Genomic DNA, 115,070 nt, shown 5'->3' on the forward strand with positions numbered 1-115,070 from the left:
AGGCGGCCCTGCAGACGCCGCAAGTTGTCGCGCAGCCTGCCCCGTACGTGCTGCAACGTGCGTTGTCCGATTTCTATGTCGAGTACGAGATTTTCGCTACCTTGCGAGATCCGTCGACCCGCTTTGCTGCGATTTCGGCGTTGCACGAAGGGATTCAGGACGTGTTCAACCGCTACGGCGTGCAGATCATGTCGCCGCATTTCGAAGAGCAACCGCATTCGCCGCTGACGATCCGGCCGGAGCATTGGTACCCGGCCCCTGCACAGGCACCGGCAGATGGGACTGTGCCATCGGCATCGGCGCAAGGATCTCCGCCATCGCCTGCATCAGGAGCCGGTCATGCCCGTTAAGTCGTTGACGAAAAAGACAAGTTCGGCAGATGTCACGATCTCCGGCGCACCCTCTGCGTCGGCGGCCGTTGCGTCACCCCCGGCGCCTGCTATCCCGCCCGTTCCGTTCGAAGCGCGCGTGGCCGCCGGCCGCCGCCTGCGGGAGAAAACGCCCCGTAGCAGCCATGCCCATCTCGGTAACATCGACCGCGACATCGTCGAACTGCTACGTACCAGTAGCGAGGACCGCGTGGCGGCGCTCGTGCCGTTGCGCTACGGGCGCATGCTGGCGTCGCCGTTCGCGTTCTATCGGGGCAGCGCCATCGTGCAGGCCCACGATCTGGCGGGCACGCCAAGCAGCGGTCTGACGATGCAGATCTGCGGGGATTGCCATCTCGCGAACTTCGGCGGCTTTGCGACGCCCGAGCGCACCCTGATTTTCGATCTCAACGATTTCGACGAAACGGCCCCGGGGCCGTGGGAGTGGGACCTCAAACGGTTGTGTGCCAGTCTGGTGCTGGCGGCGCGGCAGTTCGGCTTCGGCGACACCCTGGGGGTGGAGATGGTCCGGGCGGCCGTCGATGCTTACGCGCGACGCCTGGACGAGTACGCCCACATGCCGACGATCGAGCTGTGGCACGAGCAGATCACCTTCGAGCGCATGCTGGAGATGGCCGGTACGGACCGGGTGCGCGAAGGGGTGAAGCGGGGCATCGCCCGTGCCTCCGGCCGCACGCATGAGAATGTGCTGCCCAAATTTGCCCAGCAGGTTGGCGATCGCTGGCAGATTCGCGATACGCCGCCCACCGTCTTCCATGTCCATGGCGCGACGACCTTGTTCGGCCCGGAGGACGACTGGCTCGGTCTGGGGGACTGGCGCACGCTGTTCGCCCCCGTCTATAAGAGCTACTTCAGCTCGTTGCCGCCTGATCGTGCCCGCATGCTCGAGAGTTACACGCAACAGGATCTGGCATTCAAGGTCGTGGGTGTCGGCAGCGTCGGTACCCGCTGTCTGGTGCTGATGATGATGGATACGCACGATCAGCCGCTGTTCCTGCAATTCAAAGAAGCGTCGAAGTCGGTGGTCTCGCGTTACTTCAGGAATGTGATGCCCAGGCACGACGGACGTCGCGTGGTCGAAGGCCAGCGGCTGATGCAGGCGGCGTCCGATGCTTTCCTCGGCTGGGGCACGGGCCCGTTTGGCCGGGCGATCTACGGACGTCAACTGCGGGACATGAAGATCTCCGCGCAGTTCGAGCTGTTCCGTGCCGATGGCTTCCGCGAATACGCAAGCCTTTGCGGCTGGGTGCTGGCTCGCGCCCATGCCAAGGCGGGCGGGTGCGCTGCGGAATTGGTGGGCTATGTCGGCAAGGGCATCCGGCTTGGCGAAGCGCTGATCCATTACGCGACGGACTATGCCGACCAGGTTGAGCGCGATTACGAAGTGTTTCGCAAAGCCTGCCGCGACGGGCAACTCGAAGCGCGTACCGACGCCGATATGGCCGCCGACTTCATGGCGTGACGGTGTCACCTATGCCTGGGAGGGCGCGCAAGGATGCCGATGCATCGGTTGCAGGCACGCATTTCAGTCGCGGTGAGTACAGCGGTGCGCTGGGTGTCGCGCACGCCGACGCTGATTGTCTGGAGCGGCGTCGGGATTTCCGTGCTCCTGACGGCGGTCGCCGTGGCACTGCTTTACGAGGGACGTCTGCTGGTGCTCGCACGTGCGGCGGACAACCAGCGCAACATTGCCGAGGTGATGGAGCGCGACCTCGAACTCAACTTCCATGTCTACGAGCTTTCGCTCGACGCGGTCGTGAAGCTGCTCGCGCGGCCTGACGTCGAGGCGCTCACGCCTACGTTGCGCCGCGAACTGATCTTCGAGCGGGCCGGGGCGTCGCGTTACATCGGCTCGCTGGTGGTGCTCGATCCCGCCGGAAACATCGTCATCGACGCCGAAAGCGAATCGCCGCGCCCGTTCAACTTCTCGGATCGGGATTACTTCAAGGTGCATCGCGATAACCCTGGGGTGGGGTTGTTCGTCAGCGGCTTCCTTCAGTCGAGACTTCGTGCGAATGCGCCGACGATGGTGCTGAGTCGCCGGATCACGCGTCCGGACGGCTCGTTCGGCGGGGTGGTGTCGCTCGCGGTGGATACCGAGTACTTTCGCCATCTCTTCGACCACATCGAGGTCGGGCGGGACGGCGTGATCCTGCTATTAGGCAAGGACGGCGCGATTCTCATGCGCAAGCCGTTCGACGCCAGCGTGATCGGTCTCACGATGGCGCAGACCGGGCGTTACGAAGCACTGCCGCCCGGGCGTGATGACCACAAGATTTACCCCATCCGCTTTCTTGGTCGCGACAGCCTGATGTCACGCCGCTTTCTGAGTAATGTGCCGCTGACGCTGATCGTCGTGACGTCCAGCGACGAGACGCTCGCGCCATGGCACAAGCGCGTGATCGAATTCGGCGGACTGTTTCTGCTGCTCAACATCGGGTTCGTCATCACCTCGACGCTGCTGGCCGCCCAGCTGCGGCGGCGCTTGCGAGCCGAGCGGGAACTGAGTCTTCTGGCCCGGACCGACGGCCTGACGGGCCTCTCGAACCGTCGCTCGCTCGACAAAATTCTCGCCGGGGAGTGGCGGCGCATGCGTCGCGCGGGACATCCGATGGCGGTGGCGTTCGTCGATATCGACTGGTTCAAGCGATACAACGACACGCATGGCCACCAGGCGGGCGACGCGGCGCTCGCGGCGGTGGCCGGGGCGATTGGCGGGGCGCTGCAACGACCGTCCGACGCTGCCGGGCGCTACGGCGGCGAGGAGTTCATCGCGGTGCTCCCGGACACGGATGCGCTGGGCGCACAGCGGGTTGCGGAGGGCATTCGTCTGGCTGTCGACCGGTTGAACCTCGCGCACACTTCGAGCGACTTCGGCCATGTGACGGTGAGCGTGGGTGTCGCGAGTCGCACCCCGCAGGGCGGGGAGACGGTCGATGTCCTCGTCAAGGCGGCGGACGATGCGCTTTATCGGGCGAAGGAGACCGGGCGCAATCGCGTCATCGTGGCGTCTGATGCAGACGTGACTGCTTAGGGACGTATTTCCGAAACGACCCCGCGTCGCCGCCGTCCGGCAGGTCGGTGCGGGCTCCGATCTGTAGGAATTGTCCGATTCTCCGGCGATGGCGGACACAATCGTCGCGCGCGCGACCCTGTTTTTTCTCATCCCCTCAGTTCCCAATGAACCTCGGAAGACGACGCCAAGTCGTTGATTAGCAGGTTAATTTTCATCGTCGAACGTCATTCGCCAACGAGGCGAGGCCGCTTGCCAGCGTCCGCCTACACGTCTTTCAGATTCCGCCGATTCGCCGAATGAAACCGGTTCTCTACAATCGTTTTCAACAAGTCCGGTGCGAGTCTCAATAGCACGGATTGCAGCCAAGGAGTCTGTCATGGCGAAGCGTATCCCCCCGTCGCCAACGCTGCCCGCAACGCGCAGGGCGGCGCCCGACAAAGCGAAGTATGCGTCGGAGCATCAGCAGCACGCGTTGACGCACGAAGACGGAGACGCCGAGACGAGCGGTGTCCCAGCCTCGGCCACGCAGGCCTCGGACGACACAGGCAAGGCGCAGACGCATGAGGCCAAACAGTCGTCCGAGCGTGAAGCGCAAGCGGCTCGGGCGCACGATCAGCGTGATCCGAAATGGTTGGGTGCATCGGCACCGAAGGGGCGCGCGACAGCGGGTAGCAGGACGGATTCGACTGGAGATGCCGGCGGTCACGGGTATGCGCCCGAGATCGCGCACGGTGAAGAGAGCGGTTATGGACCTGCGGATGCCGCGCCCGGTGCGCATCCGAGGTTTGGTCGGCAAAGTGCCTACGGGCCACACGACGACTATGCAGGTACCGGACGAAATGCGTCAGATGCCGTACCGCAGCCAAAGAGTCCATCGAAGGCGCGTCGAGTCGAGTGGCCGGAAGGCACGGTCGGGGCGCAGGAGATCGAGAACGTTGATGACATAGCAGGCGAAGCCGGTCTGGCATCAGGGAGTCGGGGCCGTAGCAGTGAGGGTGGCAGTGTCGGGAGCAGGGAACGAGGACACGCGAGCGCAGGCGCAGAAGGCCAGTCGCGAGGGACGACAAAGGTTTCGGTGCAAGCCCGCTCGCGTGACTCCTCAAGATCCGACCCGGCCATTCACGACGACATCCGCAAGACGTTGTCCGCTGCCGTCGATCTCGATGTCTCTCACGTCGAGGTGACCGTCACGTCCGGTCTGGTCTTGCTCACCGGCTTCGTGCCGGAGCGTTGGATGCAGCATGTGGTGCAAACGGAGGTGTCGAAGGTCGAGGGAGTGCTCGGCGTCGATAACCGCTTGCACGAGAGACGGATAAAAGCGATGAGCCGGCCCGGCGAAAGTCAGACAGGGCACAAGATTTGATGTCGTACGCACGGAACAGGCGTAACGACGCGTTGCGAGAAAACGGTTAACGCGAATCGCAAAAGGACATCCGGCATCTCTGGTGCGACAGGCATCGACGGTGCGGGTCACAGGGCAAGACCGGGCATCTCCGGGTGAGGGGATGTATCACCTAAAACTCGGTTGTCGTATGGGCGCCGCACATCGGAATGTGCAGGAGGTGACGCCCCGAGGCAGCAATGCTGGCGATGCGACGACTCATTTCGGGAGGTCGAAAATGAAACAATCCAATCTGCTCAAGCTCGTCATGGCGGGCGCACTTGCAACGACGGGGATTGCCGCTCATGCACTCGATCAGGGCGGGATCATCAAGATTGCCGATAACGCCAGCGCCAGCAGCGTGATGAGCGATACCGGCCGCAAGATCGACGATTCGGCGCTGACGGCGAAGGTCAAGGCCGAACTGCTCGCGAAGAAGGACGTGCCGTCGACCAAGGTTCACGTCACCACCCGTCACGGTGTGGTGCATCTCACGGGTTCGGTGCCGCAGTCGGCACAGAAGACCCTCGTCGAGGATACGGTCAAGGGCGTGGAAGGTGTCGTCGACGTCAAGAACGATCTGAAGGTATCGGCCAAGTAACGGCCGGCACATGGTATGCGGTCGATCGTCGACCGAAGTCGACCGCAACGCCAAAGTTTGCAGAACGCAGCGTCATCACGCCGGTATCGACGGTGCCACCGCATCGTACCGATAGCACGTGATGGCGCGTAGAGACCGCACTCTCGCCCTGTCGGCGACGCGTCATCCGACGACATCGATGACAACGATGTCGCTGGATAGCAGGTGTCCCGACGTCATCAGCGAAGGAGGAAGGAATCATGACTATGCAATCCGGCCGGGGCCAGATGCCCCAAGCAGGTCAATCAGGTCAAACGGGCGCCCGCATTGTCGGCGCGTCACACAAGCTGCCCGATGGTCCGGGCCCGTCGGTGATGGCTGCCGATACGCTCGATGCCGAAGACGTGGTGAACACCGCAGGCGAGAGCCTCGGGAAGGTCAAGCACATCATGCTCGACGTCCAGCGCGGCACGGTGGCCTATGCCGTGTTGTCGTTCGGCGGCTTTCTCGGGATGGGTGACAAGCTGTTCGCCATTCCCTGGCATGCCTTGCAGCTCGACGTGGAGAACAAGCGCTTCATTCTCGACATCGACAAGGAAGCCCTCAAGAAGGCGCCGGGCTTCGACAAGGACCACTGGCCGAGTATGGCCGACATGCATTGGGCCGAGCAGGTGCATACGTATTACACCGTCGACCCTTATTGGCATTGAGCCAGACGAGGACTTGCTCATGCCGAGCCAGATTCGCCATGCCGAAATTCGCCGGCTGACGCAGGCCCCCCGCCTGTATGCCCACCTGCCTGAGCCCTTCGACCCGGGCAAACCGCCGGGGACACCGCCGCCGAAGTCGCCTCCCGACGAGAGCGACCCGACGCCGATGCCTCCACCCGACCGACCGCTCGATCCGCCAGTGGAAGAGCCGCCACTCCGGCCCCCTGGCAAATACGTCCGATAGGTACGTCGCGGTCGTCGGGGCATGGGGCATCGATTGGCAAGTGTCATCGAGGGCCATGCACCGTCGGCTCGGCAAGGGAGGAAAGTCATGCTTGGCACCATCTTGTTGATTGTTCTGATTTTGTTGTTGGTTGGCGCGTTACCCGCCTGGCCGCATAGCCGGGGATGGGGTTACTACCCGTCAGGGGGTATCGGGCTGATCGTGCTGATTGTGGTGTTGCTCGTGGTGATGGGGCATATCTGACCCCGCACAAGGAGAACCCGTCATGCCGTATCGACAGACACATGAATTGCCGGCCAGCGTGAAAGACCACCTGCCGGCGCACGCTCAGGAGATCTATCTCAAGGCATTCAATTCCGCCTGGGACGAATACAAGGATCCCGGAGAGCGGCGCGGTCATGAATCGCGCGAGGAGACGGCGCACAAAGTGGCATGGAGCGCCGTGAAGCAAACCTATGAAAAGGATGACAAGTCCGGTCAGTGGCATTCGAAGAAGCACCATTGACCGACGTTCCGGGGCGCACGGCCGACCACGCCGCAGCGCCCCGCAGACCCCCAATACGATTGCATTCGGTTCCCGCAACCGGAGCGCAACCGTAGCTTGCCGGCCCACCCACTGGGCCGGTTTTTTTTTGCTCGGCGCTGTCCTGAAGCGTCGCCCGTCCGGGCATTGATTGTCGCAATATTGCGGTGCGGTGAAATACTTGTCGAATCGGTGCAAATTGCGCGTAATTGTGACGATTTGGTGATGTTGCGTTGCGGTATTGCGCCTGCACGAATTGCAGGGTTGGCGTAAAATCGGCGTCTTTGGACGGACGTGCACCCCATGCCGCCGCCCGACAAACTTCGCCAGTCCCACACTGGCTGCCCTGATCGAATTCCCATGAGTGTCCCCCAAATCCTCCCCGCCGAGGCGTCCGAAGCCTTGCCGTCATCGTCCATTCCCGTGTGGTTGTCGTTCGTGGCGCTCGCCATGGGCGGTTTCGGTATCGGGACCGGCGAGTTCGTGATCATGGGCTTGTTGCCTGACGTCGCCAAAGGTCTGGACATCACCATTCCGCAGGCGGGGCACGCGATCAGCACGTATGCGCTGGGTGTCGTCATCGGTGCACCGGTGCTGGCGGTGCTTGGCGTGCGTCTGCCGCGTCGCGCTTTTCTGATTGCGTTGATGGCGATGTTTGCCGTCGGCAACTTCGCGAGCGCCATGGCGCCGGGCTACATCTCGCTCATCATTCTGCGATTCCTGAGCGGTCTGCCGCACGGCACTTACTTCGGTGTGGCGGCGCTGGTCGGGGCATCGCTCGTGCCGCCGCATCGCCGCGTTCACGCGGTTGGCCAGGTGATGCTGGGGCTGACGCTCGCGACGCTCTTCGGTGTGCCGATTGCGGCCGGTCTCGGTCAGTGGCTCGGCTGGCGCGCCGCGTTCGTCATGGTCGGCGTGATTGGTGCTTTGACGGCGTTGCTCGTCTGGCGCTGGATTCCGGACGCCCCCGCGCCACACGGCGCCAGCCCGCTACGCGAACTGGGTGCGCTGCGCAATTCGCAGGTCTGGCTCACGCTGGGCATCGGGGCGATCGGCTTCGGCGGTATGTTTGCCGTATTCAGTTACATCAAGCCGACGCTCATGCAGGTCGCGGGCGTGCCCGAAACGTGGGTGCCGTTCTATCTCGCGCTCTTCGGTGTCGGCATGGTGGGCGGCACGATCGTGGGACCGCGTCTGGTGGCCGCCGCGTCGCTCATGCGTGCCATTGGCGGCACGCTGATCTGGTCGGCACTGTTGCTGGTCGCTTTCACGTTCACGTCGGCGAACCCGTGGCTGGCTGGCGCCAACGTGCTGGCCATCGGCACGATCATCATCATCGGCCCGGCGTTGCAGATCCGCTTGATGGACGTGGCCGGCGAGGCGCAAACGCTCGCGGCGGCGCTCAACCATTCGGCGTTCAATATGGCCAATGCCGCCGGCGCGTGGCTCGGCGGCCTGGCCATCAGCGCGGGTTACGGCTGGACGTCGACCGGTTGGGTCGGTGCCTTGCTGTCTTGCGCAGGCATGGTCATGTTCTTCTGGGCGCGGCACGACGCGCGCCGGAAAGCCCGATAACACATCCCCTGCATCGCCAGCATGGCGATGAACGCGAGCGGATACGCCCACCAGATACCGGTGAGTCCGGCGATCCGCTCGAACATCCACGCGGCAGGCACTTCGATGCCCAGCAGTCCGATCATGCCAAGCAGCGTCGGCACCCACACCTTGCGGCTCGCCCGCATTGCCCCGGTCAGGATGGCCGTGGTGCCCATCACCAGCACACTCCACGCCACGATGTAGAGCAGGTGCGTGGCCAGCGTCCGCACGTCAGGATCGGTCAGGAACCCGTGCAGGATCGTGGGCGCGACCAGATAGACCAGGATGACGAGCGTGCCGGTCAGTCCGAGATTGCACAGCAGGCCGGTGCGTACGATGGCGCCGATGCGTTCGCTGCGTCCCGCGCCGATCGCGTGTGCGCAGAGGATCGATGCGGTGATGCCCAGCGTCATTACCGGAAGCTGCAACCAGCTCATCACTTGCGTGACGGCCCCATACGCCGCCGTCGCATTCGCCCCGTGGCGATTGATCATGCTGAGCAGCGCCATTTCCGCCATGGCCATCGTCAGCATCTGAATGGCGGTCGGGACACCGATGTGCAAGATGCCGCGAGCGAGCGCCGGATGCCATCGCAGGGCTTGCCAGAGCTCACGATTGGGCGCGAGCGGATGGCCTTTGCGTCGCCAGTACATCCCCATCCAGATCAGGGCAACCGTGAACGCGAGCAGCGTCGAGGCCACGGCACTTCCCACGCCGAGCGCCGGAAACGGCCCCCAGCCGAAAATGAACGCCGGTGTCAGAACCAGGGAGAGCAGCGTGGCGATGAGCAAGGCGAAGAGCGGCGAGAGGGCGTCGCCCGTGCCACGGCTCATCGATGTCGTCAGCCACAGCAGGAACACGATGGGCATGCCGATGAGCATGCCGCGTGCGTATAACGTGGCGGCTTCGAACACGGGTTCCGGGGTGCCGAACGCTTGCATGAGCGACGTGGCGAACATGCCGCCGAGCACGCTGATGACGACGCCCGCACCGAACATCATCACGAGCGCCGTGCCCGCAATGTGGCGCACGCGGGGCAGATCCTTTGCCCCCCACGCCTGACCGATCATCACCGTCGCGCCGGCCGACAAGCCGATCACGATCGAGAGAAGAAAGAAGAAGACGGGGAAGAACGCGGAGACGGCTGCGATGGCGTCGGTGCCGATCAGGTGCCCGAGGTAAATGCCGTCGACCGTGCCGGCGAGCGACTGAAGCGCGTTGGTCAGCATCATCGGCACGGCGATGAGCAACCAGGTTTTCCAGAGCGGCCTTGGCGGCTGTGGCGGTTGAGCGGGGACTGCGGTGGATGGCGTCATGATTCCTTTTCCTTGGGGAACGCGGTGAATGAAAACGACAGGCAAAGCGGGGCCCATCCGGGACGGCGGTCCGCCCGGTGAGTCGTGAAATCAAAGGGTTAGCGGGGCTGGCGCAAGATCGTCAGGGCGTGAGTGTCCGAGCGCTTCAGGGGGCCTGAAGCGCTGCGGTCGACGAAGACGTTGCGTCGTCCTCGTCCCTTATGCCTGGGTGAACTTGCGCGCTGGTCGTGCGCGCCCGGTGTGGCTTAGGGCGTCGGGTCGGTCAGATCGCCCGTGGACGTGAGACGCATAAGGTGCGAACGCACGTCTTCAGGCCATTCGGCGATGCGGGTCTCAAGCGCTCCGAAGTCGCTCGCAAAGAGGGCGCGAGACGCTTCTTCAAATTGCGGCAGATCGCCGGCGATCGTCGACATGAAGCTGTACGCGCGCTCCTGGGCGCGGCGCAGCATGTCGCGCTCGGCGTTGGCGCGGCGCGCCTCGTCGATGAGTTTGCGCAAGGCGACGGAGGCGCCGCCCCGTTGCTCGGCGAGCCAGTCCCAATGACGCGGGAGCAGGGTGACCTCGCGGGCGACGACTCCGAGCTTCGGACGGCCGCGGCCTTTGGGGGCGTCGTCGGATTCGGGCGCTGTGTCCGGGGTGACGGCCTCCGGGGCGGGATATCGCTTCCGGATGTCGGCGGCGGTACCCCGCACGTCGACGTCGCGTGTGTCGCCCGTCAGGTTGTCGAAGATGATGACGGACGCGTCAGGGTCGGCGAGCATCGCCTGCTGGAAAGCGATGGCGGCGTCGGCAAGCGAACCGGCGGCAATGCGGTGCTTGTCGCGAAAGACGGTGTAACCCAGCGAGGAATGTGTCACGGCAGACTCCGGTAACGATGGTGTAGTGTCGATACCGGCGAATAATACCCGGGTGTTATTTGAATTTCAATATTATCCGGGTATTAATTTTGATAGGTACGTCAATCAGGGCGGCGGTACCCATGGCGCATTCGGTTAGAGAGGGATCAGGCCGTCAGCGCCACACCGCCGTTCAGGCGTTCGAGCACGGTCGCGCGCACGGCATTCGGCGCATCGTCGAGCAATGCGGGCCAGTTGGCCTGCGCATCGCGCACCGTCTCGCGTGCGATGGTCATCAGTCGACCGACACGCAGCAGCCCCGCGCCCTTGAGCAGCGCTTCGAGCGCCGGCCAATCGAAGGCACGCAGCGTTTTGTCGATGGCGCGGTTCACACCGTAGTGCGATGGCGGCACGTCCTGGAAGAACGCAGCGACGCACACCGGATCGTAGACCGGTGCCAATTGCGGTGTCTGTGCATCGGGATAGATCAGCGCCCAGTTCTTGAGATGGGCGTCGGTGTTGCCGAGCAGGATGAACGCGATCAGGCGGCGCAGAAATTCGCGCACATCGCGCACCGGCTGTCCCGACAGTTGATCGAGCACACGCAGCATGGTGGTGTAGTCGATATCGAGGCCACGTCCGTATTTGCTGCGTGGCGGGTATTGCAGCACCTGCGCGAATTCTTCCATATGGACGCGTCGCCCATCCGGCAGGCGGTCAAAACGCGGCACCGCGAGAATGTGCTCGAACGGCACCTGCTCCGGCAGATCGGCATCGTGGCGAGAGATGATTTCGGCCTGCGCGCAATCGAGCCCCAACGCTCCGCACAGCCGGTAGCCCGTGAATTCGTTCTCGACGAGATCGGGGTGGCGCGTGGTCGGCAACTTGAGGATGACCGAGCCTGCCCGGCCCCGGCGCTTCACGATGTAGCGGCGCCCGTCGCGGATCGCGGAGAACTTCGTCACGACACCGGGCAGCGACGCGGCATCTTCCACCGGCGTATCGACGAAGCCCGGTTCGACCATTTCGAGGCCCAGCGCCGTATGCCAGCGGTGCACGACATCGGGCACGCCTTCGCGCGCGGGCACGGGTTCGACTTCGAGTGCGCCCATCAGGTCGTGCCCGGCGGCGGCGAGCAGTTCGAATTCGTCGTCGGGACTGCAATGACGTTCGGCCGCGAGACGTTCGCGATTGTGGCCTTCCGGCAGAAGGTTCTCGAAGTACACCGGCCAGCGGCCGTCGGTTCGAACGAGACGCACGTCCTGCGGCGACGCCAGAATTTCGCGCGTCGCCGTTTCGTTGGCGCCGCGATAGGCGAGCGAAAGCACAGGCCGCCGGGCGTCGGCGATGTAGTCCTCGTCGAACGACATCCGGAGAATGTCGCCGTACTGCGAGAGATACCCGATGGGCCGGCGTGTCCCGTCAGGCTGATGCAGATACGCGCGTAAGTATTTGATATTCATGGCGAGAGTCCCTGTCGGTCGGTGCGTTCGGTGGCGCTGCGCAAGTGGCGATGTGCCCTGGGCGCGGTGCTATCGACCGAGCGTTTCGACGATGGAAGGCGGGGCGGACACACCGCTCGGCTGCGCCAGGAACTTGCCGCCGGAGCGAAGGAAGGCTTCCACCTCCTGTTGCAGGCCGGCAGGCACGAGCATGGGTTCGAGGCCGAGGGCGCGAGCCATTTCGAGCAGTGTCGACAGACGCGGGTCGAGTGCGCCGGACTCCATTTTCTGCACGGTCATGCGAGACAGCCCGGCGCGATCAGCCAGCTCGGCCTGCGTCAGGCCGGCGTCTTTGCGTGCCGCAATCAGGGGTTCCATAAAGCTCATGATGATGCGCTTTTTGTGAGAAATGATGCTTTATATTAGCATTTTTCAGGCGCGGCATTATTGAAATGCTAATTTCAATTAGCTTTTATGGGAAAATGCCAATAAAAATAAACATTAGTCGTCGCGGCTCGCGTGGACTTTGCCGCGCGAGGCTTTGACACGTGAACGGACCTGCTTGGCGTCTTTGCGACGCACCTGACTGGCCAGCGTGGGACGCGTGGCCACGCGACGCCGCGGCGCGACGGCGGCGGCATCGACCAGCGCTTGCAGACGGGCAAGCGCGTCGGCGCGATTGAGTTCCTGCGAGCGATGCTGCTGCGCTTTGATGACGATCACGCCGTCCTGCGTGATGCGGTGATCGAGACGGGAAAGCAGACGTTTCTTGACCTCGTCGGGGAGCGACGAGCGCATCACGTCGAAGCGAAGGTGAATGGCGCTGGAGACCTTGTTGACATTCTGCCCGCCCGCGCCTTGTGCGCGCATGGCGGTCAGTTCGATCTCTTCGGGGGCAATGAGAATGCGACGGTTCATGGGCGCAAGCATAACGTTCTCGCCATGTCGTCCACAAGCATGCGGGTGTGCCGGGGGAGGGATGGCGCCGGCTTGCGTCTCCGGCGCCGTAGAAGTCAGGAGCGATGGAGGATTGAGGTTGCGTCTCAATGAGGCGCCGGCACTACGACGAAATGGACGGTGGTGCCGGAGTACACCGGCTGATACCACGTCGAGCCGCAGCGCTGATAGGCGACGTTATTGACCACGCTACCGACGCAACTGGGCGGTAGCGACGCCACGGTCGAGCCGATGATGGCGGCAGATACGCCAATCGTCACGGCTGCGGCGACCGGGTCATACCATCCTCCACCCCAGCCCCAATAAGGCGGTGGCAGTGGTGGAGGGGGCGGGGGAGGATGCGGCCCTGGCCCCGGCGGCGGTCCCGGTGGATGTGGCCCCGGTCCTGGCCCCGGTCCGGGAGGTGGTCCCGGCGGGGGATGGGGAGCCGGTCCGGGTCCCGGCCCGGGCGGTGGTACGGGTGGGTGCGGCCCGGGACCGGGATTCGGCGAAGGACTTGGTCCGGGCCCGGGGGGCGGGTGCGGACCCGGGCCGGGTTGTGGTCCCGGCCCTGGCGGCTGCCCACCGGCGTGGGATTGCCCGCCGCCATTTGGCGGGCCACCGGTATTGGCATGCGCCGGCATGCCGCCTCGTGTGGCGCCGCTCAGATTGCCCTGATGGGACGCGCCGCCCCCCTGAACGCTGCCGCCGTGGAAACCGCCGCCACCGCCGTGAAGGCTGGTGCGCGCACCGCCGCGAAAACCGAAGCCATGGCTGGCCGTCGACGTCAGCACAAGTACCGCAGCGGCGGCCAGACAGGTGGCACGTGCCACGGCAGCGGCCGCGAGCCGGCGCTGATCCACAATTCCCAATCGACATCGGGTTGCTGATACGCGTAGTGGTTGCACCATTCGCCACCGACCCGGTCAAGCCCGATAAACAGTGCCGAGCGCAATTGCGCCGCATCGTCGGGATCCATTCCCCAATAGAAAAGATCCGCGAGCGGCATGCCGTCGTGGTACTTCTCATCGATATCGCGAATCAATGCATCGATGGTCGGTGGCGCGCCAACCTGACTGTAAAAACGTTTGCCTTGCGACTGCTCGTAAAGCGTGAAGGTTTTGCCGTCGTATACGAAGCCCCTATTGCGCGCCTGCCCGCTTACCACGGCACGCACTTTAGCGGGGCGTTGAACGGAAAGCGCAGTGTGATGCAGGAAACCGATGTTTTGACCGGTGCTCAACACGGCATCCGTCACAGTATCGGCATCGACATGAAAGCGTTTGAGCGACCGCAGATAACGACTCATTTTCGTGAGCGCATCGACCGCTCCTTGCTGCATTTCCGGCATCGCCTGAGCCAGTGTCGAACTGTCTGATCCGGGCGCCTGCGCCAGCACGGGCGCGGCCCCAAGCAGAGCCCCGGTCAGCAGGGTGACCACAACGGCAAGGGGGAGGTGCGGCCGGGAAGCCCGGCGGGAGTCGGGAAAGGCACTGTGTGACCTCATTCGAATGTTGAAATTGAACGGGACGACAACGACGTGCGGGCACGACACCGGCAAAGCAATGCCTGTGCGGCATTAGATGGAGGGCATTTAATCAGAATAGTAATTCGGATTGCAAACTGTCAAGCTTCGAAAAGATCATCCAAATGGATTAGGAATTGCTTGAAACTCGTAAGTATTTTTGTAACAAGGTGTATCTGGTTTTCCGTTCGCAGTGAATCTGTAGCAGCCGGAGTTGACGGGAAGTACTGATCTACATCAAATCGCGATACTTATTTTCCTCATAAATCGGGAATATGGCGTTCATGTATGGAAAATTCCGAGTAGTTTAAATGACAAGAATAGATTGAGATATTTGGCATGCAATTCAGAACGAACTTGCAGCTTTGAATTATTTTGTTACTATCCGATGGAAACGTACGGGTTTCTACGCGGTCGGGAATTCCCGTCGTTTTAGTTCGGATAATTAACTAATTTGCGATCCCGGATATGGGAATCGCATTCTTCGATAACAAAAGGACTCACCATGAAGCTCGCGAACGCCATGATGTTGGCTGGTCTGCTGTCGTTGGGAACGGTGGTTCATGCGCAGGATACGGCACGTCCGGCGCCAATCGTTGCAGGTGGCGTTGTCGAATATCGCACGACCTTGCTCGGCGTCGACGTGAAGAATCGCAGTATCAAAGTTGCGGACGAACAGGGCAAACCGGTGACGTTTCTGGTTGGCCCGGCGGTGCAGAACTTCGAGCAACTGCGTAAGGGTGACAAGATCATCGTCGCGTACGAGCGTTCCGTCGCGATTTCCGTGGCACCGGGAGATGGCGTTCGCAGCCGTGTCGTGACCGAAGGCGCAAATCGCGCCGCACCGGGGGAGAAGCCTGCTGCCGACGCCGCACGCAATCTGAAGGTGGTGGCCACGGTGCAGCGCATCGATCGCAAGTCGAATGTCGTCACGCTGCGCGGCCCGCAGCGCACTGTCGACGTCAACGTCGAAGATCCGAAATTGCTGGAAGGCGTGAAGGTCGGCGACGCCGTCACGGTGAATTACACCGAAGCCGTTGCGATTGCCGTGACGCCCGATCCGTCGGCCAAGCGCACGTCGAAGCCGCGAGTCCCGCCGGTTCCGGCATCGGCACCGAAGCCCTGAGTATTGTCTGACGGCTGCGGCGCGCTGCCCGCAGCCGTCATGACTGCATGACTGTCGTCAACGTGATGTTGTCGGTGCGCCACCCGGCGCATCGGCGCACAACGTCCCCCCTGATACGGCAAGCACCCGGAGATCGCCATGGCACGGTCCGCCTTGAAGTTCGACGATGCAACCTATGCTGCCTTGCTTGGTGCCGCACGCGATGCGGACGCAGCACACCCTCACAACAATCCCGCCTTCCTCGATGCGTTCCTGGCGAACGCATGGAAAGCCGCGCACCGCATTTACGGCGCGCAAACCTATCTGCGTTTCATGGCGCAGTCGGGCGTGACGCGCCGTCCGAGCGCCGGTACGGTGCAAAAGGCCATCGTTCGGGCGCGCGCATTGTTCGAAACGCCCGCCATTCCCGCCTTTGGCGCAATGTCGGGGGTCGGCGGCGCGGTCTGGGCGCAGCAACTGGAGCAGAATCTGGCGCGGGCCATGACGTTGCTCGACGCCATGCCCGAGAGTCATCATGCGCTCGGTGATGGCGCCGATGTGGCGGACGCCATGCAGCGAGTCCACCAGCTCGAGCGGGAAAATCTGGAGCTACGTGCGCGTCTTGCGCAGATGACGGTGGCCGCAGCCTACGCTCGGGAAGCCTTGGGCGAGACATTGACCGGTTTCACGCCGCATGCCATGTCGCAGGCGAACAACGTCGGCCGTCACGGCGTTTGACGCGCCAGTGATGTCGGCGCCGACGATGGCGGCGCATCGGTAGCAGGCGACGGCGCAGGCGTCCCGTCGTCGTCCTTGCCGCCCGCCTTGGCGATCACGGAAAAGCCGAACGCGTTGAAGCCGTCTGCGCTGCGCGCCCACACCGTCCCGCCGTGCATTTCGGCAATCGCCTTCACGATCGCCAGCCCCAGCCCGTGATTCTCGCGACTGTTCGTGCGCGACGCCTCCGCCCGGTAGAACCGGTCGAACAGGTGCTTGAGCACGTCCGGCGGGATCGGCGCCCCCGGGTTGACGACTTCGATATGCACTTGTCGCGCGTCGTCCGGTTTCGGCGAGATACGGACGTCGATGTTGGCGCCCCGCGCGCAATGCTCCACGGCGTTCATGACCAGATTGGCCAGCGCACGGCCGAACAACGCCTTGTTGACGTGTGCGAACGCGCTGCCGTGCAGACGCGCACTGACCTGCGCCTCCTCCAGCGGAATCTCCAGAAACTCCAGCGTATGCGCCGCCTCGCTGCCAAGCGACACGGCAGTGAGGCCCGTGGCGCGTTCGCCCTGATCGGCGCGCGACAGGAACAGCATGTCGTTGATGATGGTGCGCATGCGCCCCAGTTCTTCGAGGTTCGATTGCAGCAAGACGCGCAATTCCTCGACCGGCCGGTCGCGGGTGAGCGCGACTTCCGTTTGCCCGATCAGGATGGTGACCGGCGTGCGTAGCTCGTGCGCCACGTCGGCGTTGAACGATTCAAGTCGCTCGTAAGCGCTGTCGAGCCGGGCCAGCGCACCGTTGAACGAGTGCGCCAGATCGTCGAGTTCGACAGGCAACGAGCGGGTCACGAGGCGCTGCTTCCGGTTGTCGGGCCGAATTTCGGACGCTTCGCGCGTGAGCCGCCGCAACGGAGACAGGCCGAGACGTGTGACGGAGAAGGTCAGCAGCAGCACGCCGAGTGCGCCCAGCCCCGAGAGCGCGGCAAGACTCAGGCCGAAGGCCCGCAGCGTCTGCTCGTTGGGGGCGTAGCTCGCGGCAACTTGCAGGGCGACGGCAGGACGCGTGCCGTAGGGCGGCAGAATCTCGCGGGTGGTCAGCATGTCGTCGCCGCCGTTGTCGGGGCTTAGCCGTACGTACCCGTTGGACAGTCGCTTGACGAACATGCCTCCCACGGGCGTGCCGAACGTGTATCGCGGGTCGTCGCTGGTGACCGAATAGGTCGTGGTGCCGTCGCGCGGGGTCATGTCGCTCAGTTTCTCCCGCACGATCTGCCACTTCTCGGGGGTGCCGCCGTGATAGACGATGATGTGGGCGATCTGCGCACGGTCGTCGAGCGACTCGCGCAGGTGACGCTCCAGTTGCACGCGTAACACCAGATACAGCGCCGCACCCACGAGCGCGAACACCGACAGCGCCACAACGGCGAACATGGCGGCAAGGCGGCGGGAGATCGAGTGTTTCACGGTAGCGTTCGGGCGCGGGTTCGCGTGGGCGGGCTTACAGCTTACGCCTCGCGAACCTCCAGCACATAGCCCATGCCGCGCACGGTATGCAGCAGCTTGGTGGTGAAGGGGCCGTCGAGCTTGGCGCGCAGACGCTTGATGGCGGTCTCGACGACGTTCGTGTGGCTATCGAAGTTGACGTCCCAGACCAGTTCGGTAATGGCCGTCTTCGAGAGAATATCGCCCTGACGGCGCGCCAGCACCGACAGCAACTGGAATTCCTTGGCGGTGAGGTCGAGACGGTGACCGTCGCGCGTGGCGCGGCGTCCGATGAGATCGACGAACAGGTCGCCGACCGAGATCAGTGTGGACTCCTGCACCCGCGTACGGCGGGCGAGGGCGTGCAGGCGCTCGACGAGTTCGATGAAGGAAAACGGCTTCGTCAGGTAATCGTCGGCTCCTTCGCGCAGGCCGCGCACCCGGTCGTTCACGTGATCGCGCGCCGTGAGCATGATGACCGGCGTCGCCTTGCGCTCGCGCAACGACCCCAGCACGGCGAAGCCATCGCGTTTGGGCAGCATGACGTCCAGCACGATCACGTCATAGTCGAACTCCAGCGCCAGATGCGTGCCTTCCTCGCCATCGAGCGCAACGTCGACCACCCAGCCATGCTCGGTCAGGCCGGCGCGCAGATAGTCCACTACCTTTTGTTCGTCTTCAACGATCAGTACTTTCATGTCGTCCCCTCATCTTTGCGCATTATACGAGTCAGATGGAGCGTCGGCCGACGAGGCGGAAGCGGTCTCGGACGGTTGCCATCCGCCACCCAGCGCCTTGACCAACGCGACCGACAGCACGAGTTGCTGGCCACGAATCTGTACGTCCTGACGCTCGCTCGCGAGCGCCGCCTGCTGCGCCGTAATCACGCTCAGGTAGGCCGTCAGGCCGCCGGAGTAGCGGTCGTTGGCGAGGCTGAGCAGACGTTCGGCGTCGACGACGGCCGCGCGAGATTCCCGTGCGGCGGCGTCCAGCACCGACAGGCCGGTCACGCCGTCCTGCACTTGCTGGAACGCGGAGAGCACCGTCTGGCGGTAGTTCGCCTCGACGCCGCGATAGCCGGCCCTGGCGAAGTCGACGTTGGCCTGACGCCGTCCGCCGTCGAAGATGGCCTGCGACGCGAGCGTGCCCAGCGTCCACAACAAGCTCGGTGCGGAGAGCAGATTGGCGAACTCGGTGCTTTGCCAGCCAATGCCCGGATTGAGCATCAGGCTGGGGAAGAACGCGGCCTTTGCCACGCCGATCTGCGCGTTCGCGGCGGCCATGCTGCGTTCGGCCGAGGCGACGTCGGGGCGTCGTTGCAGGATGTCGCTCGGCACGCCCAGCGGAATCGGCGGCAACGCCTTCGGCAGCGGCCCTTCGGCCACGGAGAACGCCGGGGCGGGAACGCCAACGAGGGCGGCAATCGCATGTTCGTATTGATCGCGCTGCTGGTGCAGCAAACGCGCCTGCACGCGCGTCGAATCGAGCTGGGATTGCTGCTGGAGCACGTCGAGGCCCGAGACCGCGCCCAGGTCGTGCTGAGCGCTTACGTAGTCGAGTGCCTTCTGCTGCAACAGGACCGACTGGTCGAGCACCTTGATCTCGGCATCCAGCGCACGCAGCTGAAAGTACGCGGTCGCCAGTTGCGTCGTGAGCACCAGACGCGCGTTCGCCAGATCGTCGCCCGCCTGTTCGGCAGACGCCTGCGCGCCCTCGACCTGACGCCGGATGCGCCCGAACAGATCGGTGTCGTAGCTGACGCCGAGGCCCAACTGCACGTTGTTCTGCACCGTCGACATGCTGCTCGACGAATAGCTCGTCACCGGCCGGTTCGCCGAAATGCGCTGGCGCGCCAGCCCGAAGGACGCATCGACTTCCGGCAACCGTTGCGCGGAGATGCCGGAGAGCGTCGCCTGCGCCTGATCGTAGTGCGCGACGGCAGCGGCGAGCGTCTGGTTCTGGGCGAGGGCCTGGGTTTCAAGTGCATCGAGCGCCGGTTCCTGGAACGCCTTCCACCAGTCGGGCTGCAACGCTGCGTGCGACGGTTGCGCGAGCTTCCAGAAACCGTCCGTTTTCCAGTCGGCGGGCGTCGAGACCTCCGGGCGGTGATAGTCCGGGCCGAGCGCACAGGCGCCGAGCAGTGCGCAAAGCGCGGCGGTGGATAGCCGTGTCGCGCCTCGTCGCGCGCGGCGCGTGATCGGGCGCCCCGGCGTGCGGACTTCCGGACGAATGGCCGGGCTCACGACTGGTCCCCCTGCGGTTTCGCGTTGCTGCTCTTGGGCTTGCCCCCCGAACCCCCTTTTACGGCGAGTGCCTTGGCCTGCACATGATCGCCGTCGTCGATGGAGTCGCTCGGGTTGACGATGACGTGGTCGGTCGGCGACACGCCGTCGGCCAGTTCCAGCGATTGCCCGAGATCCTTGGCGATCACGATTTTTTGCAGATGTACCACGCCCTGATCGTCGACGATCGCCACGCGGGGGCCTTCGGCACGGAACAGCAGGGCGTTGGCCGGTACACTCAGGTGCGCCTGCACGGCGCTCGGCAAGGCCAGTTGCACGTAGGCGCCGGGGCGCAGTTTGCCGTCGGGATTGGGCAGGGCGGCTTCGATTTGCAGTGAGCGCGTCGTCACGTCGATCGCGCCCGACACATGGGTGATCTTGCCCTGGAAGTGCTGGCCCGGCATTTCGGCCTGCGTGACGATGACCGGCTGGCCGACGGCCACGCCTTGCGCATACGCCTGCGGCACCTGCACGTAGACGCGCAGCGGATCGGTCTGCGCCAGCGAGAACAGCGCCTGACTGCTGCCGCTGCCTGCGGCGATCAGGTCGCCGATGTCGACATTGCGCTGTGTGATCACACCGTCGAACGGGGCGACGATTCGCTTGAACGACTCCAGTTGCTGAAGCCGCTTGACGTTGGCGTCGGCGGCGGCAAGGTTCGCTACGCCCTGCGTGTACGTGCTCTGACGCTCGTCGAGTTCCTGTTGCGAGACGGCGTCGCGCTGACGCAGTTGCTGCCAGCGATCGAGCGACGACTTGGCGAGGCCGAGGCTGGCGCTGATCTGATTGCGCTGTGCGATGGCCTGCGCGAGTTCCTGATCGATTTCCGGCGTATCGAGGTCGGCGAGCAACTGGCCCTGCTTCACCCGCGCGCCAATGTCGACGTAACGGTGCAGCAGATAGCCCGTCGCCCGGGCGTAGATCGGCGACTCGACGGCGCCGCGCAGCGTGGCGGGCAGCAGCGTTTCGCTGGCTTCGGTGGCCTGCGGCGTGACCACGCTCACGTACTGCTTTGCGTTTTGTGCGGTCACATCAGCGACATCGCGGCGTTGCAGCGCGTTGGAGATGGTGGTGCGCGCCGCGCCGACGACCAGCAGCAGGGCGACGATGATCAGCGCGATCTTGGCGCGCCGGAATTCGCCGTGACGCGGGGGCAACTGCCGGCCGTCGGCAGGATCGTGCTCGGGAATGGCCAGTTCGGCGTGATGTTTCTCGGTCATGTCGTTCAACCCGTCAAATCTTGATATCTGGTAGGTGAGGCGATGGTTTTTGCGCCTCGGGCACTTGGGGCCGCGCTATCTCGTTCGATGCACTCGCTGCACGCGATACGATGGGCGCGGCCAGCGCGGTCGTTAGTGTCCTGTGGTGTCATGGCTCTCGCCTTGCGCCGGTGCCGGGGTGCCGCCCGCTCGTCGCGCCTTGCGGCGCGCCAGTCGCGTATGAACGCCCGCGAAGACCAGCGGCACGAAGAAGAGCGTCGAGACCGTGGCGAACATCAGCCCGCCGATCACGGCACGCCCCAGCGGCGCGTTCTGTTCGGCGCCTTCGCCGAGGCCCAGCGCCATCGGCACCATCCCGATAATCATGGCCAGCGCGGTCATCAGCACCGGACGAATCCGGCTGGCGCCCGCTTCCAGAGCGGCCTTGAGCGGCGCCATGCCGGCCTCCATGCGCTGCCGTGCGAAGGCCACCACGAGAATACTGTTGGCGGTGGCGACCCCCATGGTCATGATGGCGCCGGTCAGCGCCGGTACCGAGAGTCGCGTGCCGGACAGGAACAGCATCCAGACGATGCCGGCGAGGGCGGCGGGCAGGGCGCTCACGATGATGAGCGGATCGACCCACGACTGGAAATTCACCACGATCAGCAGGTAGACCAGCACAATGGCCATCGCCACGCCGATGCCCAGCCCCAGATACGAGCTTTGCATCGTGCTGACCTGACCGCGCACGACGATCTGGCTGCCGCGCGGCAGATCCTTGCGCGCCTGCGTCACGAGCTTGTCGATGTCGCTCGCCACGCTGCCCAGATCCCGGCCTTCCACGCTCACGAAGATGTCGATGACCGGGCGGATGTTGTAGTGACTCACCACGGCAAAGCGCTGCGTCGGCTCGACCTTCACGAAGTTGGCGAGCAACTGGGGCTGGCCGTTATTGGCCGTGCCTGCGACCGGCAGACGCAGCAGATCGTCCATCGAGCTGATGCGGTACTGCGGCGACTGCACCGACAGGCTGTACTCCACGCCGTTCTGTTCGTTGAACCAGAAGCCCGGCGACGTCTGCGAGCTGCCCGAGAGCGAGATCAGGACGTTCTGCGCGACGGCGTTGGCGTTCAGGTTCAACTGCTGCAAACGCGTGCGATCCATGTCGAGGTGAATCGTCGGCGAGTTGACCCGTTGCTGGATGTGCGTGTCGACCGTGCCCGGCACCTGACGCACCTGCTTGAGCAGCTTGGTCGCCACATCGAAGTTCGCCAGTTGCTGGTTGCCGCTGATCTGAATGTCGATGGCGGCGGGCAGGCCGAAGTTGAGAATCTGCGTGACGATGTCCGCCGGCTGGAAGAAGAACTCCACGCCCGGGAAACGTTGCGGCAGCACGGCGCGCAGCTTGTCGATGTAACTGGCGCTCGGATGATGGTCCGGCGTCAGTGCAATCTGGATTTCACCGTCGAGCGTGCCGATCGTCCCGGAGTTGCTATAGGAGAGGTTGATACCACTGTAGGGCAGGCCGAGGTTGTCCAGGATGGTTTCGAGTTCGTTCGCCGGAACCACTTCGCGCACGACTTTCTCGACCTCGTCGGCCAGACGCGCCGTTTCTTCGATACGCGTGCCGGTCGGCGCCCGCATGTGCATGCGGATGTTGCCCGCATCGACCGACGGGAAGAAGTCGGCGCCCAGCGCGAACACCAGCCCCATCGAGAGTACGCAGAACGCCAGGAAGCCCGTGGCGAAGATCCGGCGGCGGACGAGCAACGTGGACAGCACCACGATGTACGCCCCGCGCATGCGCTCGAAGCCGGCATCGAAGCGCAGATAGATGCGACGGAACATGCCCGGTCTGGCGTTCGGATCGCTCGGGTGGGCGTGGCCCATGAGCAGCATGGCTAGCGTGGGCACCAGCGTACGCGAGAGCACATACGACGCCAGCATGGCGAACACCACGGCCTCGGCCAGCGGCACGAACAGGTAGCGCGCCACGCCGGTCAGGAAGAACATCGGCACGAACACGATACAGATACACAGCGTCGAGACGAGCGCGGGGACGGCGATTTCCCCTGCCCCGTCGAGAATCGCCTGATGCAGCGGTGTGCCCATGTGTAAATGCCGCTCGATGTTCTCGATGGTGACCGTCGCATCGTCGACCAGAATCCCCACCGCGAGCGCCAGGCCGCCCAGCGTCATGATATTGATCGTCTGGCCGAGCGCATGCAGCGCGAGCAGCGAGGAGAGGATCGAGAGCGGAATCGAGATGGCGATAATGCAGGTGCTGCGCCAGTTGCCGAGAAACAGCAGGATCATGGCGGCCGTGAGCGCGGCGGCGATCAGCGCTTCGTGAATCACGCCCTGCACGGCGGCCTTCACGAACACCGACTGGTCGAACAGCGCCGAGATATGCAGGTCGGCAGGCAAGGCCGCCCGGGCTTCGGGCAACAGCGCCTTGAGTGAATCGACGACGGACAGCGTAGAGGCATCGCCGGTCTTCATGATCGACATGAGCACGCCGCGCTGACCGTTTTGCCGCACGATGTTCGTCTGCGGCGAGAAGCCCGTGCGCACGTGCGCCACTTCACGAAGATAGGTCGTGGCGCCGGCCACGGTGCGCACCGGAATGTTGTTCAGCCCTTCGACCGTCGGCGGGGAACCGTTCATGTCGACGGTGTACTCGCGCGGCCCGATCTTGGCGGTACCCGTGGGCAGGATCAGGTTCTGGGCGTTGACGGCGGCGACCACGTCCTGCGCCGTGAGGCCCTTGGCGAGCAGGGCGCGCGTGTCGATGTCGACCGAGATCAGACGTGTCTTGCCGCCATACGGGTACGGCACGGCCGCCCCCGGAATCGTGACAAGCTGGGGACGCAGGAAGTTGAGCGCGGTGTCGTTGAGTGCCGGCTCCGACAGGCTCGGGCTCGACAGACCCAGTTGCATGACCGGGATCGACGAGGCCGAATAGCTGATGACCAGTGGCGGCGTGGCCCCCGGCGGCATCTGCTTGACCTGCGCCTGTTCGACGGCGACGACCTGCGCGATGGCCGTCTGAATGTTGGCCGTCGGTTGCAGGAAGATCTTGATGATGCCGATGCCGGGTAACGATTGCGACTCGATGTGCTCGATGTTGTTGACGGTGGTCGTCAACCCGCGTTCGTTGCCGGAGATCATCCGGTCGGCAATGTCCTGCGCGGACAGCCCGTTATACGTCCAGATGATGCTGATGACAGGGATGTTGATTTCCGGCAGCACGTCCACGGGCGTGCGCAGGAGCGCGAGCGGCGTGGCGAGCAGAATCAGAATGGCCATCACGATGAACGTGTAGGGCCGTTTGAGCGCAACGTTGACAATCCACATGATTCAGACGCGCTCGGGCGCAGTCGCAGGCGTACGGAACAAGGGCCGTCCGGTGAATGCGCACGCGGGCGCACCACCGGTACCGGAAGGAACGCCGCCATGTTATGGGCGCGCCACCAACGCCAAAATGGCGCGAATATGGCGAAATTGACAGAATTGATGCGACCGCCCGCAAACCCGCGTCGCACAAGGGCCCGGTAGCGGAGATGTCGATGGGAGTGGCATATTACGGTGTGTTGCGTTATAAAGTTGACACACCAAAAGTCACTGTCCGATAGCCTTCGGTCGGTTTGCCGACCGGATTTGGCCCTCGTCAGCGGCAAGAACTCAAGTCCCAAGCAGGAAAGCAATGATCGAACGTCCGATTTCTCGCCCCGCCTCTGCTCCCGAGCCTGCCCCCGAACCTCAACCCGTTTCCGGCACCGTCACCCGTAGCGCCATCTTTCTCGTCGCCACCGTTCGCGACGACGAAGCCGCACACGCTGCGGTTCGCAGTTGGTGTGCCGATGCCGCCGCGTATGTCCGCTCGGTCGGCAAGCGCGTGCCGAGCGGCAATCTGTCGTGCGTCGTTGGTTTCAGCGACAACGCCTGGGACCGCCTGTTCGGCGACCCGCGCCCGGCGGAGCTGCATCCGTTCCGCGAATTCGGTGCCGGCAAGCGTCACGCCCCGGCCACCCCAGGCGATCTGTTGCTGCACATCCGCGCAGAGCAGATGGACCTGTGCTTCGACCTCGCCACGCTCATGCTGAACAAGCTGGGCGACGCCGTGACCGTCGTCGACGAGGTTCACGGCTTCCGCTATTTCGACATGCGCGCGATGATCGGTTTCGTCGACGGCACCGAGAACCCCGAGGGCCAGGAAGCGCTAGATTTCACGGTAATGGGCGACGAAGACCCCGACTTCGCCGGTGGCAGCTATGTGCTGGTGCAGAAGTACCTGCACGACATGACTGGCTGGAATGCGTTGCCGGTGGAGGTGCAGGAGCGCATCATCGGCCGCACCAAGTTCTCGGACGTCGAGCTCGACGAGGACGTCAAGCCGAGCAATTCGCACAGCGCGCTCACCACGCTCGAAGTCGACGGCAAGGAAGTGAAGATCCTGCGCGACAACATGCCGTTCGGCCGCCCCGGCTCGGGCGAGTTCGGCACGTTCTTCATTGGCTACGCGCGCTCGCCGTGGCCCATCGAGCAGATGCTGGAGAACATGTTCGTCGGCAAGCCGCCCGGTAACTACGACCGCTTGCTGGACTTCAGCACGGCGGTGACCGGCGGGCTGTTCTTCGTACCCTCGGCGTCGCTGCTGGAATCGTTGGCCGAGCGTGAACCGGTGGCGGCCGCGGCCGGTGCCGGTCAGGTTATCAAGACGTTGATCGACGCACAGCCTTCCAGCGTGCAGGTCCTCGACGCTCAAGCTTCTCATCAGGCAAGCCCCGCACCCGCGGATGGCTCGCTGCAAATCGGATCGCTCAAAGGAGTTTCTCAGGCATGAATAACCTGCATCGCGAACTGGCCCCCATTTCGAGCGCCGCGTGGGCGCAGATCGAAGAAGAGGTGGCCCGCACATTCAAGCGTACGGTGGCCGCCCGTCGTGTGGTCGACGTGAAAGGCCCGGGCGGTCTGGCGCTCGCGGGCGTCGGCACCGGTCATCAGACGTCCATCGATGCGCCGCTCGACGGCGTGGGCGCACGTCAGCGCGAAGTGAAGCCGCTCGTGGCGCTGCGTGTGCCGTTCGAGCTGTCGCGCGAAGCCATCGACGATGTCGAGCGCGGCGCGAACGACTCCGACTGGCAACCGGCCAAGGACGCCGCGATCAAGCTGGCGTATGCCGAAGACCGTGCCATTTTCGACGGCTATGAAGCCGCCCGCATCACGGGCGTGCGTCAGGGCACGTCGAACCCGGTGCTGCCGCTTCCCGACAACATCGCCGATTACCCGACTGTGATCGCCAAGGCGCTCGAACAACTGCGTCTGGAAGGTGTCGACGGTCCCTACAGCGTGTTGCTGGGCGCCGATGCCTACACGGCCGTCGCGGAAGCGAACGATCAGGGCTACCCGATTCTGGAGCACATCGGCCACATCGTGAGCGGCGAGATCATCTGGGCGCCGGCGATCGATGGCGGTTGTATCGTCTCGACGCGCGGTGGCGACTACGAGATGCACATCGGCCAGGACGTCTCCATCGGTTACCTCGACCACACGGCCACGACGGTTCGTTTGTATCTGGAAGAGACCTTCACCTTCCTGATGCTCACGGCCGAGGCAGGGGTGTCGGTCGGCAACGCCAGGCCCGCGGGCGTCAAGAAGAAAGCGAAGTAATTCGTTGAGGTCGATGCGGTAAATCATTGACCCAAAAGAAAAACGGCTGAGGCGAAAAATCGCACTCAGCCGTTTTTCGTTGTGCCGTGTCGATCAGTTGGCGGCGGGCGAAGAGGCTGCTGCGGGGGCTTCGGCAGGCGCGCCGCCCTCAGCGGACGCCGCATCCGTCGGCTTCTCGATGATGACGCGACGGTTATCGCGCGCAATGACCTTCATCGGCAGGCCGAGCGTCTCCAGTACCGTGAACTTCTCCGGATCGACCAGCGCGAGCGCCTTCGGATCGGCCATCCAGACATCCACGAACTTTTCCAGCGTGGGCACCCAGCTATCCGGCGCTTGCGAGATGCCGAACTCAAGCTCGTCCTGCACCGCGACCATGATCATCGGCTGACGCAGGTAATAGGGCATCGTGTGATCGAGCGTGCCGACCGAGTAGAACGGCGTGTCCGGCCCCAGCCGGTCCATCTCCGCGCGCACTGCCGGCACCAGATCCACACCCGAGCTGGCGCGTCCGAACGCTTCGTGACCCGATCCACCGATCATCGCGAAAGCCAGCCACGTGCCGGCGAAGGCGATCAGCGCCTGTTTGGTACTGCGCGTGCTCAGCCAGCGCGTGATGCCGATGCCGATCAGACCGACCACGCTCGCCGCATATAGGTAATACGTGAACGCGCGATAGGCCTCGACCGGGTTACGGCTGTCGGAATGATGCGAGAGGAACACGAGGCCCGTGACGATCGTCGCCACGAACAGCACGACGGACACGATCAGGTGCTTGCGCAGCGACTCGCGGGTCATGCCGGCGAGTCCGAGACCGAACAGCATGGCGATGGCCGGCACGATCGGCAGCACGTACGAAATCAGCTTCGAGTGCGAGAGCGAGAAGAAGCAGAAGATGAAGACGGCCCAGACCGTGATCATCAGCACCGGACGAAAGCCGTTCGCCTGACGCGGCACGGCACGCGAGCCCGCGAAGGCACGCGGGATCATCGACAGCCACGGCAGGAAACCGACGATCAGCACCGGCACGAAGTACCAGAGGGCGCCCGGGCGGTTGTGGTCCGGCTTCAGGAAGCGGTTGAAGTGCTCGTTGATGAAGAAAAATTCGAAGAACGACGGGTTGCGCGACATCACGGCGGCGAACCACGGCACGGTGACGGCGAGCATCACGATCAGACCGCTCACGAGATGCAGGCGCTTCCACAAGGCCCAGTCGCGCGCAATCAGGGTGTAGATCACGAGCACGGCGCCGGGCAGTACGACGCCGATCAGGCCCTTGCTCAGGATCGACAGCCCCATCGCGGCCCAGCACAGCCACATCCAGTTACGCGTCTGCGTATCGGTAAGACCCGGGCGCTGGGCAAGCAGCAGCGAGCACAGGACCAGCGTCATCATGAACGACAGTCCCATGTCGAGCACGTTGAAGTGACCGAGCAGACTCCACAGCGGGGCGCTTGCCAGTGTGAGGGCGGCGAAGAAGCCCGCGCGGGCGCTGAACACGCGACGGCCGGTATAACCCACGAGCAGCACGCCGCCGAAGCCGGTCAGCGCCGTCCACAGACGCGCCTGCCAGTCACCGAGACCGAAGACCATGAACGTGAGTGCGTTCATCCAGGTCTGGAACGGCGGCTTCTCGAAATACAGATACCCGTTGTAGCGCGGTGTGACCCAGTCGCCCGTGACCAGCATTTCGCGGGCCATTTCGGCATAGCGGCCTTCGTCGCTGGAGATCAGGTGGCGCAGATTCAGCACGCCGAACCAGACCAGCGCGAACACGATCAACAGCCACAGCAGGGCCGTCGGAGAAATCGGCCAGGGCTCTAACCCGGCGTCACGTTGAGGACGTGTGGACATGAATGCGAAGCTTCCGTCTTGATGGATGAAGTGATGAGGCAGTTAACTTTTGTGAGCGCCGGGAGACTGTAACCCCTGAGCGCCCCGCGTGGGTTCGGTGGTCCCATTGGCCGGGTGATGTGTGCTTTGGGAGTGCTGCGGATTGTCTGGATTGGGAAGCGCGACATGGACATGCAGGCCGCGAGGCGCTGACGCGCTGGCGTCCGTCAACTGGACCTGTCCGCCGAGCCTGTCGACGATGGCCCGCACGATCGCAAGGCCCAGTCCGGTGCCTTCGCCGCCGTGATCGCGGGATTCGCGATGATCGGTGGCGCGGTAGAACGCGTCGAACACGCGCTCACGCTTGTCGGCATCGATGCCGGGACCGGAGTCGATCACGTCGATGATCACATCGCTCGCGGTCGACGACAGACGTACCGATACCGTGCCGCCCGCCGGGGTATAACGCACGGCATTGCCGACGATATTGCCCAGCAGCGTGACGATGTCGCGTTTCGCGCCGGCGACACGCAGGCCGGACCGTCCGGGCGGATTCGTGGCGGTATTCGATGTCGCGTCGACCAGATCGAGCACGATCTGCTTTCTGTCGGCGAGCACGAATACGTCTTCCAGCGCTTCATGCACGGCGGGCAGCAGCATCAGCGGCGGGGCGGGCACGATCGGGGCGCTCTGGGCTCTCGCAAGCGTGAGCAACTGTTCGATCAGGGTTCGGGTGCGTCGCAAACCGCTCTTGAGCTTGGTCAGACGGTTCCGCGTTTCCGCGTCGAGCCCTGCGGGTTCGAGTGCGCGGTCGAGGTTCTCCGACTGAATCACCAGTGCGGTAACGGGCGAGCGCAATTCGTGCGCGGCGTCGGCGACGAACCGGCGTTGTTCGTCGAGTGCCTTGTCGAGGCGGGACAGCAGACGGTTGATCGACACGATGAACGGCTCGATCTCGGTCGGTGCCCCTTGCGTATCGAGCCCGCGCAGATCGGTATCGCGCCGTTTGTCGACTTCGGCAGCCAGTTGCTGCACCGGACGCCATGCGCGGCGAACCGTCCAGACAATGGCGGCGATGAGCAGCGGCACGAACACGACGAACGGTAGTGCGGTGCGCAAACCGCTATTACGTGCGATCTCGTTGCGACCCTCGGTCGGTTGCGCGACGACGATACGCAGTTCCGGTCCAATGGTGCGCACGAAAGCGCGCCAGGTATGGTCGCCGGTGTTGACGGTGTGAAAGCCGTCGGACAGCGTTACCGGAAACGTGCCGCCGAGGCGTTGCACCGTCAGACGGTAGTCGTGATCCTGAATCGGCAGGCCGTGCATGGCGTTGTCGGCACCAGCGAGATTGCGCGTGTCAACGAGGGCGGCGAGTTGCAGCAGTTGGTCGTCCTGAAACCGGTAGGCCTCACGAAACGCCGCCGCATAGGAGACGAAACCGGCAACGATGGCCAGCCCCAGCGCGCAGGCCGAGAGCGTGACCACCAGTCGCGACTGCAAGGAACGCATCATGCCTTGGGCACCAGCCAGCCCGCGCCACGGATATTACGGATGACGTCCGCCCCGAGCTTCTTGCGAATGGAGTGGATCAGGAAGTCGATCATGTTGCTCTCGATCTCCTCGCCCCAGCCGTACAGGCGGTGTTCGAGGGCGTCGCGCGACAGGATCGTGCCCGGGCGAAGCATCAACGCATGCAGCAGCGCGTATTCGCGTGCCGAAAGCACACAACTGTTTTCGCCGTACGTCGCCTGATGGGTGGCGGGATCGAGCGCGAGCGCGCCGTTGGTCAACACCGGCACGGCCACACCGGCATGACGCCGGATCACCGCACGCATGCGGGCAAGCAGCTCGCCTACTTCGAACGGCTTCACGACGAAGTCGTCGGCACCGAGATCGAGGCCCTGAATGATGTCTTCGGCGCCGTCGCGGGCCGTGACGACGATGATGGGTGTACGCCCGCCCGCCCCACGATGGGCACGCAGGACCTCCCAGCCGTCGCGCCCCGGCAGGCCGAGGTCGAGCAGCATCAGGTCGTAGGCATGGGCGGCGAGGGCAGCCAGCGCGGCATCGCCGTCACGACACCAGTCGGCCGCATAGGAGGCGTCCTTGAGCGCCTGCATCATGGCCTCTCCGATCATGGAGTCGTCTTCTACGAGCAATATCCGCATGGTTTTCCGTACGCATTCTGGCGTGGCCGAGTCAGCCTACGCCTAAATCTTGCCGACCATGGAGGACGGCACGGGCGCACGATAGCGCGCGAAACTTAGGAGACACTTAGTGCGTGCGAGCGTCCGCTGGCGCGACTATGCCACGTAAAGTTATAAACAATCAATGACTTAGCAGGGATTTTTCAAGTGATGTTGCGTTTCGATGATTTAGGCGCCTCGGGTGAAAACGGGGCCGCAGGATCGCACACCGACCCACTTCGAGGGATTTCCCAGCTTCGGTGCTTGGGACGAGGGCCGGGCTGCGGGCGCCGAGTGCTTTCAGGAGGATGCGCGAGACGGTGGCGAGAGCGTGCGGGATACGTCCTGCAAGACGTCGATGAGCGCGAGTGCGGCGGCACTCGGTGCGTGGCCATGCAATACGCCGACGGTCGGTGCGACGTGCGAAAACCGCAGACCGAAATCATGCAACGACGCCCCCAGCGGTGAGCGCGCCACGCCCAGACGTGACGCCAGGAACAGGCAAGGCATCGCCTGCGCCGTGCTGGCGTTGGTCATGAGCGTAACGGACTCCATGATGACGCGCGGCAACGGCAGCCCCTGATGCGCGAATTCGGTATCGATGGCACGGCGCATCGGCGAGCCGGGGGGCGGCACGATCCATGGGTAGCGCGCAGCGTCAGCCCAGTCCGGCGACGGATGCGAGACGAGCGGGTGGTGGCGAGCGCCAAAGACACGAACGTCGTCGTCATAAAGCGGCACGACCCCGAAGCCCGCATTCATCGCGGTTTCGTCCAGTCGGCAGATGAGCAGATCGATCTCGTGCCATTGCGCGCGGGGCAGCAGGCGATCGAGCGTCTCTTCGAGCAAGTTGATGCGTAGCGCCGGGCCGGTGCATTCGAGCCGGGCGAGCGTCTGGGGCATCAGCACGCTCGCCATCCCGGGAAGAATGCCGACGTTGACGGGCTTGGCCAGCCCGTCGCGCAATGCCTGCATGGCGGGCGCCACGCCCGCGAGGTCGGTCAACATGCGCTCCGCGCGTTCCAGCAGTGCATCGCCATAGGGCGTTGGCGTAACGCGCCGCGTGGTGCGTTCGAACAGCGCGACGCCCAGCGCCTGTTCGATCTCGCGTAACCACTTGGACAGCGCCGGCTGGGTAATCGCTGCCGCCTCCGCCGTCCGGGCAAAGCTGCGTGTGCGGCCCAGCCATCGGAGTGTCTCGAGGTCACGAATGCGCAGCTTGCGCAGCACGGCCGGGATCTGACGGGCGAGGGGCCCGGCGTCCGGGCTTGGGGAGGGGCGCGCTTCGGGCATGGCTAAGGGGGCGAGGGACTCCATCGGTGCATAGACTCGGCGATGCCGCGCTATTGATGTCATTTTGGTAATGAATATAGCGTGACTTTTCATCGATGTGTACTGAGTCTTGCCAAATAATGAGACTCCCATCCGGTAGCCGACGCGTCGCACGACGTTGGCGCCTTCTCAGGAGCGAGACGCATGACACCCCACAAGCCTTCGTCCCCCGCATCGTCGAACAACGACGTAACCTCAACGCCATCGTCGGGACCGAACCCGTCACGGCGGGGCTTCCTGAAGCAGGCCGGTGCGGCGGTCGCGTCGGTAGGACTGACGTCTTCGGCCTTGGCGGCGCCGACGTCCAGCCACCGTGATCCGCATGTCGACGACGGTTACACGATGCCGCAGGAAGCCCCTGCCACGCCGCCCAAGGGCTACAACATCCTGTTCATCCTGACGGATCAGGAGCGGCACTTCGACAAGTGGCCGTTCCCGGTGCCGGGCCGGGAGCGTTTGCGCCGCGAGGGCGTGACGTTCATGAATCACCAGATCGCGGCCTGCGTCTGTTCCCCTTCGCGCTCCGTGGTGTACACCGGACAGCACATCCAGCACACGCGCGTATTCGATAACTGCGGCATTCCTTGGCAGCCGGACATGTCGACCGACCTTCGCACCATCGGTCACATGATGCGGGACGCGGGGTATTACGCCGCCTATCTCGGCAAATGGCATCTGAGCGGCAAGCTGCATCAGAACCACACGCCCTACGACACTCCGACGCAGGCCTATAACGCGCTGTTCAAGTCGTATGGGTTCGACGACTACTTCGGCGTGGGCGACCTGATCGGACGCGTGCGCGGCGGCTACACCTACGATGGCCTGACGACATCGTCGGCGGTGTCGTGGCTGCGCGGACGCGGTGCCCAACTGGCGAGCGAACAGAAACCGTGGTTCATGGCGGTCAACCTAGTCAATCCGCACGACGCCATGTTCCTGAACACCGATCCCGCAGGCGTCGACACGCAGAACGCCAGCGGGCCGACGCTGGGCAACGCCCGTCCCCCGAAGAATGCGATTTACGACGCGCACTGGAATGTACCGCTCGCCGCCACGCGCAAGCAGGCCTACGATGCGCCGGGGCGTCCGGCCGCGCACGGTGTCTATAACGCCGCCGAGGGCGTGCTGGTCGGCGACTATCCGCTGGACGACGCGCGGCTCCAGGTCTATCAGGACTATTACTTCAACTGCATTCGCGATTGCGACACGCACGTGGTGAAGCTGCTCGACACGTTGCGCGAACTGGGCATCGACAAGAACACCATCGTGGTGATGAGTGCGGATCACGGCGACCATGTCGGTGCGCACAAGCTCGTCGGGAAGGGGCCGACGGCCTACCGCGAGCAGAACCACGTGCCGCTCGTCATTCGTCACCCGGCCTATCCGGGCGGGAAGCAATGCGCGGCCCTCAGTTCGCATCTGGACATCACGCCCACGCTGCTCGGATTGACGGGGTTAGACGCCGCAGGCGTTGCCCGGGTGACCGGCGACGCGGCACATGGACACGACCTGACGCCGTTGCTGCGACGCCCCGAGCGGCAGGCCGTCGACGCGTTGCGCCCGGCGGCACTCTTCAATTACGCGATGCTGCTGTACTACGACAGCGAGTGGCTGGCACAGGAGTATGCGACGTTGCGTCAGAAAGGCGTGCCGATCGAGGAGATCCATCGGCGGGTGATAGCGCGTCAACCCGACTTCCGGCATCGCGGCATGATCCGCAGCGTTTTCGATGGACGTTACCGCTTCTCGCGCTATTTCTCTCCCGAACAGTTCAACCGGCCGACGTCGCTCGAAACGCTTTTCGCCAGTAACGACGTGGAGCTTTACGACTTGCACGCCGATCCGACCGAGTCGCGCAATCTCGCGCTGGCGCCGCGCGCCAATGGCGCCTTGCTGCTTGCGATGAACGCGCTGCTCAACGACCGGCTCGACGCGGAAGTGGGTGACGACCGGCCCGACATTCTGCCGATCCGCGACGGCCGGGTGCATTTCACGTTCGAGAAGGCGACCGGCTGATTCAATAAGGCGTTGATGGTGTGATGCCGCCCGGCAAGCCAATGACGTTGGCAGGCCAGGGGGCATCGGTGGTACGCTCGTGCGACTGTGCGGCGGCTCGCCGCACGCGGCTGCGTCGTGCTATCCGCTTCTTCCTTCGCCATGAAAAAACGTCAATTCCTCGCCGGTGCCGTGGCACTGGGCGCGTCGGTGCCTGTACTTGCCAAGCCAGCCGCATCGGGTGTATCGGGGCCTTCTGCGGGGGCGTCGTCCGGCCCGGTGTCGACGCCGCTCGTCACGATTTCCGGTGCGATCGAGCGCCACAATCGCGGCCCCGTCGATCCGGCACTGGATCAACTGTTCCACAAGCAACTGGTGCAATTCGATGCGGGATATGCGCTCGACTTCGCCATGCTCACGCGCATGTCCGCCCAGACAATCCGCCCGACGCTCGAATACGACGCCAAGCCGCATACGTTGCGCGGCCCGCGTCTGGCCGACGTGCTTGTACAGGCGGGGGCGCCGTCGAACCCGGCGACGCAGGTGCTGCTGCGCGCCATTGACGGCTACGTCGTGGCAACCACATTGGGGCAAGTGCGTGAGTACCGCTTCCTGCTCGCCACGCATCTCGATGACAAGCCGCTCGCGCTGGGTGGACTCGGGCCGTTGTGGGCGGTGTATGACCCGGCCGCGATTCCCGCACTGGCGGGCAAACCGCTCAAGGAGCGGTTCACCCTTTGCCCGTGGGGCGTTTATCACATTCAGGTCAACGCGGTGTCCTGAGCGGCGACCGCTCAGCGCGACGTCGGGCGGCCCGGCAGCGACGGGGCCAGCGGCGGGGGATCGATGGGCTGGAACGGGCTCATTCGCCCCGGCAGTTTGACGGGCTCCAGTTCGTCGACGTCTTCATGCAGGATTCGGCGGATTTCCAGAATGGCCTGCGGCGTCTCCTGCACGCTGTGGCCGGCCACGATCACCCGCTCGGACTCGGCGCCTGCGAGATGCGCGCTGGTGTAGGGCACCACGCCGTCGCTCGACGCTTCGAGCGGTCCCTGCGCACTACGTCGCGCAATGATCGAGTGGTACTGCACCGCCGGCGATATCTTCAGCCCGGCGGCGGCCATCACGTACGGATCGTTGTCGCGCAACTGATCGATGCTGTTGGGCACGTAACGTGTCTTGCCCTCGGATGGATTGTCCTCCGAGCCGGTCGCGTAGTGCAGCACGTCGTCGATGCTCGAGAGCAGGGTGACGGGGAGTTTGATGAGGTTCGAGACCCAGCGTCCGAGCCGGTTACGGGCGAACGGCGTGCCGCGATGCGGTGCGGCAATGAAGATGGCCCGCTCGAATTGCGGTACCGGCCGGAAGTCGAACAGCGGGTCGAGCCGGTCGCGGGCGCGATCGATCTGTTCATCGTCGAGGTGATACTGGCTCTGGAATGTCTCCCACAAATCGTCATCGGAGCTGGAGACCATCAACCGGGCGATCACGCCGCCCATGCTGTGCCCGATGATCACGGCGTTATGCGACGCCGCTGACAGGCCGTCCGGATCGAAGTTTTTCAGCGTGGCCGCGAATGCGTTGCGAATGGCCATCGCGTTCACGAGGATCGGTGAATTCGTCGGGTAATAGACCTGCCAGACCTGAAAATGCTCGCGCAGCGTGGCGTCGCCCTGAATCTCGTTGGCCAGGTTCACCCAGGCTTCGGGGCTGCTCGCCAGACCGTGCAGCATCAGGATCACGCGGCGTCCCGGATCGAACGGCTGCATCAGATAGATGTGGGGACGCACGATGCCCCGGTCGCGCCCGAACAGGGTGCGCAGCGATTGTTCTGCAAAACCGGAGCGCGCCAGCCAAAGACCGTAACCGGCGGTGAAGTTGCCCGCGAGCGGCACCAACTGGTGGTTGAGCTCGACCGATGTCTGCCGGTAGGGGTCGTAGACAACCAGCGTGGCGACCTGTGTCGTGAGCACCTCTTCGAGGGTCGTGCCGTTAAAGCGCAGCAACAGCGTGAGCGAGGGCGAGGGCATCTCACTGAAGACGGGGCCGGCGTTGGGATCGGTAGCACGCCGGAAGTCGCGTGACGCGCGGCTCTCACGGGTGCTCAGGCCACCGCGCGAACCGCTGTCGTCGTTGTCGTAATCCGGCCCCGTCGCAGCATCGCCGCGTGGTGTCGGGCTGCGGGTGGTCGCGGAGAGTGCATCGGCCGCGGACTTCTCGTCGAGCACGGCGACGAGTTCTGCGCCGAAGCCGTCGCGTCGGTACGGGCTGCGCAGCCCCGCGAACGATAGCGTCGAGGCGGGTAGCACTTCGCGCGGCTGAGTACGGTTCCCGGCGAATCGCACGCTGCTGGTATCCACCGGCAACGTCCACCCGGCAATCTTGTCGCTGCCCGTTTGCTGCACCCGGCGGAAAAGGGCGACGGCGAAGTTCTGCACGGCATAGTTGTAGTAGTCACGGACCTGCGTCTGCCGGTCCTCGAACGCGCGCTCGCTCGACGGGCGGTCGCTGTAGAACAGGTACGCATACGAGTAGCGCGCGGTGCGCAACCACAGGTCGAACTGTGCGTCGTTCCATTGCTTGTCGCCGGGGGACGTTTGCGCGATGGCGAGTTGCATCGAGATCTCTGCCATGGCCGCCAGTCGCCGGTCGACATCGATTTCCTTGGCGCGGCCCAGGGCATCGATACAGTCGAGCGACGTTTTGGCGCAGATCGTCTCGTCCAGGCCGGCCACCCGGATCGTCTGGTCGGTCGAGGCACTGAGCTTGCCTGTGGACAGAATGTCACCGCGCTTCATGGCGATGTACTGCTCCGGGCCGAGGGAGCGGACTTCCACCATTGCGCAGCCCGAGAGGACCGTCAGCCAGAGGACGGCGGCCAGCGCACTGGCACGACGAAGCCCCGATTGCGTGCGAGCGGACATCACGGCTTCACCGTCGGATCGTCGCCCGGCACGCCCTGACGGATGCGTGTCGAGAAGTCCGGTGCGTCGCCGGCGGCCAGCGCCCGCTGTACGAAATTACCGCGCTCATAGAGCTGAGCGTAGGTGAAGCCGGGCGTCAGACCGCCCTGATCGTAGGCGTATTCGGCAAAGTAGCCGGACAGCAGCAGGCGGTAGTCGAGGGGTAAGCCTGGCGCGATGAGCCGTGCGATCTCGAAGACGATGGTGGTGCAGTTGCTTGTAAGCGTGTTGTACCAGGCTGGCTCGCCGCGCAGTTCGCGCGCGCGTGCCAGATAGCCCAGAAACACCTCGCGTAGTGCTTTCGGCGGAATGTTCAGCCGGTAGAGGTAGGTCGTCTCGCCGCGCACGTTGCTGCGCACACGCAGGATGTCGCGCTCGTCGGCCGCGACCAGCGTCGCTTCGAAGTCCTTGAAGAATCCGCCGATAGCCGAGAACTTCTGCCCCTGCTTCTTGCGGATCTCGATGGAGAACACCACGCGCTTGCCGTCGGAAAACCCGAACGACACGAGCGTGTGCGCAATCGCGGGGCCCATCCAGTATGAGAGGACCAGATCGGCGCTGACGAGCTTGTCGAGGTCGTATTCACGGGTTTCCCAGCGGGGAGTGAAGTCGGTTTCGGTGCGCCATTCTAAATTGCGCACGTTGTGCAGTGTGACGCGCGAGCCGTCGATCTGTGAATCGAGCAGTTGTGCCACGTCGGCGGCCCAGTTGCGGTCGTTCGACGGCCGGATCGTTTGCCACCACCCGATGAGTAGAATCGCCGCGATCAGAAAGCCCAGCGGCCAGCCCCGGAGCGGTATGCCGGCGCGTACGCGCAGCAGTGCAACGAGGGCCGCGACACCGAGCAACACCCACAGCGCGATGACGAGATAGCGCACGAGCGCCGGGCCGGGGCAGCGGTAGACGAGGGCCATGGCCCCCCAGGCGCACACGCCCAGCACGAGCAGGGCGAGAAAGGCGCGCAGCACGTACACGTACCACGCGATTTGATGGCCAGCGAGCGCGTCGCCGGCGTGGGATTGCAGATGCACCATGATTCGCAGAGTTCGATCCGGGGTGGCCGCCGGTCAATGTTTCAGCCCTATGGCAGGTCCGATCGCCATGCGACCGGGCTACGGTATCGATAGCCGCTCGGCCCAACCCGTGCGACGCACCCCCCGTTTTTTCCTGTTCAGCGTCGAAGAATACCAGCAGACCGGCCTCAAGGACTTCCAACGATTTACCGGCGTCGAGCTCGGAAGGTCTGGAGGTCGTCTGCATGAACGGCACATCGGTGTAGAAGCGCTGAAGTCTCAGGCAAGCCGCGCCGGGCGTGACGGACGTTACAATGCCTGCCCCATCGGCCGGATTTCAGGCCCCACGGTTAAGGAGACGTCATGAGGCTCAGGTGTTGAGGCGGCCCGGGAAGGCGCGTGCGGCGGCGGTATCCCCATCATTCGCGACAAAGCGGCACGGAATCGCGCGTGCGCTCGCATGGGGCGTGGCGCTCGTTGGCGTCGCGGTGGGGCTGAGCGCCTGTACGACGCGCCCGTTTCAGCCTGTGCCACCGCTTTACACGCTGTGGGCGAAGCCCGGTGTCGATGTGCCGGGCGTGCGAAGCGCGATGCTGGCCTGTGGATTTCCCGATGCGGCACACGTCGAGCCGAAGGACATGACGCTCAACGACTATGCCGGCGCGCAACGCTGCATGATCGATCAGGGCTTTCGCTATCAGGACCGCCGAATCGTCTGCACGGATTTCCCGCGTCTGCCCGCGTGCGCCGGTTTGCCGCGAGGCAAGACGTTCGGCACGGACCCGGATGTCGATCCGTCGACACTCGCTTCGATATCCTCTGCACAGACGGTTCAGCCGGCTTACACCTACTGGACACGTCCCGGCGACGACATCGCAGCAGTGAAGCGGGAGATGACGGCCTGCGGCTACACGGAATTGAACATGCCGTCAGACGTCATGCCGCTCAACGACGTTGCCGCCGCGCAGTTGTGCATGCTCGACAAAGGGTTCCGGTACGGTTGGCCCTCGCAGGCGCTGCTCTGCAAATCGACACCTTCGCTGCCGGCCTGTCGTGGCAAGGCGATCAATGTACAGCGTTGCTGTGCGCCTCCGACGCCGGCCGGACAGAAGTGATGACGTGTCATGTCGTCACTTGGCGGCGGACGTCGCCTGATTCGTAGGTCCTGACGGCGCATTGGCGTCGGTAGGTGCGGGCGACCCGGTCTGCCCCAGCGCGTCGTCCGACCACCCGCCACCGAGATCACCGATGAGCGACGCAGCGGCCAGCAACCGTGATTCCTGCACATTCAATGCGTTTTGCCGCGTGGTGAGTTGCGTCGTCTGCGCGGTGACGACGGTCGTGTAATCCACCGTGCCCGCCTGGTACTCGCTCATTGCGATGCGGGCGCCTTCCGTCGCGTCGCGCACGGCTTCGTCGAGCGTCTGCGCCTGCTGTTCAAGGAAGCGCAGCGATGCCAGATCGTTCTCCACACCCTGCAATGCCGTGAGGACGGTGCCCCGGTAATTCGCCACGGCCGCGTCGTAGGCAGCGCGCGCGGCATCGACCTTGGCGCTTCTTGCGCCACCATCGAAAATCGTCTCCGACGCGCTCGCGCCGAGCGACCACACGTAATTGGCAATCTTGAACAACCCCGCGACGGGCGCGGCGGACAGTCCGTCCGTGAGCGACAGCGTGATGTTCGGGTAGTAGGCTGCGAGCGCAACACCGATGGCCGCGTTCTGCGCAGCCATCTGCCGCTCGGCGGTTGCGATGTCCGGGCGCCGCTGAAGCAGTGTCGACGGCAAGGCGATGGGCACGTCGGGCAGGCGCGGCAACGCAGTGCTGTGCGGAATCGTCAGCGATTCCGGATTGCGGCCGACGAGCACGGCGATGGCATGCGCATACTGCGCCCGCGAAATGCCGAGCGCGATCAGACTGGCGCGGGCGTTTTCCAGTTGCGTGCGTGCCGTAATGATGTCGGACGGCGGCACCGTTCCGGCCCGGTCCTGAGCGGCCACGACCCGAAGGTATTCCGTGTAGGCGGCGACGGTTTGCGTCAGCAGATCGATGTTCGCGTCGGTGATGCGCAAGTCGATGACGGCATTGGCGAGCGCGATCTGCTCGGACAGCGTCGCATTCGCGAGCGTGGCCTGACTGGCCTGCGCGGTGGCGTTGCTTTGCTCGATGGAGCGCCGCACCTGCCCCCAGATGTCCGGCGCCCAGCTCACGCTCGCTTCGGTCGCGGCCGAGCTCACGATGTTCGCGCCGTTACGCGAGGCCAGCGCCGCGGACGTGCTGGCGCCGCCGCTGCTGCCGCGCGAACGGCTGGCCGAGGCGTCGATGCCGAACGTCGGGAACAGCCCCGCGCGGGCCTGACGCACTTCGGCGAGCGCCTGCTGATAGTTGGCGTAGCTTTGTCGCACGGTCTGGTTGGAGACTTCGACCTGCGGCTCCAGCGCGTCTAGCAGCGGATCGTGGAAGGCCGTCCACCATTGGCCTTTTGGCCCTTCGGCGTCGGGACGTGCTTGCGTCCAGCCAGCCAGTTCGGTGTAGTGGGTCGGCATATCGACGAGCGGGCGCTGATAGTCCGGGCCGACGGCGCAGCCGGCCAGTGATGCGAGCCCGGCCAGCATGGCGGCGCAGGCCAGCGTCACCCGCTTCGGGGATTTACGCGTAGGGTGCGAAACGTGTGAAGTGCGTGAAGTGCCCGCAATGGGCACCAGAAGCATGCGATATGCCTTTGCGAACCAACTCATGATCGAACCTCCGGGCCGGGATCGCGATGCCAGGGCAGGCGCGTGGACCAGCGTGCGAGCCGCGCGCGCAGGCGGTCCAGATACAGATAGATGACGGGCGTCGTGTAAAGCGTGAAGACCTGACTCAGGAGCAGACCGCCCATGACCGTGACGCCGAGCGGCTGGCGCAACGACGCCCCCTGACCCAGCGCGATGGCAAGCGGTACGGCGCCGAGCACGGCGGCGAACGTCGTCATCATGATGGGGCGCAACCGCACGACCGCCGCTTCGTGAATGGCCTGCTTAGCGGGCATGCCGTCCCGGCGCTGTAATTGAATGGCGACGTCGACCATCATGATGCCGTTCTTCTTGACGATGCCGATGAGCAAAATCATGCCGATCAGCGCGATGACGGAGAACGGGGTGCCGAAGATCAGCAGGGCGAGCGTGGCGCCGATGCCCGCCGACGGCAACGTCGAAAGGATGGTCAGCGGGTGAATCGTGTTCTCGTACAGCACCCCGAGCACGATGTACACCACGCCGAGTGCCGCGAGGATGAGCAACGGCACCGTGCCCATCGATTGCGAAAACGCCTGTGCCGCACCCGCAAACGCGCCGTGGATGGAGGCGGGCATGCCGATGGCGCGCGCGGCGTCATCGATGGCAACCTGTGCCTGACTCAGCGAACCGCCCGCCGGCAGGTTGAACGACACGGTCGCCGCGACCATGCCGCCCTGATGGTTGACCTGCGTGGCCGTATGTCGCGCGGTGAAGCTCGCAAGCGCGGTGAGCGGCACCATCGTCTCTGCGGCCGTGCTGTCTGCGCTTCCGCTGGAGTTGCCTCCCCGGCTGTTCGAAATCGCGTTGTTCTGCTGGTTGGCCACGGCATTGGCGTTGAGCGCATTGGTGCCCGAGGCCGCGGTCTTCGCGCTCGCGCCGCTGACCGTCTTGCCGGACATCTGTGTCTGCCCCGTGCCGCTGGCGTTGCCCGCCGCAGTGCTCAGGTAGATCTGATCGAGCGAGTTCGGATACTGCCAATACTCGGGCGACACTTCCATGACGACGAAGTACTGATTGATCGGGTTGTAAATCGTGGAAACGGTGCGCTGCCCGAAGGCGTCGTACAGCACGTTATCGATCTGGTTCGGTTGCAGGTTGAAGCGTGCGGCGGTCTGACGATGCATGTTCACGTACATCTGCAAACCGTTCTGCTGAAGATCGGTATTCACGTCGAGCACCGTCTGCCGATGCTTGCTCAACTCGGTCACGAGCTTCGGCACCCACTGATACAGCGCCTGTGCATCGTCGCTCGTCAACGTGTACTGGTATTCGGCCGCCGACTGTCGTCCGCCGATGCGCAAGTCCTGCTGCGCCTGCAAGAACAGGCGCGCGCCGGAGACGCCATTGAGCTTGGGCCGCAGCCGGTTGACCACTGCTGCCGCCGACAGGTGTCGCTCGGCGAGCGGCTTGAGTTGCACGAACACGGTGGCGGAATTGAGTGAACGTCCGCCGGTGAAGCCCGCCACAGAGGCCACGGCGGGGTCGGTCTGGACGATGGTCTGCAACTGTTCCAGCTTCTGGCGCATGGCCGGGAACGAGATGCTCTGATCGGCCATGATCTGACCGATCAGAATGCCGGTGTCCTGCTCCGGGAAGAATGTGGCGGGCAGCAGCCGGAACAGGAAGAGATTGCCGACGAGCAGACCCAGCATCACCAGACCGACGAGACCGGCATGGTCGAGCACTGCCGTGAGCGAACGCGCGTAGGCATCGCGAAAACGGTCGAACTGGCGGCCGATCCATGTCGACCACCGGGCCTGCGAGACGGCCGACTCGCGGGTGAGGACATAGGCGCACAGCGTCGGCGTTACCGTGAGCGAGATCACCATGGAGATCAGGATCGCGATCGACAGGGTGACGGCAAATTCGTGGAACAGCAGGCCGACGATGCCCGGCATGAGCAGGATCGGCAGGAAGACGGCGATCAGCGACAGGCTCATCGACAGCACGGTGAAGCCCACTTCGCCTGCGCCCTGCAGGGCGGCTTCCTTCGGGGGGACGCCCAGTTCCAGATGGCGCACGATGTTTTCCATGACGACGACCGCATCGTCGACGACAAAGCCTGTCCCGATAGTCAGCGCCATGAGCGAGAGGTTGTCCAGACTGTAGCCGAGCAGATACATCGGCCCGAAGGTGCCGATGATCGACAGCGGCAGGACGACCGCCGGGATCAGCGTCGAGTTCGCCGAGCGGAGGAATACGAACACCACGCCGATCACGAGCAGCACCGCCAGCACCAGCGTGCGCTCCGTGTCGCCCAGCGACGCCTCGACCGAGACCGAGCGGTCCAGCGCCACGTTGACCTTGATGTCGTGTGGCAGCGTGGCCTCGACCAGCGGCAGGATCTTGCGGATCTGCGACACGGTCTTGACGACATTGCTGCCCGGCGACGGATAGACGATTACCAGGACTGCCGGGTGGTTGTTGAAGAGCCCGGCATTGCGGATGTTCTCGTTGCTGTCGCGCACGAGCGCCACGTCGCGCAGCAGGACCGGCGCGCCGTTGCGATAGGCGACGACGAGATCCTTGTAACCGTCGGCCTTGCCGATCTGGTCGTTCGAGGTGACCTGAAAGCGCTGATCGCCCTGATCCAGATGGCCTTTGGCGCTGTTCGCGTTGGCGGAGGACAGGGCAGCGCGCACGTCCTCCAGCCCGATCCCGTAACTGTTGAGCTTGCCCGGCTGCAATTCGACCCGTACCGACGGCAACGCACCGCCGCCCACCGTGATCTGGCCGACGCCGTCCACCTGGGAGAGTTGCTGGAGGATGACGGAGTCGGCCGAGTCGTAGAGCTGTGCGGTCGTGAGCGTGGCGGACGTCAGAGCAATGACCATGACCGGCGTGTCGGCCGGGTTGAATTTGCGGTAGCTCGGATTGCTGCGCAGCGTGCTCGGCAAGTCCGCTCTGGCGGCCTGAATCGCGGCTTCGACATCGCGCGCCGCACCTTCGATATCGCGCTTCAGACCGAAAACGACCGGGATCGAGACCGAGCCGACTGTGCTCGTCGAGGTCAGTTCGGTCACGTCGGCGATCACTCCGAGTCGGCGTTCCAGCGGTTCGGCAACGGTGGACGCCATGATCTCGGGGCTCGCGCCCGCCATGCTCGCCTGCACGGCGATCACCGGGAAGGCGACGTTGGGCAGCGGCGCCACGGGCAGCCGCAGGTACGCCAGACAACCTGAAATCAGCACCGCAACGGCCAGCAACGTGGTCGCGACCGGGCGCTTGATGAACAGGGCCGAGAGGTTCACGGCTGGTCTCCCGTATTCCCCGGGTCTTGCGCGCCCTCCGGCTTGTTCGAGGCGCCCGGGCGGCCGGCGGCTTCCTGCTTGCGCCGCTCCCGGCGCTCACGCACGCGTGCCGCGAGCCGGTCGAAATACAGATAGATGACGGGCGTGGTGAACAGCGTGAGCAACTGGCTGAGCGTGAGGCCGCCGATGATCGCGAGCCCCAGCGGACGCCGCAGTTCCGAGCCGGTGCCCGAGCCGAGCAGCATGGGCAGCGCACCGAGCATGGCCGCGAGCGTCGTCATCAGAATCGGCCGGAAGCGCAGCAGCGACGCCTCGAAAATGGCCTCGCGCGGCGGCTTGTGCTGCGATCGCTCGGCGTCGAGGGCGAAGTCGACCATCATGATCGCGTTCTTCTTGACGATGCCGATGAGCAGCACGATGCCGATGATGCCGATGACGTCGAGATCGCTTCCGGTGAGCATCAGCGCGAGCAGGGCGCCGATACCGGCCGAGGGAAGGGTCGACAGGATGGTGACCGGATGGATGAAGCTCTCGTACAGCACGCCCAGCACGATATAGACGGCCACGAGCGCGGCCACCAGCAGATAGACCTCGCTCGAGAGCGAATCCTCGAACGCCTGCGCCGCGCCCTGAAACGACGATGCCACCGACGGCGGCAAATGCACCGCCTGCTCGGCGCTGCGGATTGCCTTGACGGCGCTGGAGAGCGAGGCGTCCGGCGCCAGATTGAACGACACCGTCACTGCCGGGAATTGCTGCAAATGGCTGATTGCCAGTGGCGTGCGCACGACCTTGAGTTGCGCGATGGCCGAGAGCGGCACCTGACCGCTCGCGCTCGTCTGGCTCGGCAGATAGAGGGTGCCCAGCGACTGGATCGTGTTCAGCGAATCGGGCTTGGCGACAAGAATCACCCGATATTGTGCCGACTGCTGGAAGATCGTCGACACGATGCGCTGGCCGAGCGCGTCGTACAGGGCATTGTCGATGGTCGCGGGCGTAATGCCGTATCGCGCCGCCAGTTGCCGGTTCACTTCCACCTGAATCGACAGGCCGCTGGTGTCGAGATCGCTCGCTACGTCGGTAATCGACGAGATCTGCTTCAGGCGGGCGATGAGCGGTGGCACGTATTGCGCGAGCGTCGCCTGATCGGGGCCGCGCAGTACGAACTTGTACTGGTTGGGCGAGACCGTGGTGTCGAGCGTCAGATCCTGCGCGGGCTGCACGTAAAGCTTGATGCCGGGCACCTTCGCCGTGGCTTGCTGGATGCGGCGGCCGACCTCGGCGGCAGTCTCCGAGCGGTCGTCGCGCGGTTTCAGGTTGATGAGGAAACGGCCGTTGTTGAGTGTGGTGTTGATGCCATCGATGCCGACGTACGACGTGATCGAGGTGACGTCGGGGTCTTGCAGCACGACGTCGGCCAGTGCGGTCTGCCGCTTGACCATCGCCGCATACGAGACCGAGTTGTCCGCGACGGTGATGCCTTGCAGCACGCCGACGTCCTGCACGGGGAACAACCCCTTCGGAATCACGATGTAAAGCACGACGGTGAGCACCACTGTGCCGATGGCGACTAGCAGGGTCAGGAACTGGTGGTCGAGTACCCATCGCAGGCCGCGCTCATAGGCGGCGAGCGTCTTGTCGAAAAGCCGCTCGCTCACCCGCTCGAAACGGCTGGGGTGCCGTGCCTCCTGCGCGCGCAGGATCCGGGCGCAGAGCATCGGCACGACGGTGAGCGAGACGATCGCCGAGATGACGATGGTGACGGCGAGCGTGACGGCGAATTCGCCGAACAACCGCCCGATGACGCCGCCCATGAAGAGCAGCGGGATCAGCACGGCGATCAGCGAAATCGTGAGCGACATGATCGTGAAGCCGATCTGACCGGCCCCGGCCAGCGCGGCTTCGAGCGGCGCCATACCGGCTTCGAGGTAACGCACCACGTTCTCGATCATGACGATAGAGTCGTCCACCACGAACCCGGTCGCGATGATGAGCGCCATGAGCGAGAGATTGTCGATGGAATATCCCAGCTCGTACATCACCGCCAGCGTGGCGATCAGCGATACCGGCACCGAGATGCTCGGAATGATGGTCGCGGGCACGTTGCGCAGGAACACGAAGATGACGGCGACCACGAGCACCACCGCGAGCACGAGTTCGAAGGCGGCGTCGCTCACTGACGCGCGAATCACGCCCGTGCTGTCCGAGACCACGCTGACTTTCATGCCGGCGGGCAGCGTCGCTTCGAGTTGCGGCAGCGCCCGCTTGATCTGATCCACGGTGGCGATGACGTTCGCCCCCGGCTGGCGCTGGACGTTCAGCACGATGGCCGGCGTCTTGTTGAACCAGGCCCCGCGCTCGACGTCCTGTGCGGCCTTCGCTACGTGTGCGACGTCGCGCAGATAGACAGGATTACCGTTCTGATAGGCGATGACGGTATCCAGATAATCCTGCGGATCGGTGATCTGGTCGTTGGCGTCGAGCGTGTAGTCAAGTTCCGGGCCGTCGAAATTGCCCTTCGGCTGGCTGACGTTCACGTTGGCGAGCAAGGTGCGCAGGTCGTCCAGATTCAAACCGTAGGCGGCGAGCTTCTGCGGATCGGCTTCCACACGCACCGCCGGGACATTGCCGCCCGCCAGCGTGACCACGCCGACGCCCGCGACTTGCGATATCTTGGCGGCGAGGCGGTTGTTGGCGGCGTCCTGAAGCTGGGTGAGCGACAGGGATGAGGACGTGACGGCCAGCGTCATGATCGGCTGATCCGCCGGGTTGACCTTGGCGTAGGTCGGCGGCGCGGGGAGTCCGCTGGGGAGCAGACTGTTCGCGGCGTTGATCGCCTGCTGCACGTTCTGCTGCGCGACGTCGAGATTGAGCGCCAGATCGAATTGCAGCGTAATGACGGACGACCCTTCGGCGCTGTACGAAATCATCTGCTGCAAGCCGGGGATCTGCCCGAGTTGCACTTCGAGGGGGGCCGTAACCGTGGTCGCCATCACGGAAGGGCTGGCGCCGGGGTAGAACGTCTGGACCTGAATCGTCGGATAGTCGACGCTCGGCAGCGACGACACGGGCAGCACCCGCACCGCCACGAGCCCGACGAGGACGAGCGCGATCATCAGCAGCCAAGTCGCCACCGGACGCAGGATGAAAAGTCGCGAGAAATTCATGAGCGCGTGCCTTGGAGCGTCGGATCAGGCCAGATGGCTCGCCTTGGGCGCCTCATTGGGACGACGGGCTGGTGGCGGCCGATGCCGTCGATGCCCCGGAAGCGTCGGCGTTCCTATGTCGCCCCTGACGTCCCTCATGCGCCCCGGCGGGCTCGCTCGCCGCAGCGCTGCTTGCCGCGACCGGCAAGGCAATGTGCGCGCCGTCGCTCAGTCGATCCATCCCGTCGGTGACGACCGTCTCACCGGCGTTGAGGCCACTCGTGACCACCGTGTGCTTCCCGTCGCTCGGTCCGATGGTGACCTTGCGCAACGATGCCGTCTTCTGCGCCGTGACGACATACACGAAATCCCCCGGCGCGCCGCTTTGCACTGCGGGTGTGGGCACGAGCATGGCGTGATCGAGCGTGTCGACAAGCAGCTTCACGTTGACGAACTCTTGCGGGAAGAGCACTTCGTCGTCGTTGGCGAATCGGGCGCGCAGGGTGACGGTCCCGGTCGCCGTCGCCATCTGGTTGCTTACTGCGTAGAGCGTGCCGGTAGCGAGTTGCTCGGTGTTGTCGCTCGAATAGACGGTGACCGCCAGCGGTGTCCCGGTGCGGTAGCGTTTCATCACCGCCGGCAGGGCATTCTGGGCGACGGTGAACTCCACGGTTGTCGGTTTGACGCTGGTGATGACCGCGATGCCGGTCGTACTGGTGGTGCTCACGTAGTTGCCGGGATCGACGAGGCGCAAGCCCACGCGGCCCGAGACGGGCGCTGTGATCCGACAGTAGGTCAGGTCGAGTTCGAACTGCTTGATGTTGGCCAGATCGGCCTTCACGGCGGCTTCGTCCTGCGCCACGGTGAACTGCTGATCGGCGTACGTCTGCTCGGCAATCGCCCGCTGCTCGTGCAGTTGCGTGTAGCGCGCGAGATCGGCCTTGGCCTGAGCGAGGGCCGCGCGGTCCTTGGCGAGTTGTGCCTGTGCCTGTTCCTTGCTGATTTCGTATTGACGCGGATCGATCTGTGCGAGGAACTGGCCCTGTTTGACGTCTTGCCCTTCCTGATAACCGACCTGCGTGAGGTAGCCGCTAAGCTGCGGCAGGACCGTGACGGTGGCTTCGGGCGTGACCGTGCCGAGCGAGGTGATCGTGACCGGCATGCTGCCGTAAGTCACTTGTGCGACGGAGACTATTTGCGGGGCGACATTGCGCCGTGCGGCTGGCCGGTGCAGCAGGTGCCATGCGATCCACGCCACGATCAGCAAGATGACGATGCCGATCCAAAGCGCCGTGCGCCGCCGCTTCGGGCGCGCCGGTTGCTGAGGTGGCACTGCGGTGTTGGACGTTTGCTCCATGGCTGCCTCCGCCTGATGATTTGCCGGGATATCGAGCCGATTCCCGGACGGGGAGGCCACGTTTATCAGTCTAGCGACGAGGGCGTCGGACTTGGTATCAGGCGGGGGTGGCCGAGGTTACGGCGTGTTACGCGCGGCCTGGCGAAACGGGCGATAGTGCGCATGACGAAGCGGACATCGCGCGCGACGCGCCTGATGCTCGTCCGAGAACGTCGAAATGCAAAAAGCGGGGTGAAATCGCTGGAAAATCGTCGCGAAAGCGCCGAATTTGCGGATTGGGGAAGGGGCAAATACGTCGGACGGAGAGGCAGGAGGAGGGCCGTGATCCGGCGATTCTCCCCCTGTTACATCGTGTTACCGCAGCGCCGCCGGTAAGCGGCTGGAAGGCATTGCGTCCTTCGTGCCGGGTAGCGACGAACCGCCCGGGCGGGGCTCAGACCGGCTGACGACCGGACGTTCGGCGCGGCACGATGCGTTTGGCAATACGTCCGAGCGCACGCACCTGCTGTGCGATCACGCCGATGCCATAACGGCGCGAACGGCCTTCCGGTGCGGGCAACTGGTCACGAATGCCGGTCGGCTCGACGGTGCGCTCCCACGACGCCGTGCGGAACAGCACGTCCCACCACGGGAACAGCACCCCGAAGTTACAGCCGTAGCGCGTGCCTTCATGTCCGTAGCCGATGGCGTGGTGGCGACGGTGGAACGTCGGGCTCACGATCAGGCGTTCGAGCACCGGACCATACGGCAGACGGGCGTTCACGTGCTGCACGCTTTGCAGGAAGTTACCCACCGCCACGAGCACCACATACTGCGCGGGTTGCACGCCGATGAAGAGCGCGATGGCCGCGAAGAATCCGGCTTGCAGGATGTCGTCGAGGAAGTGATTCCGGTCGTCGGACCACAGCGACATCTGCTGCTGGCTGTGATGCACGGCATGCAGTTCCCACCAGACACCGAACCGATGCTGCCAGCGGTGATACCAGTAACCGGCGAAGTCGAGCACTGTCAGGTACATCAGGAACGACACGATCGGCTGATCCGTCACCCCGGGGTACAAGCCATCGAGATCGACGCTCGGCAGCCCATGGATCACCATCTGGCTCTGCAACTCGTTGAAGACCGGTTGCAACACCACGAAGAACAGCAGATTCAGAATGCCGAGCTTGGCGATCCAGGTGTAGATGACGTCCGAGCGAACCTGTTTGCGGTCCTGCCACTGTTCGAGCGGACGCAGGGCTTCGAGCGGACGCAACAGCACGTACGTCAGGCCGACCTGCAAGACGCCGATGATCACGAGATAGAGGGCGTCGTAGATATCATCGTCGTAGCCCATCAGGTTGAAGTGGAACAGCAGCGGCTGCACCACATCGACGTAGATGAGCGTCTGGGCAGCGGAAATGCCGCTATCGACGAAATTGATGGCTTCCTGAAGCATCTGTCGGCCCTGTCAGTCCGGGTTCGGCGAGAGAACCGGGGCGCGCTCGGCAAAATAGATGCCGTGCGGCGACCGGTTGACGGCGATGGTATCGACCAGTTTGCGCGTGGTCAGGTCGATCACGCCCACGTGGCGCGCAAATCGGAACGTTACCCAAAGATAGCGTTTATCTGCGGACAATTCCATATCGTCCGGCCCCGGCATCAGACCTGTGATGTCGGCCACCTTGGTCAGCGTTTCGTAATCGATGATGCTGATGGTGCTCTCGACCCGGTTGCTCACGGCAATGTGGCGGCCATCGGAGAGCGAGCGGAAGTTGTGCGCGCCGCGTCCCGTCTGAATGCGCTTGACGACTTTCTGCGTGCGCCAGTCGACCACTGCGACGTCGTCCTCGCCAGTCATGCCAACGAGCAGATACTTGTCGCCCGGCGTCATCCACAGGCCAGCCGGCGTCTTGCCCACCGGCATGCGCCATTTGACGGTCTGCGTCGGCAGATCGATCGCGACCAGTTCGCCCGAATCCTGCAACGTGACGAAGACCGTCTTGCTGTCGGACGAGAACGTCATGTGGCTCGGTGTCTTGGCCAGCGGGATACGCTTGGCCACCGTGACGTTTTCACCGTCGTAGTGATACAGATCGACGCGATCGAGGCGCAGTGCCGCGGTGACGAACCATTTGCGGTCGGGCGAGAAGCCCAACTGATAAGGATCGTCGATGTCGGCGACCTGACGCTGGAACTTGCCCGTGTTCGGATCGAGGAACATCAGGCTGTTCGAGACCGAGTTGGCCACGATCAGCGAGCGTTTGTCGGGCGTGATCATCAGGTGATGCGGCTCTTTGCCCGTGGGCATGGTGCCGACGACCTTATGCGTCGCCTGATCGATCAGCGAGAGTTGCGCGGCTCCGGAGTCGAGCACGATGACCGTGCCGGCGTGAGCGGACGAAACTGCCAGGGGGAGCGTAGCGGCAACCAGCATCGACAGCACCGTGCGCTGGGAGGCAGCGCGGGCACGGCTGGCAAGCCAGGAAAGCGTGGAGGGCTTGAGGGGCTTGAAGGAGAACACCATGAATGCCTAGGGTGGGGCGAAAAACGGCGACGTTCGCCGGTCGGCCGGAATGTCCGGCCTGGACACCTGCTTAACGTCGATTCTCACGTTAAACGCGCCAGACGCCCCATCCGTTGACAAGAAAATGGGACGAATTCCTATGTCGCGCAGTCCACGTCAGGTGGCCTGACGGTCTTCGGTCACGGCGTCATCCCATTGCGCCAGCAACTGCAGGGCTTCCCGTGTCCAGTCGAGCCATCCCTGCTCGTAACGCACCCCCAACCGGAGGATGTGACGCTGTAGCGCGGCCTCACGGGTCAGCGGGCTACCGGTTTCATCTGTCGGAAAATCCCGGGCCTCGATGGCCTGATACGCCGCCAGTTTCTGCGCATGGAGCGCCGAGCGGCGCTGTAATTCGGGCACCAGACCGAGCGGCCCGATGGCGGCGTCGGCCCGCAACCGGACCATGAGGTCGTCGCGCAGATCGGCAGGTTCCGTGGTCGTGGCCACCCAGGCGAGCAACTCGTCCCGCCCGGCGTCGAGCACCCGGTAGACGCGTTTGCGTGTGCGACCGCCGTCCGGGGCGGCTGCCGAGTCGATCCATCCGGCGGTCTCCATGCGCGCCAGTTCGCGGTAGATTTGCTGGTGCGTGGCGTGCCAGAAGAAGCCGATGGACTTGTCGAACCGGCGCGCCAGGTCGTATCCCGAGGAGGGCTTTTCCAGCAGCGAGGTCATCAGGGCGTGGGCGAGCGGCATGCCCGCTAGTCTAAGGACTCTAATCGCACTATGCAACGTGTTGCATAGTCGCTGGGGCGCTTAGAATCGTCGAACTATGCAACCGGTTGCATAACCGGAACAAGACCAGCCTATAAGAGACCCCACGGCACCCTGCCGAACGATGAGAGAGACAACGATGAGCGGCTATCCCCACCTGATGCAGCCCCTGGATCTGGGCTTTACCACGCTGCGCAACCGCGTGCTCATGGGCTCGATGCACGTCGGGCTCGAAGAAGCCCGTAACGGCTTCGTCCGTATGGCCGAGTTCTACGCCGAGCGCGCCCGCGGCGGTGTGGCGCTGATGGTGACGGGCGGGATTGCGCCGAACGAGGCGGGGCGTCCGTACGCCGGTGGCGCGAAGCTCAGTACCGAAGACGAGGCCGACAAGCACCGTGTGGTGACCGAGGCGGTACACGCGGCGGGCGGCAAGATCGCCATGCAGATACTGCACTTCGGTCGTTACGCCTACCATCCCGATCTCGTGGCGCCCAGCGCCCTGCAGGCGCCCATTACGCCGGCCAAACCGCGCGAACTCACCGCCGATGAGGTCGAAGCGACCATCGAGGACTTCGTGAATTGCGCCGCGCTGGCGCAGCGCGCCGGGTACGACGGCGTGGAAATCATGGGGTCCGAGGGGTATCTGATCAATGAATTCATTGCCGCCCGGACCAACCATCGCACCGATGGCTGGGGCGGCAGCTTCGAGCATCGCATGCGTTTTCCGGTGGAGATCGTGCGACGGGTGCGTGAGCGCGTCGGGCGCGAATTCATCATCATCTATCGACTGTCGATGCTCGATCTGGTCGAAGGCGGCTCGACGTTCGACGAAGTCGTGAAGCTCGCGCGGGCCGTCGAAGCCGCCGGTGCGACGCTGATCAACACCGGCATTGGCTGGCACGAGGCCCGTATCCCGACGATTGCCACGAGCGTGCCGCGCGCGGCGTTCGCATGGGTGACCGGCAAGCTCAAAGGACATGTCGGCATTCCGCTCATCACGACGAACCGCATCAATACACCTGACGTCGCCGAGCGAATCCTGGCAGACGGCGAAGCCGACATGGTGTCGATGGCGCGTCCGCTGCTGGCCGATCCCGAGTTCGTGAACAAGGCTGCCGCCAATCGTGCCGAGCACATCAACACTTGCATCGGCTGTAATCAAGCCTGTCTCGACCATACCTTCAGCGGCAAGATCACGTCGTGCCTGGTCAATCCGCGCGCCTGTCACGAGACGGAACTGCGCATCGAGCCGGCCGGACGCCAGCGTCGTGTGGCGGTCGTGGGCGCCGGGCCTGCCGGTCTGGCCGCTGCGACGGTCGCTGCCCGGCGCGGCCACGACGTCACCCTGATCGAAGCGGAGGCAGAGATCGGTGGCCAGTTCAATATGGCCAAGCGCATTCCCGGCAAGGAGGAGTTCTTCGAGACGCTGCGGTACTTCCGTCATGAGCTTGCCGCGACCGGGGTAACGGTCCAGTTGAACACGCGCGCGACGGTCGACTCGATCGTCGCCGGCGGCTACGACGATGTCGTGCTGGCCACCGGTGTCGTGCCGCGCACGCCCGCTATCGACGGCATCGACCATCCGAAGGTCCTGAGCTATATCGATGTCCTGCGCGGCGGCGCCGCCGTCGGCAAGACGGTCGCCGTGATCGGTGCGGGTGGCATTGGCTTCGACATTGCCGAGTTCCTCACGCAGTCGGGGGAAAGCGCGACGCTGGTACCCGAGAAGTTCTATGCGGAATGGGGCATCGATCCGTCATACGCACACGCCGGTGGCCTATGCCCCCCGGTGCCGGAGACGTCCCCGCGCAAGGTCTATCTCATGCAACGCAAGACCTCGAAGGTCGGTGATGGGCTGGGCAAGACCACCGGGTGGATCCATCGCACGTCGCTCAAGCATCGTGGCGTCGAGATGATTCCTGGCGTGACGTATCGCCGGATCGACGACGAGGGCCTGCACGTCACGATTGGCGATGCGCCGCATGTTTTGTCCGTTGACAACGTAGTTTTGTGCACGGGGCAGGAACCGCTTAGGGAACTGGCCCAGGGGTTGCAGGACGCCGGTGTGCGCGTGCATGTCATTGGTGGGGCCGACGTGGCGGCGGAACTCGATGCCAAGCGTGCCATCAAGCAAGGTACCGAGGTGGCGATCGACCTATAAGTTTAGGGAGCCACGCGGGGGGCGGCATATCGTTGTGCGACAATATCGCCTCGCGAATCCCGCCTTCGGAAGGCGGTTTTGCGATGCCAAGCGTATGTGCCAAGTGCCGGGCACGACGTTTCCGCGGCAAGCTGCGGAGTGCCGCCGTCACGGTGTTTGCCGTCACGGCCTCAGTGGGAGTCTTTACCGTGTGGCCGACGGTGCCATCGTCAATGAAGCGCAAGTTACTTTCGGCCGGTTCGCTGACCGGCCGTCTCCGATTGCAGAACCTCGCCGTCGTCTGCGCTGTCGTCATCCTTTGCAGTGGTCTGCTGACCTGGGCCTGGGGCGCGTACCGGCAGGCGAGCGATGCCGCGCTTGCGCTCGATGCGTTGCGCGCCACGTTGCTGGCGATGGAAAAGGCCTCCGCCGAACGCGGCCCGGCCAATGCGGTGCTGGGCGCGGATCTCCCACTTCCCGATGCCTCGGTCACTGCGTTGCGCAATGCCCGCGAAGCGACTAACGCACGTCTCCAGGAATTACTCGTGGCGCTGTCGTCCGACGCGTGCCATCAGTGCGCGGGCAGCTTGCGCACGATCGAGCGGGCGCGGCTCGATCTTGCTGCCGCGAGTGCCAACGTCGATCAACTGGTGCAGCGACCGCGTGAGATGCGCAGCGACGTGGCGGTACGTGACGCCGTTGACCGCATGATCCGTGTCATCGCCGACTTCACGCCGGTAGCCTCGTCGCGCATCGACATCGTGTCGCAAGGCGCGCCCGGCGCACTGCATTACGTCATCCTTGCCCGGCTCGCGGCCGAACTGCGCGAGTACGCCGGCCAACTCGGGTCGCACTTCACCGCTGCGCTGACGACCCGCCAGACCCTCACCGAAGCCGACCAGCGCACCATCGAACGCACGCTCGGTCGCATCGATCAGCTTCGCGACATGATCTCGGCGCGCGTGATCGAACCGCCGGAACTCGGTCCCGCCACGCTCAATGCCCTGAATACGAAATACTTCAGCGGCGGTCTGCATTACGTGGCGACGGTGCGTACGCTGGCTGCGCAGCCGCAACCGCCGTCGCTTACGACGGCCGAGTTTGCCAGCCGCTACGTACCGACGATGAGCGCCATCACCGATTTTCGCGACGCCATGTTGATGCGGGCACAGCGCAAGGTCCAAGCGCAACGCTCGCAGGCGCTTCGGTGGTTGTGGTTCACGGCGGTGGGCGAAGGGCTTCTGGTGCTCGTAATCGTCGTAGTCATGCGCAACTTCCGACGTACCGTGGTGCTGCCGTTCGAGGCCGCCACGCGTTTCGTCGACGCACTCGCGAGAGGCAATCTGGACGCCTCCGTCCCGGGCGACGGCATACCCATGAAGCACCCGCAAGTGATATCCGTATTCGATGCGCTACGTGTGCTGCGGCTCAATGCAGTGGAGTTGGTGCAATTGCGTCGGGAGCGCTCGCGGCTGCTGGGCGAACTGGAACTGAGCGCGGACACGGACCCGCTGACCCGCCTCATGAACTGGCGCGCCTTCGAGCGTCAGGCGCAAGCGTTGTGTTCGGTGGCTGCGCCGGGCCATATCGCGCTGATCAAGTTCGATATCGACAACTTCACGCAGATCAACGCGGCCTGGGGACATAAGACGGGCGACGACGTGCTGCGTCGCGTGGGTGCGGTATGTCTGAACACCTGTCAGCCGGGGGACGTCGTGGCCCGGCTTGGCGCAGACGCGTTCGTCATCCTCGCACGCGTGCTTGACGAGTCGCGCGCCCGGCAGTTCGCAGAGCTGCTGCGCGGGCGCATCGAAGCGACGGCATTGAAGTTGCCCAACGAAGAAGTGCTGCCGCTCACCGCGAGCTTCGGGATTGCGATGGCAGAGTCTGTGACGTTCGACGCGGATGGCGCACCCACGAGCGAGCCCACGAACGTGTCTGCATTGCTCAGTCAGGCGGAGCGTCAACTGCACGCTGCACGACAGGCGCGACGTCACGCCATCGATTAAGGCGTGGGGCGCCACCGACTTGCGCGCCCCGGCGCCTTTCATTCCCGGGCGTCTCGATCCATGGCGCCGGTCGAACTCATCAGACCGCTTAATCCGATCGCCCCGATCACCCCGGTCACCTCGATCAAGCCCAACGCGGCGTCGCCGTGCCCAACGCCAGCGCGGGCAGTGCCCAGTCGACGGGCGTGCCGACAATCGACATCGGTGTCGCGATGCGGCGCACCGGCCCCCACGAGGTGTCCTCGATGCGTGGCGAAAGATCGTCTGACGTTTCGGCACTCAGAGGGGGCGGGCCGTCGTCCGGTGTGCGCTGTGTCACGAGCAGGCCTGCGGTACGGGCGAGCGAAGCGCGCACGGTAGCGCCGACGCCTCGTGTCTGACGCAGCGCCAGCCCATGAACAGCGGCGGCGGCCATCAGATACCCCGTGGCATAGTCGATCCCTTGTCCTGGCAACGGCACGGGCCGTTCGGTACCCGATGCGCGCATGCCGGCGTCGGCGATACCCGAACTCATCTGCAAGAGACTGTCGAAGCCGCGCCGAGCGTGCCACGGTCCTTGCCAGCCATAGGCGTCCAGCGAGACGTCGATGAGTGCCGGATTGAGTTCACGGCGACGGGCGGCGCCGAGGCCAAGCGCTTCCAGCGCGTCGGGACGATAGCCGTGCACGACGATATCGGCGTCCCGCAGCAAGGCTTCCAGCGTTGCGCGCCCTTCAGTCGACTTCAGGTCGAGCCGCGCACAGCGCTTGCCAAGCACGACCTCCGGGACCGTGCCGGACTCGTCCCAGTCGGGCGGGTCGATACGCAACACCTGCGCGCCGAACCCTGCCAGAAAGCGCGTCGCGGTCGGACCGGCGAGAATACGCGTCAGATCGAGCACGCGAACGCCGCTCAGCGGACGTTCCCGCAACGGCTTCCAGTCGCTCGTGCGGACGCCGGCATCGAACGTCTCCCAGTGCAACAGCGGCTCGGCGGCGACCGCGATGCCTTGCGGATGATCCTGCCATTGAGTCAGCGTGCGCATGGCCGCCGCGCATCCGCCCTGAGCGACGACAGCCGCTTCCAGTGCGTCGGCCGTCCACTTGGCGACAGCATGGGCGACGGCATCACGTTGCGCATCCACATCGAGCACGGCCAACGCAGCCGCACGGTGATGCGGCGCATTGGTATGCAGTCGGATCCAGCCGTCGGCCGACCGATAGTCGCCTGCGATCGGATCCCACATCGGGGGCGACGACCAGCCCTGCGCGCGCAACGATGTCTGAAACCAGAACGAGGCGAGTCGCCGGTCGACGTTGACCTGCGGCAAGCTCACACCGGCTTGCAACCCGTAATCGCCCGCAGCGCCGGTGGTGAGTCCGGCCACGGCGAGGGTCGCCGTCGCGATGGCGGCGGTGGCGAAATCCGTGTAGGGAAAGACGCACGGCAGGGCGCCATGGCCGCTGATCGTGACATTGACGTCGGGAGACGCCTGAGCGCTGACAGCACGACGCATCTCGTGCAGATAGGCGGCGACACCGCTCGCGTCGTCGCGCAGCGCAACGGGGGAAGCGTGACGGGAGGAAAGCTCGTGATGCATGGGAAGTCCTCGAACAATTCGATACGTGGCATCGCAATGAGTCGCGATGCAAGACTGCCGGCGCATTGAAGCTTAAGCCCATGGATTTTATTGTCAATATTGATTAACTTAATCAATCTGTTGGCATCGCACTCGCACCGGATTCCCTCGATCACGATGAACTACTTCACTGCCGCCCAAGCCGCCGAGCATCTCGGCGTTTCGCTTCAGACCCTGTACGCCTATGTGAGCCGGGGGCTGCTGCATGCCGAGCCCGGCAAGACACACCGCGAGCGTCGCTATCGTGCGGCGGACGTCGAACGGCTCGCCGCGCAGCGCACGCGCGGACGCAAGCCGAAAGAGGTGGCGAAAGCTGCGCTCGACTGGGGAATGCCGGTGCTCGAATCGGCTATTACGCTAATCGAAGACGGTCGTTGTTACTACCGGGGACGAGACGCATTGGCGATGGCGGAAACGGCGTCGGTCGAAGCGACGGCCGCATGGTTGTGGCAATGCGATGAGACGTCGGCGTTTGCTGTCGACGCGGGCGACAGCGTCCGGCAGATGGCGCGGGACTGGCCGGTGATGCTGCTCGAACGCTACCGCGACACGCGCGCAGAAGTCGCATTGCTCCCCACATTTACCGTGGTGAGCGACGACGCTGCCACCGCGATCTGGCAGCGCGACCCCTTACGTGTCGCACAGGGCAGTGCGGCGTTGCTGCGAGCCATGACGGCGTGTCTGCTGGGCATGCTTCCCAGCAGCGCCCCGATCCACGAACAGTGTGCCGACGCCTGGGGGGTGAAAGATGCCGAGGGCGCTGATCTCATCCGCATGGTGCTGGTGCTTTGCGCCGACCACGAACTGAACGCTTCGAGTTTCACGGCGCGCTGTGTCGCATCGACGGGCGCGAGCCTGCGCGCGGCGATCATTGCCGGCCTGTCCGCGCTCACCGGCGGACGGCACGGCGGCACGACGGCGCGTAACGAAGCGATGTGGGAAGAAGTCGGCGAAACCGATGTGGCGAACCGCATGCGCGATCGCCTCGCTCGTGGGGAGAAGCTTCCCGGTTTCGGGCATCACCTTTACCCGGCGGGCGACGTGCGTGCGAGTGCGATGCTCGCGCGGGTGCTGCCCGCACATCCCGCCTGGCAGACGATGATCGACGCCGCCGATGCGCTCGTCGGACAGCGGCCGTCGCTCGACTTCGCGCTGGTGGCGGTGCGTCGTCACCTCGGGTTACCGCTCGGCGCAGCCTTCGGCCTGTTCGCGCTGGGGCGCACCATCGGCTGGATTGCGCACGCGAGGGAGCAGCGCGAGAGCACGCAACTGATCCGCCCGCGCGCGGCGTATGTCGGGGTGAGGCCAGAGGCGGTCGCGCCGGACTGACTGGCCGTCCGTACGCGCTCGCATCGTTACCCGTTGACGCGTCGGCCGAACACTGCGCGGTCCCCAGCCCAGACAAGTGCCATCGTCGCGCCCATCAACGGGAAGACGCAACCGAGCGCCACCATGCCGAACGTCCAGCCGCGCATCGGCGCACGCGCCTGCGCGCGCGCCGGTGCGCCCAGTGAACGGGCCGGACGTCGCATCCACCACATGACGGCGCCAGTGACCGCCATGGCGAACAAGCCCATCGAGATCAACGCGCACAACCACTGGTTGGCCACGCCGAAGTAACGGCCCATATGCAACGCGGTGCCGTACGACACGGCCTGCGCCACGGCGCCATAAGCGTTGTAGTCGATATCGCGCAGCACGCGGCCGCTGTACTGATCGATGTGGATCGTGCGCTCGGCCTTCGGATCGGCGGGGAAGTACGACACGGTGTAGACGCCGTCCGGACGCTTCGGCACGACGAGGCTGTAGCCGCTCTCGACGCCGAGGCGCGAGGCAATCGTCATCACGTCGTCGATCGGCAGCGCGCCCTGTGCGCGCAGCGCAGCCGGCGTCAGTCCGCCTCGGGCGGCACCGCCATGGCCAGCGTGTTCCGCATGTTCGTCGCTATTGCCTTGCGCGCTGTGTGCGCTTTTCGGGCTTTTCGGGCTTTGTGGACCTTGCGTGCCGTGGGCGTCATGAGCGGCGTGCGTCATCCCTTGCATGCCGTCCATGTTCGCCATGCCGGGCATGTCGGCCATATCGTGAGCCGCAGGCGGCGCCGATTCCGGAACGGTCGTATTGCCAACGGCCCATGGAATCTGCGCGATGGGCAGATCGTTCATCTTCATCGGTTGGGTGGGTACCTGCGAGCGCACGGGCGCCTCGCCCCAGACGCCGGGCGGCGAGCCCATGCCGACCTTGGACGTCAGCACCTTGAACTGTGCACCCCACGAGCCGGACCACGGCAACCCCGAAAGCACGAACGCCAGTCCCCCAGCCGCGAGCCACAGGCCCGCCACGCCGTGCAGATTGCGCATTAACGGGCGTCCCCGCAGTTGCAGACGCGGACGTACCGCGTTCGCCCACGTGGCGCCGGCGCGCGGCCACCACAGGGCGAGGCCGGTGACGAGCATGACAAGTGTCCAGCATCCCGCCAGTTCCATGAGCAACTCACCCGGCTTGCCGAGCATGAGCGAGCGATGCAGCGCCCGTGCCTGCGCCATGAGTCTGTGTTCGACGCTCAGCGTGCCAAGCACCGCGCCCGTATAAGGATTCAGATAGACGCTCTCGCGCTCACCGCTTGGCAGACGGAAGATGAATTCCGCGCTGCGCGCCGGATCGCGATTGACTTCGACCGAGCTGATTTGCGACCCGGCGGGCAGGGAAGCTGCCGCGCGTTCCATCAACGTCTGCTGGGCGATGCGCGGCGCGTCGGAGGTGGCGACGACGAACCGGTCGTGGTACAGCCACGGCTCGATTTGCGGCTGGAAGACGTACAGGGTGCCGGTCACGGCCAGCACCATCAGCCACGGCATGACGAAGAGACCGGCATAGAAGTGCCAGCGCCAGAGCGTGCGGTACTGCCCGGCGGCGGACGCCGGTTGCGCTTCACGCGCGTGGGAATAAGGGATCTGCATCTTGCGACGATTCCGTCTCGTGTCGCCGCTGTCGGGCGGCGGCGTGCGCAGGCCGCCGACGCGAGCGTCTGGCGGGCAATGAGCGCATAGGGGAAACGACGCCTTCACCGGCAATAGTGGCAACGGCGAGGCATCGGACTGAACGCGAGATCAGGAAAGGGCAGGCGGCGCGCGCGCAGGCGGCGTGTAGGCGAACTGAGGGGTGGACGGCAGTGCGCGTGCCACCGGTCCGGCGCGCGCAATCCACGCGAAGGACACCGCGCCGGTCAGCGCAGGCATGACCAGCGGCGGATGATTGGCGAGCAACGAGCAGTAGCCGCAGATGTCGCCCTGCGTCTGATGGGCCGAATGGTCGGCATGGGACATCTGCGACGTATGCGACAGGTGAGACGCAGAGGCCTCACCGTCATGCATGTGATTCGATGTGGCCGCGAGCGTCGGTACGGTGCGCGCTGCGCCATCGACGGTGCAAAACGCAACATCCAGCAACCGCGCCTGTTCCGCCCGATGCGCCGCGAGCACCTGACTGACGACCGGCATGCACACGGCGAGCCACATGGCGGCGAGGCCGAGCCATGCTGTCAGTCGTGTGCGGGAGGTCAGTGACATGCGTCGAAGCGGAAAGCCGGGTAGGGGGCCAAGGCAATGACCGCGGATGAAAGCACCCGCGAAAGCCGGAATGCTATCACGCGATACGTCACAGCATGCCCGCCGTCAGTGCCTTGAGCGTGGCGGCGGCGCGCGTCGAGCAGTCCAGTTTGCGGAAGATGCTTTCGACATGGGTGCGCACCGTGCTTGGGCTGAGCGCCAGGGCGCGTGCGGCTTCCTTGTTGCTCAAGCCTGCGCTGATTTGACGCAGCACGTCGAGTTCGCGCGGCGAGAGCAACGGGTTCGCGCTCGCGGTGGCAGCCCGTGGCGGCACCGTCCGTCCCTGGGCCGTCGCGACGATGGCCGTCACGATATCGGGATCGAACTTCCCGGCGCCAGCGTCAAGTAAGTCAATGTAATGACGACCAGACGTGGATGACAGGACGGCCGCACGACGTAAAGCGGCCGTCCCGTCGGCCAATGCAGGGATTTTTGAATCGCTGTGTGTCACTTGTCCGGGCAGATACATTCGGACATAAATGACGTTGAACTCACCGATATAACTACGGGTACGCGCTCCGGCACTCTCCGGCAAAGATCGAACCGATCTCGGAAATCCGCACGGAGCCACCCCCGGCGCACACGCCGGAATATCACTCAGAGAGGTCAATCGTCATGTCGGATCCGGTCAATCTTCGCCGTCGTCGTCTTCTTGGCACCACGCTCGCGGGCGTTACCCTCGCGGAACTCGGGTTATCGCAACTGGCCAATGCCGCCACGTCAAACGCGGCGTCCGGCGCGGTCGGCGGACATACGTCGTTCGAGGCGATTCGTCAGATCGACGCAGGCGACCTGAACGTAGGCTATGCCGAAGCCGGACCCCGTGACGGCAAGGTCGTGATCCTTCTGCATGGCTGGCCGTACGACATCTACAGCTATGTAGACGTGGCGCCGTTGCTGGCCGCCGCGGGGTATCGCGTCATCGTGCCGTATCTGCGCGGCTACGGCACGACCCGCCTGCGCTCGGCCACCGCGCCGCGCAACGGTCAGCAGGCAGTGGTCGCCGCCGACGTCATCGCGTTGATGGACGCTTTGAAGATCGATCAGGCCATTCTCGGCGGCTACGACTGGGGCGCGCGTACGGCGAACATCGTCGCTGCCTTGTGGCCCGAACGCGTCAAGGCGATGGTCTCCGTGAGCGGATATCTCATCGGCAGTCAGGCGGGCAATGCCGTGCCGCTGCCGCCGCAAGCCGAATTGCAATGGTGGTATCAGTTCTACTTCGCCACCGAGCGTGGCGCGAAGGGCTATGCCGCCAACACCGACGCGTTCAACAAGCTGATCTGGCAACTGGCCTCGCCGAAATGGCAGTTCGACGACGCGACCTATGCCCGCTCGGCCGCTGCGTTCCATAACCCCGACCACGTGGACATCGTGATTCACAACTATCGCTGGCGTCTGGGATTGGTGCAGGGCGAGGCGCGCTTCGACGCGCTGGAGCAACGCCTGGCCACCGCGCCGACGATTGTCGTGCCGACGATCACGATGGAAGGCGATGCGAACGGTGCACCGCACCCGGCCCCGACGGCTTATGCGAAGAAGTTCACGGGCAAGTACCGGCATATCGATGTCGGTGGCGGCATCGGTCACAACCTGCCCCAGGAAGCGCCGAAGGCGTTCGCCGACGCGATCCTGGAAGTCGTCTCACTGTAAGAGATGCCTTGGGGGTGCCGACCGCATCGTCCGCGACGGCAGCGTGCGTCCGGACCGTCTCGTGGCGACAGCATTGCCCGCTTCCGGCATGACGTTGCCGGACGGCACGGCAGTCAAGGGGAATCACTTCGGCCCGCCGCAGTTCGTGATGCCGAACGCCATGGGCAACGAGCCGCATACCGATAGCCATATGCATCCGACCAACTACGTTCAGCAAGGGCTCATGCCCCGCCAGATGCTGACGATGATGGACGAGATCGGGATTCGGTCGACGACGATGATGAAGATTCCGACGTCGCTGCAAATTCTGGAAGACAACCGGCAGGCCATCAATCCGTCGGCGTTCGTGCGCGAAGGCGGCACGAGTGCGGTGGGCGGTCACGACCATGGCAGCGATGCGCTGCACGATTGCGGCCTGGAGTCTTACTACGTGCCGAAGGACATTCAGGCGCGCGAGATGGCGCGTAACGGCGGCAAGCCGCTGTCCATCGACGATTTCAAGAGGAATCCGGGGCTGATCGACGAGATCGTCCAGCGCGGCGAGCTGTATCTCGATACGGCGGTGAACAGCCATCTGGCCAGCGAGATCGCCAAGGCGGGCCTGACCGATGCCGAGCGCAGTCGACTCGATCCGATGATTACCGGGATGAATCTCGGCGATCTGCGTGGCGGCACCAAGCTGCTCACGGAGCTGTACCACAACAAGGGCACGTTCACCGGCATTGGCGAAATCACGGTCCACAAGGAACTCGTCGAGGACATGTACGCCGGGCAGCGCGGGCAGTCCAACACGCAGAATCGCGGCAACGGGCTGAAAGGTCTGACGAATCTGCTGGAGATGGCCGGGGTGGTCGGCATGCCGGTCGTGCTGCACTGCGACATCGACAATCTGCACGCACAGATTGCCGACGCACAGCACGAGCATGCACCGGACCGTGCGCCGGCGAACTTCGAAGGCCTGCGTCAGTTGTTCTCCGATCCGCGCCTCAAGGACACCAACATCATCTGGGCGCACGGCGGCGGTCTTGGCCGGTTCGTGCAGCAGGGCAAGCAGCATCTGGACTTGCTCACGGACTTGCTGGCGAAATGTCCGAACGTGTTCATCGACATCTCGTGGAGCGAAGTCGCGAAGCAGATCAACAATCCCGAGATGAAGGCGGCGTGGGTCGAGTTCCTGGAGAAGAACAGCACGCGTATCTGCTTCGGCTCGGACACGCTCGCACCGGCCAGCACGGAAAAGTGGAACGAGACGAAGAAGATGTACACCGAGGTCCTGGGGCAGTTGTCGCCGCAAGCGCGCGAGAACATCCTGAACCACACGTACGAGAACGTCATTTCGGGATCGCGGGCCAAGGTGCGCGACTTCGAAGAGAAGGTGCTCACGCCTGCCTTCTACGAGAAGCACCTCATCAATCCGAACGCCGAGCAACCGCTGAGCGCCGCCACCGTGCGCGCCGAGGCGGAAGCCGCGCGTGCCGAGTGATCGCGTCGGGTCGTCGGTATCTCTGACGTCGTTTTTCCCCTGAAGTCTCCGCGACGCCTGTCGGGCGTCGCGGCGCAAGCCCTCATACGGAGGCAATCGTGAGTTTCGAACTGAGGAAGCCGGGCAGCAGCTTTCTGACCGGTCACACCGCTGCGCCGAGCGACAGCAAGTCTGCATCGCAGTCGGCGCCTGCCGTGGAGGGGAATACCCGCGAGAACTCGCCGTCACTGTCGGGGCTGAACGGCCTGAACGAACGGCGGCAAGCGACGCGGGCCGCACCAGACGATGCGGCGGCCCCCGGCAAGGGCAAAGGCGGTATGCGCGCGCAGTTGAGTCGCATCAAGTCGCAGATGCAGACGGGAGCTTACAAACATGGTTTCGGCGTGTCGCAAACCAGCAAGTCGATTACCCCGTTTCACACGATCACCTCGTCGGCACGACCGAAGATGCAGAGCGTGGTGCGCAATGAAGGGCAGGACGCGCCCCCCGTGCCCCGAACGCTGGCAGCCCAGATGGCCGATGCCGCGCTGGCGGGCGCACGGCCGGAAGCGAAACCGAGCGGCGCGCTCGCGAAGCTGGATTCCCCGGCGGAGTTGTCGCGCGTGCTCGACCGCCATTTTCAGGGGACGCCCGCTGAGAAGCAGCGTCTGAGCGCTACGCTCGGCGAGATTCGTGAGACGGCACAATTAAGCCATGCGGAAACGGCCGTGCTGGCCAAGTCGCTGGCGCTCACGTTCCCGTCGGCCGACAAGGCTGTCGATGCCGTGAGCGGTCTGCGGGACTTGCACGTGGTCGATGACATTCTTCATCCGTCACCTGACTTCCAGCGCGCGTCGCCGGCCAACAAGATGGGCTGGCAGTTTGCGGCGAAGCTGGCGAGCGTCGATGGCGGTCTCGGGTTGTCGCTGCTGCATAAGGTGACGTCTCACGGTGACGGTGGCGACGGCCGTCCTGCGGCACTGACCGAAGCCCAGGGCGGTCGGGTGCTGGCCTATCTGCGCGCGGCTTCCGAGGTGGCGCGTGCCAGCGGCAGCGACCGCGTGGACCCGGCGGCGATCTATGGACAAGGCGCGATCGCCACGGCCGTGCGCGCCGCGCGTGGCGCAGGCGATGCCGAGGCATGGCCCGGGCGCGCCGGGACGGCGACACCGGCAGGCGTCACCCTGACGCTGGCCGAAAAGGCGTTGCTCGCGTTGCACGACGAACTCGATCCCGCCGTTACCCAGCAGCACGGCTGTGCGTTTGCCGTCCAGATGGTACGCGGGGGCATGGTGACCGACGCGCGTCGCAATGCCGACGGCACGCCCAGCGAATTCCATCGCGTGGAGTCGCGTGCCGCCAAGAGTTGCGGCAAGCACGTCGACCGTGCATTACGCAGTGGCGGCAGCGGGGCAAGCAACATGCTGACATCATTGCTCAAGCGCTTTGGACTGCATCAGGGCAAGAGTCCTTATCACGCCTACAACGCCGTCATCTCACCGGACGGCCGTAACGTCGGCTTCGGTCTGTCGCACAAGGGTGGCATCCATGAGGGACGCGCCGTCAAGGACATGATCGACGTGCTTGAGGACGCACTGAAGCAAAGCGGTGGTCCGGGGCGTCGCCCGTTGCTGGACGCAGACGGCAAAACGGCAACGTCGTCGCCGGACGATGCGACGCTGCGCGGTGTCGTCAGGCTCGTGCTGTTGCAGGCCGTCAAGGCGAATACGGTGCTACTGCCGCGATACGCGCGTGGCGACGAACCGACGCCCCAGATGCGGGACGCCGCACGCGCCGGCGCACTGGGCATGATTCGTCAGGAGGCGAGCGGCAGCGCAGTGACCGGCGACGCGCTGGCGCAGCGCGTTGCCACGATGCTCGTCGAGGAGGGTGGACGCATGACGCCCGCGGCCTTGTTGCAATGGGCGGGGGAGGCTGGCGGTCCGGCGGACGAGGCCGCCATGGCGGCCCATGCGGGCAAGACGCCCGGAACCGCACGGAAGGGGCAACCCGACTGGGCGATGTTCGCGCAGGGCTACGGCCTTGCTGCGCACAACGCGTTGCCGAGCGTCGACACGCCCTCGATGAAGGGCGCGACACGAGAAGACGTCGCCAAGGTGCTGGCCGATATGGTGCGCGGCGAGGAACTTGGCTCAGGCTTCTCGATGACCAACGGAGGATTCACGCAAGGCACCACGCGCGGCGTCTCCGAAATCATCTCCGGCATTCTCACCGCCGGTACCGGCTCGGTGCGCATTGATCTGGGCGGCGGGCGCAAGCGCTACGTGACGTTCGAGTCGGGCGTTGGCACGGACCGCAGTTACCTCCGCATGGGCGTCGCGACGGTAAAGCAGGGGCAAGGTGGCGCAGGCGGCTCGATTGGTCCGCGCCTCGCGGCCACTGAGGAGTTCAAGGTGTCGGCTTCGGCAGGTGCGGATCTTCAGCAGGCGTATGAAGATGTGCACTACGAAGGCGCGGTCTTCGGTTTCCCGCGCCATCTCTCGGGCGGTGTGGGCGGCGACGTGATCTGGCGGCGCAGAAGGCGAAGCTCGTGGCGTTGTTGCTGGACGTGGCGGGTGGCGGTAATGCCGGCAACGACGGCAGCGGAGCACTGCCGCGCCCCGGCAACAAGGAGGATCAGGGCTCGCTGGTGAAAGCGGCCTATCAGGCCTTCGGCGACCGGATCTCGGTCGGCCGCTTCGAGATCACTGGGCCGACACACACCACGACCGGCAGCGTGAACGGCGGCGTCGGGCTGACGGCCGGTCAGTTCAGCGTCGGTCCCAATCTGCGGCTGTCCGGGCAGATGAAAATCGGCGCGACGAACTACCGGGATCTCTCCGGCACGTTGCAGACGGTGAAGACGGCCGACGCCCACACGTTCAAAGCCAGTGTGGACGGCACGGTGGCAACCTTCAGCGGTCTTGTCACCGATCATCTGGCGCAGGCCACGGCCGGGGCGGCGACTCACGCGATCGGCGAGCATGTATCGGCGTTCTCTCAGTTGGTGGCAGGCCGCGTCGGCGCCGGTTCGGCGGACTTCTTCAAGTGTGGCGAGACGCGTGCGACCAACCGCATTCTGGTCGACGGCAAGCAACTGCCCACGAGCTGCGCGGTGACGACCTACAACGATCCGGCATCGTTCGTGGGGGCGCTGTCCGCCGACTTTCAGGGGGTTGCGGATGACAAGTCGAAGAAGTTCTTCGGGGCGCGCCACGCCAAGACGCCAGACGCCTCCGTGGCGACCGAAAAGCAGGTGCTCGGTGAGTTCGCAGGGGAAGTACTCGCGCAACGCGACCTCACCGCCGCGCCGCAACTGTATTGGGAGTGGGGCGCCCACGTCGACACCGTGAACCTGCTGTCGGCAGACGTCAGCCTGTCGCGACAATTGAACGACACGCCGCGGGTTGCCGAAGCCGAGCGCGACATGCACCGCATTCACCACGACCCCGCTTATCGCGAAGGGCGCTTCATCATCAACTCGAACGTCCAGTCGACGAGCGTTACGAAGGGGCTCAATGGGCTGCTGGGCATGATGCACAATGTGGAAAACCGCGTCAGCGAGCAATCCTTGCGATTCAGTTGACGGGGTGTCGAGGGGAGGGGCGGCGGACTCCGAGCCGGGAGTGGCTGCCGCCCGTGATGCGCGTGACGTTCGGCGATCACAGGCAGCGAAGTGGCGGAGAGATCAGGACTGACCTGGCGGGAGATAGCATTGCCCGGTGAACCGGGTGCCATTCCATTGAATGTTCAGCGGCATGGCGGGATCCTTGCAGACGAGTGTCACCAAGGTGCCGAACCGGTCGACGTGCATGGATATCTGTTCGCCGGGGGAAATGCCGAACAATCCGGAGTACTGATTCTCGCAACGGGCGGCGTCGTTTCCATCCTTGTTCGTCAGGCCGGTGACGCACCATGCCACGTTGATCGTATAACCGCACTTGTTGGTCAGCCCGGTTTCGACGGCATACCAGCCGACGTAACCTTTGGCGCCGCGCGGAATGCGAACCTGATCGACGCAACCGCTGATGGCCGGTGTCGTCTTGCGTCCAGCGAGGCCGCTGGGGGTGCTACCGCCGACATTGCCAGCGCTCGCCGCGCCGCTGTATCCGCCGGGCGGTTGCGCCGACGGCATTGCCGCACCCGAGGGAGAGCCGCCCGGCGACCCTGACGCTGCCTGAAGCGCCGTGGCGACGGCCTGATACTGCGCGGCGTTGCGTCCGCCGCCACTCGCGACGCCTTGTGCCGCAGCCCCAAGCAGCCCGGCCACGAAAGAGATCACACCCGAGCTGTCGCTGTCGCTTGACGTGCTGGCACGGCTACGTACGCCGTTGCTGTAGGTCGCCACCAGCGTGCCGTCCGCCTTGCTGTCCGTGCCTTCGAAAATCCTGCCGTTGACGAATTGACCCGCCCGCACGGAGCCGTCCGACGCGAAGGTGATGATGCCCGTGCCGTGGAAGGTGTTGTTCTGCCATTCGCCGCGATACGTGTTGCCGTTGGGCTCAATCTGGAATCCCTGGCCGGTGATCTGGCCATCGACGTTATCGCCTTCATATCGTTTGCCGTCCGCCCAGACGTAGACGCCTTTGCCCGTGCGTTTGCCGGCAATGAAGTCGCCCTCGTAGGTGTCGCCGTTCGTCCAGAAGAATTTGCCTTTTCCGGTGCGGGCATCGTCGACGAATGGGCCCTCGTAGCGATTGCCGCTGGCCCAGGTGTAGGTGCCGGTCCCGGTTCGCACGCCGTTCGTCAGTGTGCCTTCCAGCCGCTGATCGAACACGCCGTTCCGGAACCACTCCTCTGTGCCCTGACCGTTGGCAATGCCGTTCTTGCACGGCCCCGTCCACGTTGCCGTCCAGGTGACCTCGGGATTGGTGGGGTCGTTCGACCAGACCTTGCATCCAGTGTTGGTGACGACCCATGCGCCATCGGCGGCGTATGCGGCCCCCGTGGCAAATAGCATGCCGATGAGCCCGATCTTGCAGATGACGGACCGCGTGCGGCGACAGGCCGCGTGTCCACGTGCCATGATTTCCCCCGTTCATTGTTTGAATTTGTTTGGATCGGAGGATAAACGACGATGCCGTCTCACGGCATCATTCATTTGGGGGATAGGCAGGCACTCTTGATTTTTGTTGCGGCAACTGTTTGACTCCCATATTCCCTGCATGGACGACAGCTATGGTCAATCGCCCCCTAATGCACTGCCTCGCGACGTTGATGTTGTGTGTGACGCTTCCGGTCGCCGCTGCCGAGCCGCCCACCGCCGCAGTGGCTGCCGATATCGATCAGACACTCACGCGCTGCCTTGACGCGTCCGACAAGCAGTCCACCGGCGGGCAGGACGAATGCATCGTCGACGCCACGCACGCGTGGGACGCCCGCCTCAACGCGAGTTATCGGACATTGCAGGACGAATTGCCGGCGTCGTCGAGACCGGCGTTGCTGGCTGCCCAGCTCGCATGGCTTGCCAGCCGAGATGCGGATCTGGCGCTCATCGGCGCGGTCTATGCGACCACGCGCGGCACGATGTATGCCCCAATGAACGCGAACGACGTGATGATGCTGACCAAACGCCGGGCACAGACGCTCACGCGCTATGCCGCGGATCTCGGGTATGCGGCCTCGGGAGAGGTCCCGCCGCCCGCAGCCAAAGCGGTGAAGTCGTCTGAGATTGATTCCGCCGCTCGCCGCGTCAAGCGTCGTCTGCCAACGTCGTCCCGGAATATCGTGCGGACGTCGAACGAAAGATGGCGGGCATTCATGAGCGCAGAACAGGGACTGATCGCGGCGGTTTGTCCGTCAGGAAAATCGGCCGCCGGTAAAGCATGCCGTAAAGCGCAGGCGAACAGCGAACCGGCCGCGCGTCTGGCGCTGCTCAAAGGGCTGGACGGGTTGATCGGCGCGCAATGACTGCCGCGCTGGAGATGACGTGAGCGCCGGGATCGGCGCTCCGCCATAAACGCTCAGTCGCTGCGCCGCACGCGTACCAGCAGCCACGCCATGACCGCAGTGACGACCGCCGTGGCGACGACGGCTTTCCAAACGGAACGTGTCGCCGCCCAGGTGCCGACGGCCACACCGGCAAAGACGAAAATCGCGACCCATTCGAGCGCTTTGTCCAGCGTGTTGGGCGTTCGGTACTGAGGCTTATCCGTCGTCGGCTGATGATTCGACGTTGCGGCACGGGCGCGTGGCGCGCATGCGGGAAACGCCGCTGCGAGTGCCTGACTCGGCCATGGGTTGACGTCCGCGCGAGGATTGCCGGTGCCGGTCGCCCGCCAGACGGTGTCGCTATCGGCGACGCGTTTTAACTCATCGATTTCCTTGGCGAGCGCATCTGGCAGATGGGTTCCGTGATCGAAGGTGGCCACCTGCTCAAGCTCGGTCGTCAGCCATCCGGTGGCGTCGGTCACATCGGGCAGGCCGCTCGTGCGGACGAGGACGAAGCCGCCATAAGCGCTTGAAATGTAGTCGACGAAGGCATCGAAGATCGGACGATAGCGTTCGCCGAGCACTTGAATGACGTTGTCGCGCCGTCGGGCCGCGCGTTCGAGGGCGAGCGACCGGGTGGTGACCAGATAGGGATAACGAGCGTCTTTTTCGTCGGGAGAAGACGATTCCAGAAACTTCTCGATTTCGACCGCGTCGTCGTCGGGATCGAAGTCATCGATGACGTAGGCGAAGTGAATGTCTTCGGCGGAAAACAATACCCGCCAGAACAGCGGGAGATAGGCGTTCGCTTCCAGCGACGGGCCATCGGCGGAAAAGTACGTCTTCAGTTCGCCCTTACGGCCCTCCGGCATGCGCGGCCACGGCGGACTCTCGAGAAAGACAGGATGTGACATTTCTTGAGCCTTCAGCTGAGTTGGTCGGTGCATCGTGACTTGGCACGCCAAAACACTTAAGACCCAACCGGGCGAGCCGGGGAAATTCTGGCTTAAATACGCATCTTTGTCATCCTTTCGACGATGTGGCGCATATCGGTCATGTTGCTGTGCGTCAAACGGCGTGCGTGACGACGAAATGCTTCACGCCGATACGCTGCTCGGCAAACGCCGCTTCGCAGTACTGAAGGTATAGCTGCCACGTGCGGATAAAGGTGTCGTCGAAACCTTGCGCGCGCACGGCATCGAGCTGGGCTTCGAAGGCCGCATTCCAGTGTTGCAGCGTTCTCGCGTAATCCAACCCGAAGCTCAGCGTCTCGGTCACGTTCAGGCCGCACGCCTGCGCAGCGCTGATGAATCGCTCCGCGCTTGGCAGCATGCCGCCCGGGAAGATGAACTCGCGGATGAAGTCGCTCGACAGGCGGTACGCAGCGAAAGCGTTGTCGTCGATGGTGATCGACTGGATGAGCGCGCGGCCACCGGGCATCAGGCGATATTTGAGCGTGTCGAAGAACGTTGGCCAGTACGCTTCCCCCACAGCTTCGAACATTTCGATGGAGACGATGGCGGTGAATTGTCCGTGCACGTCTCGGTAGTCGGTCAGCGATACCTGTGCGAGATCTGCGAGTCCCGCCGCATCGATACGCGCCTTGGCCAGTGTGTATTGCGCACGTGAGATGGTCACGCCATGAACGCTGATGCCGAGGCGCGCGGCGTGCAGTGCGAAACCGCCCCAGCCGCAGCCGATCTCCAGCACGCGGTCGCCAGGACGCAACTCAAGCGTGTCGATGATGCGCTGGTACTTGGCATGCTGGGCGGCCGCCAGCGAGCGGTTCGCATCGCCTTCGAACAGTCCGCTCGAATACGTCCAGGTCGAGTCCAGCCACAGGCCGTAAAAGTCGTTGCCGATGTCGTAGTGCGCGTGAATGTTGCGTCGGCTGCCGGTGCGGGTGTTGCGGCGCAGGCAATGCCGCAGGTGGTACCAGACGCGCGCAAGTGGCGAGCCGGTGACCGTGTCGGAGACCCACGACAGGTTGCGCACTGCCAGACGAAGCAGCGTCACGAGATCGGGCGAGTCGACCCACCCCATGCGGTATGCCTCGGCAAAGCCGATGTCGCCGGACTGCAAGATGCGACGACAGGCACGCCAGTCATGGACCTGTAACGTGGCGCCCGGTTGCGCATGCGGATCGCCGAAGAGATGACGGGTGCCATCGGGCGCGACGAGCGTCAGATGCCCCACACGAATGCGACGCAGGAGCGCGAGAAATCCTCTTGCGCTGAGCGGCACGACAGCGTGGGGCGAGAGCAGACGAAGCGGAATCATGAGCGAATCTCCCGGTCGGAGGGGGCAGTGGGGTTCGGTGACGTTGCAGACAAGGACGGCGGGGTCTTGCCGAAGAACGGCACGCCCTTGCACCAGAGGCGCAGGGCTTGCCAGTGAATCCGCAGCACGACATTGATCGCGTTGAGCGGCTGGGCGATGACGGCGCGCATCACGCGTTTGCCGGTAAAGGGTTCGGGCTGCATGGCGATGGCGGTGCGCAGGCGGATCGCGTCGCCGACCCGGTAATCGATGGCGACCGACCACAACGTGCCCTCACGCCGGATACGAAACTCGTACTGCCCCTCGACATCGCAGAACGGGGAGACGTGGAACGCCTTGCGGCACACCAGCCGGGTATCGCCACGAATCGGCCCGTGATCCTCGGTCCCCAGTAGATACCCGTGATGCTGGCCGAAGGTATTGCGCACGTCGGCATACAGCGCGCGCAGGTGGCCTTCGCGGTCATGGCAGTACCAGAAACTCACCGGATTGAAGGCGTACCCCGCCATGCGCGGTACGGTCTGCAACCAGATCGTGCCGTCTGCGGGAATGTCGGCTTCAGCAAGCCGTGCCCGAATCCACGGCAATAGCGCACTGCCGTCATGCGGGCCGTAATCCGACGATTTCAGGCTCAGGGCGCGCCATCGATCCCATGCGAACCAGGCCGTACGCGACGTTTCGGTCTGGCCGAGATCACACGCGACCTGAAACATCGGATAGACGAAGGCATGACCGACCGGATGCAACCGCTCGTGCATCACGTGGCCGCGTAGCAGCCAGACGGCGGGTGTGCGGGCGTCGACGTCTGCGGTCATAGCTTTGCCCACGGCGGCAACACGCCGAAGTCGTCGGCGACACGCAGCGCCGACTTGAGGCCGTCTTCATGAAACCCGTAGCCCGTCCAGGCCCCGGCGAACCAGGTGCGACGACGACCTTGCAGTGCGGGCAGATGCGATTGCGCGTCCACGGCGGCCAGATCGAGCAGCGGGTGATCGTAGGCGTAGCGTCCCAATACGGTGTGCGGTGCAGGTTCGTTGACCGGGTTGAGCGTGACGATGACCGGCGAGCGGAACGGCAACGCCTGAAGCTGGTTGATCAGGTAGCTGACACATACAGGCTGCTCTGCATGCCGGGCGTGGCTCGTCTGGCTGACGTAATTCCATGCCGACCAGACGCGGCGTCGCACGGGCAGCAGCTTCGGGTCGGTGTGAAGCACCGCCATGTTGGGCTGGCAGCGGATCGCGCCAAGCACCTTGCGCTCGTCCGGCGACGCATCGTCGAGCAGTCGCAGGTTGTCGGGGGCATGACCGGCGAGCACGACCGCGTCGAAGCGCTCCTGTAAGCCGTTCCCGTACAGGAGGAGCACGCCGTCCCGTTCACGGCGCACCTGACGCACCGGTGTGCGCAGGCGAACGTCGTCGAGCGTACCCGTGATGCGTCGCACATATTCTCGTCCACCGCCCTCGACCGTCTTCCACTGCGGGCGATGGCGGATCTGAAGCAGCGCGTGGTTCAGACAGAACCGCAGGAACGTGGCAGCGGGAAATTGCAGGATGTCTGCCGCGCGGCTCGACCAGATGGCGGCGGCCATCGGCAGCAGATAGTGGTGCTGAAAGGGTTGACCGTAACCGTTGGCCATCAGCAGGTCGCCCACGGACTGACGCTCGCGCATGGCGCTTTGCAGATGTTGCTCGGCGCTCGCATTGAAGCGCAGCACGTCGCGCAGCATGCCCAGAAAGCTTGGCGAGTAGAGATTGCTGCGCTGCGCAAAAACCGTGTTCAGATTGGTGCCGGCCCATTCCAGCAGCCCCCCGTCGACCGACACCGAGAACGACATGTCGCTCGCGTTGGCGCGTACGCCGAGTTCGTCGAACAGGGCGATTAAATTGGGATAGGTCCGATCGTTGAATACCAGAAAGCCGGTGTCGACCGGGGCGGTGACACCGTCGAGCGTGACGTCGACGGTATTCGTGTGCCCGCCCGCGTAACTGCTCGACTCGAACACCGTGACGCGATGCTTGCGGGCGAGGAAGTAGGCGGTGGCGAGTCCTGCAATGCCTGCGCCGACGACCGCGACGCGCTGCCCGGGGGCCATCGGCATGTCAGTGGTGGTCATTGCGGCCTCGCATCGGGAAAGGAAGCATCGGTGGTGTGCGTGGTGTCGGAACCCCGGGACAGGCCACGTGCGAGGTGCTTTTCGAACAGGTAATGGCCGACGCCCCATTCACGACCGTTTGCATAGCCGAACAGTTCGGCGACGGCCATGTAGAACATGCGCCAGCGCTGGAATTGAATGCGCGCTTTCGCGCCATAGCCGCCCTGAAGCATCGGCAGGGTTTGGGCACGTGACGCGTCGAGCGATTGCAGCCAGTCGTTGGCGGTGCGGGCGTAATGCCGGCCGTCGAGCCACCATAGGTTGGCGATGCGCAGGTCGTCCTGAAAGTGCAGCAGCAGATCGGCGCTCGGCATGGTGCCGCCGGTGAAGAAGTGCCGCGACATCCAGTCGCTGCCATCGTCGTTACGGAAGTGATAGGCGACGTGGTGGTGAGCGAAGATGTGTACGAACAGCTTGCCGTCGTCATGGAGCCAGCGGGCGATCTTGGCGAGCAGTGCGCCGTAGTTCTTCATGTGCTCGAACATTTCGATGGACAGCACCCGGTCGAAGCCGGCGGGCACGTCGCCATCGAATTCGAAGTCGGCGACGTTACCCGTCACCACGCGCAGATTCCGGATGCCACGCCGCGCCGCTGCGGCTTCGATAAAGCGGCGCTGGCCGTGCGAGTTCGAGAGCCCGACGATCTGGGCGTACGGAAAGCGCGCGGCCAGCCAAAGCGATAGCGATCCCCAGCCGCAGCCGAGATCGAGAATGCGCTGGCCGTCCCGAATGTCGGCACGCTCGGCATAGAGCGCGAGCATGGCTTGCTCGGCTTGCGCCAACGACTCGTTGCCGGTGGGGTAATAGCAGCAGGAGTACTTCATTGCCGGGCCGAGGTGTTCCGCGAAGAATTCGCTCGGCACCTCGTAGTGCTGCGTGTTGGCGGCCTGCGTTTCGACGGCGATCGGGCTGGCACGCAACTCCTCGACCAGGGTGGCGAGCGATGCCGCGGCACGGCGGGCGTCGTGCGCATGGGCTTCGTGCAGGCGCTGTCGCATCAGGGCCCGCATGCCTGCGCGCAGGACGAGGTCCGGCACAAGCCCCAATTCGCACAGACGAATCAGGCCGGTCTCGTGCGGAACGGGCAGGTCGGTGGTCGGCGGTGGTGAGAGCGAGGTGGTCATGGGGCGGACTCGGGGTGTGGTATTCGGCATCAGGAAGATGAAGAAGATGAGGACGCTGACGACGAGGAGGCCACCTTCTTCGGCGGCCAGGGGATGAGGACGCTGGTGGTTTGTCGGTAAGTCCGGTAAGCGGGACGCGACTGCATCAGATGGGCTTCGAGCAGGGGAATGCCCGAGACCTTGAGGAGCAGCCATGCCATGAGCAGCGGGGGAAACAGCGTCAGCCACGCGGCGGGTGTGCCGGGGGTGCCGATCGCCAGCGCCGAATACGCGCACCAGTGCAGGCATTCGAAGAAGTAGTTGGGATGACGCGAATATCGCCACCAGCCGGTCTGACAGACCTGTCCGCGGTGTTGGCTGTCAGCGGCAAATCGCCTTAATTGCCGGTCGGCCAACGCTTCGCCGGCGACTGCCGCCAGCCAGATGAGCGTGGCAATGGCGATCGCGACAAGCGACGGCGGCTTCGGATTGAATGCCGGTATGAAAAACGCGATGGCAAGCAGCATCGCGATCACACCCTGCAACTGAAAGAACCAGAAGAGGTTGCGCCCGGCGGCGTCGGCCCATTGCTCGCGGAACTTGCGGTAACGGGCGTCTTCCGGCTTGCCGTAGTTGCGGCGCCAGAGATGCACGGCGAGCCGCAGCCCCCAAAGGCCGCCAGCCACGCCCACGAACATCCTGTTGAGCGCGTCGCCAGTACCCGCGCAAGCTGCCAGTACTGCGATACCGCCCAGCGCACCCGCCCAGACAGGGTCGACCATCCCGGCATTTTGCGTGCGCCATTGATAGACCCAGGCGGCACTGAGCGCGAGACTCATTCCGACAAACGCGATAGCGGTAACGACGGCGATGCTCATGCGGACTCCGTATGCGGATTCGGGGAGCGTTCGGGAGGTGATATCGCGCTATACGGACGGCACAGGCTATCGGATGCACGATCCGGTGAAATTTTTCGGGGCAGGATGAAAAAAGGGCTGTCCGGGGAGTGGACAGCCCTGTCGGGGCGGGATATGCGAGGACTGCCAGACGATCAGGCGGCCATGCGATCAGATGATAGCGGCCGTCAGGCCGGGCGAACGGCCCCCGTGGCGACCACCGGCCCTGTCGGCTGGCCGGTAGGCGATCCCCCCGGCGGTTCGATGGACACGGCGAGCACGGCATTGCTGTTGATCTGTGCGAGGATTTCCGGCGGCAGCGTCATCGAAGCGGGCTGATCGGCGGCAAAGACGCCGAGCGGGATCGGCTTGGCATCCTTGGGAATCAGCCAGAGCTCCGTCGCCTTGCCGGCATCGATCGTCGGTTTGACGGCGGGCACGACGACCATGCTGGACCGGCGCGTGTCGACCGTCGCCGTCCAGTGGGCGACGCCATCCTGCCGGGCGAGCGTTGCTACCAGATAAGCGCTGGTCGCGGCCGGTGCCGGGCCGCCCGGTTTCGTACGTTCGGTCAGCGTATTGACGTTGACGGCGACCAGCACAAGCGTCGCCACGCTCGCACCGATGCCCAGCCAGCGCCACAGACTCAGGCTGTCCCAGAGCGACGCCGGGGTGGTCGGCTTCGCCCCTGCATTTGCGGGGAAACCGAGGTCGCGCTGAATCCGCAGCCATACGCGGGGGGCAGGGGTGACAGGCGGTACGTCGTCGACGAGCGGGGCGATGCGTTGCTGCCACTGGTCGAGGCTCGTCCGGATCTGCGGGGAGGTGCTGGCAGCCTGTTCCAGCTCTCGACGCTCGGCAGCATCCAGTACGCCGAGCGCATATTCCGCGCAGCGCAGATCGTCGTCTTGGTTGGCGGGTGTATTCATCGGTCGAGGCACACCTTCAACTGCATCAGGCTGCGCCGGATCCAGCTTTTCAAGGTTCCCAGGGGAACGCTCAGGCGGTTCGCCAGTTCACTGTACGACGCCCCGCTGAAGAACGCTTCGCGCACGACACCGCGCTGTTGCGGCTCAAGTCCCTGCATGCATTGCTCGAGACGCCGGCGTTCCTCGCTGGCTTCGGCAAGTGCTGCGGGTGTGGGGTCTTCGGATGGGATGGCGAGGGCGTCCGATTCGTCGAGCGCGCTTTCGCGATGCTCTCGCAGGCGGTCGATGGTGCGGTTGCGCGCCGTCGCGACAATCCACGTCATGGCGTTGCCCCGGGCGGGATCGAAGGCCTCCGCCCGTCGCCATATGTTGACGAACACTTCCTGGAGCAGATCCTCCGCTTCGGCACGGTCGCGAACCATGCGCAGGATCACGCCGAACAGGCGGGAGGACGTTGTCCGGTAGAGCTCGGCGAACGCCTCGCGATCCGCCTGACCGACGGCAGCCAAAAGGCCATTGAGTGTCTGGTCCGGCGTGCCGGAGCCTGAGGTACGGGCAGTGTCGTCTGCCAGACCGACACGGCTCGCAGGACGTTTGAGGCGTTCGCTTTCGGGCATGTCGCTCATGCGGGCAAGGCCCCGGTGAGGGCCGTAGCGTTGACGTTCCGCGCAATATAACACCCCCGATGCGCAATGGCGCAAGGGGCGTGATGGAAACGGGCTGGCGGTCGTCATGTGGCGGCATCCGGACGAGGGGTATGCTGACCAATACGGATGAGAACGTCATTCGGATGCACTCGAGAATCGGGCTTGCATCCACTGGATCACGGTCATTATCCATCGCGGAATCAATGGCTTACCCGATGGCCGTGGCGCGGGGGCAAGGCACGACGTATCCCTGTGATTTCATGTGAGTTGCAAATGCAACTACTGGATGGCATCATCGGTGCGATTGAATTGCAAATGCAATCGATGGTGGATTTGTGCCCGGACTTGGGTTGGCAAACCGCTATCGGGGCCTTCCGTAACGATCCAACGATTGGACTTTCCCCATGACAATTCAGCTTTATGGCTTCTGGCGGTCGAATGCCGCGTTCCGCGTCAAAGTGGCGCTGGCGCTAAAGAAACTCCCGTATGAGGAGATCGAGGTGGACATTCTGGCGGGGCACCAGTTCGACGCCGGCTATGCCGAAGTGAACGCCGAGCGTGTCGTGCCGACCCTGGTTCACGACGGCCATCGTGTCTTTCAGTCGCTGGCGATCATGGAGTACCTCGACGAAATCTATCCCACGCCGCGACTGATGCCGGAGAGTGCCAAAGATCGTGCGTATGCACGGGCCGTCGCTCTGGTGTCGGTGGCCGATTCGCATCCATTCGTCACACCGCGCGTGCGCAAGCATCTCGCGCAGGCCTACGACGCGGATATTGCCGCGATCGAGGCATGGTGTGCGCATTGGGGCAGGGAAGGGCTGGCGACTTACGAGCGGATGCTGACAGAGCGTCCGGCGACGCCGTTCGCTCTGGGATCTGCACCGACGCTGGCAGACATCTGCATCGCCGGTCAGAAGATCATTGCCGATCTATATAAGGTCGACGTGAGCGCGTATCCCCGGGTGGCCGAGCTAACGAAGCGTTGCTTCGACATGCCGGAATTTGCGGAGGCGCATCCGATGCGGCAACCCGGGTTCAGGGCCGTGTCGCTTTAAGCGTCGGCGGTGGGCGCTGTGAAGAAACGTTCGCGCATTTCTTCCAGCCCCAGCGATGCGAGCACGCTTTCCAGACGTTCCGCCGGGCGGCGGCGTGGCAGGTTCTTGTATTGGGCGATGATCAGTTCGTTCTTCATCGAATGCTCCCAGCCCACGAGTTCCGTCACGCTGACTTGATAACCATGCGCTTCGAGTTGCAGACAGCGCAGCACGTTGGTGACCTGACTGCCGAATTCGCGCGTGTGCAGCGGATGGCGCCAGATTTCCGTCAACGGATTGCCACCCAGTTGCTGGCCCTTGTGCTTGCGCAGCACGGCGGCCACTTCCGCCTGACAGCACGGCACAAGCACGATGTGCCGCGCCTGTTTCGCGAGGGCGAAGCGAATGGCGTCGTCCGTGGCGGTGTTGCAGGCGTGCAGGGCGGTGACGACATCGACCGTTTCGGGCAACGCCGGGGATGTGATCGAATCGGCGACGGACAGGTTCAGGAACGACATGCCGGGAAAGCCTAGGCGTTCTGCCAGAGCGCGCGACGTCTTGACCAGTTCTTCACGGGTTTCGATGCCGAAGATGTGCGAATCGTCGGCCAGCGCCTTGACGAACAGGTCGTACAGAATGAAGCCCAGATACGATTTGCCCGCCCCGTGGTCGACCAGCGTCAGTCGGCCTTTCTCGGTTTTGACTTCCTGGAGCAGCGGTTCGATGAATTGAAACAGGTGATAGACCTGCTTCAGTTTGCGCCGGCTGTCCTGATTCATTTTGCCGTCGCGCGTCAGGATATGGAGTTCCTTGAGCAGTTCGACGGACTGGCCGGGGCGGATTTCGTGGGTATTCGACATGGGGAAACGGGGGTAAGCAGCGGGAGGGCGGACCTCCCGGAAACCGCTAGTTTACCGAAAAGCGCGGAAGTGCTCCGGAGCCTGCGTGTCTGGCCGAGGCGTACTGACGATGAGACGGCTGCAGGGGGGATCTGTCTCGTGATGTCGAAATGGCATATGGGTGCCCGTGTGAGATGGACCCCGACCTGTTTCAGGTGTTTTGCCCCCGTGGATCACGCAGCCTTGGAGGAGTGTCTGCGGCAGATCAATGTCGTCAATATCCGATGATGCGGTCTCGCTTTGCGCGGCTAGCTGATTAGCCCACTCGCTCCTCGTTAATGCAGCTTTGCGCAGGATGCCCGGTCTCGCCGGGCATTTCCAGTTCTGACTACCCACGTCACGCGAGTGTGCGCCATCAGTCGGCTTGGGCCAGTTGAAAAACATTGCCTTCGGGGTCTTCGCCGTCGCACATAAGGAGCGGAAATCCGTCGAATCGCTTGAGTTCGCGCATGTGCACCCCGGCGTTGATCATTCGTTCACGCAGTTCAGGCAGGCCGGAGGCGACCGAGAAGACGATCTTGGCGTTTGACTGCGTACTTGTCGACGGGGGTTGATGCCGATATGCCTGACCGACGAGATGCAGCGCGAGTTGGACCCCGCCTGCGTCGAGAACAACCCATTCGGCTGCGATTTCTTCGACGACGGGGAGATCGAAATGCTTCTGATAGAACGACTTGAGCAATTCGACGTCGCGAACGTACAGAATCAACCTCGACATTTGCATGGGCATGTTGATTGTCAAATCCTCGGAAGCGTCATGCGGAACCCCCGCAATTGGGTGCAACGTCAGCGCGAATCATAAGCGGCCGGCATGCCACACGAAGACAAATCGGGAAGGGCGTGCACGGCATACAGGATGAATGATTGTAGGAAAAGTTTAACGCAACGCGCAACGTCTCTTTGACTTCGTTTTGTGAGGTGTGAGTTCGTACTCCTAGGGAACTTTTACCGTCTTCCGGGAAAAATTTATTTTTTCTGGTAGTCGATTTTTATTTTTCCAAGGAGACCTTTGTGAAGCGAGTGTTTTCACGTTGTATTACCGTCACGGCGTTGTGTGCTGGGTAGGTGCTGTGCATGTCGGCCAATGCGTCGGCGCAAACGCTGGCGGTGGCAAAAACCGAGGTTTGCAATTCACTGTGGGCTGCCACGACGACTTATGACGTCGACAATGCCATCAGCGATAACGGGCGCAATTACACGGCGGTTGTCAGAAGCCAGGGGAGTGTGCCGGCGATGCGCAGCGGCGTTGGAAACGGTGGGCAGCCCTGGCTGGCCGGGGCGACATGCAAGTCGCCGAATGGAACCAACCGCGTCAAGCAATGGAGCACGTTGATGATTGAGGGGCTTTCCAGCCTTAAGAATTGCGACGCGGATGTCGTCAAAGCGACGTCCTGGACGATGAAGTAAGCCGTCCATGGGGGCGTCGTCGGGCTGTGCAGTCGATTCCCTTGACGCAATGATTGCGCTTCGAGGCGATGACGACTGATTGGCGGTTGGTATTCCGACCCGGTGTCAGGGATCTTTGGACACCGGATCGGGCAGGGAATTTGCAGGGCCGTCACCTATACTTTTTGAGTGGGCTCGGCGGCGTCAGGTCGACGCGATCGCGCTCAACGGACGTCGCGGATGATAATTCCCGCGCGGTCATTCACAGCCTTTGCTTCTTTTCTATGAGGAGAACATCATGGCCCGCAAGTACATCGACTGCCGGGAATTTCCCAGCGAAACGAATTGCTCCGTGGCGCTGTGCGCAGATTCCGAAAACGAGTTGCTGGAGGCGGCTGTACAGCACGCAGTGACAGTGCACAAGCACACCGACTCGGCAGAACTGCGCTCGCAACTGAAGACACTGTTCCACGACGGCACGCCGCCGCTGGATGTGCAGCGTGAAGGGTAATTTTTGAGGCTCCGGGGGCACATCTTTCTAAGGACATTGAATTTCGGTATCCGCCAAAGGCGGCCTATTATTCAGTTTGCGCCTATTCCAATTGACGACGCGCACCGTCGTGGGGGAATCATGGTTCAGGCAGAGGGCGGGACGACCCAGCTTCTCGTCAAGAGGAATTCTGCTGCCGGGCGTCCGGTACCGCTAGGAGCGATCGAAGAATATGCGTGGCCGTTGCGCTCGGAAGAGCTATTGCGCGCGGCTGGGTACGACCCAGAAGCGATGCGCTGGCGTATCGAAACCGGTAGTCCGTGGCGGGCCAGCATAGCTCAAATTATCGCCGTTCTCCTCGCGGCAACGTTCGGCCCGGTGCTCGCACTTACCATCATCGCCGCAATCGTCCGAGTCGTGGCCATATTGGTATAGGCATACGGCTATGCGCAGGAAGCTATCCGCATCGCGTCGTACACGCCACCCCGGCAGAGGCGCTATTCATGGCCTATGACGGCATGCGTTGCTCTAAGGATCCGCTAAGGCTTCACGCCTACGATCAAGTTGAAGGTTTCGCGATGAGTTTGTGATCGTACCTTCACATCGACCGTCAACCTTAGGAGCACAATCATGAAGACTTCATATCTTGCCGCATTGGTTGCCGTGCTTGGCGTATTCGGCGCGTTGCAAACCAACGCCCAAGCAGCAACCACCCGTCCGACGGTGTCCAGCAGCGCAACGGCCGACTCACTCACGCGAGCACGGGTGTATCAGCAACTGGTGAGTGCGGAGAGGCGGGGGCTTTTCCAACAAGGCGATACTGTCTATCCGGAAACTGCCGCGAACTACGGCCCGCATGCGCATGTCTCGCGGCTTTCCGTCGAGAACAGTTCGACCCGTGCGGAGCGGCACGGCCTGCTTACGCAGCCTGGGAACGAATATCCGACCATCCACACCGCGATGCGCAAAGACGTAGCCCGGACACCGAAGGTGCAGGTCGCAGGCGAGTCGTCGATCCAGCATCTGTATGAGAACCCGTGAAACGCCGCGCCAGTCAATCTCCCGTGAGCCGGTCATTTATCGCACAAATAGGGGCTTGCTAAGTCTTTGCTAAGTGTCGTGCCTCAGAATTTTCCGTAGCGGGCCACGACGCTTAGCAACAGTGTGGGCCGGATGCTGTTCCCAACTGACAAACAAGAGGTTCAGATGAAACAAGCCATTACGCGCTACGATGCCGCGTCCCGGTATTTACATTGGCTCACCGCTGCTCTTTTAGCCGCTCAATTCGGTGTCGCGTGGACAATGCCTGATATCACAAGGCAAACGCCCGCAATAGGGCTTGTGGCATGGCATCTTTCACTGGGCGCAACGATTCTGGGGCTCACGGCAATGCGACTGCTGTGGACGCGTTACCGCGGCACGCCTGCAAGCGGGCAGAAGTCACTTCTGCGCGCATTCGCTGCAATCGCTCACAAGGGTCTTTACGCCCTGTTGGTGGTCGTTCCCGTACTGGGCTGGATCAATGCGTCAGCCCGCGGTTATGGGGTTAAGTTCCTCGGCGCATTTCCACTGCCCGCATTATCTGCCCCGGGATCATCGTTCGGCCATGCAATGGGTGACGTACACTCGTTACTGGCCTACGTGCTGCTGGGCGCAGTAGCGCTTCACATCTGCGCAGCACTCTACCATCACTGGGTGCTTCGGGACGGCACGTTGCACAAGATGCTACCCCTGCAAAGTCAACCTGAACCCAACACCTACCGATAGCTCTGCAATCGGAGCAAAGTCGCGCCATAGCTAGTTAATTCGCCCGCACAACACTCTGGTGTCTGCGGGCGATTGTCATTGGCGAGGCGCACTTCTCGGCTAACCGGCCTCGCGCGATTGCAAATGGCGCGTCCAGCGAACGATCCCAAAATCCAGACGACCTATGGAACAGTTAAACGACACGCTTTTCCTGCTGTTTAACGCACGGGCTTTACCTACGCCGCCGGTGTTCGCGCTGGCGACGTTTCTTGCACAGTATCTGATACTGGCTGTTCCGGTCGGACTGGTCGATGCTTGGCCTATCCGTCGCGTGGGCACGCATCTTCCTCGGTGTTCACTTTCCGCTGGATATGGTCGGCTCTGCATTCGTAGCGGGCACGGCGTCATGGCTGGTCATGCAACAGATGCGCTGGTTGCTGACCCCCGCATTCCGGCTGACGACGATGGTGTATCGCAAGCTCTTCGCACGATTTATCGACCGTGGATGGGTGAGGGCGTAGGCATCCGATGCTGGCCTCGCTAAGTGTGCCCTAAGCGTCCTGTTGGAAAATTCCGCCGTTTCCATGTCGATGAATCTCGGGTGCCTGGTTGGTACCGCGATTTTTGCGGTGGTCTTTGCCATCGCCGTTACGGCGCAAATTCGAGCCAAGGCATTCTGGCCCATGCTGTATTGGGCGACGATCATGTTCTCGCAGACGCTGGGGACTGCGCTCGGGGACTGGACTGCGGACACCGCCGGTTTGGGGTACACAGGTGCCGCGGTAGTCTTCGGTGCTCTCCTGCTGGTCCTGGTCGCGGCGTACCTGTGGACTCGCACATCACGCACGTTCCTGTTCTGGGCCGCTTTTATTCTGACGCGTCCACTGGGAGCGGTCGTCGGCGATTTTCTGGACAAGCCGGTCAGCGCCGGAGGCCTTGCGCTCAGCCGCTATTCGGCATCGTTCGCGTTACTGGCATTCATCCTGTCGAGTTTGATACTCTTTCGGCAACGTGCGGCGGCGAAAGCGCACTGACCGGAAGGTTTCCGAGGATATGACATGCGAATATTGCTCGTCGAAGACGACCCGATGATTGGCAGTGTCGTTCGTGACTCGCTCAAGGACGCAACGTTCGCAGTCGACTGGGTCAAGGACGGGCAAGCGGCGCTGGCCGCCGCGGACTGCCAGCATTACGACCTGATGCTGCTCGATCTTGGCCTGCCGCGTAAAGATGGTCACGCGGTCCTGCAAAGCCTTCGGGCCAAGGGGCAGCGTGTTCCAGTCATTATCGTCACCGCACGGGACGCATTGCCGGAACGCCTCAAAGGCCTGGATGCCGGGGCAGACGATTACATTCTGAAACCGTTCGACATGGCCGAATTGCTGGCGCGCATTCGTGCGGTGATGCGCCGCCAGTCGGGTCAGGCTTTGCCCATCATGACGAATGGTGTCGTCACGCTCGATCCGGGTACGCGCGAGGCGCAAACGACAGGCTTGGGGGCGGTGCAACTGTCCAATCGGGAGTTCGCGCTGCTTCAAGCGCTCCTGACACGCCCCGGAGCGATTTTGTCGCGCAGCGATCTTGAAGATCGGATTTACGGGTGGGGCGAGGAGGTCGAGAGTAATGCGATCGAGTTTCTCATCCATTCGCTTCGCAAGAAGCTGGGGGCGAGCACGATCAAGAACGTGAGGGGAGCGGGATGGATGGTCTCAAAAGGCGACTGAACGACTCCATTCGCCTGCGCTTGAGTTTATGGCTCTCGATCGCCATTCTGGTGTTTGCCGTCATTGCAGGCGTGATCTCGTTTGGCGCCGCGTTCGATGAGGCTCATGAACTTCAGGACGACGTTTTGCGACAAGTCGCCGCGCTCGTCGACAACAATAATTTGCCCGCCAGCGAATTTCGCAATATTCAGGCACCTCAGACAAGCGGTGAAGATGCGCGGGTTGTCGTCCAGCGCCTTTCGATGGCGCCCCCGCCTGGCAGCGGTGTGAGCGATGGTGACGACAAACTGCCTCTGCCCTTGACCTTGACAATGCCCGATGGGCTCGCGACCGTACCGGTCGGCGGAGAACATTACCGTGTGCTTGCGAAGACACTGAAATCTGGTGAGCGAATCGCTGTAGCTCAAGAAACGGACGTTCGGGACGAAATCGCCCGTAACAGTGCGATTCGCACTGTCATGCCGCTAGTCGCCTTCGTCCCGGTACTGCTTCTCGTTGTCGGCTGGCTCGTACGGCTAATTTTCCGTCCCGTGGCGAGCCTGTCTCGCGAAATCGATCAACGCCAGTATAGCGAGCTACATGCGGTGCCGACCGAACATCTGCCCAACGAAATTCGCCCCTTCCTTCATGCGATCAACAATCTGCTCTCGCGTGTGGCGACCTCCGTCGATGCGCAGCACCGCTTCGTTGCCGACGCCGCACATGAGCTACGCACGCCGCTCACGGCACTCTCGTTGCAGGCCGAGCGACTCGCCGACGCGCCGATGTCCGAGACCGCGAGCGAGCGCCTGATCGAATTGAGGCATGGAATCGAGCGAAATCGGCATCTGCTTGATCATTTGCTCACGTTGTCCGGTGTACAAGCCACGCAGCAAGACGCACAGGCCCGCACCGACTCCGTGCTCACGGTATTCCGAAATACGCTTGAGACGCTCTATCCGCTCGCCGAAGCCAAGCAGATTGACATCGGTATTGACGAACATGGGGACGTAGCTCTGCCGGTGAGCGAGGCGGACTTGGGCGTTCTGGTGAAAAACCTCGTCGACAACGCAATTCGTTACACACCACCTGGCGGACGCATCGACCTGGTGCTGGAGTCCAACGCACGTCAAACCATACTGAGTGTCAGGGACACGGGGCCGGGCATTCCCCCGCAGGAGCGTGAACGCGTCTTTGACCCGTTTTACCGAATTCTCGGAACGGCGCAAACGGGGTCGGGCCTCGGGCTGTCGATCGTTAAGGCAATCGCTGACAAGTTTGGTGCCCGCGTGCACTTTTCATACACCGACGAAAGTACGCACCGCGGCCTTAGCGTGAGCGTTATCGTCCCGAACGCTTTGGTAATGAACTACGAGGAGAGAGGCACGTGACCCCGTTTTCAGACACCACGGAAAAACGACTGCACTGGGTATTCGAGACGAGCTTGTGGATCAAGGCGCTTTTTGCGCTGTCCGAGATTTTGGCAGGTCTTGCGACCTATTTTGTGCCCAAGCAAGTCATTCTATCGATCGTGCTGCGAGTTACCGGCAACGAAATCACGGAGGACCCACATGACGTGATAGCGGCCCTCCTGCTTCATGCGGTACAGCATCTATCCGTCGGCACCAAGGAATTTGCGCCAATTTACTTGCTGGCCCACGGGGCCATCAAATCACAGGGGGAAGGGCAAGGGCGCATTTTAGGAAGGATGCGATCTGCGGGCGTACTTGCATTTTGACTTGCCCCCTGCAAACAGGGCCAGCCGGAGTCTAGTAAAGTTCGTTTTCGGAGAAGAAGACGAACATGAAGAAGCGATTTACGGAACAGCAAATCATCGGGTTTCTGAAGGAAGCTGAAGCCGGCATGCCGGTCAAGGAGCTGTGCAGGAAGCAGGGGTTCAGTGACGCGTCGTTCTACACCTGGCGCGCAAAGTTCGGCGGCATGGAAGTCTCAGAAGCGCGCCGGCTCAAGGACCTCGAGGTTGAGAATTCCCGGCTGAAGAAACTGCTGGCCGAAGCAATGCTCGATATGGAAGCGTTGAAGGTCGTCGTCAAGGGAAAGCCCTGAGCCCGCAAGCCAAACGCGAAGCAGTGTCGGCGATTCGGGAGAAGGTCAACATCTCCGAGCGCCGCGCTTGCCGGCTTGTATTCGCATAATGTACATTATGTTAAATAGAAAATACGAGTATGTTTCTCTGTCGATGTAAGCCGTTGATCTGATTGCTTTAGTGGCATTTGCGATGCCGGATTACGGTTTCTTATCCCATAGATCGCTATAGAACAGCGCCATGGCCGGGTCACTGCGTACTTCTGCCACGGAATGCCGGAGACCGCTGCTCGTCTTCTCGGTTTCGGGATGCTTGACATGCGTGTCCTTGCGCACACCTGTACCGCTGCCAAACGTCTCGACGCCGAACTGGGTCGGTGCGGACGTGACAACGACAGGTGTCCCTATCAACCTAAGCAGCGCGGTGATCTCGTCATTGACCTGCTTTTCGGCATTCGTGATATCGGCTTCCCTGATGGCCAGCTCCGCTGCGCACGTGGTGGCAACCAACTGTTTGTACGCAGCCAGTCGGGCATCGAAGCGGTTTTGCACGCCGCCGCCGCTCCCGTCAGCCTCTTCCGTATCCTTGAATTCACCTGAATCGCCGGGGACCATCATGTCGCGAATCTCTGCTGCGCGCGCAAGAATATCTCGTTTCTTTTCCGCTGGTACGTGTTGTGTAATGCTTTCCGCCTCCTCGTAGTCTTTGGGGTAGAAACTGTTGGCTGCGACGTACGTCGCCAACCCCTTCCAGGCTGCGGCTTCCCGATCGTTGGCTAACAGCAGGTCGCGAAATGGCTTCATGACGCCCGGTACCTTGCCACGTATGACATCGGCTGCCTTAGCGGCATACGCTGACAGCGCGCGAGGGTCTGCGAGCGTCGTTGCGAGCATATTCGGCACGGAATCTTTGATCCACAGCGAATAAAGCTCTTTGACGGTCGAAGACAAGTCCAGCTCGTCTGGGATCTTGCCAATGGTCCGACTCCTTTGGAGCAGAATCGATGGAATCGCCAGGGTATTCGCTAACGCTTTGTTTAAGAGAGTGGCGTTTAATGGCGTGCCGGGCTGGCTGGACGCGAGTTTTTCCAACTCCTGGAAGGCTTGCCCCAAGACACCGGACTCAGAAGAATTAGGCGCCATCGTTTTTTGAACCGTCGAGATGAACCGTGCGCTTTCTTCTCCCGTCAGCGTAATATTCAACTGAGAATAGACGCCTCCGCCCTGCAACTTGCCTGCGATGGGCGCTTGCAGCGCCATGTTTGCGTATTTCCCACCGTGCTGTAGCAATGGACCGGCTACCCAACCTCGCCCCAGTTTCTGGGCTTCCAAGAGCGGAAGCAGCGCCGCGACAGGGCCATGCTGCGCGCCCATTGCCTTCATGACGCCCTTCAACTTCGAATCGGCCGCCTTAATCCTCGCCCGATCGGGGCCGCCATCGGGCGCGTTCGGTATCAACAGCGGCGGCATGCCGATTTCGACCACTGCGCCCGAGTCGGTTTCCAGCTCGAACTTCAAAGGAAACAGATTGGAGAACGGTTGGGACGCGGCAAGATGCAAATGGGAGAGTACTTCGGGCCCCTGGTTGTGCTGGCCAAACTCGTATTCGAACCCGACGCTGCGATGCGACGTCATGATGCTCTGCATCGAAAAACGCGCGGCCAGGTCATTCTGATAGTTGCGTTGATTCTCCATGAAGGCTGGCACCTCGAGCACATCGAAGGTCCCGGGCGGCGCATCGGTGGGGGCGCCGCGCTCACGTAGCCCTTCCGAGCGCACTGAATGTCGTTGCCTTGTGCATAGGCCAACGCCTGCAACTGCGCCGGTTTCGATGAGTTGTAGTGCACATTGACGTGCGCCATGCTCATGCCCGAAAGGGCTTCGACCCCCTGCCTGAGCTTGGCCGGCATTGCGTTGGCGCGTTGGGAGACTTCGGTGGAGGTGCCGGCCTCGGTCCTTTGCGACTGGCCACGTGCAGCATGGTCCGCCATCGCTTGCACCTGTCGCTGGGCGATTGCGGTTGGCCGATTATCCACAAAGCTCGCGCCCTGCTCGTGGCCATCGCCTGGCTCGGGTTGACGGCCAAACCAGTTGGCATTCCGGCTATCGTCCGCCATCGATTGAATTCGACGTTGAACCATGGCTTGTGGCCGGGCATCGATAAAGCCGTCGGGGCCAGAGGTTGCCGCCTTGCCGGACTGCCCGTGTCGGTCGATGTCGCTTGTTGGCTCCGAAACCCTGGCTCTGCTCATGCTTCCGATCCTCGTCGTGGTGATGCAATGAGACCTGCGGATTGCGCCTGCTACGCGATGCCGATATTGCGGTACATCTCCCCTAATCGTCAATTCCTGCACGCTCGCCAAGCGCCGTTGAGCCAGCACCCTGAGTCGAGTGTGCCGACGTCGGGGGCCCGTCGCCGGCGCCACATCAAAGAATCAAGCCAGTTGCAGCAATGCAGGATGTGCATCCACCCGGAAGATGGCCACCGCACGCTTGAGCGACTGCACCTGATCCTCCAGTGACTGCGATGCGGCGGCCGCTTCTTCGACGAGGGCCGCGTTTTGCTGCGTCACCTCGTCCATCTGCGTGACGGCCCGCGCGATCTGATCGATGCCACCGCTCTGGGCTTCCGATGCGGCGGAGATCTCGCCCATGATGTCGGTCACGCGCTGCACCGCGTTCGTGATCTCTTGCATCGTCTTGCCTGCCTGATCGACGAGGCTCGCGCCGGCCTGCACCCGGTCCACCGAGGCGTCGATCAACGTCTTGATTTCCTTGGCAGCGGCGGACGAACGCTGCGCAAGGCTGCGCACTTCCCCTGCGACCACGGCGAAACCACGCCCCTCCTCGCCCGCACGGGCGGCCTCGACGGCGGCATTGAGGGCAAGAATGTTGGTCTGGAACGCAATGCCTTCGATGATGGCGATGATGTCTGCAATCCGTGCGGAGCTCTGGTTGATCTCGTCCATCGTACCGATGACCCGGCTGACGACGGCGCTCCCCTGCCCTGCGATCTCCGAGGCGTTACGGGCCAGCGAACTGGCCTGACGCGCGTTGTCCGCGTTCTGTTTCACCGTGCTGGTGATCTGCTCCATGTTCGACGCCGTTTCCTGAAGCGACGACGCCTGCTGCTCCGTGCGAGCAGACAAGTCGACGTTGCCCGACGCGATCTCGCTCGCCGCTACGGTAATCGACTCGGTGGACGCCCGGATGTGACGCACGGTGCCGGCAAGCTCGGCCTGCATCTTGTCCAGCGCCCGTTGCAACGTACCGATCTCGTTGGTGCCGAGTGCCACGATGTCCTGCTGCAAATCCCCCTTCGAGATCGACTCGAAGTGCTGCGCCATCTCCCCGATGGGCTCGACGACGACGCGCGTGAGCACACGGCGCACGACGATCGCGATCGTCACGGCGAGCAACGCGCCGACGATCAGGACAGCGCTCATCGTGTGTGCGCGAGATTGCGCCTCGGCAAAGCGGTGTGCAGCGCGCGACGTCGCATAGTCCATCAGCGGCTGCGTCAACTTGTCGAACTGGTTGTACAGCGGGCTGCTGTATTGCAGCTGGATGCGGCGATACGCGTCGAAGTCACGCGCCCGCAGCGCATCGAATTCCGGCATGATGCCTTTACTCATCATGTCCGCGTGCTTGTCGCCCGCTTCCTTGACCAGCGTATTGGCCTCGTCGGAAACCGGCACGGCGGCGAAGACATCCCACTGCTTTTGCGACTCATTGCAATACTGCTCGGCGAGTTGCAGCTGTCGCGCCGCGTCACTGTCTTTCTGCTGACCGATCAACGACTCGTAACGGTTCTTCGCCGATCGGCAGCGCAGCAGTAATTCGGAACTGCGAGTGAGCGCGTTCGTCGCGGCCATGTCGTGCTGATACATCCGGCTGAGCGATTCGTTGGTCGAGGCGAGCGAGGTAAAGGCGCAGGCACCGATGACGAGTACCAGCACCACGAAGATGCCGGTCGCGAGCGTCAGGCCGGTCTTGATCGAGAGATTCTTGAGCACGGGGGGTCTCTTGGATTGTGCGTTGAGCGAGTGGCGGCGTGCGTCGCGCAGCCGGGATCGGGCTGCATGACGATGCGCGTGTGTAGCCTATTGAGGCTTTATGTAATGGGTATGGCGTTGGCCGTTGGCCGTCAGTCGGTTTGATTAACGAAACTGAAACAATGATGCCGGTGTATCGATGAGCACCGCGCGCAACTGGTCGTGACCGGTCACCAGCGCGTCGAGGAGTTCCCGGGTGCGTTGCGGGTTCTGCGTGGCTTCGAACTGGGTGTGAGGCCAGTCGGTGCCCCATATGAGCCGGTCGACGCCGAACGCTCGTGCCAGCGCGGGCCACGCCGCCCGGGCAGCGGCCAGTGCAGCAGCGGGATCGCCGGGATTCGCGCTGACGCGATAGGCGCCGGAAACCTTTACCCATACCTGTCGTGTCGCGCCCAGCGAAAGCAGGTCCTCGAAGCCGGGGTCGGCGATGCCGAGTGACGGCGCAAAGCGGCCGAAGTGATCGACGACGACGCGCACGCCGCTCGCGAGCAACGCGGGGATGACACCGGACAGCCTCGCGGCCTCGACCTGCACTTCCAGATGCCAGTCCAACGCAGCCATACGCTCGAGAAACGGCGCCCATGCGGCGTCGCCGAAGTCCGGCAGCGTTGTGCCGATCAGATTTGCCCGCACGCCGACCACGCCCCGCGCATGCCATGCGTCGATCTGCCCGAGATCACGCGCCGGGTCCACGACCACAATGCCACGCAGGCGTTCTGGGTGTGCGTCGAGACAGCCCAACAGGAAGCTGTTGTCCGTGCCGAGAAAGCTCGGTTGCACCAGAACCCCATGAGACAGGCCAAGGCTCGAGAGCATCGCGAGATATTGCTCGGGCGTGGCTTCATAGGTGGGGGCGTAACGCCTGCCGGATGCCAGCGGCAGGCCATGCGCGAACACATGCGCATGGCTGTCGATGCCGGTAATCGGCATTGCGCATCGGGTGATGGACTGGGTGATGTGCTGCGTCATTCGTAAAGCTCAGACGACGGGGTCTTCCGTCAGTGTACGACCGCGCGTTTCCGGCAGCATCAGCACAGAGATCGCGACGATCGCGTAGGCGAAGGCGGCGTCGATGCCGATGGCGAACCCCAGCGAGTACTGGGTGGCGAGGTGCCCGACCATGACCGGGAAGCCGGCAGAGACGACGCGCCCGAAGTTGTAGCAGAAGCCGACGCCGGTGCCACGCGTGCCACGCGGATAAAGCTCGTTGAACAGTGCCCCCATGCTGGCCGGGATGCCCGCAGCGAAGAAGCCGAGCGGGAAGCCCAGCGCAAGCATGGCGTGATTCGACATCGGCAGGAACACGTACAGAATCACCGTTGCCACGCAGCAGACCGAGAACAGCAGAATGGTCTGACGTCGGCCGATGGCATCGAGTAGATACGACGCGGCGATGCAACCGCAGAAGAACGCGACGATGATGACGGCAAGGTAGCCGCCCGTACCAAGCACCGAGAGATGCCGTTCCGTCTTCAGGAACGTAGGCAGCCAGGTCGTGAGTGCCGCGTAGCCGCCGTGAGCACCGACGCCGAGCAGGCCGCCGATCAGCGTCATGCGCAGCACATCGGGGGCGAAGATCGACAACAGTGGTATCCCCTTGGCAGATGCCGACGGCTTCGCAGACGCCTTCGCTGCCGGGACCTCCGGTTCCTTGACGTTGCGCCGGACGTAGATGATGAGCAGTGCGGGCAGAATGCCGACGCCGAACATTACGCGCCAGCCGAGCGTTGCCGGCAGGAAGGAGAACACGCCGGCATAGAGCAGCACTGCGGCGCCCCACCCTACGGCCCACGCGCTCTGCACGGCGCCCATCGCCTTGCCGCGATGTTCGTTGCGGATGGTCTCGGCCATGAGCACCGCGCCGGCAGCCCATTCGCCGCCGAAGCCGAAGCCTTGCAACGCCTTGAGTACGATGAACTGCGGGAAGTTCTGCGCGAAGGCCGACAGCAATGTGAAGATGGAGAACCAGGCCACGGTAATTTGCAGCGTGCGTACGCGACCGAAGCGATCCGCCGCCGCGCCGCAGATCCAGCCACCGAGTGCCGAGGCCACCAGCGTTACGCCGCTAACGAGGCCCGCTTCGGTCTTGCTGATGCCCCATTCGGCGATGATCGCCGGAATGACGAGGCTGAACATCTGGACGTCGAGCGCATCGAGCGCCCAGCCGCCAAAACAGGCCCAGAACGTGCGCCGCTCCCCTGCGGATACCTTGCTATACCAAGAAAACATCCCGACTCCACGCGTCTTTGCCGACGCTAATAGCGATAGTGGTTGAATCACAAAAATGCCTGATGCGCACGGCGCTCGGCCCATGTCGGGCTGAGCCAATGCGCGAACGCGTGAAGCGCTGTTGCGTGAGGCGCGAACAGTCGCTTCGCTGTTCAGCGAATCTCGATTTCGTAGGCGAAGTGTTGGGCGGCGCCCCGCGATTGACGCCATTCGAGCGGCTTGTCGTCATAGCCATACGCCAGTCGCTCGACGATGACGATCGGGCTATGTGCCGGTATCTGGAGGGCTGCGACATCCGCATCACTGGCGCTCTCGACAGTCAGTCGCTCTTCCGCGCGAGCAATCACTCGGGCGCAGCGTTGTTCGTAGAACGGGTAAAGCAGCGTGCCGAAGTCTTCCAGCGGGCAATCGGCCAACGCGGCGAAGGGTTCGTACGGCAGCCAGATCTGCTCGGAGACGATCGGCGCGTTGTCGATCAGGCGCAGACGGGCGAGCCGGATGGCTTTGGCGCCCGTCTTCAGGCCGAACTTTTCGACGACAGCCTTGGGCGCTCGGGAAACGACACGTTCGAGAATGCGGCTCTCGGGAATACGGCGCTCGCCTGTCGGCGACTGAAAACGGAAGAAGCGAAATAGCGACCGATCGAACGTGGCGCGGCGAACGAATGTTCCGCGTCCCTGAAAGCGTTCGACAAGCCCCTCATGCTCGAGCAGATCGATCGCCTTTCTCACGGTGCCAACCGCCAGCCCATAGGCGAGCGCCAGTTCCTGTTCGGTCGGCAGCGGATCGTGCGGCTGCCATTCGATGGCGGCGATGCGCGCGGCAAGCTCGTCGCGCAACTGGTGATACCGGGGAATGCGGTTGTCCACGATCAGATCTGGCCCGAAGGCCGAAGTCAAAAATTCATATATATCTTTATATGAATTTCGATGTTCGTGGATTGGGGTTTTCCCTCGATGCAAGCGTGCGCGCTTGATATGCCCATGACGGGGATTGGCGCAAACGTCGCGCCGTTCAATGCTTGATGGGTGGGTGAAAAATTCTCAGGCAGCAGGCATCGCTTTTTTCTCCATGACCGAGTGCATCGCGCGGCGACGTCAGGACGGACGGCGCCAGCGGGGCCACGACTGCCGTCAACAAGACAGTCGTTCATTACCGCTGAGCATCGGGGAAAAGGGACTGTAGAATCAGCTCAAATACCCGCGTGCCACTCGTAGCCCCGATCTTCCCAATACCCGCCCCGGCCGCCCCAGACCTTGTCGAACGACGTCACGACCTCGATTCGCATGAGGTACTTGGCTTGCTTGTAACCTAGCTGTCGCTCCACTCTCAGACGCAACGGCGCGCCGTGCGCCACGGGGAGATCCTTCCCGTTCATGCCGTAATTTTCTGAAGACTTGAAATCGACATGCCGAATCTCCTGAGCGCTATAGGCGTGTGCCGCACCGATGCGACACACACAAGAAACGCCATCGAAAGCTGCGCCAGTGACCTTCCGACGGCAAAGAAAACCACAAATCAACCAACTGGTTGGTTTTGAGTCAACCCCGTTGAATCGTGGGCCGCATCTCGTTGGCACCTCCTGTCTACGCCGTCGTTCGACAGCCGCAGGCAGGAGGTAACGAACATCAGCACCTTTACTGTTGCACCGGCAGATGCGATTCGGCTTTCGCTCGCAGCGGATGGCCGCTTGTGGATTCCCGCTGGCCGATGGCATCTTGTTTAAGGCCCCAGAAGTAAGTCACCAGCAGGCAAGGCAGCATTGACGCAATCGAATACGCCACACCCGCCAGTTGATTCCCCGTGAGATTGACCAGCGTGAGACTGAACAGCGGAAGAAACCCGCCGAACAGCACGTTTCCGAATTGCTGCGACAGCCCGAATCCGGTGGTTCGGCTCTGCGGCGGGAACGATTCGGCAATGAAAGCGGGCAGCGGTGCCATGATCATGGCGGTGAGGAGCGCAAGCACCGTAATGAGCGCCGTCACATAAGACCACTGCGCCGCCAGCACGTAGGTCCGAATGCCGGCAAAGCACGGGTATGCCGCGATGGCCCAGAGCACGACGCCGATCAGGATGACTTTGGCTCGTCCGATGGCGTCGGACAACCGCCCGAACAACGGGTACGTGGGCGCCGCGATCACAATCGCAATGCCGAGGCAAAGACTCGCCCTCGTCGGCTCGACTTTCAGAACGTTCTCGAGGAAATAGAGCATGTAGACGATCGACGTGTACAGCGACACCGACGTCGCGTCCTGCGCACCGAACATCGCGACAAAGATCGCCTTCCATGACGTCTTGCTCTTGAGCGTGTCCTGAAGTGGCGTCGCCGAAAGCAAGCCGGCATTCTTGAGCTCGGAGAAGATCGGCGTCTCCTTCATCCCCAGGCGAATCCATGTTGCGACGCCGACAATCGGGGCGGAAACGAGGAACGGAACGCGCCACCCCCAGGACAGGAAGCTTGCAGGATCGAGCAGCCACTTGAGCGCGGAGACGATCAGCAAGGCAAGCAACAGCCCGACGCTTGCGGTGCTTTGAAGCACGCTTGTCGCCATGCCCTTGCGCCCGGCTTGCGCATGCTCCATGACGTAGACGACCGCCGAGCCATACTCCCCGCCAAGCGCGACACCCTGGATGATCCGCAGCGTCAGCAGCGCGATGGGCGCCGCCGCACCGATGGCCGCATACGTCGGCAGACATCCGATGCCGACAGTTGCTGCGCCCATCATCAGGAGGGTGACGACAAATGTCTTCTTTCGTCCGATCCTGTCGGACATGGGGCTGAAAATCAGCGTTCCGACCGGCCGGGCCACGTATGCAATGCCGAATGTCGCAACGCCTGCCAGCGCAGCCACCACGCGATCTGCCGATGGCAGGAACAACCCGGTCAGTGTTGACGTCAGCGCGACATAGATGAAGAAATCGTAGTACTCGAGCATGGTGCCGACACTCGCGCTCGCAATGAGACGAAGCATGCCGGGCCCGGCATGACCGGGCCGTTGATCGTTGAACATAGGTGTCTCCTGGATGCTGATTTTTTGGCCGTTGCGTCGCGCATTCACGACCTCGGCTCTTTGATGGCTACATTCCGTACGCCTCTTGCAACGGCGCTTTTCAGGTTTGCTTTCCTGCCGCTCTGGTTTCGATAAATCGCGTCACCGCCTCCTTGTGTTCGCTTCCACAAAGCAGAATGGCCTGCATGCTCGCGGCCATTTCGAGCGCGACGGGTAGCGAGGCGGACGCCGATTCCCGCACCAACCGTTTGGCCATGCGTGCGGCTCCGGGCGGATGTGCGGCGATTCGCTGCGCCAGCGCCAGCGTCTCGGCGTCCAGACGATCGTCGGGCGTCACCCGGGTCACGATGCCCAGGCGTTCGGCTTGCGTGGCATCGATGAATTCACTGGTGAGCGTCATTTCCAGCGCCTTGGCAGATCCGACCACGCGATTGAGAAACCAGGCGCCCCCGATGCCCGACACGAGCCCAAGACGCAGAAAACTCTCGGCGAACACGGCGCTCTGCCCTGCCACCCGGATATCGCACATCAACGCCAGATCGAAACCGGCGCCGATCGCCGCGCCGTTGACCGCACAGACGGACGGAACCTCCATGTCGTTGAGTGCACGGGTGATGCGATGCAAACTCCCCAGCAGACGCTCGCGTACGGCCTCGATGCCGCCGTCCATCAGATCACGCCCGCTTTGCATGTCTTTCACGTTTCCGCCAGTGCAGAAATGCTTCGCCGACGAACGCAACAGCACGCAACGCACATCGCGACGATGCGCAATCGCTTCGAGCTCGGTCGAAAGTGCTTCGGTCATCGCCACCGTGAGCGCATTGGCGTTCTGGGCAGCGTTGAGCGTTATCGTCAAAACCCCGGCATCAAATGACGTCAGAACCAGGGACTCCTTCTCAGCCACTTGTGTTGACACGACCTGTACCTCCTCCAAAAACCTGCGGTTACGCCCGGACGATGTTTTTCCAGCGCGTTCAGCGATTCAAAAATCTCGCGGGGCGACGTTCGGGAAACATGGACATCCACTCCCTCTGATCGATCAGGGCAAACCCCGCCTGAAACCATCGACGTTCAAACAGCAAGCCTTCCGGCCTCATGATCGTTGGGACGTGTCGGAGGCGCCGCGCTCGCCCGAATCGCGCCGATGTCTAGCAACTCCGCGATTTCTGCATCGCTGATGCCGTAGCTCTGGAGGACTTGCCGCGTGTGTTCGCCGTTTAACGGCGCCGCAAGATCGACATGCCCGGTCGCATCGTCGGCCGCACTCAAGGCAAACCGATGGGTTCGAATGCGCCCGGCAATGGGGTGATCCATCGTCGACGCGAGTCCGCTTTGCAAATACGCTTCCGACGCCATCACGTCGCTGTATGTCGCAACGGGCGCACAAATGATGTCGCGAGCGCAGAGTCGTGCCATCCAGTCGGTCGTGGTGCGCTCGGCGAACTTTGATGCGAGCAACTCATGCAAGGCTGCCCGGTGGCGCACTCGCTCGTCATTGGTCGAAAATTTCGGATCCGACGCTAACCACGACATATCCAGTTCTTCGCACAGCGCCGTCCATCGCGCCGGGTGATAGGCGACGACGACCATCCAGCCGTCCTGGGTCGGATAGGCCTCGTTCGGCGCCGCATAGGGTGCAGCGCTTCCGACCTTGTCCGGGTTTCGACCGGAGGCGAAAAACGACGCGAAGCCGATTTGCTGCAACATCACCGTCGCGTTGTAGAGACTGACGTCGAGGTATGCCCCGCCTTTGCCGTCGCGCACACGATGAAGTGCGGCGAGGATGGCGAGTGCTGCCAGATAGCCGCCGAGCATATCGGCGATCGGCGCCGGCACTTTCAAGGGATCGGCGTTGGTCGAACCCAGTGTGCTCATCAGGCCGCTCGCCGCCTGAATGATGCCGTCGACACCGGGGCGCGTGCGATTGGCGCCGTTCTGGCCGAAGGCGGAGACGGAGCAATAGACGAGTTGCGGGTTGATCTCGCGTACCGCTTCGAAGGACAGTCCCATCGACGCCATGACGCCCGGTCGGAAGTTCTCGACGAGCACGTCGGCGTCGCCGAGCATTCTGCGGATCACTCGCCGGCCCGCATCGGTTTTCAGGTCGATGGAAGCGCTCAACTTGTTGCGGTTGACGCTGATGAACGCGGGGCTTTCTCCGTTCACCCAGGGCGGCCCGATCTTGCGGCCAAGCTCGCCTTCAGGTGGCTCGATCTTGACGACGTGCGCACCCAGATCCGCGAGTGTCATCGAACACACCGGACCGGCAAGGACGTGCGAGAAGTCGAGTACGCGCACGCCACTTAGGCTGTCTCTTAACATTTTCGATTGTCCTGTCTCCTTGACTTGCCGGAATGCCAAGCCATGAGACGAGCATAGGGAGCGTGCTCGCGAGCAACAATCGACTTTTTCGAAGCGATGCTTTGACTTTTTGTTAAAGGGTGTGCCGCGGCGGACTACTCAGCTACGAGCGTTACCAGCCAGTCCCGAAAGATTTCGAGCGCTGCCGACGACCGGCGCTTTGCCGGCCACGCGAAATAGTAGGTGTGTGCGCCGCAGTCCAGTTGAAACGCGAACGGGGCGACGAGCGTGCCCTGGTTCAACTCCGGGCGTACGAGTGCCTCCTGTGCAATGGCGACGCCGTGCCCTTCAATCGCTGCCTGATAGGCGAGCAAGGATGTCTCGTAGCGCATTTCCCGTCGTCGCGCGTTCAGTGGCATGCCTGCCGCCTTGAGCCAAAGTTGCCAGTCCTCGGGACGCGCCAGCGAGTGCAATAGCGTTTCTCCCTGAAGTTGTGCGCCACGCTTGACCGGGTGCGACGGCGCGGTGACCGGAACGAGGACATTGCGCATGAGTCGTTGCACATGGACGCCCGGCCAGTCGCCGTCGCCAAGTTGAATGCCGCCGTCGATATCTTCGCGTGCAAAGTTGAGCGGCGCCGGCGAAGTCGTGAGTTGCACTTCGATATCGGCGTGCTGCCGGTGGAAATTAGCCAGTCGTGGAATCAGCCATCTCACGGCGAACGTCGCCGGGGAGCGGATCTTCAGTACGCTTGCGCGGCGTCCGGAGGCGCGCAGGCTGGTGGTTGCGTCCCGAAGCGCCGCGAAGACCGGCATCAACTCCGCCAGATAACTCGCCCCGGCAGCGGTCAGTTCCAGCCGCCCTTTCACCCGCTCGAACAACTCGACCCCGAGGTACTGCTCAAGCGTTCGGACTTGTCGGCTGACGGCCGCCGGTGTGACCGCCAACTCATTGGCCGCTTTTGAAATGCTCAACAGGCGGCCTGTCGCCTCGAAAGCACGTGTGGGGTTTAGCGGGGGAAGCGACTCTCGACGGTCCATTGGCAAGGTCCAGGCTTGAGATGGGATGACGAGATTCTCTGCCACATCGAACAAATGGGCAATATTCGTCGCTTGCACCGTCGTGCCGCTCCACGATCTCATCGGCAGACGGCGCTTATATACCTGCCGAAATTCTCCGCGACCTCACCTGGCCTCCCAATCCGTATTCGTCGGATTTATAGGATTAGGCAATAACCATAGACGTTCTCTCATTGTCGCCACAGGTGGCCGTCCCTAGTATTCATCTCGTCCCCCCCGCCCTGATACCAAGGAAGACTTACCATGATCCAAGTCCACAACCCCGCTGACGGTTCGCTCGTTGGTGAAGCCCCGGAACTCACACTCGACGAAGTCAAAGCCGCCGTCGATCGTACCTGCAACGCTTTCCCCGCGTGGTCGCGCAAGCTTGCCAGGGAGCGCAGCGAACTGCTGCGCAAGTGGTTCGAACTCGTGCGCGACGACAAACGTGCTTTCGCCGAAATCATGGTGAAAGAAAATGGCAAGTGTCTCTCCGATGCCATGGGCGAGATCGACTACGGTCTCGGCTTTATCGAGTGGTACGCGGAGGAAGCCAAGCGCGTCTATGGCGATACCATTCCGACCCACGCCGCCAACGCGCAGGTCATCGTGACGAAGGAACCTGCCGGGCCGACAGCCGCGATTACGCCATGGAATTTCCCGTTCATGATGATTACCCGGAAGATCGCCACAGCGCTGGCGGCGGGTTGCACCATGATCATCAAGCCCTCGGAGCTCACGCCCCTGACCGCCTACAAGTTGCTGGAGTACGCGCGCAAAGCGGGCATTCCCGAAGGCGTCTTCGAGATGGTCACCGGCAACCCGAAGGAGATCGGTGAAGTCTTCACGGGCGACAGGCGTATTCGGAAGATCTCCTTCACCGGCTCGACGGCTGTGGGCAAGTTGCTCGCCAGCGCGTGCGGTCAGGATCTCAAGAAGATGACGCTGGAACTCGGCGGCAACGCGCCTTTCATCGTCTTCGACGACGCGAGTTTCGACGACGCCGTTGCGAGTCTCGTCGGCGCCAAGCTGCGCAACTCGGGCCAGGTCTGTATTTCGCCGAACCGGATTTTCGTTCACGACAGCATCCACGACCGCTTCGTCAGCGAAGTCGCCCGACGCGTTGCAAACATCCGTGTGGACCAGGGCATGCAGGACGAATCGGTGGTTGGCCCCCTGATCAATCAGGCCGGACTGGACAAGGTGGCCGCGCTCGTCGAGCAGTCTCGGACGGAGGGGGCGCACGTCGTGCTCGGTGGAAAACCGCATGCCAGAGGGGGCCTGTTCTACGAGCCGACGATCCTCACCGAGCTCAATGACCGCATGCAGATTGCCGGCACGGAAATTTTCGGCCCGGTCTTCCCGATCTATCGCTTCTCATCGGAAGACGAGGTCGTTGCGCGCGCCAACAGCACCGAATACGGGCTGGTCGCTTACGTCTTCACCCGCGACCTCGCCCGCGCTTTCCGTATGTCAAAGGGCATCGACGCGGGCATGGTGATTCTCAATACCGGCTCGGTCGGCACGGCGTCCGTGCCCTTCGGCGGCGTGAAACATTCGGGCTACGGACGAGAAGGCAGCCATTACGGCATCGAAGAATATGTTGAGGTCAAATACATTTTGATGAGCGGCCTCGACAAGTAGGGGGGGCGGGAGCATTGGGGCGATGGCTTTGATCTGCCGTGCCGTCGCCCTCTTGGGGACTGAGTGCCCTACTTTCTGTCAACCAACTCGAGTATCTGCGTTTCACTTGCCGCCAACGCGGCCCATAGTTCACGTAACGAGCCCGACGTGTTGTGGCTATCGTGATAGAGCCGCAGCTCGAGCTCGAACGTCCAGCGTTTATCCCCGGCCGGCACCAACGTGCCCTCGGCCAACTCGGTTTCGATAAGACTGCGGGGAAGCCAGGCCACGCCCTCCCCATTATGCGCAAGTTGTTTAAGCACGTCGGCCATGTCGCACTCGAAACATGTCGATAACACGGGAGGCGTCTCGACATCGCGCAGCAACAAGGCGAGGCATGCACTAAAGTAGGTGCCGGGGCCGTAAGCAATGAGCGGTAACGGATTTGCCGCACTGCCCGGCAGCGCATACCGAGGCGAACCGGTTGCCGTCGGCGCGCAAACGGGAACCAGCGCATCGTTGCCCGCGCATATCGAAATGAAACGGGAGGCGTCGATGTGCAAAGGCAGTTCGGCGCGCTCATACGCGAACATCAGTTGGCACGATCCGTTGAGCAGCATGGCAATCGAGTCATGCACATTCGTCGGAATGATGCGGAAATTGACGGCGCGAAAGTGCGTCGGGATACGCCGAATGAGTCGGGGCAAGAGTCCAACAGCGATCGCGTGTCCGGCGGCCACGTTCAATCCTTCGAGTCCGATGCGGTGTTCGGCTCGAATGAGTTCACGGGCCGCCAGCAGGCGACGTAAAAAGCCTTGCGCCGTTTCGAGAAATTGCGTGCCGGCTGGCGTGAGCTCCGGCGGAAACGCGCTCCGATCGATCAGCTCCACGCCCACCCATTGCTCGAGCGACTTGATGCGACGACTCAATCCGGATTGCGTGACATGACGCACTTGCGCCGTCCGCGAAAAGGTGCGGTGCCGGGCCAATGCCACAAAGTCTTCAATCCACTTGACTTCCATGGCATTCGTCAGCAGTTGGCTTGCCGGACACACGTGCGTCTGCCCATGACGCTGGCATCAAGCGGCATAGTCGGAGTGTTCTGCATCCAGTTGCCGCCGCACGCTCGCCAGATGTTGACGGGCGCTGTCTCGTTCTCCCGCACGCATCTGACGGTACGTTTTCTCCGCGATCGCAGGATCAATACGCTTGAGCGGCCGTCCAGTCGATAGCGCAAGCCGCTGAACCTCACAGGCACGCTCCAGGTAATAGAGATCGTCCCACGCTTCGGCAATGGTCGCGCCCAACACCATGATGCCGTGATTCTTGAGAAATACGACGTCGGCATTTCCGATGGCGTCTGCAATGCGGTCACCCTCCGCTGCGTTCATGGCGAGCCCGTTGAATTGCTCATCGACCGAGGTGCGTCCGTAGAATTTCAATGCGGTTTGGCCGGCCCACTGCAACGGGTCGCCCTCGAGCATCGCCAGGGCCGTTGCGTTGGGCATGTGCGTGTGGAACGCCACCTTGATTCGCGGCTGCTTGAGGTGTACGCGGGCGTGGATGTAGAAGGCCGTGATCTCCGGAACGCCATCGCCGAGCACGACATTCCCGTGCATGTCACAGACCAGCAGATTCGACGCCGTGATCTCTTCGAAGGCGTATCCGTAGGGATTCACGAGGAACAGGTCTTCCCGACCGGGAAGCACCGCAGAGAGATGGTTGCACACGCCTTCGTGCATGCCCAGCTTCGCCGCCATTCGGAAGCACGCGGCGAGATCGATACGCGCCGCCCGGATCGCAGGGGTGTCCAGTTCGCCCGGTGCAATCGTTGTGCGCGCGGCTCCTTCGATAGCGCTCAGACCATGAGCCATGATGTTTCACCTTCCGAGTTTGAAGTTCGTGCAAAAAATCGTGCAAAAAGGCGCCCGTCAGGCGAAACCCATGACAGGCGTCGTAGCGGGTCAATAGTCCGCCTGATCGTTGGGGTGCGCGTAAATCTCGCGCAACTGGGGCGTCATCGCAAAATTGAAGTTGATGCCCTTCGGCGGCACAGGCTTTAGAAACCACTTGGCGTAAATGGCGTTGATTTCCCCGGAAGTCATGACGCCGGACAAGGTTTGGTCGACGAGCGCCTTGAAGATTGGGTCGTCCTTGCGCACCATGAAGGCGTAAGGCTCTCGCGACTGTGCGGTGCCCGTGACGATCCAGTCATCGGGCTTTCTCGATAGCGTGCGCGCCCCCGACAACAGCACGTCATCCAGCATGAACGCCCTCGCCCGCCCTGATTCGAGCGTGAGGAACGATTCGCCGTAGTCCTTCGCCGAGATGATGTTCATCCCCAGTTTCTTATCGACGTTCATATGACGAATGATCGTCTCGGCAGTCGTCCCGGCATTGGTCACCACCGTTTTGTTACTCAGATCGCCGAAGTCCTTGATGCCCGAATCCTTGTTGACGAGCAGCCGGGTCAACGCAAGGAAAACGGTATCCGAAAATGCGACCTGAGAATGACGAGCCTTGGTGTTGGTGGTCACGCCGCACTCAATGTCGATCGTGCCGTTTTGCAGCAGCGCAATTCGGTTCTGCGAATTGACGGGAACCATGCGGACCATCAGATTCGGTTTGCCCAGTTTCGTCTTTACGGCCTGAATCACCTTCTGGCAAAGATCCTGCGAAAAGCCCACGACATTCTGCTGACTGTCGTAATACGAGAATGGGATGGAGGCTTCGCGATGGCCGACAGCGATCACGCCGCTAGTATTGATTTTGGTGAGCGAGGGGCCGAGATCTTCGGAAAACGCCTGGTGAGACGTCAAGATGAGGGTCCCTAACATCGCGCAGGAGACGAGCCGTTTAATCGATCCCATGAGACAGTTACCTTAATGTGTTGGTCAGCAATGAATTGTGAAAACCTCAAGCGGTCCGCATCGCGCAATCGGGCTGTGCGCTTGGCGTTGATTCCGAATATAGAGGCGTCAAAATAGTTGCCTTATGCGGATTGCGCATGGCTTTCCGCCTCGACGGCATAGGGGTGTAAAAACGACCTGCACGTTGTCGAGAATCTTCATGCGTGCGGCTCAAGCATCGCGAATTCGACGGCACCGCTGATCCAGCATCCGGCGCTGCCCTCGCCGGGCTTGCGCAGTGCGACACGAATGCACGACGGACGCCCCATCGCAAAACCCTGATAGACCCGCATGGTCGAATCGTTGCCGGTGAGCCAGCGGTAATGGATTGCACCGTAAAGCGTGGCGGCGGCGGCAATGCCCGTGGCAGCGTCTTCCGGATAGCCTGAAGCGCGCGGGAATTGCCTCGCATGCAGTTCCAGCGGTTGGGTTCGCTCCACCGCGATGGGGTACAGACCCGTTGAGTCGAGGGCATCGCACAAGGCGGCGACACCGTTGAGCGCCGGGTTGAGCGCATTGAGCGCTTCGACCGACCGGAGCGGGATCAGCGTCTTGGTACGGCTCGTTCGCGCGTTGACGATGCCGAGCGGGGACAGATCGTCGGGCGAAATTCGCAATACGTCGCAGATGGATTCGATCAGTTGCGGATCGTCGATCGGTTCGACGATGCCGCGCGGTTGCCCGACGTCGATGCGCCGGGTCTCCTCGTCAAACCGAACGTCGACGATACCGCTGAGCGTCTCGACCGTTGCCTTGGCAGACGTCCAGCGTCCGGCCTCGCGCAGCAGCCACATCGCGCCGAGCGTGGCGTGACCGCACATTTCCATTTCGTGCGCTGGCACGAAAAATCGCAAGCGCCAGGTATGTCGCGAGTCGACCGCCCGGCAGACAAAGGCGCTTTCGTGCCCATAGCGTGCGGCGATGGCCTTCATCTCGTCGGAAGACAAGGCGTCGGCGTCGAACACGACAGGTGCCGGGTTGCCGCCGTTCGGGCCGGCCGAGAAGACGTTGACGAAGCGCAGGTCCGGCGACGTGCCGGCACTGTCGGGGCCGCCCATGGGCGAATTCGGGAGGGATGGCATGTGGGAAACACTCGGGATTGCAGGTGGGTTCAGGATGACGGGGCCGAAAAAGACCGTCGCCTCCGATTGGGCCATTTGGACCGCCCGATCGGGCCAAATGCTGGCCAGGCTCGCTGTGCCGATCCGCGCCGGGACTGGTATTTTCCCGAGCATGGCGCCGCAGGCAGGGTGTCTCGCGGCCATCCGGCGCGACGCCTCCCGATCTTCCTTGAACGGCTATACTGACGGTTCGATCGCCTCGCAGATGCGGCGCTGCCAGCAAAATCGTGCTGGAATGGGCGCAGCAATCCGTCGTTGCCGTCGCTCATCCTTGGCAGGCCCGCACCATCAGGGGAACGTAGCGTGAAGCCCTATCCGACCGCCCAACGTCATCTCTGCGGAGATCGTATCGCCGATGTCCGGCATGTGTCGGTCGGTGAGTACAGGACCCAACCGCACATGCATGACGATGAGTTCATGTTTCTGTTGCCGCGTACCGGGCAACTGGTGCTGAACGTCGAAACGAATGTATCGCCGGTTCGGGTCTCGCCGAAATCTTTTGTCGTCGTGCCGCCGCGTCGTATGCACGACACGCGGGGTTATCGCGTGGGTCAGGCGCATGTCGCGGTCTACGTTGCGAGCGACTTCGTGTCGTTTTGCGAGCGCAAGGCGAGTCGTAAGCTTTCATGTTCACGTGCGACGATCTGGTCAGCGCCACTGCTGCTGCTCGACGCTGTGCGCGTCGCCACGACGCAACCCTCACCCGATGCTGCCTTTTCCTCGGAGCTCGCCATTTTTCGTGCGGATCTTGCCGCGCAGACACTGGCGGCGAGTTGTGTCGAGGCCGGACTGACGTCGGCCCCGCTGCCTGCCGACCGAGGGGATGCGCAAGGGGAAATCGTGCACGACATCCGAATGTTTCTCGACAGCACGCTCGATCAACCCGTTTCGCTGGATCGCATCGCATACGAATTCGGCTTGTCGCGCCGCACATTGACGCGACTCTTTCGTGATCTCACCGGCGAGACCGTCGTCGATTACCAATCGCGCCGTCGGGTCGAAGTCGCAGCGGCGTTGCTGAGTGCTCCGGGCATAACCGTGCTGAGCGTGGCGGCAGCGGTGGGGCTCGACTCTCCGTCCTATCTGGCACGGCTTTTCAAGAAGTACGGATACGCCCCGCCGAACGCGTTCAAACACGTCGACTCCGGATCGAACTGAGCGCAGGGCGCCAGGGCGGTTCGACGCTGACCATCGCGCCGACATCACCGCTTACAATGTGCGGCACGCCCCACTCCCGGGCGATGAACCGTCGTCGATCATGGAACAAATACTTAGCTTGCGCGCGTTAGTTGCGGTGGCCGACCAGGGTTCATTCTCCGCCGCAGCGCGCATATTGAACGTCGTACCGTCCGTCGTGACGAAGCGCATCAATGAACTCGAAGCGTCGATCGGTGCGCCGTTGTTCCATCGAACGACACGATCCGTCACCACAACGCGGCTGGGTGCCGATCATCTCGAGCGCGCGAGGCAACTGCTCGACGAGCTGGACGCGCTCATCGGCGAGCCGTCTGTCAACGCTGAAGATATCGAGGGCCGTTTGAAATTGAAGGTCCCGTCCGCACTCGGGACCCTTCGACTTCGAGAGGCGTTCGACACGTTCCAACGCCGCTATCCGAAGATCGATCTGGAGATCGCCCTGCTCGACCGGCATATCAGCCCCGTGGAAGACGGTTTCGATCTGGCGATCGGCGTGGTCCAGCATCATCCCGGCGGTGTGGTCGAAGAGGTACTCCGTCCGCTGCAACGTCTGATGTGTGCTTCCCCCGACTATCTGGCACGCCGAGGAACACCGACGCATCCGCGTGAGCTGACCGGCCACGATTGCATGACGTTCTTTCCAACGCAGACGGAATGGGTGTTTGAAAAGGACGGTGCCGCGGTCAGGTTTGCCCCACAGCCCAAGTTCACCTCGAATGACCTGCTCTTGCTGCTGAGCGCCGCAGTGGATGGAAACGGCCTGACTCTCATGCCCGATTATGTCGCCGAGCAAGCACTAAAGGCCGGAACGCTTGTTCAGGTGCTGACGGACTGGACTGTACCGCCGGGTGAAATCCTCGCCATCATTCCGAAACATCGCGCTGCCGATCACGCCTTGCGTGCCCTGGTCGACGTCATACGGGAAGCCCTAGGCGGGCATTCTGCTCAGCCACTCGATCAGGCCGCGGATTCGCGGTAAGTCGACTTTGGTGTCAGGGACCGACGCCGTGACCCATGTCTCTACAGGGGCATAGTCGCCCATCAGCGGTATCAACGTCCCTGCTGCAAGCGCCGGTCCGCAGAGGTACGTCGGCAAGAGCGCAATCCCCTGCCCGCGTGTTGCCGCGTTCAGAATGCCCTGACCGTCGGCACTCATGAGGCGCGGTGTCACGTCGACAGTCACGGCCCGTCGATGCGCACGAAACGTCCATTTCTTTCCAACCGAATCCGGCGCGAGTGTCCAATGCCGTTGCAGCTCGCGCGGATGCGACGGCTGCCCATGTCGCGCCAGATAGTCAGGGGCCGCGCAAAGCACAAAGCGGCAGACGAACAACGGGATCTCCGTCACGCGCGGATAGGCACGCGACTGAAAATCTATGCAGATGTCGAACCCCTCCTCATCCGGATTCACGGAGCGTTCCAGCAGGACCACTTCCATGCGTAGCCCGACATGAGCCTTCAGGAACGAACTGAGTACGGCCGCCAGTCCGCCCTCGGCAAGCTCCGGCGATATCTTGATCCGGATCAGCCCCGCTGCACCGGGGCTTTCCTGACGTAACGACGCCATCAGATCGTCGAAGTTATGGACCAGCGTCTGAAGACTCGGAAGGATTCGCCGTCCCCCTTCCGTCAACGTCACGCTACGTGTGGTGCGCTTGAGCACCTCGAGCTTGAGGTGCCACTCCGCCGCGTTGACGCGCTTGATCATCACCGACGGTGACGTACCGGAGCGCCGGGCCGCTAGAGAAAAGCTCTCGCAGTTCGCCACCAGGACCAGTGAACGAAGGCTTTCGAGAAGATCCATGATTATTCGCAATATGGAATAAGTCTTGCGTCAATTTAGGCGATTGTAGTGGATTCGTTGCAAAGCTACCATCGCTTCAATTCCTACATTTCGCGAGACACGCCATGCTGTCGTTCAAAACCGCCGAGACAATTCTCGAGCCGGCCATCGCTACCCCCGTGGTCGGTAAGTTCGATGTGATCGTTCTGGGCGGCGGCCCCGCTGGCATGACGGCGGCGGTCGCCGCTGCACGCGCCGGTCACACCGTCTTGCTGGTGGAGCGCTACGGCTTTCTCGGGGGGATGGGCACGGCCGCCGGTGTCACCAATTTCTGCGGCCTTTATGCCAACGTCTTCGGCGAGATTCGTCAGGTAGTGCATGGCGTGGCGGATGATTTCCTTGCCGGCATCGATAAGCTTGGGGGCCTGAACGCCCCTCACCTGATTTTCCAGAAGACGTACGGACTGGCCTACGACACTTCGGCATTCAAGATGGCGGCAGACGAGCTCCTGCTCGACGCCGGCGTGGAGATTCTTTTTCACGCGCTGGCGGTCGGGGTCATCATGAGCGACAGCGAAACAATTCGCGGCCTCGCACTGGAAACCAAATCGGGGCGCGGCATCGCGCTGGCCAGCATGTTCATCGACTGCTCGGGCGATGGCGACCTTGCCGCATGGTCTGGCGTCGATTACGAAACCGGGGACTCGACTGGCAATACCCTCTATCCCTCGACGATGTTCCGTCTGAACAGTGTGGACAGCGATCGCGCCGCCGCCGCGTCAAAGGAGATGGATGCCCGGATGGCCGACGCCGAAAAGCACGGGTTCCGCTTCCCCCGGAAGACGCCGATCGTCAAGCCGCAGAAAAACAGCATCGAGTGGCGCGCCAACGTGACTCAGATTGCCAACGAAGACGGTACGGCGATCAATGGCGTTGATGCCATGCAACTGAGCGCCAGCGAGATCGAGGGACGTCGGCAGATTGCAGACGTGTTCCGTTTCCTGAAGACGGTACCGGGATTCGAACAGTCTTACATCGTGGATATTCCTCCGCAGGTCGGCATTCGCGAAACCCGGCGGATCGTTGGCGAATATCAGTTGACGGAGGAAGATGTCATCGGCTGCGCGAGCTTTTCGGACACGATCGGCGTGAACGGCTGGCCGCTGGAACTGCACGAAGCCGGCGATGTTACGTTTCGCTGGCAGCCGATTCCCGACTCTCGCGGCTTTAATCAGCTTCCCTATCGCATGTTGGTGCCGCATCGCATCGACAACCTGCTGGTCGCCGGTCGTTGCGCATCGATGACGCATGAGGGCCAGTCGGCAGCGCGCGTCTCCGGTGCGTGCTTTGTCATGGGGCAAGCGGCGGGCACGGCTGCGTCGCTTGCCATTGCGTCCGGATGCTCCCCTCGCAACATCGACGTGACGCGGCTTCAGGCCGAGCTTGAGCGCGACGGCGCCTATCTGGGCCGCGATCTCTGATCGGGCTTCTACATCCAGGCAAAAGAATGGTGTCGCCAAGGCACCCAAGCCAGAACGGGCAATACGGATAATGCCGTGCCCGCCGCAGGAGACAACAATGCAGGCCATCAAGACGAGCGGACCGAACGAGTCCGCCATGGATTCGCAGGTTCAGCATACGGGCATTTATCGCTGGGTCATTCTGGCCTTCGCGTGGGGGGCTTTGCTCCTGACGTTCGTCGATCGTCTGGTGTGGGGAAGCTTGTCGGTTCCCGTCGGACAGGCACTCGGCATGTCGTTGGGCTCGCTGGGCATCTTCGTGACAGCCTTCTATGTCGGTTACGTATTGTCCAATGTCGCTGGCGGCGTCGCGAGCGACTGGATGGGTCCACGCCGGGCGCTTGCGCTCTCCCTCCTGCCGCTGGGCATCTGCACATTCCTGTTCGGGCATATCCAGTCGGTGTCGCTCGGTATTCTGCTTCAGGCGCTGATGGGGCTTGCCGCCGGGTGCGACTATGCGGCGTGCGTGAAGCTCGCTGCGACGTGGTTCGATCGTCGGCATCGCGGTCGTGCCATCGGGTTGCTGATGACAGCAACGTCGCTCGCCGTGGTGGTGACCAACGCCGTCGTGCCCAAGCTTCTGGAAATCCAGTCGTGGAGCCGAATCTACGAACAACTCGGTGTCTTGACCGTCGTATTCGGTCTGGTTTGCTACGCCGTCGTGCGTGACGGTCCGCTGGAGGGACAGAACGTTCCAACGACGCGCAATCTTCGCCAACTGCTCAGGCACCGGGACATTCTCCTGCTGGCGCTCGCGGGCTTCGGCTCGATGTGGGGCACGTGGGGATTCACGTTCTGGGCCAACGCGCTGATGATCAAGGGCTACGGGCTTTCGGTCGCCGCCGCGGGAAGCATCACCGTGTTGTTCGGGGTTGGCGCCATCGTCTCGAAACCGCTGATCGGTCTCTTGTCGGACTGGCTCGGCGGGAAGCGAAAACTGCTGGTGATGATCTGTTTTTTCGGTTTCTGCGTGGCACTTCTGGTCTTCGGCCAGCTTCACTCCATCGAGCAATTTCGAGTGATTGCGCCACTGCTCGGCATCGCAGGTTTCGCTTACAGTCCGTTGTTAGCCGTCATGATCGCGGAAACTGCGGGGCCCTCTGCGGCCGGCTCGGCCACAGGGTTCACCAACGCGTTCTGGCAACTCGGCAGCGTCGTTGTGCCGGTCGTCGTGGGGCTGGTGTTCCAGTCGACCCACTCATTCTTCTTCGCCTTCCTCACACTCGCCGCCGGGCCCGCGCTCGCGTTGCTTTGTCTGATTCCTGTGCGCGAAGCAACGCGATCTTAGCGATCATGGCGCGGATGCCCGGAGCCTTCCCTTGCTAGTTCGTCGGCAGATACTTGCTGAAATCTTTGTCGAGCGAGGCCAGTGACTGATCGATCGTCTGGCGGTGGGTGTCAATCCACTTGCCGTCGGCGTCGAGTTCCCGATCGGTGCGCGCCAGCATGCGTTTCATCTCGGCCGGTTGCGGACCGCCCGATGTCGCCCGATGCATGACGATAGCCACCGGGTCGAGCGTCGCACGGAACTGGGATTCGGTCATCGGCAACTCGCCCCCGCTGACGTTCATCTCCGTCAGCGTCTGCTTGAAGATGCGCTGTGCCTCTGCATACGGGAACTGGCTGGGGCGAAGATCATGAGCCTTCGCGTAATCGACGATCTCCGACGCAAAGTGGTGTCCCACCCGGAACGGCAGCCCGTGCTCACGCATCAGCACATCGGCGATTTCCTGTGATGCCGTCCAGTCGCTGTCGAGTTCGTCGAGCGCGCGTTGCGGATCGATCACCAGGGCGTTGAGCACGCGGTCCCAGCGCTTGAGCAACGCCGTGGTCCGATCCATGACCGCCATGTTCTCGTCGATGTGCTTCGCATCGCTCATGCCCGGCGGAATGTTGTGCGCCGTGATCGCGCGACCCACGCCAAGGGTGACGACCATCGACGCCGCCGTGCGGGTGTCGTTGAGCAGCCCCGGGTTGCGCTTTTGCGGCATTGCGCTCGACACATAGGTGTTGCCGCCGCCTTCGCGCAGCAGAATCCACGGACGCGGCTGTGCATACTGCACCATCACGTCCTGCACGAACGCCGATGTGTGCAGCGCGATGCTCGTCGCGAGCGCACCGATCTCCACAGGCAGGTCCGTCGCGGCGATCTGCGCGGCGTCGTAGGCGTTATCGACCTTGTCGGCAAAGCCGAGCGCATGGGCCATCCTGTCGCGATCCAGCGGCCAGCTCGTGCCGTTGAGCACCGTCGTTCCCATCGGGGACAGATCCACTCGTGCGTACAGCTCGTGCAGACGTTGCGCGTCGCGCTGAAGCCCCGCCACATGGCCGAGCAGGTAATGACCGTAGCTGTTCGGCTGGGCGGCCACGCCATTGGTGTAATTGGGGACGATGGTCGCTTCGTACTGTTGCGCAAGCCGCCGCAATGTGGCCGTGGTGGTGCGCAACTGCGCAGCGAGCACGAGCAGGCGATCGCGGTACATCGCGGCACGCACCGTGGCCAGCATGTCCTGACTGGAGCGACCGGCATGCAGCAACGTCGCCTCGACGCCCGCTGCCTTGATCAGCAACGGCTCGAACGTGATGACCAGATCCGGACGGGCGCCGCCGGGCTGATCCCCCGCGCTCAGTACCGTGTCGAGCCCCTTGGCGATGTGCGGCGCAAGCTTCGCGTCCAGCAAGCCTTGACGGGTGTTGATCACCAGCGACGCCTTGTTGATCTCACCCAGCCAGTAGAACGCGTCTCGCTGGGGCGCGGCGTTCGTTGCCGTAGCGGTCGCGGTTTGCGCCATGGCCGGCGCGGCAAGCATCGTGGTGAGGCAGAGTCCCAACCCGGCAATTCGTTTCTTGCGCACTGCGTGTCTCCTGATCGTCGAGGCGTCCGAAGGGGGATCGGCGCCGGCATTTTCTGTGCAGGCGCTAACCATACTCCGGCCGACGTCAGACCGCCACTGTGACGAATTTGCTCATCAGATACGGTTCGATGGCGTCGGGGCCGCCTTCTTCTCCGTACCCGGAGTCACGCACCCCGCCGAACGGGACTTCAGGCAGTCCCAACCCGCCGTGATTGATACTCGTCATGCCAGCAACGACGCGTCGACTGACCTCGTGGATCGTGGCGGCCGAGCGGGAAAACGCGTAGGAGGCCAGCCCGTACGGCAGGCGGTTCGCTTCCGCTATCGCATCGTTCAGGGTCTGGAATCGGTTCACTATCGCCACGGGGCCGAACGGTTCTTCGTTCATGATGCGCGCCGTGATCGGTACGTTCGTCAATACGGTCGGCGCAAAGAAGTAGCCCGGCCGGTCGAGTCGTCGGCCGCCGAGCCGAAGCGTGGCCCCTTGCGCGAGAGCGTCCGACACTAACGCTTCGAGCGCGTGAACCCGTCGCTCATTGGCCAGCGGCCCCATGCGCGTCTGAGGATCCAGTCCATTGCCGACGGCGATGCTGCCGGCGAGATCCGCGAAGCGCTCGACGAACGCGTCTGCCATGTCGTTTTGCACCAGGAAACGCGTCGGCGAAGCGCAAACCTGCCCGGCATTGCGAAACTTGGCCGTGGCGAGCGTTTGTACCGTCAGCGCAAGATCCGCGTCGTCAAAGATCAGCACGGGGGCATGACCGCCCAGCTCCATGGTGGAGCGTTTCATGTGCTGACCGGCAAGCGACGCGAGATGTTTGCCGACGCGCGTTGAGCCTGTGAACGAGACCGCCGCGATATCGGGGTGCGGGATAAGAAACTCGGAAATGTCGCCCGGCACGCCATAGACAAGATTGATCGCGTGATCCGGGACACCCGCATCGAGGAAGGCCTGAATCAGTGCGGCAGGCGACGCCGGCGTTTCCTCGGGCGCCTTGACGATCACGGAGCATCCTGCGGCCAGTGCCGCCGCCAGCTTGATCGCTACCTGGCTGACCGGGAAATTCCATGGCGTGAATGCGGCCACCTGGCCCACTGGCAGTTTCATCGTGTACTGCATGACATTGGACTTGCGAGGCGGGATGACACGTCCGAAGTTGCGTCTGCCCTGCTCCGCCAGCCAATCGGTCACATCCGCCGAGTCGTGAATCTCGGCCGCTGCCTCGGCTAACGGCTTGCCTTGCTCCCACGTCAGCAGGTGCGCGATGGCGTCTACGCGCTCGCGAAGCAACGTTGCCGCCTTGCTCAGGATGAGCGCGCGCGCTTGCGGCCCGGTCTCGTGCCACTGCGCAAATCCCTTGACCCCGGCCTGTACGGCACGCTCAAGGTCAGAACGCACTGCGCTCGCGACCGACCCGATCGACGCCCCCGTTGCCGGATCACGCACGGCGATCTGCTCGCGGTCTCCGCCCTCGCGCCAATCGCCTGCGATGAAGCATTTCACGTCAGGATAGCGTTGCGGGCTGTCTTCACGCTTCATGAAGCCATCTCCTTCGATGACATCAGCCGTCCACCGGCTGCAATTCGCC

General features: G+C 63.2%; 98 protein-coding genes and 2 pseudogenes (2 of these 100 running past the window's edge). 42 read left to right on the forward strand and 58 right to left on the reverse strand.

All coding sequences use genetic code 11. From position 1 onward, the window contains the following. The 9 genes from PCA20602_RS04025 to PCA20602_RS04065 all read left to right on the forward strand — a co-directional run. Positions 1–350, forward strand: partial view of a mechanosensitive ion channel family protein gene (locus tag PCA20602_RS04025; RefSeq protein WP_150720094.1) — the end only. The gene continues 1,417 nt to the left of window position 1, outside the view; 350 of the gene's 1,767 nt are visible here — the last part of the coding sequence; its start codon lies off the left edge, out of view; it ends in the stop codon at positions 348–350. Further along, on the forward strand, positions 340–1,851 hold the full coding sequence (locus PCA20602_RS04030) for a DUF2252 domain-containing protein (RefSeq protein ID WP_150720095.1): 1,512 nt from the start codon (positions 340–342) through the stop codon (positions 1,849–1,851). The genes PCA20602_RS04025 and PCA20602_RS04030 overlap by 11 nt, the downstream gene beginning before the upstream one ends. A gap of 39 nt (positions 1,852–1,890) precedes the next feature. Next, positions 1,891–3,423 carry a GGDEF domain-containing protein gene (locus PCA20602_RS04035; RefSeq protein ID WP_174980790.1) on the forward strand — a complete coding sequence of 511 codons (1,533 nt, stop codon included), beginning with the start codon at positions 1,891–1,893 and terminating at the stop codon, positions 3,421–3,423. Between the two features lie 358 nt (positions 3,424–3,781). Further along, entirely contained in the window at positions 3,782–4,768 is a 987-nt protein-coding gene (locus tag PCA20602_RS04040) for a BON domain-containing protein (RefSeq protein WP_150720097.1), read from the forward strand. A 256-nt stretch (positions 4,769–5,024) separates the two neighbouring features. Beyond that, on the forward strand, positions 5,025–5,387 hold the full coding sequence (locus tag PCA20602_RS04045; RefSeq protein WP_150720098.1) for a BON domain-containing protein: 363 nt from the start codon (positions 5,025–5,027) through the stop codon (positions 5,385–5,387). A gap of 239 nt (positions 5,388–5,626) precedes the next feature. After that, on the forward strand, positions 5,627–6,076 hold the full coding sequence (locus PCA20602_RS04050; protein ID WP_069343400.1) for a PRC-barrel domain-containing protein: 450 nt from the start codon (positions 5,627–5,629) through the stop codon (positions 6,074–6,076). 331 nt (positions 6,077–6,407) lie between these two features. After that, entirely contained in the window at positions 6,408–6,563 is a 156-nt protein-coding gene (locus PCA20602_RS04055; RefSeq protein WP_083254058.1) for a DUF3309 family protein, read from the forward strand. A 22-nt stretch (positions 6,564–6,585) separates the two neighbouring features. Then, a complete protein-coding gene (locus tag PCA20602_RS04060) occupies positions 6,586–6,825 on the forward strand; it encodes a ChaB family protein (RefSeq protein ID WP_150720099.1) in 240 nt (79 codons plus the stop codon). A gap of 378 nt (positions 6,826–7,203) precedes the next feature. After that, positions 7,204–8,418, forward strand: a complete 1,215-nt coding sequence (locus PCA20602_RS04065; RefSeq protein WP_150720100.1) for an MFS transporter — start codon at positions 7,204–7,206, stop codon at positions 8,416–8,418. Here PCA20602_RS04065 and PCA20602_RS04070 read toward each other — a convergent pair. The 7 genes from PCA20602_RS04070 to PCA20602_RS04100 form a co-directional block, all read right to left on the reverse strand. Next, positions 8,316–9,755, reverse strand: a complete 1,440-nt coding sequence (locus PCA20602_RS04070; protein WP_150720101.1) for an MATE family efflux transporter — start codon at positions 9,753–9,755, stop codon at positions 8,316–8,318. The genes PCA20602_RS04065 and PCA20602_RS04070 overlap by 103 nt on opposite strands. A 245-nt stretch (positions 9,756–10,000) precedes the next feature. Next, a complete protein-coding gene (locus PCA20602_RS04075; RefSeq protein WP_150720102.1) occupies positions 10,001–10,612 on the reverse strand; it encodes a DUF2239 family protein in 612 nt (203 codons plus the stop codon). 146 nt (positions 10,613–10,758) lie between these two features. Beyond that, positions 10,759–12,054, reverse strand: coding sequence for a type II toxin-antitoxin system HipA family toxin (locus tag PCA20602_RS04080; RefSeq protein WP_150720103.1), 1,296 nt, complete (start codon positions 12,052–12,054; stop codon positions 10,759–10,761). Positions 12,055–12,123: 69 nt separating this feature from the next. Next, positions 12,124–12,411 carry a helix-turn-helix transcriptional regulator gene (locus PCA20602_RS04085; RefSeq protein WP_240493616.1) on the reverse strand — a complete coding sequence of 96 codons (288 nt, stop codon included), beginning with the start codon at positions 12,409–12,411 and terminating at the stop codon, positions 12,124–12,126. Between the two features lie 123 nt (positions 12,412–12,534). Then, on the reverse strand, positions 12,535–12,951 hold the full coding sequence (gene arfB, locus PCA20602_RS04090) for an alternative ribosome rescue aminoacyl-tRNA hydrolase ArfB (protein WP_150720541.1): 417 nt from the start codon (positions 12,949–12,951) through the stop codon (positions 12,535–12,537). Positions 12,952–13,076: 125 nt separating this feature from the next. Continuing rightward, the gene (locus PCA20602_RS25525; protein WP_174980792.1) at positions 13,077–13,250 is read right to left on the reverse strand and encodes a hypothetical protein; all 174 of its coding nucleotides are present in this window, start codon (positions 13,248–13,250) and stop codon (positions 13,077–13,079) included. Between the two features lie 506 nt (positions 13,251–13,756). Continuing rightward, positions 13,757–14,410 (reverse strand): DUF2092 domain-containing protein, encoded by a 654-nt coding sequence (locus PCA20602_RS04100; RefSeq protein WP_174980794.1) that lies wholly within the window; start codon positions 14,408–14,410, stop codon positions 13,757–13,759. Positions 14,411–14,999: 589 nt separating this feature from the next. On the opposite strand from PCA20602_RS04100, the gene PCA20602_RS04105 reads away from it, so the two are divergent. Both PCA20602_RS04105 and PCA20602_RS04110 read left to right on the forward strand, forming a co-directional pair. Then, positions 15,000–15,620 carry a hypothetical protein gene (locus PCA20602_RS04105; RefSeq protein ID WP_150720105.1) on the forward strand — a complete coding sequence of 207 codons (621 nt, stop codon included), beginning with the start codon at positions 15,000–15,002 and terminating at the stop codon, positions 15,618–15,620. Between the two features lie 138 nt (positions 15,621–15,758). Continuing rightward, positions 15,759–16,337 carry a hypothetical protein gene (locus PCA20602_RS04110; RefSeq protein ID WP_150720106.1) on the forward strand — a complete coding sequence of 193 codons (579 nt, stop codon included), beginning with the start codon at positions 15,759–15,761 and terminating at the stop codon, positions 16,335–16,337. Here PCA20602_RS04110 and PCA20602_RS04115 read toward each other — a convergent pair. From PCA20602_RS04115 to PCA20602_RS04135, 5 genes are all read right to left on the reverse strand, one after another. Beyond that, positions 16,325–17,791, reverse strand: a complete 1,467-nt coding sequence (locus PCA20602_RS04115; protein ID WP_150720107.1) for a heavy metal sensor histidine kinase — start codon at positions 17,789–17,791, stop codon at positions 16,325–16,327. The genes PCA20602_RS04110 and PCA20602_RS04115 overlap by 13 nt on opposite strands. A 41-nt stretch (positions 17,792–17,832) precedes the next feature. Beyond that, positions 17,833–18,507, reverse strand: a complete 675-nt coding sequence (locus PCA20602_RS04120; protein ID WP_150720108.1) for a heavy metal response regulator transcription factor — start codon at positions 18,505–18,507, stop codon at positions 17,833–17,835. Positions 18,508–18,516: 9 nt separating this feature from the next. Further along, the gene (locus PCA20602_RS04125) at positions 18,517–20,007 is read right to left on the reverse strand and encodes an efflux transporter outer membrane subunit (RefSeq protein WP_150720542.1); all 1,491 of its coding nucleotides are present in this window, start codon (positions 20,005–20,007) and stop codon (positions 18,517–18,519) included. A gap of 41 nt (positions 20,008–20,048) precedes the next feature. Further along, the gene (locus PCA20602_RS04130; RefSeq protein ID WP_150720109.1) at positions 20,049–21,311 is read right to left on the reverse strand and encodes an efflux RND transporter periplasmic adaptor subunit; all 1,263 of its coding nucleotides are present in this window, start codon (positions 21,309–21,311) and stop codon (positions 20,049–20,051) included. A gap of 132 nt (positions 21,312–21,443) precedes the next feature. After that, positions 21,444–24,650 carry an efflux RND transporter permease subunit gene (locus tag PCA20602_RS04135; protein WP_150720110.1) on the reverse strand — a complete coding sequence of 1,069 codons (3,207 nt, stop codon included), beginning with the start codon at positions 24,648–24,650 and terminating at the stop codon, positions 21,444–21,446. Between the two features lie 349 nt (positions 24,651–24,999). Between PCA20602_RS04135 and PCA20602_RS04140 the strand changes: the two genes are divergently transcribed. Then, positions 25,000–26,139, forward strand: coding sequence for a Dyp-type peroxidase (locus PCA20602_RS04140; RefSeq protein WP_150720111.1), 1,140 nt, complete (start codon positions 25,000–25,002; stop codon positions 26,137–26,139). Further along, positions 26,136–26,966, forward strand: coding sequence for a family 1 encapsulin nanocompartment shell protein (locus PCA20602_RS04145; protein ID WP_150720112.1), 831 nt, complete (start codon positions 26,136–26,138; stop codon positions 26,964–26,966). The genes PCA20602_RS04140 and PCA20602_RS04145 overlap by 4 nt, the downstream gene beginning before the upstream one ends. Positions 26,967–27,059: 93 nt before the next feature. Here PCA20602_RS04145 and PCA20602_RS04150 read toward each other — a convergent pair whose 3' ends face one another. The 4 genes from PCA20602_RS04150 to PCA20602_RS04165 form a co-directional block, all read right to left on the reverse strand. Further along, entirely contained in the window at positions 27,060–28,820 is a 1,761-nt protein-coding gene (locus PCA20602_RS04150) for a glycosyltransferase family 39 protein (protein WP_150720113.1), read from the reverse strand. Between the two features lie 42 nt (positions 28,821–28,862). Then, positions 28,863–30,314 (reverse strand): sensor histidine kinase, encoded by a 1,452-nt coding sequence (locus tag PCA20602_RS04155; RefSeq protein WP_150720114.1) that lies wholly within the window; start codon positions 30,312–30,314, stop codon positions 28,863–28,865. Next, a complete protein-coding gene (locus PCA20602_RS04160; protein ID WP_069343793.1) occupies positions 30,311–30,970 on the reverse strand; it encodes a response regulator transcription factor in 660 nt (219 codons plus the stop codon). Before PCA20602_RS04160 ends, PCA20602_RS04155 begins: the two co-directional genes overlap by 4 nt. A 318-nt stretch (positions 30,971–31,288) precedes the next feature. Continuing rightward, a complete protein-coding gene (locus tag PCA20602_RS04165; protein WP_174980795.1) occupies positions 31,289–32,305 on the reverse strand; it encodes a LysR family transcriptional regulator in 1,017 nt (338 codons plus the stop codon). Positions 32,306–32,464: 159 nt separating this feature from the next. On the opposite strand from PCA20602_RS04165, the gene PCA20602_RS04170 reads away from it, so the two are divergent. Then, positions 32,465–34,336 (forward strand): sulfatase family protein, encoded by a 1,872-nt coding sequence (locus PCA20602_RS04170; protein ID WP_150720116.1) that lies wholly within the window; start codon positions 32,465–32,467, stop codon positions 34,334–34,336. A 141-nt stretch (positions 34,337–34,477) separates the two neighbouring features. After that, entirely contained in the window at positions 34,478–35,098 is a 621-nt protein-coding gene (locus tag PCA20602_RS04175) for a putative pterin-binding protein (RefSeq protein ID WP_150720117.1), read from the forward strand. Positions 35,099–35,109: 11 nt separating this feature from the next. Here the strand turns inward: PCA20602_RS04175 and PCA20602_RS04180 are convergent, their stop codons facing one another. Beyond that, entirely contained in the window at positions 35,110–37,239 is a 2,130-nt protein-coding gene (locus PCA20602_RS04180; RefSeq protein ID WP_174980797.1) for an esterase/lipase family protein, read from the reverse strand. Beyond that, entirely contained in the window at positions 37,239–38,312 is a 1,074-nt protein-coding gene (locus tag PCA20602_RS04185) for an Lnb N-terminal periplasmic domain-containing protein (protein ID WP_150720118.1), read from the reverse strand. The genes PCA20602_RS04180 and PCA20602_RS04185 overlap by 1 nt, the downstream gene beginning before the upstream one ends. Here PCA20602_RS04185 and PCA20602_RS04190 point away from each other — a divergent pair. Both PCA20602_RS04190 and PCA20602_RS04195 read left to right on the forward strand, forming a co-directional pair. Beyond that, on the forward strand, positions 38,311–38,658 hold the full coding sequence (locus PCA20602_RS04190) for a hypothetical protein (protein ID WP_174980799.1): 348 nt from the start codon (positions 38,311–38,313) through the stop codon (positions 38,656–38,658). The genes PCA20602_RS04185 and PCA20602_RS04190 overlap by 2 nt on opposite strands. A gap of 100 nt (positions 38,659–38,758) precedes the next feature. After that, on the forward strand, positions 38,759–39,406 hold the full coding sequence (locus PCA20602_RS04195; RefSeq protein ID WP_150720120.1) for a hypothetical protein: 648 nt from the start codon (positions 38,759–38,761) through the stop codon (positions 39,404–39,406). A 15-nt stretch (positions 39,407–39,421) separates the two neighbouring features. Here the strand turns inward: PCA20602_RS04195 and PCA20602_RS04200 are convergent, their stop codons facing one another. From PCA20602_RS04200 to PCA20602_RS04230, 7 genes are all read right to left on the reverse strand, one after another. Next, positions 39,422–41,029 carry an efflux transporter outer membrane subunit gene (locus tag PCA20602_RS04200; RefSeq protein ID WP_425495636.1) on the reverse strand — a complete coding sequence of 536 codons (1,608 nt, stop codon included), beginning with the start codon at positions 41,027–41,029 and terminating at the stop codon, positions 39,422–39,424. Beyond that, a complete protein-coding gene (locus PCA20602_RS04205) occupies positions 41,026–44,319 on the reverse strand; it encodes an efflux RND transporter permease subunit (protein WP_150720121.1) in 3,294 nt (1,097 codons plus the stop codon). The genes PCA20602_RS04200 and PCA20602_RS04205 overlap by 4 nt, the downstream gene beginning before the upstream one ends. Then, positions 44,316–47,486: an efflux RND transporter permease subunit gene (locus PCA20602_RS04210; protein ID WP_150720122.1), complete on the reverse strand. Its 3,171-nt coding sequence runs from the start codon at positions 47,484–47,486 to the stop codon at positions 44,316–44,318. Before PCA20602_RS04210 ends, PCA20602_RS04205 begins: the two co-directional genes overlap by 4 nt. 52 nt (positions 47,487–47,538) lie before the next feature. Continuing rightward, complete coding sequence (locus tag PCA20602_RS04215) at positions 47,539–48,822, reverse strand: efflux RND transporter periplasmic adaptor subunit (protein ID WP_150720123.1); 1,284 nt, start codon at positions 48,820–48,822, stop codon at positions 47,539–47,541. 433 nt (positions 48,823–49,255) lie between these two features. Next, the gene (locus PCA20602_RS04220) at positions 49,256–50,260 is read right to left on the reverse strand and encodes a sterol desaturase family protein (protein ID WP_150720124.1); all 1,005 of its coding nucleotides are present in this window, start codon (positions 50,258–50,260) and stop codon (positions 49,256–49,258) included. A 12-nt stretch (positions 50,261–50,272) separates the two neighbouring features. Further along, a complete protein-coding gene (locus PCA20602_RS04225; protein ID WP_343031995.1) occupies positions 50,273–51,328 on the reverse strand; it encodes a YVTN family beta-propeller repeat protein in 1,056 nt (351 codons plus the stop codon). Between the two features lie 156 nt (positions 51,329–51,484). Further along, entirely contained in the window at positions 51,485–52,063 is a 579-nt protein-coding gene (locus PCA20602_RS04230; RefSeq protein ID WP_150720125.1) for a PadR family transcriptional regulator, read from the reverse strand. Positions 52,064–52,220: 157 nt separating this feature from the next. Between PCA20602_RS04230 and PCA20602_RS04235 the strand changes: the two genes are divergently transcribed. Beyond that, positions 52,221–54,242 carry an NADPH-dependent 2,4-dienoyl-CoA reductase gene (locus PCA20602_RS04235; RefSeq protein ID WP_150720126.1) on the forward strand — a complete coding sequence of 674 codons (2,022 nt, stop codon included), beginning with the start codon at positions 52,221–52,223 and terminating at the stop codon, positions 54,240–54,242. Positions 54,243–54,454: 212 nt separating this feature from the next. Further along, positions 54,455–56,230, forward strand: coding sequence for a GGDEF domain-containing protein (locus PCA20602_RS04240; RefSeq protein ID WP_174980801.1), 1,776 nt, complete (start codon positions 54,455–54,457; stop codon positions 56,228–56,230). Between the two features lie 124 nt (positions 56,231–56,354). Here PCA20602_RS04240 and PCA20602_RS04245 read toward each other — a convergent pair whose 3' ends face one another. Beyond that, the gene (locus tag PCA20602_RS04245) at positions 56,355–57,725 is read right to left on the reverse strand and encodes a CoA transferase (protein WP_150720545.1); all 1,371 of its coding nucleotides are present in this window, start codon (positions 57,723–57,725) and stop codon (positions 56,355–56,357) included. Between the two features lie 240 nt (positions 57,726–57,965). On the opposite strand from PCA20602_RS04245, the gene PCA20602_RS04250 reads away from it, so the two are divergent. After that, on the forward strand, positions 57,966–59,177 hold the full coding sequence (locus PCA20602_RS04250; protein ID WP_150720128.1) for a citrate synthase family protein: 1,212 nt from the start codon (positions 57,966–57,968) through the stop codon (positions 59,175–59,177). A gap of 26 nt (positions 59,178–59,203) precedes the next feature. Here PCA20602_RS04250 and PCA20602_RS04255 read toward each other — a convergent pair whose 3' ends face one another. From PCA20602_RS04255 to PCA20602_RS25805, 3 genes and pseudogenes are all read right to left on the reverse strand, one after another. Then, entirely contained in the window at positions 59,204–60,805 is a 1,602-nt protein-coding gene (locus tag PCA20602_RS04255) for a PepSY-associated TM helix domain-containing protein (RefSeq protein ID WP_150720129.1), read from the reverse strand. A 150-nt stretch (positions 60,806–60,955) separates the two neighbouring features. Beyond that, entirely contained in the window at positions 60,956–61,414 is a 459-nt protein-coding gene (locus PCA20602_RS04260) for a DUF2946 domain-containing protein (RefSeq protein WP_150720130.1), read from the reverse strand. Between the two features lie 88 nt (positions 61,415–61,502). Further along, a pseudogene (locus tag PCA20602_RS25805) lies at positions 61,503–61,796 on the reverse strand (response regulator transcription factor); the annotation flags it as partial. Positions 61,797–62,068: 272 nt separating this feature from the next. Between PCA20602_RS25805 and PCA20602_RS04270 the strand changes: the two are divergent. The 4 genes from PCA20602_RS04270 to PCA20602_RS04285 all read left to right on the forward strand — a co-directional run bounded on the left by PCA20602_RS04270 (position 62,069) and on the right by PCA20602_RS04285 (position 68,154). After that, positions 62,069–63,106 (forward strand): alpha/beta fold hydrolase, encoded by a 1,038-nt coding sequence (locus tag PCA20602_RS04270; protein ID WP_150720131.1) that lies wholly within the window; start codon positions 62,069–62,071, stop codon positions 63,104–63,106. A 61-nt stretch (positions 63,107–63,167) separates the two neighbouring features. Continuing rightward, positions 63,168–64,589: an amidohydrolase family protein gene (locus PCA20602_RS04275; RefSeq protein ID WP_174980803.1), complete on the forward strand. Its 1,422-nt coding sequence runs from the start codon at positions 63,168–63,170 to the stop codon at positions 64,587–64,589. Positions 64,590–64,687: 98 nt separating this feature from the next. Beyond that, on the forward strand, positions 64,688–67,222 hold the full coding sequence (locus tag PCA20602_RS04280) for an aldehyde dehydrogenase family protein (RefSeq protein WP_150720133.1): 2,535 nt from the start codon (positions 64,688–64,690) through the stop codon (positions 67,220–67,222). Continuing rightward, positions 67,120–68,154, forward strand: a complete 1,035-nt coding sequence (locus PCA20602_RS04285; RefSeq protein WP_150720134.1) for a hypothetical protein — start codon at positions 67,120–67,122, stop codon at positions 68,152–68,154. The genes PCA20602_RS04280 and PCA20602_RS04285 overlap by 103 nt, the downstream gene beginning before the upstream one ends. A gap of 102 nt (positions 68,155–68,256) precedes the next feature. Here PCA20602_RS04285 and PCA20602_RS04290 read toward each other — a convergent pair whose 3' ends face one another. Then, on the reverse strand, positions 68,257–69,594 hold the full coding sequence (locus tag PCA20602_RS04290) for an MORN repeat-containing protein (protein ID WP_150720135.1): 1,338 nt from the start codon (positions 69,592–69,594) through the stop codon (positions 68,257–68,259). 152 nt (positions 69,595–69,746) lie between these two features. Here PCA20602_RS04290 and PCA20602_RS04295 point away from each other — a divergent pair, with 152 nt between their 5' ends. Next, a complete protein-coding gene (locus tag PCA20602_RS04295) occupies positions 69,747–70,478 on the forward strand; it encodes a lysozyme inhibitor LprI family protein (protein ID WP_150720136.1) in 732 nt (243 codons plus the stop codon). Positions 70,479–70,531: 53 nt separating this feature from the next. Here the strand turns inward: PCA20602_RS04295 and PCA20602_RS04300 are convergent, their stop codons facing one another. From PCA20602_RS04300 to PCA20602_RS04335, 8 genes are all read right to left on the reverse strand, one after another. After that, entirely contained in the window at positions 70,532–71,413 is an 882-nt protein-coding gene (locus PCA20602_RS04300; protein ID WP_150720137.1) for a hypothetical protein, read from the reverse strand. Positions 71,414–71,567: 154 nt separating this feature from the next. Next, positions 71,568–72,779, reverse strand: coding sequence for an SAM-dependent methyltransferase (locus PCA20602_RS04305; protein WP_150720138.1), 1,212 nt, complete (start codon positions 72,777–72,779; stop codon positions 71,568–71,570). Next, entirely contained in the window at positions 72,776–73,594 is an 819-nt protein-coding gene (locus PCA20602_RS04310; protein WP_150720139.1) for a DUF1365 domain-containing protein, read from the reverse strand. Before PCA20602_RS04310 ends, PCA20602_RS04305 begins: the two co-directional genes overlap by 4 nt. Continuing rightward, positions 73,591–74,895: an NAD(P)/FAD-dependent oxidoreductase gene (locus tag PCA20602_RS04315; protein ID WP_150720140.1), complete on the reverse strand. Its 1,305-nt coding sequence runs from the start codon at positions 74,893–74,895 to the stop codon at positions 73,591–73,593. The genes PCA20602_RS04310 and PCA20602_RS04315 overlap by 4 nt, the downstream gene beginning before the upstream one ends. Then, a complete protein-coding gene (locus PCA20602_RS04320) occupies positions 74,892–76,058 on the reverse strand; it encodes an SAM-dependent methyltransferase (RefSeq protein WP_150720141.1) in 1,167 nt (388 codons plus the stop codon). The genes PCA20602_RS04315 and PCA20602_RS04320 overlap by 4 nt, the downstream gene beginning before the upstream one ends. A gap of 29 nt (positions 76,059–76,087) precedes the next feature. Continuing rightward, entirely contained in the window at positions 76,088–76,915 is an 828-nt protein-coding gene (locus tag PCA20602_RS04325; RefSeq protein WP_150720142.1) for a DUF1295 domain-containing protein, read from the reverse strand. 206 nt (positions 76,916–77,121) lie between these two features. After that, the gene (locus tag PCA20602_RS04330) at positions 77,122–77,862 is read right to left on the reverse strand and encodes an anti-sigma factor (protein ID WP_150720143.1); all 741 of its coding nucleotides are present in this window, start codon (positions 77,860–77,862) and stop codon (positions 77,122–77,124) included. Next, positions 77,859–78,488, reverse strand: a complete 630-nt coding sequence (locus PCA20602_RS04335) for a sigma-70 family RNA polymerase sigma factor (RefSeq protein WP_246182022.1) — start codon at positions 78,486–78,488, stop codon at positions 77,859–77,861. The genes PCA20602_RS04330 and PCA20602_RS04335 overlap by 4 nt, the downstream gene beginning before the upstream one ends. 294 nt (positions 78,489–78,782) lie before the next feature. Between PCA20602_RS04335 and PCA20602_RS26150 the strand changes: the two genes are divergently transcribed. After that, complete coding sequence (locus PCA20602_RS26150; protein ID WP_281354622.1) at positions 78,783–78,917, forward strand: hypothetical protein; 135 nt, start codon at positions 78,783–78,785, stop codon at positions 78,915–78,917. Further along, positions 78,914–79,567, forward strand: a complete 654-nt coding sequence (gene maiA, locus PCA20602_RS04340; protein ID WP_150720144.1) for a maleylacetoacetate isomerase — start codon at positions 78,914–78,916, stop codon at positions 79,565–79,567. Before PCA20602_RS26150 ends, maiA begins: the two co-directional genes overlap by 4 nt. Here the strand turns inward: maiA and PCA20602_RS04345 are convergent. Both PCA20602_RS04345 and PCA20602_RS04350 read right to left on the reverse strand, forming a co-directional pair. Further along, positions 79,564–80,406 (reverse strand): class I SAM-dependent methyltransferase, encoded by an 843-nt coding sequence (locus tag PCA20602_RS04345; protein WP_150720145.1) that lies wholly within the window; start codon positions 80,404–80,406, stop codon positions 79,564–79,566. The two genes, maiA and PCA20602_RS04345, sit on opposite strands and share 4 nt — an antisense overlap. A gap of 394 nt (positions 80,407–80,800) precedes the next feature. Further along, entirely contained in the window at positions 80,801–81,175 is a 375-nt protein-coding gene (locus tag PCA20602_RS04350; RefSeq protein WP_150720146.1) for a VOC family protein, read from the reverse strand. Positions 81,176–81,519: 344 nt separating this feature from the next. Between PCA20602_RS04350 and PCA20602_RS04355 the strand changes: the two genes are divergently transcribed. The 10 genes and pseudogenes from PCA20602_RS04355 to PCA20602_RS04400 all read left to right on the forward strand — a co-directional run. Next, positions 81,520–81,852, forward strand: a complete 333-nt coding sequence (locus PCA20602_RS04355; RefSeq protein ID WP_150720147.1) for a hypothetical protein — start codon at positions 81,520–81,522, stop codon at positions 81,850–81,852. 277 nt (positions 81,853–82,129) lie between these two features. Beyond that, on the forward strand, positions 82,130–82,342 hold the full coding sequence (locus PCA20602_RS04360) for a DUF1059 domain-containing protein (protein ID WP_150720148.1): 213 nt from the start codon (positions 82,130–82,132) through the stop codon (positions 82,340–82,342). 609 nt (positions 82,343–82,951) lie between these two features. Next, positions 82,952–83,362 (forward strand): DUF4148 domain-containing protein, encoded by a 411-nt coding sequence (locus PCA20602_RS04365; protein WP_150720149.1) that lies wholly within the window; start codon positions 82,952–82,954, stop codon positions 83,360–83,362. Positions 83,363–83,527: 165 nt separating this feature from the next. After that, the gene (locus PCA20602_RS04370; RefSeq protein ID WP_150720150.1) at positions 83,528–84,088 is read left to right on the forward strand and encodes a cytochrome b; all 561 of its coding nucleotides are present in this window, start codon (positions 83,528–83,530) and stop codon (positions 84,086–84,088) included. A gap of 290 nt (positions 84,089–84,378) precedes the next feature. Continuing rightward, positions 84,379–84,588, forward strand: a complete 210-nt coding sequence (locus PCA20602_RS25900; RefSeq protein WP_246182023.1) for a phosphatase PAP2 family protein — start codon at positions 84,379–84,381, stop codon at positions 84,586–84,588. Between the two features lie 63 nt (positions 84,589–84,651). After that, positions 84,652–85,101 (forward strand): COG4705 family protein, encoded by a 450-nt coding sequence (locus tag PCA20602_RS04380; RefSeq protein WP_425495637.1) that lies wholly within the window; start codon positions 84,652–84,654, stop codon positions 85,099–85,101. 24 nt (positions 85,102–85,125) lie between these two features. Continuing rightward, entirely contained in the window at positions 85,126–85,791 is a 666-nt protein-coding gene (locus tag PCA20602_RS04385) for a response regulator transcription factor (protein WP_150720152.1), read from the forward strand. Continuing rightward, positions 85,767–87,161 carry an ATP-binding protein gene (locus PCA20602_RS04390; protein WP_174980804.1) on the forward strand — a complete coding sequence of 465 codons (1,395 nt, stop codon included), beginning with the start codon at positions 85,767–85,769 and terminating at the stop codon, positions 87,159–87,161. Before PCA20602_RS04385 ends, PCA20602_RS04390 begins: the two co-directional genes overlap by 25 nt. Beyond that, positions 87,158–87,508: a DUF2127 domain-containing protein gene (locus PCA20602_RS04395; protein WP_150720153.1), complete on the forward strand. Its 351-nt coding sequence runs from the start codon at positions 87,158–87,160 to the stop codon at positions 87,506–87,508. The genes PCA20602_RS04390 and PCA20602_RS04395 overlap by 4 nt, the downstream gene beginning before the upstream one ends. A 65-nt stretch (positions 87,509–87,573) precedes the next feature. After that, a pseudogene (locus PCA20602_RS04400) lies at positions 87,574–87,917 on the forward strand (transposase); the annotation flags it as partial. 100 nt (positions 87,918–88,017) lie between these two features. On the opposite strand, the gene PCA20602_RS04405 reads toward PCA20602_RS04400, so the two are convergent. From PCA20602_RS04405 to PCA20602_RS04460, 10 genes are all read right to left on the reverse strand, one after another. Continuing rightward, positions 88,018–89,511: a hypothetical protein gene (locus tag PCA20602_RS04405; RefSeq protein ID WP_150720154.1), complete on the reverse strand. Its 1,494-nt coding sequence runs from the start codon at positions 89,509–89,511 to the stop codon at positions 88,018–88,020. Positions 89,512–90,251: 740 nt separating this feature from the next. Then, the gene (locus PCA20602_RS26155; RefSeq protein ID WP_174980806.1) at positions 90,252–91,832 is read right to left on the reverse strand and encodes a methyl-accepting chemotaxis protein; all 1,581 of its coding nucleotides are present in this window, start codon (positions 91,830–91,832) and stop codon (positions 90,252–90,254) included. Positions 91,833–91,976: 144 nt separating this feature from the next. Further along, positions 91,977–92,840, reverse strand: coding sequence for an amidohydrolase family protein (locus PCA20602_RS04420; protein ID WP_150720155.1), 864 nt, complete (start codon positions 92,838–92,840; stop codon positions 91,977–91,979). A 9-nt stretch (positions 92,841–92,849) separates the two neighbouring features. Further along, positions 92,850–94,100, reverse strand: a complete 1,251-nt coding sequence (locus tag PCA20602_RS04425) for an MFS transporter (RefSeq protein WP_150720156.1) — start codon at positions 94,098–94,100, stop codon at positions 92,850–92,852. Positions 94,101–94,252: 152 nt separating this feature from the next. After that, complete coding sequence (locus PCA20602_RS04430) at positions 94,253–94,975, reverse strand: GntR family transcriptional regulator (protein WP_150720549.1); 723 nt, start codon at positions 94,973–94,975, stop codon at positions 94,253–94,255. 317 nt (positions 94,976–95,292) lie between these two features. Further along, the gene (locus tag PCA20602_RS04435) at positions 95,293–95,478 is read right to left on the reverse strand and encodes a molybdopterin-dependent oxidoreductase (RefSeq protein ID WP_246182024.1); all 186 of its coding nucleotides are present in this window, start codon (positions 95,476–95,478) and stop codon (positions 95,293–95,295) included. A 259-nt stretch (positions 95,479–95,737) separates the two neighbouring features. Next, positions 95,738–97,114: an MFS transporter gene (locus PCA20602_RS04440; RefSeq protein WP_150720157.1), complete on the reverse strand. Its 1,377-nt coding sequence runs from the start codon at positions 97,112–97,114 to the stop codon at positions 95,738–95,740. 100 nt (positions 97,115–97,214) lie between these two features. Further along, complete coding sequence (locus PCA20602_RS04445; protein WP_150720158.1) at positions 97,215–98,030, reverse strand: enoyl-CoA hydratase-related protein; 816 nt, start codon at positions 98,028–98,030, stop codon at positions 97,215–97,217. A gap of 155 nt (positions 98,031–98,185) precedes the next feature. Beyond that, complete coding sequence (locus PCA20602_RS04455) at positions 98,186–99,436, reverse strand: CaiB/BaiF CoA transferase family protein (protein WP_150720159.1); 1,251 nt, start codon at positions 99,434–99,436, stop codon at positions 98,186–98,188. A 134-nt stretch (positions 99,437–99,570) separates the two neighbouring features. Beyond that, positions 99,571–100,455 (reverse strand): LysR substrate-binding domain-containing protein, encoded by an 885-nt coding sequence (locus PCA20602_RS04460; protein WP_150720160.1) that lies wholly within the window; start codon positions 100,453–100,455, stop codon positions 99,571–99,573. Positions 100,456–100,737: 282 nt separating this feature from the next. Here PCA20602_RS04460 and PCA20602_RS04465 point away from each other — a divergent pair, with 282 nt between their 5' ends. Then, on the forward strand, positions 100,738–102,117 hold the full coding sequence (locus PCA20602_RS04465; RefSeq protein ID WP_150720161.1) for an NAD-dependent succinate-semialdehyde dehydrogenase: 1,380 nt from the start codon (positions 100,738–100,740) through the stop codon (positions 102,115–102,117). 68 nt (positions 102,118–102,185) lie between these two features. Here PCA20602_RS04465 and PCA20602_RS04470 read toward each other — a convergent pair whose 3' ends face one another. The 4 genes from PCA20602_RS04470 to PCA20602_RS04485 form a co-directional block, all read right to left on the reverse strand. Continuing rightward, entirely contained in the window at positions 102,186–103,118 is a 933-nt protein-coding gene (locus tag PCA20602_RS04470; RefSeq protein WP_150720162.1) for a LysR substrate-binding domain-containing protein, read from the reverse strand. 57 nt (positions 103,119–103,175) lie between these two features. Then, positions 103,176–103,970, reverse strand: a complete 795-nt coding sequence (locus tag PCA20602_RS04475; protein WP_150720163.1) for an aldolase — start codon at positions 103,968–103,970, stop codon at positions 103,176–103,178. A 90-nt stretch (positions 103,971–104,060) separates the two neighbouring features. Beyond that, entirely contained in the window at positions 104,061–104,933 is an 873-nt protein-coding gene (locus PCA20602_RS04480; RefSeq protein WP_246182065.1) for a transporter substrate-binding domain-containing protein, read from the reverse strand. Positions 104,934–105,163: 230 nt separating this feature from the next. After that, the gene (locus PCA20602_RS04485; protein WP_150720165.1) at positions 105,164–106,087 is read right to left on the reverse strand and encodes a PhzF family phenazine biosynthesis protein; all 924 of its coding nucleotides are present in this window, start codon (positions 106,085–106,087) and stop codon (positions 105,164–105,166) included. Positions 106,088–106,525: 438 nt separating this feature from the next. Between PCA20602_RS04485 and PCA20602_RS04490 the strand changes: the two genes are divergently transcribed. Further along, complete coding sequence (locus PCA20602_RS04490; RefSeq protein ID WP_246182025.1) at positions 106,526–107,284, forward strand: helix-turn-helix transcriptional regulator; 759 nt, start codon at positions 106,526–106,528, stop codon at positions 107,282–107,284. A 100-nt stretch (positions 107,285–107,384) separates the two neighbouring features. After that, positions 107,385–108,302, forward strand: coding sequence for a LysR family transcriptional regulator (locus PCA20602_RS04495; protein WP_150720167.1), 918 nt, complete (start codon positions 107,385–107,387; stop codon positions 108,300–108,302). On the opposite strand, the gene PCA20602_RS04500 is transcribed toward PCA20602_RS04495, so the two are convergent. Then, positions 108,252–109,127 (reverse strand): LysR family transcriptional regulator, encoded by an 876-nt coding sequence (locus PCA20602_RS04500; protein ID WP_150720168.1) that lies wholly within the window; start codon positions 109,125–109,127, stop codon positions 108,252–108,254. The two genes, PCA20602_RS04495 and PCA20602_RS04500, sit on opposite strands and share 51 nt — an antisense overlap. Before the next feature lie 104 nt (positions 109,128–109,231). Between PCA20602_RS04500 and PCA20602_RS04505 the strand changes: the two genes are divergently transcribed. Next, positions 109,232–110,587 (forward strand): FAD-dependent oxidoreductase, encoded by a 1,356-nt coding sequence (locus tag PCA20602_RS04505; RefSeq protein WP_150720169.1) that lies wholly within the window; start codon positions 109,232–109,234, stop codon positions 110,585–110,587. Positions 110,588–110,684: 97 nt separating this feature from the next. Continuing rightward, entirely contained in the window at positions 110,685–111,914 is a 1,230-nt protein-coding gene (locus tag PCA20602_RS04510; RefSeq protein WP_217432364.1) for an MFS transporter, read from the forward strand. Between the two features lie 34 nt (positions 111,915–111,948). Here the strand turns inward: PCA20602_RS04510 and PCA20602_RS04515 are convergent, their stop codons facing one another. The 3 genes from PCA20602_RS04515 to PCA20602_RS04525 form a co-directional block, all read right to left on the reverse strand. Continuing rightward, positions 111,949–113,436 (reverse strand): argininosuccinate lyase, encoded by a 1,488-nt coding sequence (locus PCA20602_RS04515; protein ID WP_174980868.1) that lies wholly within the window; start codon positions 113,434–113,436, stop codon positions 111,949–111,951. 130 nt (positions 113,437–113,566) lie between these two features. Beyond that, positions 113,567–115,021: an NAD-dependent succinate-semialdehyde dehydrogenase gene (locus PCA20602_RS04520; RefSeq protein ID WP_150720171.1), complete on the reverse strand. Its 1,455-nt coding sequence runs from the start codon at positions 115,019–115,021 to the stop codon at positions 113,567–113,569. A gap of 22 nt (positions 115,022–115,043) precedes the next feature. Next, on the reverse strand, positions 115,044–115,070 hold the 3' portion of the coding sequence (locus PCA20602_RS04525; RefSeq protein WP_150720172.1) for an FAD/NAD(P)-binding protein. It continues 1,830 nt past the right edge of the window; the window shows 27 of its 1,857 coding nt (coding positions 1,831–1,857); its start codon lies off the right edge, out of view — the gene reads right to left on this strand; the stop codon is at positions 115,044–115,046.

The organism is Pandoraea capi (assembly GCF_902459735.1).
GTDB classification, from domain to species: domain Bacteria; phylum Pseudomonadota; class Gammaproteobacteria; order Burkholderiales; family Burkholderiaceae; genus Pandoraea; species Pandoraea capi.

What these genes read in the sequence shown, in the direction of transcription:
- PCA20602_RS04235 (WP_150720126.1), top strand. Translation starts at nt 52,221, where the DNA reads ATGAGCGGCTATCCCCACCTGATGCAGCCCCTGGATCTGGGCTTTACC.
- PCA20602_RS04440 (WP_150720157.1), bottom strand. Translation starts at nt 97,114, where the DNA reads ATGTTCAACGATCAACGGCCCGGTCATGCCGGGCCCGGCATGCTTCGT.
- PCA20602_RS04310 (WP_150720139.1), bottom strand. Translation starts at nt 73,594, where the DNA reads ATGACCGCAGACGTCGACGCCCGCACACCCGCCGTCTGGCTGCTACGC.
- PCA20602_RS04230 (WP_150720125.1), bottom strand. Translation starts at nt 52,063, where the DNA reads ATGCCGCTCGCCCACGCCCTGATGACCTCGCTGCTGGAAAAGCCCTCC.
- maiA (WP_150720144.1), top strand. Translation starts at nt 78,914, where the DNA reads ATGACAATTCAGCTTTATGGCTTCTGGCGGTCGAATGCCGCGTTCCGC.
- PCA20602_RS04140 (WP_150720111.1), top strand. Translation starts at nt 25,000, where the DNA reads ATGATCGAACGTCCGATTTCTCGCCCCGCCTCTGCTCCCGAGCCTGCC.
- PCA20602_RS04035 (WP_174980790.1), top strand. Translation starts at nt 1,891, where the DNA reads ATGCATCGGTTGCAGGCACGCATTTCAGTCGCGGTGAGTACAGCGGTG.
- PCA20602_RS04465 (WP_150720161.1), top strand. Translation starts at nt 100,738, where the DNA reads ATGATCCAAGTCCACAACCCCGCTGACGGTTCGCTCGTTGGTGAAGCC.
- PCA20602_RS04085 (WP_240493616.1), bottom strand. Translation starts at nt 12,411, where the DNA reads ATGGAACCCCTGATTGCGGCACGCAAAGACGCCGGCCTGACGCAGGCC.
- PCA20602_RS04060 (WP_150720099.1), top strand. Translation starts at nt 6,586, where the DNA reads ATGCCGTATCGACAGACACATGAATTGCCGGCCAGCGTGAAAGACCAC.
- PCA20602_RS04130 (WP_150720109.1), bottom strand. Translation starts at nt 21,311, where the DNA reads ATGACCGAGAAACATCACGCCGAACTGGCCATTCCCGAGCACGATCCT.
- PCA20602_RS04390 (WP_174980804.1), top strand. Translation starts at nt 85,767, where the DNA reads ATGGATGGTCTCAAAAGGCGACTGAACGACTCCATTCGCCTGCGCTTG.
- PCA20602_RS25900 (WP_246182023.1), top strand. Translation starts at nt 84,379, where the DNA reads ATGCTTGGCCTATCCGTCGCGTGGGCACGCATCTTCCTCGGTGTTCAC.
- PCA20602_RS04315 (WP_150720140.1), bottom strand. Translation starts at nt 74,895, where the DNA reads ATGACCACCACTGACATGCCGATGGCCCCCGGGCAGCGCGTCGCGGTC.
- PCA20602_RS04190 (WP_174980799.1), top strand. Translation starts at nt 38,311, where the DNA reads ATGATTCGCAGAGTTCGATCCGGGGTGGCCGCCGGTCAATGTTTCAGC.
- PCA20602_RS04185 (WP_150720118.1), bottom strand. Translation starts at nt 38,312, where the DNA reads ATGGTGCATCTGCAATCCCACGCCGGCGACGCGCTCGCTGGCCATCAA.
- PCA20602_RS04295 (WP_150720136.1), top strand. Translation starts at nt 69,747, where the DNA reads ATGGTCAATCGCCCCCTAATGCACTGCCTCGCGACGTTGATGTTGTGT.
- PCA20602_RS04210 (WP_150720122.1), bottom strand. Translation starts at nt 47,486, where the DNA reads ATGAATTTCTCGCGACTTTTCATCCTGCGTCCGGTGGCGACTTGGCTG.
- PCA20602_RS04300 (WP_150720137.1), bottom strand. Translation starts at nt 71,413, where the DNA reads ATGTCACATCCTGTCTTTCTCGAGAGTCCGCCGTGGCCGCGCATGCCG.
- PCA20602_RS04405 (WP_150720154.1), bottom strand. Translation starts at nt 89,511, where the DNA reads ATGGAGAATCAACGCAACTATCAGAATGACCTGGCCGCGCGTTTTTCG.
- PCA20602_RS04245 (WP_150720545.1), bottom strand. Translation starts at nt 57,725, where the DNA reads ATGCGTCGTGCTGTCAGCGCTCAGGCGTCTCCCGACGTCAATGTCACG.
- PCA20602_RS04215 (WP_150720123.1), bottom strand. Translation starts at nt 48,822, where the DNA reads ATGGAGCAAACGTCCAACACCGCAGTGCCACCTCAGCAACCGGCGCGC.
- arfB (WP_150720541.1), bottom strand. Translation starts at nt 12,951, where the DNA reads ATGAACCGTCGCATTCTCATTGCCCCCGAAGAGATCGAACTGACCGCC.
- PCA20602_RS04455 (WP_150720159.1), bottom strand. Translation starts at nt 99,436, where the DNA reads ATGTTAAGAGACAGCCTAAGTGGCGTGCGCGTACTCGACTTCTCGCAC.
- PCA20602_RS04515 (WP_174980868.1), bottom strand. Translation starts at nt 113,436, where the DNA reads ATGCTTGCCGCGCCGGCCATGGCGCAAACCGCGACCGCTACGGCAACG.
- PCA20602_RS04220 (WP_150720124.1), bottom strand. Translation starts at nt 50,260, where the DNA reads ATGCTTCAGGAAGCCATCAATTTCGTCGATAGCGGCATTTCCGCTGCC.
- PCA20602_RS04050 (WP_069343400.1), top strand. Translation starts at nt 5,627, where the DNA reads ATGACTATGCAATCCGGCCGGGGCCAGATGCCCCAAGCAGGTCAATCA.
- PCA20602_RS04345 (WP_150720145.1), bottom strand. Translation starts at nt 80,406, where the DNA reads ATGTCGAATACCCACGAAATCCGCCCCGGCCAGTCCGTCGAACTGCTC.
- PCA20602_RS04420 (WP_150720155.1), bottom strand. Translation starts at nt 92,840, where the DNA reads ATGACGCAGCACATCACCCAGTCCATCACCCGATGCGCAATGCCGATT.
- PCA20602_RS04270 (WP_150720131.1), top strand. Translation starts at nt 62,069, where the DNA reads ATGTCGGATCCGGTCAATCTTCGCCGTCGTCGTCTTCTTGGCACCACG.
- PCA20602_RS04510 (WP_217432364.1), top strand. Translation starts at nt 110,685, where the DNA reads ATGCAGGCCATCAAGACGAGCGGACCGAACGAGTCCGCCATGGATTCG.
- PCA20602_RS04110 (WP_150720106.1), top strand. Translation starts at nt 15,759, where the DNA reads ATGGCACGGTCCGCCTTGAAGTTCGACGATGCAACCTATGCTGCCTTG.
- PCA20602_RS04425 (WP_150720156.1), bottom strand. Translation starts at nt 94,100, where the DNA reads ATGTTTTCTTGGTATAGCAAGGTATCCGCAGGGGAGCGGCGCACGTTC.
- PCA20602_RS04490 (WP_246182025.1), top strand. Translation starts at nt 106,526, where the DNA reads ATGCATGACGATGAGTTCATGTTTCTGTTGCCGCGTACCGGGCAACTG.
- PCA20602_RS04480 (WP_246182065.1), bottom strand. Translation starts at nt 104,933, where the DNA reads ATGTTAGGGACCCTCATCTTGACGTCTCACCAGGCGTTTTCCGAAGAT.
- PCA20602_RS04045 (WP_150720098.1), top strand. Translation starts at nt 5,025, where the DNA reads ATGAAACAATCCAATCTGCTCAAGCTCGTCATGGCGGGCGCACTTGCA.
- PCA20602_RS04380 (WP_425495637.1), top strand. Translation starts at nt 84,652, where the DNA reads ATGTCGATGAATCTCGGGTGCCTGGTTGGTACCGCGATTTTTGCGGTG.
- PCA20602_RS04080 (WP_150720103.1), bottom strand. Translation starts at nt 12,054, where the DNA reads ATGAATATCAAATACTTACGCGCGTATCTGCATCAGCCTGACGGGACA.
- PCA20602_RS04180 (WP_174980797.1), bottom strand. Translation starts at nt 37,239, where the DNA reads ATGTCCGCTCGCACGCAATCGGGGCTTCGTCGTGCCAGTGCGCTGGCC.
- PCA20602_RS04435 (WP_246182024.1), bottom strand. Translation starts at nt 95,478, where the DNA reads ATGAACGGGAAGGATCTCCCCGTGGCGCACGGCGCGCCGTTGCGTCTG.
- PCA20602_RS04385 (WP_150720152.1), top strand. Translation starts at nt 85,126, where the DNA reads ATGCGAATATTGCTCGTCGAAGACGACCCGATGATTGGCAGTGTCGTT.
- PCA20602_RS04485 (WP_150720165.1), bottom strand. Translation starts at nt 106,087, where the DNA reads ATGCCATCCCTCCCGAATTCGCCCATGGGCGGCCCCGACAGTGCCGGC.
- PCA20602_RS04355 (WP_150720147.1), top strand. Translation starts at nt 81,520, where the DNA reads ATGTCGGCCAATGCGTCGGCGCAAACGCTGGCGGTGGCAAAAACCGAG.
- PCA20602_RS04155 (WP_150720114.1), bottom strand. Translation starts at nt 30,314, where the DNA reads ATGATGCGTTCCTTGCAGTCGCGACTGGTGGTCACGCTCTCGGCCTGC.
- PCA20602_RS04030 (WP_150720095.1), top strand. Translation starts at nt 340, where the DNA reads ATGCCCGTTAAGTCGTTGACGAAAAAGACAAGTTCGGCAGATGTCACG.
- PCA20602_RS04505 (WP_150720169.1), top strand. Translation starts at nt 109,232, where the DNA reads ATGCTGTCGTTCAAAACCGCCGAGACAATTCTCGAGCCGGCCATCGCT.
- PCA20602_RS04065 (WP_150720100.1), top strand. Translation starts at nt 7,204, where the DNA reads ATGAGTGTCCCCCAAATCCTCCCCGCCGAGGCGTCCGAAGCCTTGCCG.
- PCA20602_RS04370 (WP_150720150.1), top strand. Translation starts at nt 83,528, where the DNA reads ATGAAACAAGCCATTACGCGCTACGATGCCGCGTCCCGGTATTTACAT.
- PCA20602_RS04255 (WP_150720129.1), bottom strand. Translation starts at nt 60,805, where the DNA reads ATGCAGATCCCTTATTCCCACGCGCGTGAAGCGCAACCGGCGTCCGCC.
- PCA20602_RS04305 (WP_150720138.1), bottom strand. Translation starts at nt 72,779, where the DNA reads ATGATTCCGCTTCGTCTGCTCTCGCCCCACGCTGTCGTGCCGCTCAGC.
- PCA20602_RS04165 (WP_174980795.1), bottom strand. Translation starts at nt 32,305, where the DNA reads ATGGAGTCCCTCGCCCCCTTAGCCATGCCCGAAGCGCGCCCCTCCCCA.
- PCA20602_RS04170 (WP_150720116.1), top strand. Translation starts at nt 32,465, where the DNA reads ATGACACCCCACAAGCCTTCGTCCCCCGCATCGTCGAACAACGACGTA.
- PCA20602_RS04350 (WP_150720146.1), bottom strand. Translation starts at nt 81,175, where the DNA reads ATGCCCATGCAAATGTCGAGGTTGATTCTGTACGTTCGCGACGTCGAA.
- PCA20602_RS04055 (WP_083254058.1), top strand. Translation starts at nt 6,408, where the DNA reads ATGCTTGGCACCATCTTGTTGATTGTTCTGATTTTGTTGTTGGTTGGC.
- PCA20602_RS04360 (WP_150720148.1), top strand. Translation starts at nt 82,130, where the DNA reads ATGGCCCGCAAGTACATCGACTGCCGGGAATTTCCCAGCGAAACGAAT.
- PCA20602_RS04135 (WP_150720110.1), bottom strand. Translation starts at nt 24,650, where the DNA reads ATGTGGATTGTCAACGTTGCGCTCAAACGGCCCTACACGTTCATCGTG.
- PCA20602_RS04145 (WP_150720112.1), top strand. Translation starts at nt 26,136, where the DNA reads ATGAATAACCTGCATCGCGAACTGGCCCCCATTTCGAGCGCCGCGTGG.
- PCA20602_RS04475 (WP_150720163.1), bottom strand. Translation starts at nt 103,970, where the DNA reads ATGGCTCATGGTCTGAGCGCTATCGAAGGAGCCGCGCGCACAACGATT.
- PCA20602_RS04500 (WP_150720168.1), bottom strand. Translation starts at nt 109,127, where the DNA reads ATGGATCTTCTCGAAAGCCTTCGTTCACTGGTCCTGGTGGCGAACTGC.
- PCA20602_RS04365 (WP_150720149.1), top strand. Translation starts at nt 82,952, where the DNA reads ATGAAGACTTCATATCTTGCCGCATTGGTTGCCGTGCTTGGCGTATTC.
- PCA20602_RS04070 (WP_150720101.1), bottom strand. Translation starts at nt 9,755, where the DNA reads ATGACGCCATCCACCGCAGTCCCCGCTCAACCGCCACAGCCGCCAAGG.
- PCA20602_RS26150 (WP_281354622.1), top strand. Translation starts at nt 78,783, where the DNA reads ATGCAACTACTGGATGGCATCATCGGTGCGATTGAATTGCAAATGCAA.
- PCA20602_RS04200 (WP_425495636.1), bottom strand. Translation starts at nt 41,029, where the DNA reads ATGAGTTGGTTCGCAAAGGCATATCGCATGCTTCTGGTGCCCATTGCG.
- PCA20602_RS04330 (WP_150720143.1), bottom strand. Translation starts at nt 77,862, where the DNA reads ATGAATACACCCGCCAACCAAGACGACGATCTGCGCTGCGCGGAATAT.
- PCA20602_RS04325 (WP_150720142.1), bottom strand. Translation starts at nt 76,915, where the DNA reads ATGAGCATCGCCGTCGTTACCGCTATCGCGTTTGTCGGAATGAGTCTC.
- PCA20602_RS04175 (WP_150720117.1), top strand. Translation starts at nt 34,478, where the DNA reads ATGAAAAAACGTCAATTCCTCGCCGGTGCCGTGGCACTGGGCGCGTCG.
- PCA20602_RS04290 (WP_150720135.1), bottom strand. Translation starts at nt 69,594, where the DNA reads ATGGCACGTGGACACGCGGCCTGTCGCCGCACGCGGTCCGTCATCTGC.
- PCA20602_RS04120 (WP_150720108.1), bottom strand. Translation starts at nt 18,507, where the DNA reads ATGAAAGTACTGATCGTTGAAGACGAACAAAAGGTAGTGGACTATCTG.
- PCA20602_RS04470 (WP_150720162.1), bottom strand. Translation starts at nt 103,118, where the DNA reads ATGGAAGTCAAGTGGATTGAAGACTTTGTGGCATTGGCCCGGCACCGC.
- PCA20602_RS04335 (WP_246182022.1), bottom strand. Translation starts at nt 78,488, where the DNA reads ATGAGCGACATGCCCGAAAGCGAACGCCTCAAACGTCCTGCGAGCCGT.
- PCA20602_RS04040 (WP_150720097.1), top strand. Translation starts at nt 3,782, where the DNA reads ATGGCGAAGCGTATCCCCCCGTCGCCAACGCTGCCCGCAACGCGCAGG.
- PCA20602_RS04150 (WP_150720113.1), bottom strand. Translation starts at nt 28,820, where the DNA reads ATGTCCACACGTCCTCAACGTGACGCCGGGTTAGAGCCCTGGCCGATT.
- PCA20602_RS04105 (WP_150720105.1), top strand. Translation starts at nt 15,000, where the DNA reads ATGAAGCTCGCGAACGCCATGATGTTGGCTGGTCTGCTGTCGTTGGGA.
- PCA20602_RS04495 (WP_150720167.1), top strand. Translation starts at nt 107,385, where the DNA reads ATGGAACAAATACTTAGCTTGCGCGCGTTAGTTGCGGTGGCCGACCAG.
- PCA20602_RS04520 (WP_150720171.1), bottom strand. Translation starts at nt 115,021, where the DNA reads ATGAAGCGTGAAGACAGCCCGCAACGCTATCCTGACGTGAAATGCTTC.
- PCA20602_RS04240 (WP_174980801.1), top strand. Translation starts at nt 54,455, where the DNA reads ATGAAGCGCAAGTTACTTTCGGCCGGTTCGCTGACCGGCCGTCTCCGA.
- PCA20602_RS04250 (WP_150720128.1), top strand. Translation starts at nt 57,966, where the DNA reads ATGAACTACTTCACTGCCGCCCAAGCCGCCGAGCATCTCGGCGTTTCG.
- PCA20602_RS04460 (WP_150720160.1), bottom strand. Translation starts at nt 100,455, where the DNA reads ATGGACCGTCGAGAGTCGCTTCCCCCGCTAAACCCCACACGTGCTTTC.
- PCA20602_RS04160 (WP_069343793.1), bottom strand. Translation starts at nt 30,970, where the DNA reads ATGCGGATATTGCTCGTAGAAGACGACTCCATGATCGGAGAGGCCATG.
- PCA20602_RS04225 (WP_343031995.1), bottom strand. Translation starts at nt 51,328, where the DNA reads ATGGTGTTCTCCTTCAAGCCCCTCAAGCCCTCCACGCTTTCCTGGCTT.
- PCA20602_RS04320 (WP_150720141.1), bottom strand. Translation starts at nt 76,058, where the DNA reads ATGACCACCTCGCTCTCACCACCGCCGACCACCGACCTGCCCGTTCCG.
- PCA20602_RS04260 (WP_150720130.1), bottom strand. Translation starts at nt 61,414, where the DNA reads ATGTCACTGACCTCCCGCACACGACTGACAGCATGGCTCGGCCTCGCC.